Here is a 112066-nt window from a genome sequence, read left to right as displayed (position 1 = left end):
CGACTCTATCAGATCTTTTCTCGACCCGATTTCCTCGGTGCTTTCCAGGTTCCCGCTCTCGCGTTTCCCTTTCCGGCGGTTCCGACTTTATCAGATGCTTTCGGCATCCGATTCCCTGTCGGCGGGATTCGCCGGCCGACCTTGGGCTTTCGCCTGTCGGCCTTTCGACATTCACTACGCTAGCCGATTCTCCCGGCGACTCATAATCGAGTCCGGCGAGTTCGAATTCGGACGCGCGGGCGCGCCGGAATCGACCCCGCTCAGGGGTTGTGGCTAGGCAGTGGGTTGGCCGCTCCGGCTGCAGGCGATCGCCGTACCCGGTTCAGCGGCTCGGGCCACATTACGCACCTTCCACGGCGGAGTCAACTTCGGCGGCGCCTTGGGACGTGGGCCCGATAAGGGCTCACGGTCGGGTCGTTGGCCACCCAGAAGCGCCAGGGGTGGACGTCGCCGTTGCCGCCCTCGCCGGCGACCCCGGTGCGTGGACCGCTTCGTACCTGGTCGGAGGCGATCGGAGTGCCGGTCAGCATCCTCAGCGGCGTCTCGCCGGCGGCACACGCGTCCGTGCCGTCGAGGGCGCGGTCCACCCCCAGGGCCGTGGCGAGGCGGGCCGGGCCCTTGGCCAGTTCCTTGTCGTTCCGGGCCGAAACCCGGCGTTCGCGCGCCAGCTCGGCGCCCTCGACGACCTCGCCGGCCCGGAGCAGCACGGCGCTCGCCGTGCCCTCGGGTCCGCAGACGAGGTTCATGCAGTGCCACATGCCGTAGGTGAAGTAGACGTACACATGTCCGGGCTCCCCGAACATGACGTCGTTGCGGGCGGTGCGGCCCCGGTAAGCGTGCGAGCCGGGATCGTTCGGGCCGTCGTACGCCTCGACCTCGGTGAGGCGTACCGCGATGGGGCCGTCGGGGGTCGCGCGGACCAGGATGCGGCCGAGCAGATCGGGTGCGACCTGGAGTACGGGGCGGTCGAAGAAGTCTCGGGGCAGTGGCATACGGTCCGGGGGCGCGATCATGCCCTCCGAGGGTAGCCCAGACGGGTAGCCGCCCGGCCGGAACCGCGGGTGGCCCGATCGCGTTTGTACCGGGCGAGGGTCCTTTCGTAAGGGGAGAGTCATGGCGTTCAAGAAGCTGCTCGCGAGCCTCGGGGCCGGTGGGGCCTCGGTCGAGACGGTGCTCACCGAGGTCAACGTCGTACCGGGCGGTGTCGTCCAGGGCGAGGTGCGGATCCAGGGCGGGTCCGTGAACCAGGACATCGAGGGTCTGTCCGTGGGGCTGCAGGCCAAGGTCGAGGTGGAGAGCGGCGACCAGGAGTACAAGCAGGACATCGAGTTCACCAAGGTGCGGCTCGGTGGTGCCTTCGAGCTGCAGGCGGGCGCGGTGCACGCGGTGCCGTTCGGGCTCGAGATCCCCTGGGAGACGCCGATCACGATGATCGACGGGCAGGGGCTGCGCGGCATGAACATCGGTGTGACCACCGAGCTGCAGATCGCCCGCGCGGTGGACTCCGGCGACCTCGACCCCGTCAACGTGCACCCGATGCCGGCGCAGAAGGCGATCCTGGACGCCTTCATCCAGCTCGGCTTCCGCTTCAAGAGCGCGGACATGGAGCGCGGTCACATCCGGGGTACGCGGCAGCGGCTGCCGTTCTACCAGGAGATCGAGTTCTTCCCGCCGTCGCAGTACCGCGGGCTGAACCAGGTCGAGCTGAGCTTCGTGGCCGACGAGCACGCCATGGACGTCGTCCTGGAGATGGACAAGAAGCCGGGTCTGTTCAGCGAGGGCTCGGACACCTTCCGCTCCTTCCAGGTGGGTCTGAACGACTACCACGGGACCGACTGGGCGGCCTACCTCAACCAGTGGCTGTCCGAGGTCGGCTCCAAGCGGAACTGGTTCTAGGCTCGGAACTGCTGATTCCAGTAATCGATTCAGGAGGTACCGAGGTGACCGAGCTCAAGCGGCGGCCGCTCCCCCACGACTTCCATCCGCCCGTCCCGTCGTTCACGGTGACGAGTGAGGACGTCGAGGAGGGTGCGACGCTGGGGAGCGCCCAGGTCCACGCGGAGGGGAACACCTCGCCGCAGCTGCGCTGGGAGGGCTTCCCCGCTGAGACCAAGAGCTTCGCCGTGACCTGCTACGACCCCGACGCGCCGACCGGCAGCGGGTTCTGGCACTGGGTCCTGTTCGACATCCCGGCCTCCGTGACGGAGCTGCCGGCCGGTGCGGGCAGTGGCAAGTTCGAGGGTCTGCCCGAGGGTGCCGTGCACGTCCGCAACGACTACGGGACCAAGGACTTCGGTGGTGCCGCTCCGCCGCCGGGCGACGGCCCGCACCGGTACGTCTTCACGGTGTACGCGGTGGACCAGGAGAAGCTCGGCCCGGACTCGGACGTCTCTCCGGCGGTCGTCGGTTTCAATCTGCGGTTCCACGCCATCGCGCGTGCCCAGCTCATCGGTGAGTACGAGACGCCCGCCGAGGGCTGGCGTACCGCGCCGATTCAGCCAAGCGTTCATTGAACGTTTGCCCGCCTCTGGTCTTGGAAGTGATCAGAGGCGGGCATTTTTTATTGCGTTGTCCATCTCGGCGCGCCCGTACAGAGTTGATCCGAGCCCGCCGGGGGGTGGGCAGGTGCGCACGGGAGGTGGGCTGGATGCGTGACACGCTGGTTCTGAACGCGAGCTTCGAGCCGCTGTCGACGGTGACTCTGAACCGGGCCGTTGTTCTGGTGCTGCAGGACAAGGCCGTCGTCGAGCAGGCCCATCCCGTACTGCGTATGCGCGGTGCCGATGTCGACATACCCGCGCCCCGGGTGATCAGGCTCTGCAGATACGTACGGGTGCCGTTCCGAAGACAAGCGCCCTGGTCGAGGCGCGGGGTGCTGGTCCGGGACCGGCACCGGTGCGCCTACTGCGGGCGCAGGGCGACGACCGTGGACCATGTGCTGCCGCGGGCGCAGGGCGGGCAGGACACCTGGCTGAACACGGTGGCCGCGTGCGCGGAGGACAATCACCGCAAGGCGAACCGGACTCCGGAGGAGGCCGGTATGGCCTTGCTGCGGGAGCCGTTCGAGCCGACACCGGCCGATGCGATGCTCCTGGCCCTCGGGCAGGAGGACATGGCCGCGCTCCCCGAGTGGCTCGCCCGGGAAGCGGCCTAGTGCTGTGGCCGGAAAGGTTGGCCGGTGCACCTTTCCGGTCGCAGCACCAGTCACCGGAGCCTGCGCGGCCCGGCCGCGAAACGACGAAACGAAGCGACCCCGCGCCCGTTGACGGGACGCGGGGTCGCTTCGTTGTGCGGTGTCAGTCGATCGACGGCTTCTCGCGGCGTTCCGTGTGGGGGCCGTTGTTCTGGGGCGGGACGGAGTTGCCGCCGTTGCCCGGCTGTCCGCCGCCCAGGGAGCCGAAGTTGCCCATCGCGCCGGACAGGCCCTTCAGGGCGTCGCCGATCTCGCTGGGGACGATCCAGAGCTTGTTGGCGTCGCCTTCGGCGATCTTCGGGAGCATCTGGAGGTACTGGTAGGAGAGGAGCTTCTGGTCGGGGTCGCCGGCGTGGATGGCCTCGAAGACCGTACGCACGGCCTGGGCCTCGCCCTCGGCGCGGAGCGCTGCGGCCTTGGCCTCACCCTCGGCGCGCAGGATCTGGGACTGCTTCTCGCCCTCGGCGGTCAGGATGGCCGCCTGGCGCGTACCTTCGGCCGTGAGGATCGCGGCGCGCTTGTCACGGTCCGCGCGCATCTGCTTCTCCATCGAGTCCTGGATGGAGGTGGGCGGTTCGATGGCCTTCAGTTCCACGCGGTTGACGCGGATGCCCCACTTGCCGGTGGCCTCGTCGAGGACGCCGCGCAGGGCCGCGTTGATTTCCTCGCGGGAGGTCAGCGTGCGTTCGAGGTCCATGCCGCCGATGATGTTGCGCAGGGTGGTGACGGTGAGCTGCTCGATGGCCTGGATGTAGCTGGCGACCTCGTAGGTGGCGGCCCGGGCGTCGGTCACCTGGTAATAGATGACGGTGTCGATGTTGACGACCAGGTTGTCCTGGGTGATCACCGGCTGGGGCGGGAACGGGACGACCTGTTCGCGCAGGTCGATGCGGTTGCGGATGGTGTCGATGAACGGGACCACGATGTTCAGGCCCGCGTTCAGGGTCCGGGTGTAGCGGCCGAAGCGCTCGACGATGGCGGCGCTGGCCTGTGGAATGACCTGGATGGTCTTGATCAGGGCGATGAAGACCAACACCACCAGAATGATCAGGACGATGATGACCGGTTCCATCGTGTTCCCCGTACCCCTCTCCGCCTCGGCACCTTCAACGGTTCCAATCGCCGTTGAGGATCTTGCTGGTCGAGTCTGACAGACCGTCGCCCAACTCGTGGGCAGGACGGCTCAGATGACGATCGCGGTGGCCCCTTCGATGTCCACGACGTCCACCTCCTGGCCCACGTCGTAGGCGCGGCCGGTGTCGAGCGAGCGGGCCGACCAGATCTCCCCGGCGAGTTTGATACGGCCGCCGGAGCCGTCGACGCGTTCCAGGACGACGGCCTGTTTTCCCTTCAGGGCGTCGACACCGGTGGCCAGTTGGGGCCGCTGTCTGCCGTGCCGGGCCGCGATGGGGCGGACCACGGCGATAAGGGCGACCGAGACGACGACGAAGGCGAGGACCTGGATCACCACGCCGAAGCCGAGCCCGGCGACGACCGCGGCCGCGACCGCTCCGACCGCGAACATGCCGAACTCCGGCATCGCGGTGACCACGAGGGGGATTCCGAGAGCCGCCGCGCCGACGAGCCACCACACCCATGCGTCGATGTCGTTCACATGGTCATGGTAGGACCGCGATCCGGCGGCGGACAGGGCGCGAACGGGGGTGCGACGGGCGTCAGGACAGGGGCAGGCCCTGAGCGGTCCAGCGGTCACCGACCTGGTCGACGACGAGCGGGAGGCCGAAGCAGAGGGAGAGGTTGCGGGAGGTGAGTTCGAGTTCGATCGGGCCGGCGGCGAGGACCTTGCCCTGGCGGATCATGAGGACGTGGGTGAAGCCGGGGGCGATCTCCTCGACGTGGTGGGTGACCATGATCATCGAGGGGGCGATGGGATCGCGGGCGAGCCGGCCGAGGCGGCGCACCAGGTCCTCGCGGCCGCCGAGGTCGAGACCGGCGGCGGGCTCGTCGAGCAGCAGCAGCTCGGGGTCGGTCATCAGGGCGCGGGCGATGAGGGTGCGCTTGCGCTCGCCCTCGGAGAGGGTGCCGAAGCGGCGGTCGAGGAAGTCGCTCATGCCGAGGCGGTCGAGGAAGGCGCGGGCGCGCTGCTCGTCGACCTCGTCGTACTCCTCCTGCCAGCCGGCGGTCATGCCGTAGGCGGCGGTGAGCACGGTCTGGAGCACGGTCTGGCGCTTGGGGAGCTTCTCGGCCATGGCGATACCGGCGACGCCGATGCGGGGACGCAGATCGAAGACGTCGACCTTGCCGAGGGTGTCGCCGAGGATGGTGGCGGTGCCCTTGCTCGGGAAGAGGTAGCTGGAGGCGACGTTCAGGAGGGTGGTCTTGCCGGCGCCGTTGGGACCGAGGATGACCCAGCGCTCGCCCTCCTTCACCGACCAGGAGACCTGGTCCACCAGAGCCCGGCCCTCGCGGACCACGGATACGTCCTGAAGCTCCAGAACATCGCTCATGAGCGCGTTGTCTCCCCTTGCAGTGTGGCCGGTCTCGGCTGGTCGCGTGCGCCTGTGGCTCGGTCCGCCACGCCGGTGGGCGCAGCCCCTATGAAATCTACGCCACGAGTGCCCCGCACCATTCCATCGGTCCGGTCCTTAGGGTGGGGGCATGTTCTCGGAACCGCGTTCAGGACGCCTCGCCGCTTGGGGAAACGCCCTTCTGGCCGGACTTGTCTCTCCGGATGACGCCGCGCTCGCCATCGTGGGCGAGGACGCCGTGCACCGGGTGCAGGGGCTGCCGGGTGATCCGGGGCCGGCCGGGCTCACGCTCGCGCTGGGGCGGCTGCGGGCGCTGGGGGTGCTCGGCCTGCGGGTGGCGCTGCCCGCGCCCGGCCATCCGCTGGGGCTGAGCGGGCCGCCGGACTTCAACGCGCGGGCGCTGGAGGCCGAGGAGGCGGTGCTCTGCTTCGGGGCGGCGGTCGGACTGGTTCCGGAGGTCTACGCGGCCGGGCCGGACGGTGATGTGCATGTCGAGGTGGTCTGGCACGTGCTGCCGGTGCGTGAGGCGCCGCCCGCCGATGTGCCCTCGCTCGGTGAGGCCGAGCGGGAGCTGGCCGAGGCGCTGCGGGACGCGACCGAGGTGCTGTCGAAGCTGGACGTCGCCGGGTCGGGGCCGGTGGCGGAGGCGGCGATCGACGCGTACCGGGCGCGCGCCGAGCGGGGGCGCGAGGTGCTGGCGCCGGGGTATCCGCCGCGTGCGGTGCGGGTGCTCGAGCTGGCTCAGCGGGTGGGTCTGCTGGTGTCCCTGGCGTACGACAAGGGTCACGGCGGTGCGGTGAGCGCTTCGGAGATGGCGGCGCGCGGCGCGGCGCTGCGGCCGGTGGAGCGGACCGCCCGGCGGGCCCAGGTGGCGGCGTACAACTCCATGGTGGAGGAACGGGAGCGAGGGGTCCGCTGAGCCCGCGGGTGCCATGAGGCGCAGGTCGTGGTGGGCCGGCAGGCCTTCCGGGGGGAGGATCCCGGAAGGCCCGTGGTCAGCGCCGGCGGGACCTCAGTGGTTGATGCCGAGGTTGCCGAAGGCCGGGTTCAGCAGGCCGATGACGTTGACGCTGTTGCCGACCGCGTTCACCGGGACGTGCACCGGGGCCTGGACGACGTTGCCCGAGACGACACCCGGAGAGCCCTGGGCCACACCGCCGGCACAGGCACCGCCCGTGGCGGAGGCCATGCCCGCGCCCGCGGCCACCAGTCCCCCGGCCACCATCGCCACGGCCGCTGCCTTCTTCAGGTTCTTCACTTTCCAACCCCTCCTGGGTGTCCACCGCGACGATCGCCGCGGCACGCACTGGAGAACGGTGGAGGCCGCCGGAGGGTACGGCCATCCGGGTGACATTCCCACGACGGTATGAATCTCAGCCCGGAACGGAACCTTCCGCGTCGCCGCTGGTGAGCGGTCCGGGACGGTTCAGCCGGCCGCGCCATGGCGTACGGCCCACAGGGCGGCCTGGGTGCGGTCGGCCAGGTCGAGCTTCATGAGGATGTTGGACACGTGCGTCTTGACGGTCTTCTCGGAGAGCACCAGGGCGCGGGCGATCTCCCGGTTGGAGCGGCCGTCGGCTATCAGGCCGAGCACCTCCCGCTCCCGGTCGGTGAGTGAACCCGCCCTGCCCTGGCCTGAGTTGACCTGGTCCTGGGAGAGCAGGGCATCGGCGACCTCGGGCTGGAGCAGGACGTGGCCGGCGTGCACGGACCGGATGGCGCCGGCGAGCGCGTCGGGGTCAACGTCCTTGTAGACGTACCCGGCGGCGCCCGCGCGCAGGGCCGGTACCACCGTGCGCTGTTCGGTGAAGCTGGTGACGATCAGCACGCGCGCGGGGTTGTCGAGTTCGCGGAGTCGGCGCAGGGCGTCGATGCCGTCCACGCCCGGCATCTTGACGTCCATGAGGACGACGTCGGGCCGCAGTTCCTCGGCGCGGGCGACACCCTCGGCGCCGTCCGCGGCCTCGCCGACGACCTCGATGTCGTCCTGCACCTCCAGGAAGGTGCGCAGGCCCCGGCGGACGACCTGGTGGTCGTCGACGAGCAGCACTCTGATCGGGTCAGCCACCGGGTACCTCCATCTCGATCGTGGTGCCCCTGCCGGGCTCCGCGTGCACGGTGAGGGTGCCGCCGACCCCGCCGGTCCGGTCCCGCATCGAGACCAGTCCCAGATGGCGTCCGGCCCGGCGCACCGCCTTGGGGTCGAAGCCGCCGCCGTCGTCGGCGACGCGCAGGACGGCTCCACCGCCGCGCCGGTCCACGGTCACCCGGACGTGCTCGGCGCCGGAGTGGCGCAGGGCGTTGTGCAGGGCTTCCTGGGCGACCCGCAGCACCGCCTCCTCCTGGGCCGCGGGCAGGGCGCGGAAGCCGTTGGTCGCGAAGCTCACGCGCGCGGTGTGGGCGCGGTCGAGGACCTGTGTGTGGGTGCGCAGGGTGGCGATCAGGCCGTCCTCGTCCAGCGCGGCCGGTCGCAACTCCACTACGGCGGCGCGCAGTTCGTCGGCCGCCTCGGCGGCGAGGGCGGCCACCTGGTGCAACTCGCCCTTGGCACGGGCGGGATCGCGGTCGACCAGCGCGGTCGCCGCCTGGGCGGTCAGGCGCAGGGAGAAGAGCTTCTGGCTGACCGCGTCGTGCAGTTCGTGGGCGAGCCGGGAGCGCTCCTCGGCGATGGTCAGCTCACGGCTGCGTTCGTACAGTCGGGCGTTGGTGAGGGCGATCGCGGCGTGCTGGGCGAGGATGGCGAGCAGTTCCTCGTCCTCCTCGGTGAAGCCGCAGCCGCCCTCGGGCTTGGGGCAGCGCTTGTTCGCGAGGAACAGGGCCCCGATCACCTCCTCGCCGTCCCTGACAGGCAGGCCCAGGAAGTCGGACATGTCCGGGTGGGCGGACGGCCAGCCCTCGAAGCGGGGGTCCTTGCGGACGTCGGCGAGTCGCTCGGGCCGGGCCTCGTCCAGCATGGCGGCGAGGATGCCGTGCCGGCGGGGCAGCGGGCCGATGGCCTTCCACTGGGCGTCGCTGACGCCGTCGACGACGAACTGCGCGAAGCCGCCGTGGTCGTCGGGGACGCCGAGGGCGGCGTACTGCGCGTCGAGCAGCTCACGCGCCGAGGCCACGATCGTCTTCAGGACGTCGCGCACCTCGAGGTGCCTGCTCATGGCCAGCAACGCGGAACTCACCGCGGCGAGGCCGGACCGGGGGCCTTGACTCATGTCCTCACGGTACCGGCGGGGTACGACGGCGCGGATCGGACCGGTGGCGGCGGGGCCCCCTCCTCAGGCCCTAGGGCGCAAGGGGTAGGTCCCCGGTCCCGGACGTGCGGCGTACGCCGAAGGACCCCGCCGCTCTGGTGCCCGCGTCCGAGGCGGCGCGGGGGTGGCCGTTCCTAGGTTGTGGTCACCGCCCGGCGGGGCGGCCGGGGCGCCAAGGCCCTGAGTGACGAGGGGACGGTTGTCATGCCGGTAGCGATCATCACGGGAGCCTCCAAGGGGCTGGGGCGGGCGCTCGCCGAGGGGCTGGCCGCGCGCGGCTGGGACCTGGTGCTGGACGCCCGGGGCGCTTGGCCGCTCGAGGAGGCGGCGCAGGCGGCCGCCGGGCACGGCACGCGCGTGACGGCGGTGCCCGGGGACGTCACGGACGCCGGGCACCGGGCCGCGCTGGTGGCCGCCGCGCGCCGGCTGGGCGGGGTCGACCTGGTGGTGAGCAACGCGAGTGCGCTGGGTGCCGAGCCGCTGGTGCGGCTGGCGGAGCTGCCCCCGGACGGGCTGCGGCGGGCGCTGGAGGTGAACGTCGTCGCCGCGCTGGGCCTGGTCCGGGAGGCGCTGCCACTGCTGCGGGAGTCGGCGGCGGGCACGGTGATCACGGTCAGTTCGGACGCGGCGGTGGAGGCGTACGGCACGTGGGGCGGGTACGGCGCCTCGAAGGCGGCCCTTGACCAGCTCGCGGCGGTGCTCGGCCGGGAGGAGCCGGGCCTGCGGGTGTGGGCGGTGGATCCCGGGGACATGGCGACGGACCTGTACGCGGCGGCCGTACCGGACGACGACGATCCGCGGCCCGCGCCCGCGCGCGTGGTGCCGGCGTTCCTGCGGCTGCTGGACGAACGTCCGGCGAGCGGGCGGTACACGGCGCCGGCGCTGCTGGAGGCACGATGACCATCGCGGTGAGGGTGCCGGAGGAGCTGTCGGCGCGCGTGCCGGCCGAGCAGCGCGGGCCCGGCCTGGACCGGGACGCCGTACGGCTGCTGGTGTCGCACGGCACCGAGGTGGCGCACCACGCCTTCCGGGAGCTTCCGGCGCTGCTGCGGGCCGGGGACCTGCTGGTGGTGAACACCTCGCCCACGCTGGCCGCCGCGGTGAACGGGCGGATCGGGCACACGCGCGTGGTGGTGCACTTCTCCACCCGCGGGGACGACGGCCGGTGGGCGGTGGAGCTGCGGGAACCGGACGGGTGCGGCACTACGCGCGCGCGTGCGGGCGCATCCGGGGGTGCGGGTACGGGCGGGTCCGCGGGGATGCGCGCGGGCGTGCCCACGGGTGCGGTGGTGCGGTTGCCCGGCGGGGCGCGGCTGGTGCTGGAGGAGCCGCTGGGCGGGCGGGGTGAGCGGCTGCGGTGGGCCCGGCCGGCCGGGGCGGAGGTTCTCCGGGTGCTCCGGGAGCACGGGCGGCCCATTCGCTACTCCTATACGGAGCGGGACCAGCCGCTGTCGGTGTACCAGACGGTGTTCGCGCTGCCCGCGCCGGACGGGGCGGGCAGCGCGGAGATGCCGAGCGCGGCGCGGCCCTTCACCGAGCGCCTGGTGGTGGCGCTGGTGAGCCGGGGGGTGCAGTTCGCGCCGGTGACGCTGCACACGGGGGTGGCCTCGGCGGAGGCGCACGAGCCGCCGTATCCGGAGCGGTACCGCGTCCCGGAGGCGTCGGCGCGGCTGATCAACGCCGCCAGGGCCGGTGGCGGGCGGGTCGTCGCGGTGGGGACGACGGCCGTGCGGGCGGTGGAGTCGGCGGCCGGCCCGGACGGGGTGGTGCGGGCGGCCGAGGGCTGGACCGATCTGGTGGTGACGCCCGAGCGCGGGGTGAGCGCTGTGGACGGGTTGCTGACCGGGCTGCACGAGCCGGAGGCCTCGCATCTGCTGATGCTGGAGGCGGTCGCCGGCCGGGCCGCGGTGGGCCGCGCCTACGAGGAGGCGGTGCGCGGGCGCTACCTGTGGCACGAGTTCGGGGACGTGCACCTCCTCCTGCCCCCGGAAAGCACTCACTGAGAGCGTTGCGGCGGCAACTCGCGGTGAGACCTGTGCGCCGCCGGTGTGAGCCCGCGCATAGGGCCCACGTCACGTACGAAGGGGCATAGGAGATAAACCACCCATAGGTGAACGGGACAGACGGCCCAGTCTGTCCCGTTTTGCCCTTCCCTGATCCACTATGCGGCTTCGTACGTCACACCTTTGCCTGGGCATTTTGCGCCAGCTAAGAATTGCATCCGTCGCTCGGCGTCGCGGTTTCCCGCCGCGGCCCTCGTGCGGGAGGAACCGATTCCCCCGGCGGACGCAGGAGAGCGACCTCCGCGCTATCGAAGAGGTCCATCGAGCTATGCCCAAGAACATCCTCAACCGTGCTTATAGTCGTACGCTGACCAAGCAGCACAAGATCGCCATCGCCGGTGTCGGCGCCCTCGGTGCCGCCGCCCTGGCCTTCACGGCCGTCCCCGGCAACGCCCAGACCGTCACCACCGACGCCGCGGCCACGCAGCAGGTGCACTACGCCGACACGCCGGTCAAGGACGTCAAGGGCTCGCTCACCGACCGGCTCGCCGGTCAGACCGCCAAGCTCGACGCCGTCGCCAAGCAGCAGGCCGAGGCGAAGAAGCAGGCCGTCGCCAAGCAGCAGGCCGAGGCGAAGAAGAAGGCCGCCGCCCAGGCCGCCGCCAAGAAGGCCGCGCAGGAGCGCACCGACAAGGCCGCGAGCCGTTCCGCACAGCGCCCCGCGATGCAGATGGTCGCCGCCAAGACCTACTCGAACAACCTGGACGGCTGGATCCGCCAGTCCCTGGACATCATGAAGTCCAAGGGCATCCCGGGCAGCTACCACGGCCTGCACAAGAACATCATCCGGGAGTCCTCCGGCAACCCGACGGCCATCAACGACTGGGACGTCAACGCCATCAACGGCATCCCGTCGAAGGGCCTGCTGCAGGTCATCCCGCCGACCTTCAAGGCGTACCACGTGGCCGGCACCTCGTGGAACATCTACGACCCGGTCGCCAACATCACCGCCGCCGCCAACTACGCGGCCGACAAGTACGGCACGATCGACAACGTGAACAGCGCGTACTGAGGCCGGCGCGGACCTCTGAGACTACGCGGAAGGGCGGCACCCCTGGTGGGGTGCCGCCCTTCGCGTCGTCCGGCCGCGCGCCACGCGGCCCGCGGTCACTTCCGCATGACCTCCGGCTCGTGCCGGCGCAGGAAGCGGGCGACGAGGAAGCCGCAGATCACACCGAGCACGAGCAGCGCGGCCATGTTCAGGCACCAGGCCGAGGCCGCGTGGTCCCACAGCGGGTCGGTGCTGGTCGGGTCGTCGGCGTTCGGGGCGATCTTGTTGAAGTCCAGCGTGGTGCCGGCCGCTGCCACCGCCCAGCGGGACGGCATCAGGTACGAGAACTCGTTCACGCCGAGCGTGCCGTGCAGGGTGAAGAGGCAGCCGGTGAAGACGACCTGGATGATCGCGAACATCACCAGCAGCGGCATGGTCTTCTCGGCGGTCTTCACCAGCGAGGAGATCACCAGGCCGAACATCATCGAGGTGAAGCCCAGCGCCATGATCGGCAGGCACAGCTCGAACAGCGTCGAGCCGCCGAGCACCAGCCCCTGGTCGGGGATCTCACGGCTGGAGAAGCCGATCAGGCCCACCATCAGGCCCTGGAGCACGGTGACGGCGCCGAGGACGACCACCTTGGACATCAGGTACGCCGAGCGGGACAGGCCGGTCGCGCGCTCCCGCTCGTAGATGACCCGTTCCTTGATCAGCTCACGCACGGAGTTCGCGGCGCCCGCGAAGCACGCGCCGACCGCGAGGATCAGCAGAACGGTGGTCGCCGTGCCGTTCGGGATGGGCACGCCGGTGCGCGGGTTGACCGGGTTGACCAGCAGGCCCTTGTCGGAGTCGATCAGCAGGCTGACCGCGCCGAGGACCGCCGGCAGGATCACCGTGAGCGCCAGGAACCCCTTGTCGGACGCGATGACCGCCACGTAGCGCCGGATCAGGGTCATCAGCTGGGAGCCCCAGCCCTGCGGCTTGGGCGGCCTGATGGCCTGCGGCGGCGGCATGTGTACGGACTGCGGAGCGACCGCGTCGATGTCCGCGGCGTACATCTGGTAGTGCTGCGAGCCCTTCCAGCGGCCCGCCCAGTCGTAGTCGCGGTAGTTCTCGAAGGCGGAGAAGACGTCGGCCCAGGTGTCGTAGCCGAAGAAGTTCAGCGCCTCCTCCGGCGGGCCGAAGTAGGCGACCGCGCCGCCCGGCGCCATCACCAGGAGCTTGTCGCAGATCGCCAGCTCGGCCACGGAGTGGGTGACCACCAGGACCGTACGGCCGTCGTCGGCGAGGCCGCGCAGCAGCTGCATCACATCGCGGTCCATGCCGGGGTCGAGGCCGGAGGTCGGCTCGTCCAGGAAGATCAGCGAGGGCTTGGTCAGCAGCTCCAGGGCGACCGAGACGCGCTTGCGCTGGCCGCCGGAGAGGGACGTGACCTTCTTGTCCTTGTGGATGTCCAGCTTGAGCTCGCGCAGCACCTCGTCGATGCGGGCGTCGCGCTCGGCGGCCGTGGTGTCGGCCGGGAAGCGCAGCTTGGCCGCGTACTTCAGGGCCTTCTTGACCGTCAGCTCCTTGTGCAGGATGTCGTCCTGCGGGACCAGACCGATGCGCTGGCGCAGCTCGGCGAACTGCTTGTACAGGTTCCGGTTGTCGTACAGGACCTCGCCCTGGTTGGCGGGCCGGTAGCCGGTGAGCGCCTTCAGCAGCGTCGACTTGCCGGAGCCGGACGGGCCGATGACCGCGATGAGGGACTTCTCCGGGACGCCGAAGGAGACGTCCTTCAGGATCTGCTTGCCGCCGTCGACCGTGACGGTCAGATGGCGCGCGGAGAACGAGACCTCACCGGTGTCGACGAACTCCTCGAGCCGGTCGCCGACGATACGGAAGGTGGAGTGGCCGACACCGACGATGTCGTTCGGGCCGAGCAGCGCCGAACCGCCCTTGGCGATCGGCTGGCCGTTGACGTAGGTGCCGTTGTGCGAGCCCAGGTCGCGGATCTCGAAGCGGCCGTCGGGCGTCGAGTGGAACTCGGCGTGGTGCCGGGAGACCTGCAGGTCGGAGACGACCAGCTCGTTCTCGAGGGCACGGCCGATGCGCATCACGCGGCCGACGGCGAACTGGTGGAACGTGGTCGGGCTGCGGTCGCCGTAGACCGGCGGCGCCCCCGCCGCGCCACCGGGCGTCTTCTGGACCGGGTTCCCGGCCGGCCCGCCCTGCTGCTGCGGGAACGCCGGCGGCTGCTGCGACTGCTGCCAGTCGGTCCGCGGCGCCTGCTGGTGCGCGGCGGCCTGGTGCGGCACCCCCTGCTGCGGGGGCTGCTGCTGCGGGGCCTGCGGCTGGGCCCAGCCGGCCCCCGCGCCCTGAGCGGCGTACGGCGCGGACTGCGCCTGCTGCTGGGGCTGGGCGACCGCGGCCGCGGCGCCCGAGAGGTCCAGCCGCGGTCCGTCGGTCGCGTTGCCGAGGTGCACCGCCGAACCGGGGCCGATCTCCATCTGATGGATCCGCTGGCCCCGCACGAACGTGCCGTTGGTGCTGCCGTGGTCCTCGATGACCCAACTGCGGCCGTCGAAGCTGACCGTGGCGTGACGCCAGGACACCCTGGCGTCGTCGAAGACGATGTCACCCTGCGGATCGCGGCCGAGGGTGTAGGGCCTGGACGGCTCGAGCGTCCAGGTCCGTCCGTTTGTTTCCAGTACGAGTTCCGGCACTCCATGCCCCACTGAGTTGTCCCCCGAATTTCCCCCATCACAGGGAGTCTAGGGATGTCGAACATCGTGGGGAACTATTTCAGGCTCGGCCCCATGACCGAAACCCGGGCCTTGCGGCGCAGGCCGGCACACGCCTCAACTCGCCCCGTTGACGGGGTTGAAACCCGGCCGGAGAGTGGTAATCCCCCGCGAGGGGGACAAGCGCGGCAGTGGTGCCGCGCCGCGGATCGGGGGGTCTGCCATGAGTGCTGACACGGGTGCCGGGACCGCACGGCCGGGTACGCCGCTGCCGTGGGTGGACATCCTGCTGTCCGCGTTCACCGCGGTGAGCTGGGCGTTGGCGGGGATGACGGCCACGGCCGCGCTGGGGCTGCACCTGCTCCGGGCGGACGCGGCGGGCTCACTGGGCCCGATGACGGCGGCCGTTGTGGCTCTCGGGGCGGGTGGTTCGGTCTCCCCGTCGGGAGACGTGTCCGCCTTCGGGCTCAAGGGCGCCGAGGCGCACACCGCCGTCGAGATCACGCCACTCGGCGTGAGCCTGGCCGGCGCCCTGCTGCTGTCGTGGTTCTTCCTGCGGTCCCTGCGTACGGCGGGAGTTGTGATCGCGCCGTCCGAACTCCTGGCGCGCGCGGGCACGGTGGTCGCCCTCTTCGTGGCGATGCTGGGCGGGCTCTCCTGGGTCGGGCACGACGTCATCACGATCGACGGCGGCTCGCTCGGTCTCGGCGACCTGCCCGGCGGGGGCGGCAAGGGCGGCACGGGCGTCCCCGGCCTCGGAGACCTCGGCGACATCGGCGGGCTGCTCCCGGACCGGGTCGGTGACCTGATCCACGCCAAGGCGGCCGTCGGCTTCACCGTGGACACCGCGCCCACCCTCCTCGGCGGGCTCGGCTGGTCCGCCGGCGTCCTGCTGATCGCGCTGCTGGCCTCCCGCCGCACCCCCCTGCCACCCGGCTTGGAGGTCGTGCACCGGGTGGTGCGGCCGGCCGTCTCGGCGCTCGTCACCGTGCTGCTGGTGGCCGTGGCCGCCGGGCTCGCCGCGGCGGCGTACGCGGCGATCGGCGACGACCACCCCGGGCGGATCGCCGGCGCGGCCCTGCTCGGCGCGCCGAACGGGGTGTGGCTCGGCCTTCCGCTCGGCCTCTTCGTCCCCTGGGACGGCCGGGCCACCGGCGCCCTGGGCGGTGTGCTCCCCCACCCGCTGGACCGGCTGCTGAGCGCGACGCGGGACCAGCCCGTCACCCTGGGCCGGCTGGCCGGGCTGGACGGCCGGGTGTGGCTGCTCGCGGTGGCGGCCGCCTCGACGATGCTGCTGGCGGGGGTGCTGACCGCGGTGCGCACACCGGTGCCGGGCGGGACGGGCACGGTGGGCTTCGCGGGGCGGTGCGCCCTGCGGCTCGGGATCGCGACCGCGCTCGCCTGGCCGTTCCTCGCCTGGCTGACGGACGTCTCGGTGGACGCCTCGCTGTCCGTGCTGGGCTTCGACGCGTTCGGCGCGGGCATCGAACTGCACGGCCGGACGGGAACGGCACTGCTCCTGGGTGCCGTGTGGGGTGCGGCGGCCGGCGCGGTGGGAGCCCTGCTCGCCCGGGCACTGGGGGCGGCGGGGACCCGGGTGGCGGGGCCGGCGCGGGCCGGGACGGTCGCGGCGGGCGGCGCGGGCTCGGGGTACGGCGCGCGAGCCGGGTACGGCTACGGGCAGGCCGGGCACCCGTCCTCCGGCGACCGCTCCGGGCACTCCGGGCACCCCCGGCCCGGCGACGGCTCCGGGCAGCCCTCGTTCGGTGGCGGGGCCGGGCCCTACGCGCCGGGCAGGCCGTACCGGCCGCCGAACCCCGGCACGAACCCCTATCTCCGGGTGCCGGAGGAGGTGCGCGCGGAGCCCGAGGACGCGCGGCCGCCCTCGCCCGGGGACGACATGTACGGCGCCCCGACCATCTCCCGCCGGCTGGACCCGCCCCGGGGCCGTCCGGCGGCCCCTCCGCCGGATCGCTCGCCGGACGGCCCGGACGACGGCACGCCACCGCCGCCTCCCCCACCGCCACCGCGTCCGAGGACCGGGAGGTGACCGGCAGGCGTGTGTGCCGGGGCGACCGCGGCGGGCAAGGTGCGGGACATCCGGTGGACACCTGTTGTTCCGTGTCCGTCAGGCGGACCGCACGGGCGGAAGGCACTGGGTGCCGGATACGGTGGTGACACCATGAGCGCTTCGCAGACCTCCGAGGTCCCCACTCTCCTCGTCAAGATTTTCGGCAAGGACAGGCCGGGCATCACGGCCGGCCTCTTCGACACCCTTGCCGCCTTCCACGTCGACGTGGTCGACATCGAGCAGGTCGTCACCCGGGGCCGCCTGGTGCTGTGCGCGTTGGTCACCCAGCCGCCGGCCGGGCTCGAGGGCGATCTGCGGGCCACCGTGCACAGCTGGGCCGAGTCGATGAAGATGCAGGCGGAGATCATCTCCGGGCGCGGAGACAACCGGCCGCGCGGGCTCGGGCGCTCCCTGGTGACCGTGCTCGGTCACCCGCTCACGGCCGAGTCGACGGCGGCCATCGCCGCCCGCATCGCGAAGACCGGCGGCAACATCGACCGTATCTTCCGGCTCGCCAAGTACCCCGTGACCGCGGTGGAGTTCGCCGTCTCCGGGGTGGAGACCGAGCCGCTGCGCACGGCTCTGGCCTCGGACGCGGCGGCACTGGGTGTCGACGTCGCCGTGGTCTCGGCGGGCCTGCACCGGCGGGCCCAGCGGCTGGTGGTCATGGACGTGGACTCCACCCTCATCCAGGACGAGGTCATCGAGCTGTTCGCCGCGCACGCGGGCTGCGAGGACAAGGTCGCCGAGGTGACGGCGGCGGCGATGCGCGGGGAGCTGGACTTCGAGCAGTCGCTGCACGCGCGCGTGGCGCTGCTGGAGGGACTGGACGCCTCGGTGGTGGAGAAGGTGCGCAACGAGGTACGGCTGACGCCGGGCGCCCGCACGCTCATCCGCACCCTGAAGCGGCTCGGCTACCAGGTCGGTGTCGTCTCCGGCGGCTTCACGCAGGTCACGGACGATCTGAAGGAGCGGCTGGGACTGGACTTCGCCCAGGCCAACACGCTGGAGATCGTCGACGGCAAGCTCACCGGGCGGGTCACCGGGGAGATCGTGGACCGTGCGGGCAAGGCGCGGCTGCTGCGCCGGTTCGCGGCCGAGGCCGGGGTGCCGCTGTCGCAGACGGTGGCGATCGGCGACGGCGCCAACGACCTGGACATGCTGAACGCGGCCGGTCTTGGCGTCGCCTTCAATGCCAAGCCGGTGGTCCGCGAGGCCGCGCACACGGCGGTGAACTTCCCCTTCCTCGACACCGTGCTGTATCTGCTGGGCGTCACCCGCGAAGAGGTCGAGACGGCCGACACGCACGACGAGGGCTGAGCCGCCGCTCCGGACGGCTCCGGACGTGCGGAGGGCCCGGCACCGTCGCGGTGCCCGGCCCTTCCGCGGAGTGTGCCGTCACTCGGAGGGCGCCCAGTACTCCACCAGCGTGGCCGTGCCCGGCTCCAGGCCCTTCCAGTCGCCGTCGAAGGTCAGCACCACGAAGGCGGCGGCCGGGAAGCCGCGGCGTTCCATCCGCTTGCGGGCGTCGCCCCCTGACTCGCCGCCCAGGACCTCGGCCAGGCCGTGCACGCCCGGGTTGTGGCCGATGAGGATCACGTTCTGCGCGTCGTCCGGGACCTCGTTGAGCGCGGCGATCAGCTCGCCGGGAGAGGCCTCGTAGACCCGCTCCTCATAGACGGTTTTCGGCCGGTGCGCGAGTTCGTGGACGGCGAGCTTCCAGGTCTCGCGGGTCCGGACGGCGGTGGAGCACAGGGCAAGGTCGAAGGTGTACCCGGTGTCGGCCAGTTTGCGTCCGGCGACCGCTGCGTCCATACGGCCCCGCTCAGCGAGGGGGCGCTCATGGTCGGACACCTCGGGCCAGTCGGCTTTCGCATGCCGGAAGATGACGATCCTGCGGGGTTCTGCGACGCTCATGGGTACCAGCTTCGCATGAAACAGGCCACCCGGCGCAGGGAGTTGACATGGGGAATCGCCGTGCATGAAGCGCCGTGTCAGCGGGCGAGGAGCTGCTGCGCGCGTTCGAGGAGCTGCGTGATCGCCGGGTCGCCGCTCGCCGCGTGGGCGTCGGACGGGTTCAGTATCAGCGCCAGCAGTACGACGAAGGCCAGGGCGGGCAGGGCGAGGGCCCACCAGGGCAGCCGGATGTCGACGCCGCCCGTGGTCGCCGGGTGGGGCCGGGTGTGCGTACGGACCGGCATGGTCGCCTCCGTGGGGTCCTCGAGTGGTTCTGGCCGCCTGCCGCGGTCATGTCCTCGAAGTTACGGAGTGCGGGGGCGCCGGCCCATCCGGTGACCCACCCACTTGACCCTGACCCTGTCCCCCTAGGGGATGGTGGGGACAGCCCCACCCTCGGGGCGCGGGCCGGGTCAGGGCGAGGCGATCGTCGCGATGACGCCGATGATCACGAAGATGGCGAGGAACGAGCCGAGGACGAGCAGCAACTTCTTCCGGCCGTTCTTGGGGTTCGGGTCGAGCACAGGCTGCATGCGCCCAGTCTCGCACCCTTCGTCCGGAACGGACCGGCCGGGGTGCCGGCCTGTCCCGTCGGCGGCCGGTGGCCGCGGGTCCCGGTGCCGGACGGTGGCGGCAGGGTTCCGCGCGCTCAGGCCCGGCCCGCCTCGTCCTCCACCGTGCGGTCGCGGCCCGCGAGGAAGCCCACCGCCATCTGGGGCAGCATCAGGCCCGCCATCAGGGCGATCGGCAGGCCCCAGCCGCCGCTGTGCTGGTAGAGCACGCCTACCAGCAGCGGGCCCGGGATGGAGATCAGATAGCCGGTGCTCTGCGCGAACGCGGAGAGCTGGGCCACGCCCGCACCGGTCCTGGCCCGCATACCGACCATGGTCAGCGCGAGCGGGAAGGCGCAGTTGGCGATGCCGAGCAGCACGGCCCACGCCCAGGCGCCGCCGGCCGGCGCCAGGTACAGGCCGGCGTATCCGGCGAGGCCGCACACGCCCAGGGCCAGCACGATCGGCCCCTGGTGGGGCAGCCGGGTGGCGAGCCGCGGGATCACGAAGGCCAGGGGAACGCCCATCACCATGGTGACGGCGAGGAGCAGGCCCGCCGTGCCGGCCGGGACACCGGCGTCCCGGAAGATCTGCGCCATCCAGCCCATGGTGATGTAGGCGGCGGTGGCCTGGAGCCCGAAGAAGACCGCGAGCGCCCAGGCGGTACGGCTGCGGGTGATGCGCAGCGGGGCGGCCTGCCCGTCCGGCGCGGTGCGCACCGGCTCCTGGGCGGGAGCCGCGCCCCTCCGCGCCAGCGGCAGCCAGGGCAGTACGGCGGCGGCCGCGAGCCCCGCCCACACGGCGAGCCCGGACTGCCAGCCGCCCCCCAGCGCACCGGTCAGGGGCACGGTCACCGCGGCGGCGGAGGATGTACCGAGGGCGAGGGCCATCGAGTACAGGCCGGTCATGGAGCCGACGCGGTCGGGGAACCAGCGCTTGACGATGACCGGCATCAGCACGTTGCTGACGGCGATGCCCATCAGGGCGAGCGCGCTGGCGACGAGGAAGCCGGCCGTGCCTCCGGCGTACGGGCGTATCAGCAGGCCCGCGGTGATGGCGGCCATGCCGGCGCCCACCACGGCGGCCGGCCCGAAGCGGCGGGCCAGGCGGGGCGCGGTGACGCCGAAGACGGCGAAGCAGAGCGGGGGCACGGAGGTGAGCAGCCCGGCCACGCTGCCGCTCATGCCGAGTCCGTCGCGGACCTCCTCCAGCAGCGCGCCGAGGCTCGTGATGGCGGGGCGGAGGTTGAGCGCGGTCAGCACGATGCCGACGACGACCAGCCGGGTCGCCCACGCGCGCGTGGGCGGCGTCGCACGGGTGCCCGGCGCTGTGCTCGCGCCGCGTTCGATCGAAGGCATCTCCGTACGGGTGTCCGCGATCCGCGTTTCCTCACTGGCCATGCCGGTCATCATAGAATCATGGGATGATTGGCTGTCCACTCCCCCGGCGGCCACGGCCGGGAATCCCGTGCGAAGGTGTGCCATGCCTCTGAGCCACCCGCGCCGTTCGGCGCTCTCCGAGCAGGTCATCGCCGAGCTGCGCGCGCAGATCGCCTCCGGTGAGTGGCCGGTGGGATCGCGCATCCCGACCGAGCCGGAACTGGTGGAGCAGCTCGGCGTCGCCCGCAACACCGTCCGCGAGGCCGTACGGGCGCTCGCGCACAACGGTCTGCTGGACATCCGGCAGGGCTCGGGCACCTATGTGGCGGCGACCAGCGAACTGGCCGGCGTGATGCACCGCCGCTTCGCGGAGGCCGATGCCCGGCACATCGCGGAGCTGCGCTCGACGCTGGAGTCGGCGGCGGCGCGGCTGGCCGCCGAGCGGCGCACCGAGAAGGACCTCAAGCAGCTCGACGCGCTGCTGGTGCGGCGCGAGGAGGCCTGGGAGTCGGGCGAGGCCGAGGCCTTCGTGACGGCCGACGCGACCTTCCACCTGGCCGTGGTGGCGACCTCCCACAACGACGTCATGACGGCGATGTACGCCGACCTGGGCGAGGTGCTGCGCGACTGGCTGCGCGCCGACGTCGGCGCGGGCCTGACGCCGGAGACGCACATGGACCACGCCCGCCTGGTGGACGCGATCCGCGCGGGTGACGCGCAGGCGGCGGCCGAGGAGGCCGCGAGCTATCCGTTCCTGTGCCGTCCGGACAGGTTCAGCGCGCCTTCTGGTGGCTGATCCACACCGAGCGGACCTCCTTCCAGCAGCGGCCGGTGAGCCGTACCGTCATGGCGGCGTCGGTGTTCACGGGGGCGCTGTCGGTGTCGATGTCCCACCAGCGGGCGCACTCGATGTGCAGGCGCACGCGGTCGGTGTCGACATAGGGGTTGTGGCAGTAGGCGACCACGTGCGAGCCGGTGACGGCCTTACGGCACGCGGCGCCGAACAGCTTCGGCGCGGGCGGTTTGCCGTCGCCCACGCGCGCGTGGCACAGCGCGGCGTACGGCAGTGAGAGCACGAGGGCGGCGGCCACGGTCACCGGGGCCAGGCTGCGGGACAGGCGCACAAGGGGACCTCCTCGGCCGGGCTGCGGAGGGATGCGCGAGGTGAACGCTGTTTCCAGGGTGCGCCGCCGGTTCCCCGCCCCGCCCGGCCGGGTACGCCGGACGGGTGACGCCCCGCTCCCCGCGCGCTGCGGGGAACGGGGCGTCGACGTCGTACGGGGCTCACCCGCGCCGTACGCGGGTCACCGTGTGCAGTGCGTGGCTCAGGCGCCGATGGCGTGCAGGCCGCCGTCCACGTGGATGATCTCGCCGGTGGTCTTCGGGAACCAGTCGCTCAGCAGGGCGACGATGCCGCGGCCGGCCGGCTCGGGGTCCTTCAGGTCCCACTCCAGCGGGGAGCGGGTGTCCCACACGGCGGCCAGGTCGCTGAAGCCCGGGATGGACTTGGCGGCCATGGAGCCGAGCGGGCCCGCGGAGATGAGATTGCAGCGGATGTTCTGCTTGCCCAGGTCGCGGGCGATGTAGCGGCTGGTGGCCTCCAGCGCGGCCTTGGCCGGCCCCATCCAGTCGTACTGCGGCCAGGCGTACTGCGCGTCGAAGGTGAGGCCGACGACCGAGCCGCCGTTCTGCATCAGCGGCAGGCAGGCCATGGTCAGCGACTTCAGGGAGTACGCCGAGACGTGCATCGCGGTGGCCACGGACTCGAACGGCGTGTTGAGGAAGTTGCCGCCGAGCGCGTCCTGCGGCGCGAAGCCGATGGAGTGCAGGACGCCGTCGAGGCCGCCCAGCTCTTCACCGACGACGTCCGCCAGCCGGCCGAGGTGCTCGTCGTTGGTGACGTCCAGCTCGATGACCTTGGCGGGCTTCGGCAGCTTCCTGGCGATGCGCTCGGTCAGCGTGGGCCGCGGGAACGCGGTGAGGATGACCTCGGCGCCCTGCTCCTGGGCCAGCTTCGCGGCGTGGAAGGCGATGGAGGCCTCCGTCAGCACACCCGTGATCAGGACGCGCTTGCCCTCGAGAATTCCGCTCATGGTGATCAGTGACCCATTCCCAGTCCGCCGTCAACGGGAATGACGGCTCCAGTGATGTACGAGGCGTCGTCCGAGGCGAGGAACCGCACCGTCGCGGCGATCTCCTCCGGCTGCGCGTACCGGCCGAGCGGCACCTGGGACACGATGTCCTTGCGCTGCTCGTCGGTGAGCACCTTGGTCATGTCGGTGTCGACGAAGCCGGGCGCGACGACGTTGAAGGTGAGGTTGCGCGAGCCCAGCTCACGGGCGAGGGAGCGCGCGAAGCCGACCAGGGCGGCCTTGGAGGCGGCGTAGTTCGCCTGCCCCGCCGAGCCGAGCAGGCCGACCACCGAGGAGATCAGGACGACGCGGCCCTTGCGGGCCCGCAGCATGGCGCGGTTGGCGCGCTTGACCACGCGGAAGGTGCCGGTGAGGTTGGTGTCGATGACCGAGGTGAAGTCCTCCTCGGACATGCGCATCAGGAGCTGGTCCCGGGTGACGCCGGCGTTGGCGATCAGGACCTCGACCGGACCGTGCTGCTCCTCGATCTCCTTGTAGGCCTGCTCCACCTGCTCGGGGTCGGTGATGTCGCACTTGACGGCGAGGAAGCCGGCCGGCGGCTCACCCGAGCGGTACGTGATCGCGACCTTGTCGCCTGCGTCGGCGAAAGCGCGGGCGATGGCGAGGCCGATGCCCCGGTTGCCTCCGGTGACGAGAACCGAGCGGCTCAACGGATCACCCTTTCGATAGCGGTCTGATGCGGTACGACACCCGCCCGAACACCTCGATGACAGGCGGCTTCATCGAAAACCTATCGGTAGCGCCCCTTCCGTGGGCAAGCGGGCACCGACAGTGGCTGAAGTGCGTCACTGTCGGGTCCCTACAAGCGCCGGTGCGCGCGGCGAAACCTGTGGTCCGCCGGGCCGCTGTCACGACATGATCGGACCGACAGGCCACGACAGCAGGGAGACCTCCGTGCCTCATTCCATCGACGAAGCCTTCACGGCGCTGCCGCTGAGGGCCCTGGCCGACGCCGCGCTGGCACGCGCGCGTGCGCTGGGGGCCGAGCATGCGGACTTCCGGTTCGAGCGGGTGCGCAGCGCGTCCTGGCGGCTGCGGGACGCCAGGCCCGCGGGATCGTCGGACACCACCGACCTCGGCTACGCGGTCCGGGTCGTGCACGGCGGCACCTGGGGCTTCGCGTCCGGGGTGGACCTGACCCTGGACGCGGCCGCCAAGGTCGCCTCCCAGGCGGTGGCGATGGCGAAGCTCTCCGCGCAGGTGATCAGGGCGGCCGGGTCCGAGGAGCGGGTGGAGCTGGCGGACGAGCCGGTGCACGCGGACCGGACGTGGGTCTCGTCGTACGAGATCGACCCGTTCTCGGTGCCCGACGAGGAGAAGGCCGGGCTGCTGGCGCAGTGGAGCGCACGGCTGCTGGCGGCGAACGGCGTGAACCACGTGGACGCGTCGCTGCTCACCGTGCACGAGAACAAGTTCTACGCGGACACGGCCGGCACCGTGACGACCCAGCAGCGGGTACGGCTGCACCCGCAGCTGACGGCGGTGTCGGTGGACGAGTCGAGCGGTGAGTTCGACTCCATGCGGACCATCGCGCCGCCGGTGGGCCGGGGCTGGGAGTACCTGACGGGCACCGGCTGGGACTGGGACGCCGAGCTGGAGCGGATGCCGGAACTGCTGGCGGAGAAGATGCGGGCGCCCAGCGTGGAGGCGGGCGTGTACGACCTGGTCGTCGACCCGTCCAACCTGTGGCTGACCATCCACGAGTCCATCGGGCACGCCACCGAGCTGGACCGCGCCCTCGGCTACGAGGCCGCCTACGCCGGCACCTCCTTCGCCACCTTCGACCAGCTGGGCAAGCTCAGGTACGGCTCCGAGCTGATGAACGTCACCGGCGACCGCACCGCCGAGCACGGCCTCGCGACCGTCGGGTACGACGACGAGGGCGTCGAGGCGCAGTCCTGGGACCTGGTGAAGGACGGCACGCTGGTGGGCTACCAGCTCGACCGGCGGATCGCGCGGCTGACCGGGTCCGAGCGGTCCAACGGGTGTGCGTTCGCCGACTCGCCGGGGCACGTGCCGGTGCAGCGCATGGCCAACGTGTCGCTGCGGCCGGATCCGGCGGGACTGTCCACCGAGGATCTGATCGGGGGCGTCGACCGGGGCATCTACGTCGTCGGTGACCGGTCCTGGTCGATCGACATGCAGCGCTACAACTTCCAGTTCACCGGGCAGCGCTTCTTCCGGATCGAGAACGGCCGGATCACCGGGCAGCTGAAGGACGTCGCCTACCAGGCGACGACCACCGACTTCTGGGGGTCGATGGCCGCCGTGGGCGGCCCGCAGACCTATGTCCTGGGCGGCGCCTTCAACTGCGGCAAGGCCCAGCCGGGCCAGGTGGCCGCCGTGTCCCACGGGTGCCCCTCCGCCCTGTTCCGGGGCGTCAACATTCTGAACACCACCCAGGAGGCCGGTCGATGAGCGCCCGTACCAACAAGCCGCACGAGGTCGTCGAGCAGGCGCTCGCGCTGTCCCGGGCCGACGGCTGTGTGGTCATCGCCGACGAGCAGTCGACCGCGAACCTGCGCTGGGCGGGGAACGCGCTCACCACGAACGGTGTGACGCGGGGCCGTACGCTCACGGTGATCGCGACCGTGGACGGCAAGGAGGGCACCGCGTCCGGTGTCGTGTCCCGGTCGGCGGTCACGGCCGCGGAGCTGGAGCCGCTGGTGCGGGCCGCCGAGGCCGCCGCGCGCGGAGCCGGGCCCGCCGAGGACGCGCAGCCGCTGGTCGGCGATGTGCCTCCGTCCCCGGACTTCACCGACGCGCCGGCCGAGACCTCCTCCGCGGTGTTCGCGGACTTCGCCCCGGCGCTCGGCGAGTCCTTCGCACGCGCGCGTGCCGGCGGCCGGGAGCTGTACGGCTTCGCCAACCACGAGCTGGTGTCGACGTACGTGGGCACCTCCACCGGGCTGCGGCTGCGGCACGACCAGCCCACCGGCACGCTGGAGATGAACGCCAAGTCGCCGGACCGTACCCGCTCGGCGTGGGCGGGCCGGTCGACGCGCGACTTCAAGGACGTCGACCCGGGCGCGCTCGACGCCGAGCTGGCCGTACGCCTCGGCTGGGCCGAGCGGCGCGTGGAGCTGCCCGCGGGCCGGTACGAGACACTGCTGCCGCCGACCGCGGTCGCGGACCTGCTGATCTACCAGCTCTGGTCGGCCTCGGGCCGGGACGCGGCGGAGGGCCGGACGGTGTTCTCCAAGCCGGGCGGCGGCACCCGGGTCGGCGAGAAGCTGAGCGGGCTGCCGCTGACGCTGCGCAGCGACCCGCACGAGCCGGGCCTGGAGTGCGCGCCGTTCGTGGTCGCCCACTCCTCCGGCGGCGACCAGTCCGTGTTCGACAACGGGCTGCCGGTGCGGGCCACCGACTGGGTCGGCGAGGGTGTGCTGCGGAACCTGACCACGACCCGGCACAGCGCGGGCCTGACCGGGCTGCCGGTCGCCCCGGCGCTCGGGAACCTGATCCTCGACGGCGGGCAGGACCGCTCCCTGGAGGAGATGGTCGCGGACACCGGGCGCGGGCTGCTGCTGACCTGCCTGTGGTACATCCGCGAAGTGGACCCGGCGACGCTGCTGCTCACCGGTCTGACCCGGGACGGCGTCTACCTCGTGGAGAACGGCGAGGTCACCGGACAGGTGAACAACTTCCGGTTCAACGAGTCGCCGGTGGACCTGCTGGGGAGGGCCACGGAGGCCGGGCGAACCGAGAAGACGCTGCCGCGCGAGTGGAGCGACTGGTTCACCCGGGCCGCGATGCCCGCGCTGCGGATCCCCGACTTCAACATGAGCTCTGTCAGTCAGGGCGTATAACCTCGTAGTCGGCTGTCACCCGACTGCCCGGAGATCTTCAAGGAGACACGAGAACCGTGACGGACATCGTCGACGAGCTGAAGTGGCGTGGGCTGTTCGCCCTGTCCACCGACGAGGACGCTTTGCGTAAGGCGCTCGCGGACGGTCCCGTCACGTTCTATTGCGGCTTCGACCCGACGGCGCCGTCGCTGCACGTGGGACATCTGGTGCAGGTGCTCACCGTGCGCCGGCTCCAGCAGGCCGGGCACCGGCCGCTGGCGCTGGTCGGCGGCGCGACGGGCCTGATCGGCGACCCGCGCCCGACCGCCGAGCGCACGCTGAACGACCCGGCGACGGTGGCAGGCTGGGTGGACCGGCTGCGCGGCCAGATCGAGCCGTTCCTGTCCTTCGAGGGCGAGAACGCGGCGGTCATGGTGAACAACCTCGACTGGACGGAGGGCCTCTCCGCGATCGAGTTCCTGCGGGACATCGGCAAGCACTTCCGGGTCAACAAGATGCTTACGAAGGACTCCGTGGCCCGCCGCCTGGAGTCCGACCAGGGCATCAGCTACACCGAGTTCAGCTACCAGATCCTGCAGGGCATGGACTTCCTGCAGCTGTACCGGCGGTACGGCTGCAGGCTCCAGCAGGGCGGCAGCGACCAGTGGGGCAACCTCACGGCCGGCCTCGACCTGATCCACCGGCTGGAGCCGGACGCGGACGTGCACGCCCTGGCCACCCCGCTGATGACCAAGGCGGACGGCACCAAGTTCGGCAAGACCGAGGGCGGCGCCGTCTGGCTCGATCCGGAGATGACGACGCCGTACGCGTTCTACCAGTTCTGGCTGAACGTGGACGACCGTGACATCTCGCGCTACATGCGGATCCTGTCCTTCAGGTCCCGGGACGAGCTGGAGGAGCTGGAGCGGCAGACCGAGGAGCGCCCGCAGGCCCGTGCCGCGCAGCGCGCGCTTGCCGAGGAGCTGACGACGCTGGTGCACGGCGCCGACCAGACGGCCGCCGTGATCGCCGCGTCCAAGGCGCTCTTCGGCCAGGGCGAGCTGGCGGAGCTGGACGACAGGACGCTGTCGGCGGCGCTGTCCGAGGTGCCGCACATCCAGGTCACCGAGCTGGGCCCGGTGGTCGACCTGTTCGCCGAGGTCGGGCTGGTGGCCAGCAAGTCGGCCGCCCGCCGGACGGTCAAGGAGGGCGGTGCCTACGTGAACAACGCGAAGATCACCGCGGAGGACGCGGTTCCCGCCCGGGAGGACCTGCTGCACGGGCGCTGGCTGGTGCTGCGCCGGGGCAAGAAGAACCTGGCCGCGGTCGAGGTCAAGCCGGCGTGAGACATGCCGAAGGGCGGCTCCCCGTTGCCGGGGGGCCGCCCTTCGGCATGTCCGCCGTCAGACGCGCTGCTGCTGTTTCCGCTTGCCGAGCGTCGCCATGTAGAGGGCGTCGATCAGGGCGACGATGATGATCGCGGCGATGAGCTGGAAGGCGTGCCGGCTCCAGTCGATGCCCTTGGTCTCCGCGACGCCGAGGGCACTGGCGATGGCGTTGCCCGCGATGGCGCCGAGGATGCCGCCGATGGTGGTCAGCCACAGGGGACTGTGCTGCTTGCCCGGGATGACCGCCTTGGCGATGAGGCCCAGCACGAACCCCACGATGATCGCCCACAACCAGCCCATGGTTGCCTCCTCGTACCGATCGGCGTGAGCACTACGGCAAGTCTCCGCGTGCGGGCCGTACGGCGCATGTCGGGTACGCCCGTACGCGGCCCGGCCGACGGCGGGCGGCGACCCGGTCTCGTGGGCGGTGGGGGCGCGGCGTACCGTGGAGATGTTCCGCACGGGTTTCGCGCCTGCGCGCGGACGAGGGTCGCGGGCCATGGGAGTCCGATGCGGGCGGATGGTGGAATGTGATGCGGAAGCAGCACGGCGGCAACGTCCAGGTGTTCCGGATCACCGGCGCCCGGACCGGTCTGGCCGAGGACGTACGGGGCCGGCAGCGGCGTTACGTCATCTCGATGACGATCCGGACCGCCTCGGTGATCCTCGCGGTGACCCTGTGGAACGTCGAACGGTACGTCGCCATCGTGGCGCTGGTGCTCGGCGCGGTGCTCCCCTACATCGCGGTGGTGATCGCGAACGCCGGCCGGGAGCGGCCGCCCACTCTTCCGTCGACCTTCGTCACGGCCCCGACCCGGCCGGTGATCACGCCGCCGCGCGCTGAGGACGACAGCGCGCAGGCGGAATCCGTACCGGAGGACCTGTCGGCCGAGCCGGGGGTACGGGGGCCCGGGGAGCGGCCGGAACGGGCCTGACCACGGCGGATACGGGGCGGTGGACCGGGCCCGCGGCCAAGCTCAAGAAAAGCTCAATTCATTCGTGCGGTTCAGTGCCGGACGCAGGGTGACCCATGACATACTGCGTACGCGCTCCGCATCCCCCGTCGGAGCGACGGACCGACGCCGGGCAGCTCCCCCCGTGGCTGCTCGGCGTCGCCTTGTTTACGGGGGCTCCGTGAGACGGAACCAGTGACGAACCTGTGAGTGACGAGACCCCCATCTGCTCCGCCAAGGGCTGCCATGCCGCCGCCGTGTGGGTGCTGGCCTGGAACAACCCCAAGATCCACACGCCGGAGCGGCGCAAGACGTGGCTCGCCTGCGAGGAGCACCGCGAGCATCTTTCGCAGTTCCTCGGGGTCCGCGGATTCCTCAAGGACGTGGTGAAATTCGAGGACTGGGAAGCACCCGAAGGCTCCTAGGGCCTGTCGTCAAATTCCCGTCGTCGCCCGAAGGGCGGCCCTGCGGCGTCTGGTGCGTGCTCTCGGCGTGCCGGGCGGAAGTCCTCGTACTGGACGTACTTGGGCTTTCGCCCGGTGCGGCGAGTGGGGGTGCCCCCTCTGGGGGAGCGTGCCGGGCGTCGCGGGGCAGACGGGAATTTGACGACAGGCCCTAGCCGCCGATCGCCGACATCGGCCGGTCCGGCTGTACGAACGAGGGGTCGTCGAGGCCCGCTCCGGCCTTCTTGCCCCACATCGCCAGGCGCCAGACGCGGGCGATCTCCTCGTCGGGGGCGCCGGAGCGCAGGGCCGCTCGCAGGTCGGTCTCCTCGGTGGCGAACAGGCAGGTCCGTATCTGGCCGTCGGCCGTGAGACGGGTGCGGTCGCAGGCCGCGCAGAACGGGCGGGTGACCGAGGCGATCACGCCCACGCGGTGCGGGCCGCCGTCGACCAGCCAGCGCTCCGCCGGTGCCGAGCCGCGCTCGTCGGCGCCCTCGGGGGTGAGGTCGAAGCGGGTGCGCAGGGAGGTGAGGATGTCCCCGGCGGTCACCATGCCCTCGCGCTTCCAGCCGTGCTGGGCGTCGAGCGGCATCTGCTCGATGAAACGCAGCTCGTAGTCGTGCTCCACCGCCCAGGCCAGCAGATCCGGGGCCTCGTCGGCGTTGAGCCCCGGCATCAGGACCGAGTTGACCTTGACCGGGTCGAGGCCCGCCTCGCGGGCGGCCTCGAGGCCCTCCAGGACGTCCCGGTGGCGGTCGCGGCGGGTGAGGGTCTTGAAGACGTCCGGGCGGAGGGTGTCCAGGGAGACGTTGACCCGGTCCAGGCCCGCCGCCTTCAGGGCGGACGCGGTACGCCTGAGACCGATGCCGTTGGTGGTGAGGGACATCTGCGGCCGGGGCTCCAGGGCCGCGACGCGCTCGACGATCCCGGCCAGGCCGGGGCGCAGCAGGGGCTCGCCGCCGGTGAAGCGGACCTCCTCGATGCCGAGCAGGCGGACCGCGATGTCGATGAGGCGGACGAACTCGTCGTCCGTGAGCAGATCGGGCTTCGCCAGCCACTGCAGGCCCTCTTCGGGCATGCAGTAGGTGCAGCGCAGATTGCACCGGTCGGTCAGTGAGACCCGCAGGTCGGTGGCGACTCGGCCGTAGGTGTCGATGAGCACGTGGGCCCCCTCCCTCGATACCGCATCATCATTCTCCGTCACCTGCGAGCCTACGTGAGAGCACGGACAACCGTGGTGGCGCGATCCCACGAGGCACGGCGAGGCCGCGTCGTAGGACCGTACGATCCCGTACGACGCGGCCGTCGTCCCGAAGGTCAGTGCGCTCCCGTGCCGGTCAGGGACCGCACCTCCAGCTCCGCGTACTTCCCGGCGTCCGGGACCTCCTTGGAGAGCAGCGTGCCCACGGCGCCCAGCAGGAAGCCGACCGGGATCGAGATGATGCCCGGGTTCTCCAGCGGGAACCAGTGGAAGTCGGCGTCCGGGAACATCGAGGTCGGCTTGCCGGACACCACCGGCGAGAACAGCACGAGGCCGACCGCCGTGACCAGGCCGCCGTAGATCGACCACAGGGCGCCCGAGGTGGTGAACCGCTTCCAGAACAGGCTGTAGAGGATGGTCGGCAGGTTGGCGGAGGCGGCGACCGCGAAGGCGAGGGCGACCAGGCCGGCCACGTTCAGGTCGCGGGCCATGGCGCCGAGCAGGATGGAGACGGCGCCGATGCCGACGGTGGCCCAGCGGGCCGCGCCGAGCTCCTGTTTCTCGGTGGCCTGTCCCTTCTTGATGACGTTGGCGTAGATGTCGTGGGCGAAGGAGGACGACGAGGCCAGGGTGAGGCCGGCGACCACCGCCAGGATGGTGGCGAAGGCGACGGCCGAGATGGTGGCGAGCAGGATCGCGCCCCAGCTGGAGTCCACTCCGCCCAGGTGCAGGGCGAGGAGCGGGGCGGCGGTGTTGCCCGCCTTGTTGGAGGCGATGATCTCGTCCGGTTTGATCAGCGCGGCCGCGCCGAAGCCGAGGGCGAGGGTCATCAGGTAGAAGGCGCCGATCAGGCCGATCGCCCAGATGACGGACTTGCGGGCGGCCTTGGCGGTCGGGACCGTGTAGAAACGGATCAGGATGTGCGGCAGGCCCGCGGTGCCGAGGACCAGGGCGATGCCGAGGGAGATGAAGTCCAGCTTGGTGGTGCCGGTGCCGCCGTACTTCAGGCCGGGCTCCAGGAAGGCCGAGCCCTTGGCGCTGTTGTCGGCGGCCTTGCCGAGCAGGTCGGAGATGTTGAAGTGGAACTTCAGCAGGACCAGGAAGGTCAGCAGCACGGCGCCCAGGATCAATAGCACCGCCTTGACCATCTGGACCCAGGTGGTGCCCTTCATGCCGCCGATGGTGACGTACACGATCATCAGGACGCCGACCAGGGCGACGATGCCGATCTTGCCGCCGTCGCTGGTGATGCCGAGCAGCAGCGAGACGAGTACGCCGGCGCCGGCCATCTGGGCGAGCAGGTAGAAGATCGACACGACGATGGTGGAGACGCCGGCCGCGGTACGGACGGGCCGCTGGCGCATCCGGTAGGCCAGGACGTCGCCCATCGTGTAGCGGCCGGAGTTGCGCAGCGGCTCGGCGACCAGGAGGAGGGCGACCAGCCAGGCGACAAGGAAGCCGATGGAGTACAGGAAGCCGTCGTAGCCGAAGAGGGCGATGGCGCCGGCGATGCCGAGGAAGGACGCGGCGGACATGTAGTCGCCGGAGACGGCCAGGCCGTTCTGGAAGCCGGTGAACTGCCGTCCGCCGGCGTAGAAGTCGGCGGCGTCCCTGGTCTGCCGGCCGGCCCAGACGGTGATCACGAGGGTCGCGGCGACGAACACCGCGAACAGGGTGATGATCAGCGTCCGGTGCTCACTGGCCTCGCCGGCGGCGAGCAGGGTGTGCTGTGCGGGGCTCATGCTCCGCCCTCCATCCGGGACTTGATGGCCTCGGCCCGCGGGTCGAGCTTGGCGGCGGCGTGCCGCGCGTACCACCAGGCGATGAGGAACGTGGTGAGGAACTGCGCGATGCCCAGGACGAGGGCCACGTTGATGTTGCCGGCCACCTTGGTGCCCATGAAGCCGCCCGCGTAGCAGGAGAGCAGCACGTACAGCAGGTACCAGGTGATGAAGGCGATGGTCAGGGGGAACGCGAAGGAGCGGTTGGCGCGGCGCAACTCGCCGAACTCCGCGCTCTGCTGGACCTCGACGAACTCCTCGGTGGAGGGAAGGTGGGCTTGCGGTTTCGCGGGTGGCGGTGTCTCGGTGGCCACGGGTTCTCCTCGCGTCGGCATGCGCTGGGTCGACCTCACACGAACAAGGGATCACGTTACCGGCCGTCGTCGGTCGACTCCGGTGTGTGATTCCGGTGGGGGCCCACGAGCGGGACGGGCCCTCCGTCCACGGTCACGGCGCCGCGCGCGGACCGGTTCAAGTCGGCCTGCCTCTTTCGGAGATCAGATCGGGGAGATAGCTTCGGCCTGCACCACCCGTCATGTACGCGCCCGAGCACCACCTGTGTCTCGGGCGGTTCCGTATCCGGATGATGTGGAGATCCCATGGTTCATCTGCGCTCCAGACGCCGGCTGGCACTCGCCGTGCCGGTCGTGCTCTCACTGACCGCCTCGCTCGGTTTCCTGCCGACGGCGGCCTCGGCGGCGACCGAGGTGGCCACTACGGCACGGGCGGCGGACGGCCCGGCCCTGGCGTACGTGGTCAACACCAGGACGGACCACCGCACGATCGAGTCGGTGGAGCGAGCGATATCGCGCAACGGCGGCACCATCGTGGCGAGTTACGCCCGGATCGGGGTGATCGTCGCGCACTCCGCGCAGGCGGACTTCGGCGAGCGGATGCGCGCGGTGCGCGGGGTGCAGTCCGCGGGCGCCACCCGCACCGCCCCGCTGAGCGCGGCGGGGACGACGGACGAGGGCGCGGTCCAGGTCCTGTCGAAGGCGGAGGCCGCGAAGGTCGCCCGGGGCGCGGCGGCGGGCGAGGAGCCCCTCGAGGCCGACCAGTGGGACCTGCGGTCGATCGGCGCCGACAAGGCCGCGACGATCAACCCGGGCAGCCGGAGCGTGACCGTCGGTGTGATCGACACCGGCGTCGACGACACCCACCCGGACATCGCCCCGAACTTCTCCGCGTCGCAGTCGGCGAACTGTGTGAGCGGCAAGGCGGACACGACGTACGGCGCCTGGCGGCCGGCGGACGCCGACCACTACCACGGCACGCATGTCGCGGGCGAGATAGCCGCGGCCCGCAACGGCATAGGCGTGGCCGGCGTGGCGCCCGGGGTGAAGGTCGCGAGCATCACGGTGGCCCAGCCGGACTCCACCCAGCTGTTCTACCCGGAGAGCGTGGTCTGCGCCTTCGTGTTCGCGGCGGACCACGGCATCGAGGTCACCAACAACAGCTACTACGTCGACCCGTGGCTGTACAACTGCATGGACGACCCCGACCAGCGCGCCATCGTCGACGCGGTCAACCGGGCGCAGTCGTACGCACAGCGCAGGGGCACGCTCAACGTGGCCTCGGCGGGCAACTCCAACGACGACCTCGACTCCGACGCGATCGTGGACGACTCCAGCCCGGACGACTCGACCGCCACCACCCGGACGGTCGACCCGCACAAGTGCTTCGACGTGCCGACCCAGATGCCCGGCGTGGTCACCGTGAGCGCCGTGGGCGTCAAGGGCGCCAAGTCGTACTACTCCAGCTACGGCCAGGGCGTGGTCGACGTGGCGGGACCGGGCGGCGACAAGTACCAGATCCCGGACACGCCGTCGAAGAACGGCCGCATCCTGTCCACGCTGCCGAACAACCAGTACGGCTTCCTCCAGGGCACCTCGATGGCGTCCCCGCACGTGGCCGCCGTGGCCGCGCTGCTGAAGTCGGCACACCGGCACGCCACCCCGGCCCAGCTTCAGGCGCTGCTCAAGGCGCAGGCGGACAACCCGGGTTGCCCGGCCGGCCCGTACGACGGGGACGGCGACGGGGTCGTGGACGCGACCTGTGTCGGCGGCAAGCGCGTCAACGGCTTCTACGGGTTCGGGATCGTCAACGCGCTGCGCGCGGTCGACTGACCGTTCCCCGCGCACGGGTGCCGCCGGAGGGTTTCCGGCGGCACCCGCCTGGCCACGGTCCCAGGTTCAACATTGATTGAGTCAATAATGCATAGTGCAGTCATGACGGAAATCAAGTTCGCCTGGACCGCGCTGGGCGGTGACCCCGCCCTGGTGTCGCGTGTGTCGGTCGTCGAGCGCGAGGGCGTGCTGCCGGCGCGGCTGCCGGTGAGTCGGCTGGCGCGCGCGTGCGTCGGCGCGTGCGCGCTGGCCGCCGCCGAGCTGGGGGCGCGACGGGCCGGACTCGACCGGATGCCGAGGGCCGAGGTGGACGACGGCGCGGTCGCCGCCGCGTTCCACAGTGAGCGGCTGCTGCGGGTGGACGGCCGGGCACCGGTCGCCTTCGCGCCGTTGTCCCGGTTCTGGCGGACCGCCGACGGCTGGGTGCGCACCCACGCCAACTACCCGCACCACCGGACCCGGTTGCTGCGCGCGCTGGGCCTGCCCGAGGACGTCCCGGTGGCGGAGGCGGGCGCGCGGATCGCCGAACGGGCCGCCCTGGAGGTGGAGGACACGGTCCACCGCGCCGGCGGTCTCGCCGTGGCCCTGCGCACCCCGCGGGAGTGGGCGGCGCACGGACAGGCCGCCGAGGTGGCCGCGCGGCCGCTGGTCGAACGCGAGCGGCTGGACACGTCCCCCGCGCGCGTGCCGCCCCCGCTCGACCCGGCCGCGGCCCGGCTGCTGCCCGCCGCCGGGCTGCGTGTCCTGGATCTGACCCGGGTGCTGGCCGGGCCGGTCGCCACCCGCACGCTCGCGCTGCTCGGCGCGGACGTACTGCGTCTGGACTCCCCGCGCTCGCCCGAACTCCCCGACCAGCACGCCGACACGGGGTTCGGCAAGCGCTCGGCCACCCTCGACCTCGCCACCGGCCGGGACACCCTCGAGGAGCTGCTGGCCGCGGCGGACGTCGTCGTGACCGGCTACCGGCCCGGCGCCCTGGACCGGTTCGGGCTCTCCCCCGAGGCGCTGGCGGAGCGGCACCCCGGGCTGGTGGTGGCGCAGGTGTCGGCGTGGGGCGCGTACGGGCCCTGGGGCGGGCGGCGCGGCTTCGACAGCCTGGTGCAGGCCGCGACCGGCGTCGCGGTGACCGAGGGCTCGGCCGAGCGGCCCGGCGCGCTGCCCGCGCAGGCCCTGGACCACGGCACCGGGTACCTGCTGGCGGCGGCCGTACTGCGGGCGGTGACCGAGCAGTCGTACGACGGGGGCGGCCGGCTGGTCCGGCTGGCGCTCGCCCGTACCGCGCACTGGCTGACGGACGGGATGCCGCCCACCCGTGCCGGGGGCGGCGGTGCCGGGTACGAGGGCCCGGACGCCTGGCTGGCGGAGACCGGCAGCCGGCTCGGGCTGCTGCGGCACGCCCTGCCACCGGTGTCCTTCACGGGCGGTCCGGCCGGCTGGGCGCGGCCCCCGGTGCCCTGGGGGTCGGACCCCGCGCGCTGGGGATGAGCCCGGGGACGGCCGGAAACGTGCGTACCGGCGAGGTGGCGTGGCACCAGTTGTTCTCCCGGACTTGCCCGGTTCCCGGCCAGCTGGCGAGGATCACGGGGTGACCTCGATACGACCGGCCGCCGGGGCCGCCGAAGCGGACGGCGCGGCGCACGGGACCGGCACCGGCCGGGCCGTGGCCGTGCTGGTCCTGGTGGCCCTGGCGGCACTGATCCCGCTGTTCGGGCCGTCCGCCGCGCTGCACGGCACCGGGGAGGCCGCCGCGCCCGGGGCGGGCGGCATCGCGCTGCTGCGCGGGGTGCTGTTCGCCGCCCTGTGCGTCCCGCTGGGCGAGCTGTTCGTGCTCCGGCTCGCCCGGCGGCTGCCCGGTGCCCCCGCGGGACGGCCGCCAAGCTGGGCGCCGGCCGCGAACGCGGCCGGTTTCGTCGCTGCGCTGGCGCTGGCCGCGGTGGTCTCCGCCGGCAATCTGATCCCGCACGGCCCGGGCCAGATCGACGTCGGCGGTCTGTACGACTCCCGGGACGGCAGGCTGGCGCTGCTGGAGGTCAACGCCTTCCTGCTGGCGGGGCTGTGCGCGCTCGCCCGCCGGCCTGCGGCCCAGGTGTGGCCGCTGGCCGCGGTGGTGGTCGCGGAGGCGCTGCGCGCGCACCCCACGACCGAGCAGAGCCCGCTGACCGGCTCCGGTCTGACGCTGGTTCACCTGACCTGCGCGTCGCTGTGGGCGGGCGGGCTGCTGCACGCGCTGCGGACCGTGCGGCGGTGGCGCGGCGACGCGGCCGGGCCCCTGCTGCTGGGGCTGTACGCGCGCGTGGCGGCCGTACTGCTCGCCGCCCTCACGGCGACCGGTGTGTGGAGCTCGCTGCGGCGCATGCCGGCGGCGACGGTCCTGGACCAGCTCACGACGACGGCCTACGGGCGCACCCTGCTGGCCAAGGTGATCCTGGTCGCCGTCGTCGCCGGGTTCGCCCTGTGGGCGCGGATCCGGCTGAGCCGCGCGGCCGACCCGCTGACCGCGTACGCCCCGGCGCGGGCCGAGGTGACCGCCCTGGGCGCGGTGGTCGTGGTCTCGGGCCTGCTCACGGCTGTGCCGTTGCCGATCCGCTGGTCCTAGCCGCCTGCCGGCCGGGTGCTAGTGCTGTGGCCGGAAAGGTTTGCCGGGAGGCTCGCGGCGTCCGGTGCGGTGCGTCGCAAGGCGGAGCATCGCCCGCGTACTGGATGTACTCGGGTGATGCGACAACGCGGCGAGGTGCCGTGCCGGGCGTCGCGAGCCGGTGAACCCTTCCGGTCGCAGCACTAGCCGTTGGTGACGAGCACCTTGAGGGCGGTGCGCTCGTCCATCGCCTTGTAGCCGTCCGGGACGCCCTCGATGCCGACGGTCAGGTCGAACACCGGCGAGGGGTCGATGGTGCCGTCGAGGACGTCGGGCAGCAGGTCGGGGATGTAGGCGCGGACCGGCGCGACACCACCGCGCAGGGCGATGTTCCGGTCGAACATGACGCCGAGGTCCAGTCCGGTGCCGCTGCCGTGCGGCACGCCGACGAAGCCGATGGCGCCGCCGTCGCGGGTGATGTTCACGGCCGTCCGCATGGACTGCTCGGTGCCGACCGCCTCGACCACGGCGTGCGCGCCCTGACCCCGGGTCAGCTCGCGCACGGCTTCCACGGCCGCGTCCCCGCGCTCGGCGACGACGTCGGTGGCGCCGAAGCGGCGCGCGATGTCGGTGCGGACCTCGTGCCGCCCGAGCGCGATGATCCGCTCGGCGCCGAGCCGCTTGGCGGCCAGCACGGCGCACAGGCCGACGGCGCCGTCGCCGACCACGGCGACCGTGGCGCCCGGGCGGGCGCCCGCGCCGAGGGCCGCGTGGTGGCCGGTGCCGAGCACGTCGGAGAGGGTCAGCAGGGCGGACAGCAGATGGTCGTCGGAGGCGGCGTCCTTGGGCAGCCGGACGAGGGTGCCGTCGGCGAACGGCACGCGCACGGCCTCGCCCTGGCCGCCGTCGTAACCGACGGAGCCCCAGAAGCCGCCGTGCTCGCAGGAGGTCGTCAGGCCCTCGCGGCAGTGGTCGCAGACGCCGTCGGACCACATGAAGGGGGCGACCACCAGGTCGCCGCGCCGGACGGTGGACACCTCGGAGCCGGTCTCCTCGACGACGCCGAGGAACTCGTGGCCGATGCGCTGACCGGGCTGCCGGGCCGCCTCGCCGCGGTAGGCCCACAGGTCGCTGCCGCAGATGCAGGCGCGCAGCACCCGCACCACGGCGTCGGTGGGCAGCTGCACCACGGGTTCGGGGACGTCCTCCACGCGCATGTCGAACGGGGCGTGGATGGTGGTGGCGCGCATGGCGAGGGTCCTTCTCGTGCGAGGTGTCGTGCGGTGCGCCCGGGGGGTGGTCGAGCGCACCTCACGGTACGTCCTGGTGACGGCGGGCCGCGCGGGCGGGGCCCGGACCCGCTCGCCGGCCGGCTACGCCCCCACCGCGCCCAGCAGTGTCCCGGCCACGTACGTCACCCCCATCGCGAGGGCGCCGCCCGCCGCGTTCCGCAGTACCGCGCGGCCGGGCGAGGCGGCGCCGAGCCGGGCGCTGCTCCAGCCGGTGAGCACGAGCGCGGCCAGCACGGAGAGCACGGTGACCGGAAGCCGCCAGCCGGCCGGCGGCAGGACGATCGCCAGCAGCGGCAGCAGGGCGCCCACGGTGAAGGCCAGGAAGCTCGCCCAGGCCGCGTGCCAGGGGTTGGTGAGCTCGTCCGGGTCGATGCCCAGTTCCACGCGCGCGTGTGCCCTCAGCGCGTCCCGCTCGGTGAGCTGCTCGGCGGCCTCCCGGGCGACCTCGCGGGACAGCCCGCGCTCCTCGAGCATCTGGGTCAGCTCCGCCAGTTCCGCGGCCGGCTGCTCGCGCAGCTCCCGCCGTTCCAGGGCCAGCGCGGCCTTCTCCGAGTCCCGCTGGGTGGACACCGACACGTACTCCCCGGCCGCCATCGACATCGACCCGGCGAGCAGGCCGGCCAGGCCCGCGGTGAGCAGGGCGGCGCGGGAGTCGGTCGCGCCGGCCACGCCGACGACGAGGCCCGCGGTGGACACGATGCCGTCGTTCGCGCCGAGGACGGCCGCCCGCAGCCAGTTCAGCCGGGAGCCCAGCGCGCCACCGTGCGTCTCGTCATGGGTAGGTTCCGTCACAGCAGGGAGAATCGCACAGCCGCGGCCGCGCCGGCGCCCCGCCGGAACCCGTGCCGCCGCTCCCCGGCGTACTCCGCCACCGGCGCGCCGAGTTCGGGCACGGCCGCGGGAACTGCCGCACGTCCGGGGCGGGTTCGCGGCACGCACACGTGTGCGGCCGCCGAGCGGGCGGACGGGCCCGGGGCGCCGCCGCCGGACCTGGGGGACGGCGCTGTCGGTCGTGGCCCGTATCCTCAGTGACCATGCTCGAAGACCGTGCGACCGCAGTGTCCTCCGCCACCCGGTGGCCGGCCGCGTATCCGCAGGGATACGCGGTCGTTGACGTGGAGACCACCGGCCTGGCCCGGGACGACCGGATCATCTCCGCGGCCGTGTACCGGCTGGACGCGCGCGGCGAGGTCGAGGACCACTGGTACACGCTGGTCAACCCGGAGCGCGATCCGGGACCGGTGTGGATACACGGCCTGACGAGCGAGGTGCTCGAAGGGGCGCCGCTGTTCGGGGAGGTGGCGGAGGAGTTCGCGGCCCGTCTCGACGGCCGGGTGCTCGTCGCGCACAACGCGGTCTTCGACTGGCAGATGATCGCGCGCGAGTACGCACGCGCGCGGCGCGAGGCACCGGTGCGTCAGCGGCTGTGCACCATCGCGCTGTCGAAGGAGCTGGGGCTGCCGCTGCCCAACTTCAAGCTGGAGTCGCTGGCCGCGCACTTCGGGGTGGTCCAGCAGCGGGCGCACCACGCGCTGGACGACGCGCGGGTGCTCGCCGAGGCGTTCCGGCCCAGTCTGCGGGCCGCGGCGGCGGGCGAGGTACGGCTTCCGCTGCTGGAGTGCCGTCCGCTGACGGAGTGGTCGGACACCCCCCGGATCGGCCGGCAGGCGAGCGGCGGCTACGGCGGCCAGAGCTACGGCGGTTGGCGCCCGTCCCGGAAGCGGCCCGCCTGCCCCTACCCCAACCCCGGGCGCTACGAAGCGGGCAGACGCCTCAAACAGGGCATGCGGGTGGCCTTCTCGGGAGACACCTCCACCGAGCGGGAGCTGCTGGAGGACCGGGCGACCGAGGCCGGGCTGCACGTGGCGACGAGCCTGTCCCGGCTGACCAGCCTGCTGGTCACCAACGACCCCGGCTCGGGCACCTCGAAGGTGGTCAAGGCACGGCAGTTCGGGACGCCGGTGGTCGACGAGGCCGCGTTCGGACAGCTGCTGCGGGACGTCGAGCCCGCCGACGGGTGACCGTACGGACGGGTGATTGGCGCGCGACTCGCCCCGCGCCCGCTCGCCCGGGGGTCGGCCACGGCTCACGCTGTGCCCCATGGCGACATGTGAAGTATGCGGCAACAACTACGGAATGACCTTCGAGGTGCACGCGCAGGGCTCCGTGCACGTGTTCGACTGCTTCTCCTGCGCGATCCACCGCATGGCCCCGATCTGCGAGCACTGCCGGGTGCAGATCATCGGGCAGGGCGTGGAGGTCGAGGGCCACTGGTTCTGCGGCGCGCACTGCGCCCGGGCGGAGGGGAAGACGGGGGTGGTGGACCGGGTGTGACCCGGTACCCGCCCGAATGCACCCCACGGCCCGGATGTACCGTCGTGGGGTGCACCGCTACCGCTTCCTGCTGACCCGCCAGTGGGTGATCCTCACCATCATCGCGATCGCGCTGATCCCGACGATGATCAAGCTGGGCTTCTGGCAGCAGCACCGGTACCAGGAGCGCACCGCCCGCAACGACCTCGTCTCCCAGGCGCTGCACGCCGAGCCCGTCCCCGTGGAACGGCTCACCTCCCCCGGTCACTCCGTGACCCGCGCCGAGAAGTACCGCACGGTCACCGCGACCGGCGCCTTCGACGCCTCCCGGGAGGTGGTGGTACGGCGCCGGACGAACTCCGACGGCGAGGTCGGCTTCCACGTCCTGACCCCGTTCGTCCTGACCGACGGCCGGGTGCTGCTGGTCAACCGGGGCTGGATCCCGGCGAACGGCGTACAGACCGACTTCCCCGAGGTACCCGCGCCGCCCGCGGGCCGGCTCACCCTCACCGGGCGGCTGGAGGCCGACGAGACGACCTCGGCGAGCGGCATCAAGAACGTCAAGGGCCTGCCGGACCGGCAGATCATGCTGATCAACAGCGCCGAGGAGGCGCGGCGGCTCGGCGCGAAGGTGCTCGGCGGCTACGTCGAGCAGACGGCGCCCGCGGCCAGGGGCGGCACCCCGGAGCAGATCTCCGACCCGGGCAGCGAGGACGCCCCGCTGAACTACGCGTACATGCTCCAGTGGTGGCTGTTCGCCGCGGCCGTCCCGGTCGGCTGGTGGTTCCTGGTCCGGCGCGAGATCCGGGACCAGGACGAGGCGGCCGCCGTGTCGGCGCCGGAGGAGAGCGAGCCGGCCACCGTGTGACGGCCCCGGTCTTCGGGGACGGCCGTCACTCCCCCGGGCGCACCACCTGATTGGCCGCGCGAGCCCCCGGGAAACCGCATGCTGTGAACGAGCGCATCGAGGACTACGCCGTCATCGGGGACGAGCAGACCGCGGCCCTGGTCGGCCGGGACGGCTCGATCGACTGGCTGTGTCTGCCCCGCTTCGACTCCGGCGCCTGCTTCGCCAGGCTCCTGGGCGACGAGGAGAACGGCCACTGGCGGATCGCGCCGAAGGGCGCGGGCATGTGCACCCGCCGCGCCTACCGGCCGGACACCCTGGTCCTCGACACCGAGTGGGACACCGCCGAGGGCACCGTGCGGGTGACCGATCTGATGCCGCAGCGCGACCGCGCCCCCGACGTCGTACGGATCGTGGAGGGCGTCAGCGGGCGGGTCACCGTGCGCAGCATGCTGCGCCTGCGCTTCGACTACGGCTCGATCATTCCGTGGATGCGCCGCTCCGACGGCCACCGGGTGGCCGTCGCCGGACCGGACTCGGTGTGGCTGCGCGCCGAACCCCATGTGCGCATGTGGGGCGAGGACTTCTGCACCCACGCGGAGTTCACCCTCGCCGAGGGCGAGCGGGTCGCGTTCGTGCTGACCTGGCACCCCTCGCACGAACCGCGTCCCGCGCTCGTCGACCCCTACGCGGTGCTGAGCACCAGCGTGCGGGACTGGCGGCGCTGGACGGCCCACTGCCGCTACGACGGGCCGCACCGGGACGCCGTCGTACGGTCCCTGATCACCCTCAAGGCGCTCACCTACGCCCCGACCGGCGGGATCGTCGCCGCGGCCACCACCTCCCTGCCCGAGGAACCGGGCGGGGTGCGCAACTGGGACTACCGGTACTGCTGGCTGCGCGACTCCACCCTCACCCTGGGCGCCCTGCTGGCCGCCGGCTACCACGGCGAGGCCGAGGCCTGGCGCGACTGGCTGCTGCGGGCGGTCGCGGGCGACCCGGCCGACCTGCAGATCATGTACGGCGTGGCGGGCGAGCGGCGGCTGCCGGAGTGGGAGCTGCCCTGGCTGCCCGGCTTCGCCGACTCCGCGCCGGTGCGGGTCGGCAACGGCGCCGTCGACCAGCTCCAGCTCGACGTGTACGGCGAGGTCATGGACTCGCTGTTCCTGGCCCGCGCCTCGGGCCTGTCCACCAAGCCGCACATGTGGTCGCTGCAGTGCGCGCTGATGACGTTCCTGCAGTCGGCCTGGCGGCAGCCCGACGAGGGTCTGTGGGAGGTGCGCGGCGGCCGGCGCCACTTCGTGCACTCGAAGGTGATGGTGTGGGTGGCCGCCGACCGCGCCGTACGGACCCTGGAGCGGTACCCGGAGCTGACCGGTGACCTCGACGGCTGGCGGGCCATGCGCGACGAGGCGCACCGGGAGGTGTGCGAGCAGGGGTACGACCCCGAGCGCAACACCTTCACCCAGTACTACGGCTCGCGCGAACTGGACGCCGCCCTGCTGCTGATCCCCCACGTCGGCTTCCTGCCGCCCGACGACCCGCGGGTGATCGGCACGGTCGACGCGATCCGGGACGACCTGGACCACGGCGGGCTGATCCGCCGCTACGACACCGACGCGGTCGGCGTCGACGGCATGCCGGGCGGCGAGGGCGCCTTCCTGGCCTGCTCGTTCTGGCTCGCCCAGGCCCTGCACATGACGGGCCGCGCGGAGGAGGCACGGGAGCTGTTCGAGAGGCTGGTGGGCCTCGCCAACGACGTGGGGCTGCTCGCGGAGGAGTACGACCGGGAACTGGGCCGCCAGCTCGGCAACTTCCCGCAGGCGTTCAGCCACATCGCGCTGGTGAACACCGCCCTCGTCCTGTTCGGGGGCGAGGAGGCAGGATAGGTGCCATGGATCTTGGACTGAAGGACCGGGTGTACGTCGTCACCGGCGCGACGAGGGGGCTGGGCAACGCCGCCGCGCGGGAGCTGGTCGCCGACGGGGCGAAGGTGGTCGTCACCGGCCGTGACGAGAAGCGGGTCGCCGACGCGGCGGCCGAACTGGGCCCGAACGCGGTGGGCGTGGCCGTCGACAACGCCGACCCGGGGGCCGCCGAGCGGCTGATCGCGGCTGCCCGGGAGCACTTCGGCGGCTGCCACGGCGTTCTGGTCAGCGTCGGCGGGCCGGCGCCGGGGTTCGTCTCAGACAACACGGACGAGCAGTGGCGGGACGCGTTCGAGTCGGTGTTCCTCGGCGCGGTGCGGTTCGCCCGCACCGCGGCGGCCGAACTTCAGCCGGGCGGCGTCATCGGGTTCGTGCTGTCCGGGTCGGTGCACGAGCCCATCGCGGGGCTGACCATCTCCAACGGGCTGCGGCCGGGGCTCGCCGGGTTCGCGAAGTCCGTCTCCGACGAACTGGGGCCGCGGGGCATCCGCGTCGTGGGTCTGCTGCCGGGCCGTATCGACACGGACCGGGTGCGTGAGCTGGACTCGCTGTCCGCCGATCCCGAGGCGACCCGGGCGGCCAGCGAGTCCCGGATCCCGCTGCGCCGGTACGGGGCGCCGGAGGAGTTCGGCAGGGTCGCGGCGTTCCTGCTGTCCCCGGCGGCCTCCTACCTGACCGGGATCATGGTGCCGGTGGACGGCGGGATGCGGCACGGATTCTGAGGTCCGGCGCGACCGCGGGCGCTCAGGAGACCCGTTCCGCGCGGTGCCTGACCGCCCGCAGCCGCACCTCCGCCGGGAGCGACGCCAGGCCCGCCGACTCGCGCGCGCGGGTCAGCGGCAGAGCGGTGAACTCGCTCAGGGCGGCGGCGGGATCCGCGGCCGGCTCCAACCGGAGCCCGGCCCGTACCGCGGGCCTGGTACGGCGGCCGGTCAGCAGGACCTCGGCGTCGGCCACGCCCTGCTGCCGGGCCGCGTCCTCGGCGAGCGCCGCCTCCAGGGCCGGTCCGCGCAGCAGGGCGCCCTCGCCGTCCCCGGTGTCGACCAGGATCTCGGCCGGGCGGCGCCGGCGCAGGATCGCGGCGAGCCACCACAGGGCGAGCAGGACGAGGACGGCCAGGCCCGCGATGACCGCCGGCCACCACCAGCCCGCGTCCCGCCACCGGGTGCGCTCGGCGGTGCTGAGCAGGACGTCGTGCGGGCCGGAGTGGAGCCAGCGGCGCGGCGCCGGGGCGCCCAGGCCCACGGCCAGCACCGAGCCGCCCACGGCCAGCAGCAGGAGCCCCACGAGACAGAGCAGTACGCGGTTCACGCGACCGGTGCGCATCGTCCTCACCCCTTCCGTCCGGGCCGCCGGACGTCCACCGACAGCGCGGGCGGCCTGCTGAGCCCGAGCCCCCGCACCGCGTCGGTGAGCACGGTGTCCAGGTCGGCCCGCACCTCGTCCAGGTCGCGGAAGTGCGCGAGCGCCCGGACGCGGGCCCGGCGGCGGCGCATCCGCACCCGTGCCTCCCGTACGCCCGAGACCTCCAGGGCCCGGTCGCGCAGCACCAGGGCGGCCGCCTCGCGGCGCAGTCCGGCGCGGACGTCGGGGTGCGGGCGTCGCATGGGCAGCAGGGCGCGCAGACCGGGCGTGACGGCGAGCACGATCAGCCACAGGCCGAGAGCGGCGGCCACGCCGGCGCCGGCCAGCACCCAGACGTCGTCCAGGGGGCGTTCGGCGAGTTGCCGGGCCAGCGCGCGGCGCCAGTGCATCGCGGGACGGTGGGCACGTACGGCGACGACGTCGTACAGCAGGACGCCCGCGCCGGCCAGCAGGAGCAGGGCGACGACGCCCGCGGGGACCCGGCGCGGCGACCAGAAGCGGCCGCTGCCCCGGTCGAGCAGAGGCGGTGGGGCGCCGGGGGTCTTGTCGAGGTCGAGGACGGGCAGTCGCCGGGTGTCCTCGGTCGGCCGGGGTTCGCTCATCGCGTCCTCCCGCGGTGCGCGCCGGGTGGCGGTGCCAGATGCAGCCGCTCGACCCGGACGGCGACCTCCAGCACCTCCATGCTCACCAACTCGCTTACCCGCTCGGTCACTTGCCGACGCACCGCGGCACAGCGGGCACCGATGTCGACGGGGTGGGCGAGTTCGACCTGGAGGCGGACGCGGGCCGTTCCCACCAGGCTCCCCCGGCCCGAGCCTGCCCGGGGGTGGGGGTGGACGACGACCACGGCGTGCGGGGCGGCGGCGTCCGCGGGCAGCGGGCCGAGCGCCTCGCGGGCGGCCCGCGAGGCGATCTTCGCCACGACCCGGTCCGCGATCCTGAGCGCGCCGCGCTCACCGGACGGCACCGGGGCCGGTAGCGGGCGCGTCGTGCCGGTCTCCGTGCTCACGGCGGTCATCCCCGCCGGTCGCGCCGGTCGCCGCGGCTCCGGAAGAGGTCACCGGGTTGCAGGTCGCCCTCCAGGTACCGGCCGGCGACGAACCCGACGGCGCCCAGCGCCGCCACCAGCAGGAAGGCCCCGAAGCCGCCGAAGTACCCGGCGAATCCCAGCGCCATCCCGGCGATCATGCCGACCATGGCCATGCTCATGCAGCGCTCCTTCAGTCCGTCGGCGGTGCGGTCCCGGGCGCGTGGCCCCGGGCGGGCGGGGCGTCACTGGATCCGGGGCGGCTCGGGTTCCTCCTCCTCTTCGTCGGGCAGCTTGACGTCGCTCACCGCGATGTTGACCTCGACGACCTCGAGTCCGGCCATCCGCTCCACGGCGGCGACCACGTTCTCCCGCACCGAGCGGGCGACGTCGGCGATGGACACGCCGTAGTCCACGACGATCTCCAGGTCGATCGCGGTCTGCACCTCGCCGACCTCGGCCTTCACTCCCCGGGTCACGGACTTCGAGCCGCCCGGCACCCGGTCGCGCACCGCGCCGAACGTCCGGGCAAGACCGCTGCCCAGGGCGTTCACCCCGACCACATCGCGGGCGGCCAGCCCGGCGATCTTCTCCACGACGCCGTCGGCGATGGTCGTCCGCCCTCGGCTCGCCGGGTCACCGCCACCGCGTCTGGTGGCCTTGCGGGTCGACATCTGTGGTTCGTTCTCACCGGCTGGGGTCGTCGTCATCTCGGTCATCGCCGTACGTCCCTTTCGGTCGTCGTTCTTCGACCACCGTAAGCGGGGTTGCGCGGTTGCGCGCCGGGGATACGGCAGGCTGGAGGAATGACGGCGGATCGGTGGACGCGGATGTCGGGACAGCACCGGCTGGCCCTGGGCAGACTGCTGCCGCTCGGCGGCCCGCGCGACGGCGCGTGGATCGCCGAGGGTGCGGTCGAGGCGGTACTGGATCGCGCGGCGAACGAGGTGCCGGGCGTGCGCCTCGGCACGCTGCGGATCACGCTCGCCGATCCGGACGACGTCCCCGAACCCGTCGTACCGCGGCCGCCGGGCGCGCTGCCCCCGGGTGCCCTGCGGGTCGCGGCGGACTTCGCTGCCCCGGCCGCGGAGCCGCTGCCGGCGACGGCGTCCCGGCTGCGGCTCGCCCTGCTGGCGGCCGCGACGGACACCCTGGGCCTCGCGGTCACGGAGGTGGACCTGCGGGTGACGGAGCTGCTGGAGGCGGCGGACGGGCAGGGCACGCCGGTGGAGCCGCCTCGGCCGCCGGCCGCCCGGGACGCCACGGACCCCGACGAGTCCCGCGCGGCGGCGGCCGCGCTGTCCGTCCCCGGGGTCGCGCGGCTGACCGGATCACTCGGCGGTCTGGGCCGGGCCGTGCACATCGAGGAGCGTGCCGGGGGCACCGCGCTGCCGCACCGGCACGTACGCGTGGAGTTGGCGACGGGCGCGGGCCACCGGGCCGTGGAGGTGGCCCGGCGGGTGCGCGAGGCGGTGCGGGACGCGCTGGACGATCACCCGACGGTGGCGGTGCTGGTCACGAGCGTGGACTGACCGTCCGGCCGGAGGGCGCGGCGCCCCGCGGGCTCACTCGCCCACGCCGGCCAGATCCCGCAGCCGCCGGGCCTGGGCGGCCCGCTCGGCGGCGCGCTGGGTGTCGTAGTCCCGTTCCGGCGCACCCCGCAGCAGGGCCTTGGTCTCCACCACCGCGTCGCGCGGGGCGGCCAGCATCGCCGCGGCCAGGTCCTGTGCCGCACCGTCGAGTTCGGCCGCGGGCACCGCGAGGTTGGCCAGCCCGGAGGCCACCGCCTCACCGGCACCGACGAACCGGCCCGTCGCGCAGATCTCCAGCGCACGGGCGTACCCGACCAGCCCGACCAGCGGATGCGTGCCGGTCAGGTCGGGAACGAGGCCGAGCGAGGTCTCGCGCATGGCGAACTGCACGTCGTCCGCCACGACCCGCAGGTCGCAGGCGAGCGCGAGCTGGAACCCGGCACCGATGGCATGCCCCTGGACGGCGGCGATGGACACGATGTCGTTGCGCCGCCACCAGGTGAACGCCTCCTGGTATTCGGCGATGGTCGCGTCGAGCCCGGCGTCGTCACGACGCGCGAGTTCGATGAAGGTCGGCTCGCCCGGGATCCCCTCCGGCATGAACATCCGGCGGTCCAGGCCGGCGGAGAAGGACTGGCCCTCACCACGCAGCACCACGACCCGGACGGAGCCCGGCAGCAGCCGGCCGGCCTCGGTGAGCGCCCGCCACATGGCGGGGCTCTGCGCGTTGCGCTTGGCCGGATTGGCCAGCGTCACCGTGGCGAGCGCGTCGTCGACGGTGAGCCGTACGCCGTCCTTGTCGAGTACAGGAGCGAGGTCCTGTTCGGGCGAAGCCATGGGGCGCCTCCGATGAGTGCGGTCATCACGCATTGCCGTACGGCATGCTAAGTGACTGCACAGTAACCACCCGGCCGTTCTGGGGTCCCCCCAGGCCCTTTTAAGGGCCGAGGGGGAAACCGACCGGGTGGCCACCATCGAAGCCGATGGGCCGCCCGGAGTCAGGACGAAGCGGCCTTCTTGCCCCGGGTCGCTCCGCCACGCCCACGGAGCGTGACACCCGACTCGCTGAGCATCCGGTGTACGAAGCCATACGAGCGGCCGGTCTCCTCGGCCAGCGCCCGGATGCTCGCACCGGAGTCGTACTTCTTCTTCAGGTCTGCCGCGAGCTTGTCGCGCGCGGCGCCGGTCACCCGGCTGCCCTTCTTCAGAGTCTCGGCCACCCGTGCCTCCTCATGGGAAGTGCGCTCTGGTCTCCTCATGATCACCCCTCCGGGGCGTGATGGCCACCCATTCGGCAAGGTCCGTGGGACATCGCCGTGACGACAGGAGCGCATCCCCACAAGCGGAATCAGCGATTCCACGATCTCGCGGACACGCGGCCGAACGGGTGGTTCCGCGAAGTGCCAGGTCAGAGACGCGAGGCGGCCGACCCCTTGGTGCAGAAGGGATCGGCCGCGAAATCGGTGTACGACACACGTCGGTACGAGGAGATCTCACACAGATGATGGGTCACGCCTCGGCCGAATGATCCATACGCCGTGGATCAGGCTTTCGATCAAGCCAGGGCGACGAGATCCGCGTAGCCGGCGCCCCACAGGTCCTCGACGCCGTCCGGCAGCAGGATGATGCGCTCCGGCTGCAGGGCCTCGACCGCGCCCTCGTCGTGGGTGACCAGGACGACCGCGCCCTTGTAGGTGCGCAGGGCGCCGAGGATCTCCTCGCGGCTGGCCGGGTCCAGGTTGTTGGTCGGCTCGTCCAGCAGCAGGACGTTGGCGGAGGAGACGACCAGCGTGGCGAGGGCCAGCCGGGTCTTCTCGCCGCCGGAGAGCACCCCGGCGGGCTTGTCGACGTCGTCGCCGGAGAACAGGAACGAGCCGAGCACCTTGCGGACCTCGACCAGGTCCATGTCGGGAGCGGCCGAGCGCATGTTCTCCAGGACCGTGCGGTCGGGGTCCAGGGTCTCGTGCTCCTGGGCGTAGTAGCCGAGCTTGAGGCCGTGGCCGGGGACGACCTCGCCGGTGTCGGGCTGCTCGACTCCGCCGAGAAGGCGCAGCAGCGTGGTCTTGCCCGCGCCGTTGAGGCCGAGGATGACGACCCGCGAGCCCTTGTCGATGGCCAGGTCGACGTCGGTGAAGATCTCCAGGGAGCCGTACGACTTGGACAGGCCCTCGGCCATCAGCGGGGTCTTGCCACAGGCCGCGGGCTCGGGGAAGCGGAGCTTGGCGACCTTGTCGGACTGGCGGACCGCCTCCAGGCCGGAGAGCAGCTTGTCGGCGCGGCGGGCCATGTTCTGCGCGGCGACCGTCTTGGTGGCCTTGGCGCGCATCTTGTCGGCCTGCGAGTGCAGTGCGGCGGCCTTCTTCTCGGCGTTGGCGCGCTCGCGCTTGCGGCGCTTCTCGTCGGCCTCGCGCTGCTGCTGGTAGAGCTTCCAGCCCATGTTGTAGACGTCGATCTGGGCGCGGTTGGCGTCCAGGTAGAACACCTTGTTGACGACCGTCTCGACCAGGTCGACGTCGTGGGAGATCACGATGAAGCCGCCGCGGTAGGTCTTCAGGTAGTCGCGCAGCCAGATGATCGAGTCGGCGTCGAGGTGGTTGGTCGGCTCGTCGAGCAGCAGGGTGTCCGCGTCGGAGAACAGGATGCGGGCCAGCTCGATGCGCCGGCGCTGACCACCGGAGAGCGTGTGGAGCGGCTGGCCGAGGACCCGGTCGGGCAGGTTGAGCGCCGCGGCGATGGTGGCGGCCTCCGCCTCGGCCGAGTAGCCGCCCTTGGTGAGGAACTCGGTCTCCTGGCGCTCGTACTGCTTCAGGGCCTTCTCGCGGGTGCCGCCCTTGCCGTTGGCGATGCGCTCCTCGTTCTCGCGCATCTTGCGGATCAGGGTGTCGAGGCCGCGCGCGGAGAGGATGCGGTCGCGGGCGAGGATGTCGAGGTCCCCGGTGCGGGGGTCCTGCGGGAGGTAGCCGACCTCGCCGGAGCGGGCGATCTGGCCGCCGGCCGGGGTGCCCTCGCCGGCCAGGCACTTGGTGAGGGTGGTCTTTCCCGCGCCGTTGCGGCCGACGAGGCCGATGCGGTCGCCCTTGGCGACACGGAAGGTGGCGTTCTCGATGAGGACGCGCGCACCGGCGCGCAGCTCGATAGCGGAAGCGGAGATCACGGACAGACTCCAGGGCGTACTGAGGATTGGCGGTGGGCGGCTGAGGACGTTCCCGCCGTCTAATGCGCGAGGAGAATGGCCATGGGCCAAGTCTAACGGGACCGTGCAAGCGGTTTTTCTGCGTCCGCGCGTTCGAGCCGGCCGGTGGGTACCGGAGGCGGCTGCGAGACTCGGGGGACGGGGGCGGTGACCGGCGCACGAGGGAGTGATCGGCATGGCGGGCATAGGCGGACGGCCGAGCGTCTTTCCGACGCTGCTGTACACGGACGCGAAAGCGGCGATCAGGCAGCTCACCGAGGCCTTCGGCTTCACCGAGCTGTCGGTGTACGAGACGGAGGACGGCACGGTGATGCACGCCGAGCTGGTCCAGGGCCAGGGCGCGGTGATGCTCGGTTCCAAGGGCCGCGGCGGTCTCTTCGACACGGCCATGCGGGGCGCGGGGCCCGCCGGGGTGTACGTCGTCGTGGACGACGTCGACTCCCACCACCAGCGGGCCGTGGCGCACGGCGCGGAGATCCTGATGCCCCCGACGGACCAGGACTACGGCTCGCGGGACTACATGGCCCGGGACGTGGAGGGCAACGTGTGGAGCTTCGGCACCTACGCGCCCGAGATCGGCGGCTGACCGGCCCGGGGCGGCCACGGGCCATCCCCGGCCGCCGGCGCACCGGATCAGCCGCCGGTGTGCACCTGGAAGGCGGCCCGGCGCACGGCCTTGGCGAGGGCCGGGTCGGGGTGGGCGGCGGCGAGGGCCACCAGGACCTGCACGGTGCGCGGGTGGCCGACGGCGCGGACCTCGTCCAGCAGCATGGGGACGGTCGGCTGCACCGCGGCCTCCAGGTGCCGTACCAGCATCGACGTCTCACCGTGGTCGGCGACGGCGGCCGCGGTGTCGACCCACAGCCAGGTGGCCTCCTCGCGGGTGAGGACCTCGTGGGCGTCCTCGGGGTCGACGCCGTCGTGCTCGGCCAGCCACAGCAGCGCGTAGGGCCGCAGGGCGGGGTCGTCCAGTACCGCGTGCACCTCGGGTTCGGCGGGGGCGCCGACGACGCGCAGCGCCTCGAAGGCGAGGCCGCGCAGCAGGGCGTCGTCGCCCCGGGCGGCGGCGAGCAGCTCGGTGACGGCGCTGCCGACGGGGCGGGCGGCGAGCCAGGCGCGGTACTCGGCGCGGGCGGCGTTGGGGCGGAGCTGGGCACAGCCGCGGAGCATGTCCTCGGCGGACTGCTCGATGTTGCCGGCGGGGCTCTGCGCGGCCACGCAGATCTGCTCCAGCTTGACCCAGACCGCCCAGCTGCCCAGCGGGGTGAGCGTGGCCTGGCCGTCGCCGTAGGTCAGGGCGCCCACGGCGGCGAGGGCCGTGAGGGCCCACTCCAGGAGCGGGGCGAGCGGGGTGTCCCCGGCGGGCGCGGATTCCGCGGGGGCGGCAGTCCTGGCGGGGGCCGGGGAGCTGGCGGCGCCGGACTCGTAGGAGACCTCGCAGCGCTCGGTGCGCAGTTCGGTGACCCGCTGCTGGAGCAGGTCGAGCAGTTGCTCGACGGGCACGGGACCGGCGGAGAGCTGGAGGAAGGAGAGCACCTGGGGCATGGCGGAGACGACCTCGGCGACGGCGGCCGGCTCGAACTCCGCGGGCTCCGGGCTGGCGAGCGACCAGGCGTCGAACAGGGCGACCCAGCCGCGCAGCACGGCGCTGTCGTCGCGGTCCCAGGCGCGCAGGCGCCAGCCGGGGCGCGCGTTGTCCCCGTGCACCTCGATGAGTCCGGCGAGCCGGGCGGTGTCCCAGTCGGCGCGGATCCGGTCGGCGTCCAGGCCGAGGCTGGCGGCGGCGCGCTCGGCGGTCGCGTCGGAGAGGGTGGCCTTGCCGTCGGCGGTGGCGGCGTCGCTGCCGGGGCCGAGGGCGGAGTCGGCCCAGCGGGCGACCCGGACCGCGCCGGCCAGGCCGGTGCGCGCCATTCTGGCCAGTTCGGCCGGGGCGGGGGTGCCCTCCGGCGGCCGGGGTGCGGGGCGGCGCGGGCGCCGCTGGTTCACAGCTCTGGGGGCGGCGGCCAGGGGTCGCGGTCGGACGAGTCGAAGCCTGGAGTCGCGCGGGATACGGGACGTCACAGGTGCAGTCTTCCGGTTGACGGTCCGAAAACCCAAACGGAATGTCACGGGGGGCTACGGGGCTGGCCAATGGACCCGGTCGGGGGGCGGGCCGGGAGGCAGAATCGGGCCAGTGGTACACCCTTTGACGGAATGGCCGGCCGCCGGGTGGTCCGGCCCCTGCCGGAGGGCGCCGCGGGGCCGGTCACATCAGCGGGGTCAGGAACCGGCGCAGCCGCTCCTCGTACTCCTCCGGGTCGGCGTTCCACATGGCCGCGTGCGGGGCCCGCGGCACGGTGTGCAGCGCGACGAGGTCGGCGCGGCGGGCGGCGAGGCGGCGGGAGTAATCCCACGGGGCCACCACGTCCTCGGGGCCGTGGATGATCAGCGTGGGCACGGCGAGCCGGTCGGGGTCGGCGGGCTCGGCACCTCGGTCGGCGTGCAGCCCGGCCCGGCCCTGCGCGGCCCGTACCGCGAGCGGCAGCAGGGCGTCGGGGGTGTGGCGGGCCCGGGCGAGGGCGCGCAGGGTGGCCTGCCAGCTGAGCACCGGGGAGTCGAGGATCAGTCCGGCGACGCGGTCGCGCAAGGCGGAGTGCTCGGCGGCGCGCAGGGCCATGGTGGCGCCGGTGGACCAGCCGAGCAGGACGACCCGGCGGGCGCCGTAGCGGACGGCGTAGCGGATCGCCGCGTCCACGTCGCGCCACTCCGTCTCGCCGAGGTGGTTCAGGCCGTCCGGGGAACGCGGGGCGCCGAGGTCACCGCGGTAGGCGAGCGCGAGGACGGGCACGCGGCGGCCGTGCAGGTACGCCATGACGTTCAGGGCGTGCTCGCGGGTGGTGCCGAGGCCGTGCACCGCGATCACCCAGGTGTCCCGGTGGCCGGGTACGAACCAGGCGGGCAGCGCGCCGAGTTCCCCGGGCACGTCGATGTCGGCGTGGTCGAGGCCGAGGGCGGCGCTCGGGTTGCCGACGTACACGTTCGGGGTGAGCCACACGGCGTCGCCGGGGGCGAAGGTGCCGTGGGTGACGCGTTCCAGGCGCCTGACGACGGTGTCGGCGGTGTGCTCGGCCGAGTCCAGCAGGGGCCCGACGACCGCGTGGGAGCCGTCGCCGGCCAGGCCGTAGGTGCCGGGGCGCAGCGAGGCCAGATCGCGGGTGAGGGCGATCCGGCCCGGCGCGGTGCCGTGCACGGTGAGCCGGGGTTCGGTGGGCAGCGGCCGGCCGGGGGGCGCCTTCAGCGCGGCGTCGCTGGCCAGCCGGCCGGCGGCGACGGATGCCGCGCCGGCGGCCAGGACGGCGCCGACGGCGGCGGCGGTCGCTCTGACGGTGCGCACGGCTCCAGTGTCGTGGGGGGCGCCGGAACCGGCCAGCCGGAGGACCGGGCCGGACGGCCGGGGCCGGCGGCCGAAGGGCAGGCGTCCGAAGGGCAGCCGGACGACAGGGGGACGGAGCGGGTGGCTGTGCGACGACAAGGGGTCACCTCCGTTGGCCGTATCCCTTCAAGCGTGCCCCGGCCTCGGCGATGTGTGCCTCCGTCAGCAGAGCGGGCGTGAGGCCCGGCACGGAGGACGCCGTCAGCCACAGCCGGCACATCCATTCCAGCTGGGCGGTGCGGTCGTAGGCCTGGTCGAGGGTGGCGCCGTGGGTGACCGTGCCGTGGTTGCGCAGCAGGCAGCCGGAGCGGCCGGCCAGCGCCGCGAGCATGTTCCCGGCCAGTTCGTCGGTGCCGTAGGCCGCGTAGGGGGCGACCCGCACGGAGCCGCCGAGGGCGGCGGTCATGTAGTGGATCGGGGGCAGCTCGGTGACGAGGGTGGAGACGGCCGTGGCGTGCACGGCGTGGGTGTGGACGACGGCGAGGGCGTCGGTGGTGCGGTAGACGGCGAGGTGCATGGGCAGCTCGCTGGTCGGCACGAGGGTGCCGAGCACCTGCCGGCCGTCGAGGTCGACGCCGGTGATGTCGGCCGGGGTGAGCCGGTCGTAGGGCACGCCCGACGGGGTGACCAGCACGAGGTCCCCCACGCGTGCGGAGACGTTGCCGGAGGTGCCGACGACCAGCCCGTCGGCCACGGTCCGGCGGGCCGTCGCGACCAGCGCCGCCCACATCCGCTCCTGCTGCTCCTGCTGCTCCTGCTCGTTCCGCCGCTGTTCAGCCATGCCGCGATCCTGCCAGCCCGCCCGGCGCGGGGCGGGCCGCCGGCGGAGTTGCGGCCGGAACCCGTGCCGCCGGACGAGTGGACACCGCACGGAACGCCCGCGAACGCACCGAATCGTTCGACAGCCAGGCATTCAATGATCATTAATGCCTGCAGCCGGACGACGCTCCACCGTCACACCAGGGGGACGCATGGCCCGTGACCGCTCGCCCTCCCGCCTCCGCCGCCGCGTGGCCGTCGTAGCGGCGGCCGCGGCGGCGCTCGCCCTCGCGGGCACCCAGTGCGCCTCCGCCGCCGGGCCGTCGGCCGCGGTGGCGGCCGGTCTGCCCCGGGGGCACGACGTGTCCTCCCACCAGAGCCACGTCGACTGGCCCGCCGCCCGGTCGGACGGCGCGCGGTTCACCTACATCAAGGCGACGGAGTCCACGACCTACCGCAACCCCTACTTCGCCCGGCAGTACGCGGGCGCGCGCCGGGCGCACCTGATCCGCGGCGCCTACCACTTCGCCCGGCCCGACCAGTCCCCCGGCGCCGCGCAGGCCGCGTACTTCGTGCGGCACGGAGGCGACTGGCGGGCGGACGGCTGGACCCTGCCGCCGGCCCTCGACATCGAATACGACCCGTACGACGGCAGGCACATCTGCTACGGGCTCGGCCACCGGCGGATGGTCGACTGGATCCGCTCCTTCAGCGACGAACTGGACCGGCTCACCGGCCGCCGCCCGGTGATCTACACGACCGCCCAGTGGTGGGCCGCCTGCACCGGCGACAGCCGCGCCTTCGCCTCCGACCACCCCCTGTGGATCGCCCGTCACGGCACGTCAGGACCTGGCCCGCTGCCCGGCGGATGGTCGTCCTGGACCTTCTGGCAGTACGGGATCGAGGGCGGTCTGCCGGGTGACCAGAATCTCTTTCACGGGCCACCGGGCCGGCTGCGGGCCTTCGCGCGCGGCCGGTAGCCAAGGGGCGCCCGGGCGCCCACCCGGAGCGGAATCCCGGAACCCCGTTACCGACACCCCCACGCCCGACCCAGTTCACCTTCCGTTCACCCAGGTTGCTTACGTTCGACCCGCCAATGACGCTCGAACGATTGCCTGGGTAAATGGAAAGCTTCTCGCTGATCCTCGCGATTGTGGTGGTAACCGCACTCGCGTTCGATTTCACGAACGGTTTCCACGACACCGCCAACGCGATGGCCACCACCATCTCGACCGGCGCGCTGAAGCCCAAGGTCGCGGTGGCCATGTCCGCCGCGCTCAACCTTGTGGGCGCTTTCCTCTCCGTGGAGGTCGCCAACACGATCTCCAAGGGTCTCGTCGATGAGAACGGCATCCGTCCCGAGGTCATCTTCGCCGCCCTGGTCGGCGCGATCCTCTGGAACCTGCTGACCTGGCTGGTGGGACTGCCCTCCAGCTCCTCCCACGCCCTGATGGGCGGCCTGATCGGCGCCACCGTCGCCTCGGCGGGCTTCGGCGCCGTCCACGGCGACGTCCTGGTCACCAAGGTGCTGCTGCCGGCGGTCGCCGCCCCGGTCGTGGCCGGCCTGGCCGCCATGCTCGCCACCCGCTTCTCCTACGGGATCGGCGGCAAGGGCGAGGGCGAGGCCACCCGCAAGGGCTACCGCGCCGGCCAGATCGCCTCCGCCGGACTGGTCTCCCTCGCCCACGGCACCAACGACGCCCAGAAGACGATGGGCATCATCACCCTGGCGCTGGTCGCGGGCGGTGCCATCGCCCCGGGCTCCAACCCTCCCACCTGGGTGATCCTCTCCGCGGGCATGGCCATCGCGCTCGGCACCTACATCGGCGGCTGGCGCATCATCCGCACCATGGGCAAGGGCCTGACCGAGCTGGAGCCGCGTCAGGGCTTCGCCGCCCAGACCAGCGCCGCCACCGCCATCCTGGCCTCCTCGCACCTGGGCTTCTCGCTGTCCACCACGCACGTCGTCTCCGGTTCGGTGATGGGCGCGGGTCTGGGCCGCAGGGGCGGCGTGGTCCGCTGGTCCACCGCTACCCGCATGGCCGTCGCCTGGGTCCTCACCCTGCCGGCCGCCGCCCTGGTCGGCGCGCTCGCCGAGTCCGTCACGGACCTGGGCGACTGGGGCACCGCCGTCGTCGCGGTCTTCCTCGTCGGTTCCAGCGCCACCATCTGGAAGCTCTCCCGCCGCGAGGTCGTCGACCACACCAACGTCAACGGCACCGATGAGACCGCGGAGCCCGCCGGTGTGGTGACCACCGCGATCGCCGCGGTGACCCCGCCGCCGACCGGCACCATCACCCTCGCCGAGGGGCCGGCCATCAGCATCCCGGCGCAGTCCAGCGGCCCGGCCCCGGTCGCCGTCGAAGTCACGGCACCGGCCGCTCCGGCCGTCCCGCCGGCCGCCACCGTCTGACCCGGTTACCGGAGGAAAGCAACATGAAGATCGACTGGGCGGCCATCGGCTCCGTGCTCGGCGTCAGCCTCGCCTTCACGGTGGGCCTGGTGGCCCTGTTCACCCTCGGCGTCAACGGCCTGTCCCGACGGGAGCGGGCGGCGGCGCAGGGCGGGTCCGCGGCGCTCGCCGTGACCGGCGCGTACGTGTGCTTCGCGGCGTGCGCGGCGGCCGTGGCCTACGGCATCTACCTGATCGTGGCCAAGCCCTGAGCTGAGCCGACTTCCGAGAGGCTCCCCGCCGGTGTGTTCCGGCAGGGAGCCTTTCCCATGCCCGGATCTCGCCGGTGTGGGGCTCAGCACACTCTCCCCCCGCAGGTCAAAGGCAAGTTGACGGCCCTTCCGGGCGCGTGGTGGACTGCCCGGGCCAACTACGGCGGCAGGAGAGGAAGCCGGTGCGAATCCGGCGCGGTCCCGCCACTGTCACCGGGGAGTGATCCCCGGGAGCCAGGAACTCTCACCGCCGGCTTCGTCGAACCAGGGCGCGGACACCCTGAGTGAGGACACATATCGCCATGCTCGGCCGCAGATCGAGGACCCGTACCAGGGCCTGTCACGAGAGTCCCGCCCCCGCGCCCACGGCCGGCTGAGCCGATGGGTGCCGATCGCGCTTACGCGTACGGCGCCGCCGCCGGCCTTCTCGGTGACCTGCTCCTCGGCGATCCGCGCCGCGGGCATCCGGTCGCCGTGTTCGGGCGGGCGGCCGCTGCCGTGGAACGCGTGCTGTGGCACGACCACCGCGGCTGGGGCGCGCTGCACACCGCCGTCTGCGCCGGCGGCGCCGTGGCCGCCGGGCTCGTCGCCCAACGGGCCGTGCGCCGCTCCCCCTTCGCCTCCGCCGCGCTGACCGGCGTGGCCACCTGGGCCGTCGTCGGGGGCACCTCACTGGCCCGCGAGGCCCGGACGATCGGGCGCGCCCTGGAGGCCGGGGACGTGGCGGCGGCCCGCGCCCGGCTGCCCCACCTGTGCGGCCGGGACCCACAGGCGCTGGACGCCGACGGGATCGCCCGGGCCGTGGTCGAGTCCGTCGCCGAGAACACCTCCGACGCCGTCGTGGGCGCGCTGGTGTGGGGTGCCGTGGGCGGGGTGCCGGGGCTGCTCGGGTTCCGGGCCGTCAACACCCTGGACGCGATGGTCGGTCACAAGTCGCCGCGCCTGCGCCGGTACGGCTGGGCCTCGGCCCGGCTCGACGACCTCGCCGGGTGGCCGGGGGCCCGGCTGACCGCCGTGCTCGCCGCGCTGGCCGGACCGGATCCGCGGGGTGCCGTACGGGCCTGGCGGGCGGACGCGGCCAAGCACCCGAGCCCCAACGCCGGGCCCGTCGAGGCGTCGTTCGCGGGCGCCCTCGGGGTGCGGCTCGGCGGGACGCTCTCCTACGCCGAGCGGGTGGAACACCGGCCCGTGCTGGGCGGCGGCACCGGGCGGCCCGTCCGGGTCACCGACATCGACCGGGCCGTACGGCTCTCCCGCCGCGTCGGCCTGCTCGCGCTCGGTGTCACCGCCGGTGCGCGCCTCCTCGCGAAGGGACGTGGCAAGTGAACGGTGGTCTCCTCGTCGCAGGCACCACCTCCGACGCCGGCAAGAGCGTCGTGACGGCCGGGATCTGCCGCTGGCTGGTGCGCCAGGGCGTGAGGGTCGCGCCGTTCAAGGCGCAGAACATGTCCCTCAACTCCTTCGTGACGCGCGAGGGCGCCGAGATCGGGCGGGCGCAGGCGATGCAGGCGCAGGCCTGCCGGGTCGAGCCGACCGCGCTGATGAACCCCGTGCTGCTCAAGCCGGGCGGCGAACAGAGCAGCCAGGTGGTGCTGCTGGGCAAACCGGTGGGCGAGATGAGCGCGCGCGGCTACCACGGCGGACGCCAACAGCGGTTGCTGGGCACGGTGCTGGACTGCCTGGCCGAGTTGCGGGGCACGTATGACGCGGTGATCTGTGAGGGGGCCGGTTCGCCCGCGGAGATCAATCTGCGGCGGACGGACATCGTCAACATGGGGATCGCGCGGGGCGCGCGGCTGCCCGTGCTCGTGGTCGGCGACATCGACCGCGGCGGCGTCTTCGCCTCCTTCTTCGGCACGGTCGCCCTGCTGTCGCCCGAGGACCAGGAACTGGTCGCCGGGTTCCTGGTGAACAAGTTCCGGGGCGACGTCTCCCTGCTGGAGCCCGGCCTCGACATGCTCCGAAACCTCACCGGGCGGCGGACGTACGGCGTGCTGCCGTTCCGGCACGGGCTCGGCATCGACGAGGAGGACGGACTGCGGGTGTCGCTGCGCGGCACCGTACGGGAGTCCACGGTGGCTCCCCCGGCCGGCGAGGACGTGCTGCGGGTCGCCGTCTGCGCGATCCCGCTCATGTCCAACTTCACGGACGTGGACGCGCTGGCCGCCGAACCAGGGGTCGTGGTGCGCTTCGTGGACCGGCCGGAGGAGCTGGCCGACGCCGACCTGGTGGTCGTCCCGGGCACCCGCGGGACCGTGCGGGCGCTTCAGTGGCTGCGGGAGCGCGGACTCGCGGACGCCCTCGTGCGCAGGGCGGCCGAACACCGGCCCGTCCTCGGCATCTGCGGCGGTTTCCAGATCCTCGGTGAGCGCATCGAGGACGAGATCGAGTCGCGCGCCGGCGAGGTCCCCGGGCTCGGCGTGCTCCCCGTGCGGGTGCGGTTCGCCCGCGAGAAGACGCTCACCCGGCCGGCCGGAGAGGCCCTGGGCGAGCAGGTCGAGGGGTACGAGATCCATCACGGGGTCGCCGAAGTCCTCGGCGGGGAAGCGTTCTTCTCCGATGGCCGAGGACACGGTCTGGACGGCTGCCGGGTGGGGCAGACCTGGGGCACCCACTGGCACGGCTCGCTGGAGTCGGACGGCTTCAGACGGGCCTTCCTGCGCGAGGTGGCGGCCGCCGCGGGACGCCGCTTCGTACCGGCCCCCGGCACCTCGTTCGCCGCGCTGCGCGAGGAGCAGCTCGACCGGCTCGGCGACCTGATCGAACAGCACGCGGACACGGACGCGCTCTGGCGGCTCATCGAGTCGGGCGCGCCGCAAGGACTGCCTTTCATTCCACCGGGAGCGCCCGCATGAGCACAGTGTTGTTGTTGTCGACCGCCGACACCGATCTGCTGGCGGCCCGGGCCTCCGGCGCCGGGTACCGGATCGGCAATCCGACCCGGGTGGACGTGGCCGGGGAACTGCCGGGGCTGATCGAGGGCGCGGACCTCGCGGTCGTACGGCTGCTGGGCGGCAAGCGGGCCTGGGAGGACGGGCTGGCCGCGCTGAGGGCGTCCGGCGTCCCGACCGTGCTGCTGGGCGGCGAGGCCGTGCCGGACGCCGAGCTGATGGCCGAGTCGTCCGTGCCGGCGGGCGTGGTGGCGGAGGCGCTGAAGTACCTCGTCGAGGGCGGCCCGGACAACCTGACCGAACTGGCCCGGTTCCTCTCCGACACGGTGCTGCTCACCGGCGAGGGCTTCGAGGAACCGCGGAAGATGCCGGAGTTCGGCGTCCACGGCTCGTACCCGGTCCGGGACGGCCGCCCGACGGTGGGCGTGCTGTTCTACCGAGCACACGAACTGAGCGGCAACACCGGCTTCGTGGACACACTGTGCGAGGCGATCGAGGCGCGGGGCGCCAACGCCCTGCCGGTGTACTGCGGTTCGCTGCGCGGCGCCGACGCCGGGCTGTACGAGCTGCTGGGCCGGGCCGACGCCCTGGTCGCCACCGTGCTGGCGGCCGGCGGTACGCACGCCTCGCATGCGTCCGCCGGTGGCGACGAGGAGTCCTGGGACGTCGGGGCGCTCGCCGATCTGAACGTGCCCGTGCTGCAGGGGCTCTGCCTCACCTCCTCGCGGGCCGCCTGGCAGGAGTCGGACGCCGCCCTCTCCCCCATGGACGCCGCGATGCAGGTGGCCATCCCGGAGTTCGACGGACGGCTCGTCACCGTGCCGTTCTCCTTCAAGGAGCAGGCCGACGAGAACGGCGCCGATGTCCCGGTGTACGTGGCCGACCCCGAGCGGGCCGCGCGGGTCGCCGGAATCGCCGTACGGCACGCCGAGTTGGGATACAAGCCGAACGCGGAGAAGCGGATCGCGCTGGTCTTCACCGCCTACCCGACCAAGCACTCCCGGGTCGGCAACGCGGTCGGCCTGGACACGCCCGCCTCGGCGGTAAGGGTGCTGGACGCGCTGCGGGACGCCGGATACCTGGCCGAGGGATACCCGGACAACGGCGACGAGCTGATCCACCGGCTGATCGCGGCCGGCGGCCACGACGTCGAGTGGCTGACGGAGGAGCAGCTGGCCGCCGCGCCCGCCCGGGTGCCGCTCGCCGACTACCGGGAGTGGTTCGACGGGCTCGACCCCGGGCTGCGGGACGCGATGCTCGAGGCGTGGGGCGAGCCGCCGGGCAGCCTGTACGTGGACGGCGACGACATCGTGCTCGCCTGCCTGCGGTTCGGGAACGTCGTCGTCATGATCCAGCCGCCGCGCGGCTTCGGGGAGAACCCGATCGCGATCTACCACGACCCCGACATGCCGCCCTCCCACCACTACCTGGCGGCCTACCGCTGGCTGGACAACAGCTTCGGCGCCGACGCGATCGTGCACATGGGCAAGCACGGCACGATGGAGTGGCTGCCGGGCAAGGGCCTGGGCCTGAGCGGCGGTTGCGCGCCGGACGCCGTGCTCGGCGAACTCCCGCTGATCTACCCGTTCATCGTGAACGACCCCGGCGAGGGTACCCAGGCCAAGCGGCGCGGGCACGCCACGGTGGTCGACCACCTGGTACCGCCGATGGCGCGCGCGGACACCTACGGCGACCTGGCCAAGCTGGAGCAGCTGCTGGACGAGTACGCGCTCGTCTCCGACCTGGACCCGGCGAAGGCACCGGCGGTGCGCGCCCAGATCTGGACGCTGGTCAAGGCCGCCGAGCTCCACCACGACCTGCATGTCGACGAGCAGCCGGACGACGACGCGTTCGACGAGTTCGTCATGCACATCGACGGCTACCTGTGCGAGATCAAGGACGTGCAGATCCGCGACGGACTGCACATCCTCGGCGGCGGTCCGGAGGCCGAGCCGCGGGTGAACCTGGTCCTCGCCGTGCTGCGCGCCTCCCAGGTGTGGGGCGGGCAGGCGAACGCGCTGCCGGGGCTGCGGGCGTCGCTGGCCCAGCACTACGGGCTGGTGGAGAAGGAGCTGCTGGCCGAGCCGGGCGCGCCGGTGAAGGTGCCGGTGGAGCTGACCGACCGGATCGAGGTCCCGCCCGTCTCCCACCACCACCCTTCCAAGGAAGGCGCTCCGCGCCCTTTCATTCCTTCCCGGACGGCGGCCGACGCGATCGACCTGCTGGAGCAGCTGTGCCGGCGGATCGCGGAGGGCATGGAGTCCCGGGCGTGGGACCGGGCGGCCGTGTCCGTCGTGCTGGGCGACGTGCTCGGCACCGAACTCGCGGACGCCGTCGCCGTGCTGGAGTTCGCCTGCGACGAGGTCGTACCGCGGCTGGCGCGGACCACCGACGAGATCGGGCACATCCTGCGGGCGCTGGACGGCGGTTACGTGCCGGCCGGCCCGTCGGGTTCGCCTACCCGCGGTCTGGTCAACGTGCTGCCGACCGGCCGTAACTTCTACTCGGTCGACCCGAAGGCGATCCCGTCCAGGCTGAGCTGGGAGGTCGGCCAGTCGCTCGCGGACTCGCTGGTCCAGCGGTATCTGCAGGACACCGGGGAGTATCCGAGGTCGGTCGGACTCACGGTGTGGGGTACCTCCGCGATGCGCACCCAGGGCGACGACATCGCCGAGATCCTGGCGCTGCTGGGCTGCCGTCCGGTCTGGGACGACGCGTCGCGCCGGGTGACGGGCTTCGAGGTGATCGGCCCGCAGGAGCTGGGCCGGCCGCGCGTCGACGTCACGGTCCGTATCTCGGGCTTCTTCCGGGACGCGTTCCCGCACGTGGTCGGGCTGATCGACGACGCGGTCCGGGCGGTGGCCGAGCTGGACGAGCCGGCCGAGGTCAACTTCGTGCGGGCGCACGTGGACGAGGACGCGGCGGAGCACGGTGACCGCCGGCGGGCGACGGCCCGTGTCTTCGGCTCCAAACCGGGCGCGTACGGCGCCGGTCTGCTGCCGCTGATCGACGCCCGCAACTGGCGCTCCGACGCCGACCTCGCCGAGGTGTACGCGGTGTGGGGCGGTTACGCGTACGGACGCGGGCTCGACGGGCGGGCGGCGCGCGGGGACATGGAGACGGCGTTCCGGCGGATCGCGGTGGCGGCGAAGAACGTCGACACCCGTGAGCACGACCTGGTCGACGCCGACGACTACTTCCAGTACCACGGCGGCATGGTCGCCATGGTGCGGCACCTGACCGGCGCCAACCCCGAGGCGTACGTGGGCGACTCCGCCGTACCGGACCAGGTGAGGACGCGCACCCTGGGCGAGGAGACGCACCGCGTCTTCCGGGCACGTGTGGTCAACCCGCGCTGGATGGCGGCGATGCGCCGGCACGGCTACAAGGGCGCCTTCGAGATGGCGGCGACCGTGGACTACCTGTTCGGCTACGACGCCACGGCGGGCGTGGTCGACGACTGGATGTACGAGAAGCTCAGCGCGGAGTACGTCTTCGACCCGGAGAACCGGGACTTCATGCGGAAGTCCAACCCGTGGGCGCTGCGCGGCATCACCGAGCGGCTGCTGGAGGCGGCGGACCGCGGACTGTGGGCGGAGCCGGACGCGGACACGCTGGAGCGGCTGCGCGCCACCTATCTGGAGCTGGAAGGCGACTTGGAGGGCGACCAGTGACAACCCCGTTCCCGTTCACGGCCGTTGTCGGCCAGGACGATCTGCGGCTCGCGCTGCTGCTGAACGCCGTGTCGCCGGCGGTAGGCGGTGTGCTGGTGCGCGGCGAGAAGGGCACCGCGAAGAGCACGGCCGTACGCGCCCTTTCCGCGCTGCTGCCGGAGGTGGCCGTCGTCCCCGGATGCCGGTTCTCCTGTGCTCCGGCGGCACCGGATCCGTCGTGCCCGGACGGACCGCACGAGGCGGGTGCCGGTGCCGAACGGCCCGCGCGGATGGTCGAGTTGCCCGTCGGTGCCTCCGAGGACCGGCTGGTCGGCGCCCTCGACATCGAGCGGGCCCTCGCCGAGGGCGTGAAGGCGTTCGAGCCGGGCCTGCTGGCCGACGCCCATCGCGGGATCCTGTACGTGGACGAGGTCAACCTCCTGCACGACCATCTCGTGGACCTGCTGCTGGACGCCGCCGCGATGGGCGCCTCCTACGTCGAGCGCGAGGGTGTCTCGGTGCGGCACGCCGCCCGGTTCCTGCTCGTCGGCACCATGAACCCCGAGGAGGGCGAGCTGCGGCCGCAGTTGCTCGACCGGTTCGGGCTGACCGTGGAGGTCGCGGCCTCGCGGGAGCCGGACCAGCGTGTGGAGGTCGTGCGGCGCCGGCTGGCGTACGACGACGATCCCGGCGCCTTCGCCGCGCGCTGGGCCGAGGAGGAGGCCGCCGTCCGGCAACGGATCGTCGCGGCACGGGAGCTGCTGCCGCGGGTGCGGCTGGGCGACGGCGCGCTGCGGCAGATCGCGGCGACCTGCGCGGCCTTCGAGGTGGACGGTATGCGCGCCGACATCGTGATGGCGCGTACGGCGACCGCGCTGGCCGCGTGGGCCGGGCGGACCGATGTGCTCGCCGAGGACGTCCGGCAGGCCGCGCTGCTCGCGCTGCCGCACCGGCGGCGGCGCAACCCGTTCGACGCTCCGGGTCTGGACGAGGACAAGCTGGACGAGACGATGGAGCAGTTCTCCGGCGAGGGTGAGGGCGACGACGACCCCGGCCCCGACGGCCCCGGAGGCGGTGGCGGGCAGCCGGCGCCGGACAGCGGTCCGCAGGGCGACGGCGGCGCGGCCGCGCCGCCCGAGGCCGGTGAGGGCGGGCAGCCGCAGCCCGCGGGCGGGCAGGAGCAGTCGGCCGTGCGGGCCGCCGAGCCGTTCCGTACGAAGGTGCTGAGCGTGCCCGGCATCGGAGAGGGCGCCACGGGCCGGCGCTCGCGGGCACGCACCGAGCACGGGCGGACCACGGGGGCCCGACGGCCCCGGGGCGCGCTGACCAAGCTGCATCTGGCGGCCACCGTGCTTGCCGCCGCCCCGCACCAGCGGGCGCGGGGGCGGTCCGGGCCGGGTCTTGTGGTGCGCCGGGACGATCTGCGGCAGGCGACCCGGGAGGGGCGTGAGGGCAACCTCGTGCTGTTCGTGGTCGACGCCTCCGGGTCGATGGCGGCGCGGCAGCGGATGAGCGCCGTGAAGGGCGCGGTGCTGTCGCTGCTCCTCGACGCCTATCAGCGGCGGGACAAGGTGGGTCTGGTGACCTTCCGGGGGTCCGCGGCGGACGTGGCGCTGCCGCCGACCTCGTCGGTGGACGCGGCGGCGGTCCGGCTGGAGTCGCTGCCGACCGGCGGCCGTACGCCGCTCGCGGCCGGGCTGCTGAAGGCGCACGAGGTACTGCGGGTGGAACGGCTGCGGGACCCGGCGCGGCGGGCGCTGGTCGTGGTGGTGACCGACGGGCGGGCCACAGCTGGAGGGGCGGCGCGAGGGGGGTCCCCCCAGGCGTTCGGCTCTGGGGGAGCCGCCGGCCGGGGTGGTGGTCCGGCGACGGGCGCAACTGAGCCGGTGGCGCTGGCGGGGCGGGCGGCGCGGCTGTTCGCGGCCGACGGCGTCGCCTCGGTGGTCGTGGACTGCGAATCGGGACCGGTGCGGCTCGGGCTCGCCGGTCAGCTCGCGGGCGAGCTGGGCGGTACGGCGGTGACGCTGGACGAGTTGCGGTCCGACTCGATCGCCGGGCTGGTCAGGGATGTGCAGGGGACTTCGAGGAGGGCCGCGTAATGCCGCAGGGGCAGCCGAGTGTCGTACCGGACGACGGACTGACGACCCGTCAGCGTCGTAACCGGCCGCTGGTCGTCGTGCACACGGGCGTCGGCAAGGGCAAGTCCACCGCCGCGTTCGGGCTGGCGCTGCGGGCCTGGAACCAGGGCTGGCCGATCGGGGTGTTCCAGTTCGTCAAGTCGGCCAAGTGGAAGGTCGGCGAGGAGAACGCGCTGCGCGTGCTCGGCGCCTCCGGCGAGGGCGGGAGCGTCGACTGGCACAAGATGGGCGAGGGCTGGTCCTGGGTGCAGCGGGACATCCAGGGTGACAACGCGACCAACGAGGAGAAGGCCCGCGAGGGCTGGGAGCAGGTCAAGCGGGACCTGGCGGCCGAGACGTACCGGCTGTACGTGCTGGACGAGTTCGCCTACCCGATGCACTGGGGCTGGGTGGACACGGACGAGGTGGTGGACGTGCTGCGCGGCCGTCCCGGCACCCAGCACGTGGTGATCACGGGGCGGAACGCGCCGGAGAAGCTGGTGGACCTCGCCGATCTGGTCACCGACATGTCCAAGGTCAAGCACCCCATGGACGTGGGACAGAAGGGCCAGAAGGGCATCGAGTGGTGATGTCGTCGGTGCCTCGGCTGGTCATCGCCGCGCCCTCGTCGGGCAGCGGCAAGACCACCGTCGCCAGCGGGCTGATGGCCGCGTTCGCCGCGCGGGGACTCGCCGTGTCCCCGCACAAGGTCGGCCCGGACTTCATCGACCCCGGGTACCACGCGCTCGCCACGGGGCGGGTGGGGCGCAACCTGGACGCGTACCTGTGCGGGCCGGAGCTGGTCGCTCCGCTGTTCCTGCACGGGGCGCGGGGGTGTGATCTCGCCGTGGTCGAGGGCGTGATGGGGCTGTACGACGGGGCCGCGGGCCAGGGTGAGCTGGCGTCCACCGCTCATGTCGCCAAGCTGCTGCGGGCGCCGGTGGTACTGGTCGTGGACGCGTCGTCGCAGTCGCGGTCGGTGGCGGCGCTGGTGCACGGGTTCGCGTCCTGGGATCCGGAGGTGCGGGTCGGGGGCGTGATCCTGAACAAGGTGGGGTCCGACCGGCACGAGGCGCTGCTGCGGGAGGCGCTGGACGCCTCCGGGGTCCCGGTGCTGGGGGTGTTGCGGCGGGTGCCGCAGGTGGAAACGCCGTCGCGGCATCTGGGGCTGGTGCCGGTCGCCGAGCGGCGGGCCGCGGCGGTGGACGCGGTCGGGGCGATGGCGGCGCAGGTCTCCGCGGGGTGCGATCTGGACGCGCTGATGGTGCTGGCGCGGAGTGCGGGTGCGTTGCCGGGCGCGGCCTGGGATCCGGTGGCCGCCTCGCCCGCCCGTCACCCGGCTCGGCCGGCCGGGGGGCGAGGGCCGGTGGTCGCCGTCGCCGGTGGTCAGGCGTTCACGTTCTCCTACGCGGAGCACGCGGAGCTGCTCGCCGCCGCCGGTGCCGAGGTCGTCACGTTCGATCCGCTCCGGGACGAGGAGCTGCCGGAGGGAAGCGCCGGGTTGGTCATCGGGGGCGGGTTTCCCGAGGTGTACGCGGCCGAGCTGTCCGCCAACGAGCCGCTGCGCAAGGCGGTCGCCGGACTCGCGCTGAGCGGTGCTCCCGTGGCCGCGGAGTGTGCCGGGCTGCTCTACCTGTGCCGGGAGCTGGACGGACGGTCCATGTGCGGGGTGCTGGACGCCGGTGCCCGCATGGGCGAACGGCTCACTCTCGGCTACCGGGACGCGGTGGCCGTCGGCGACAGTGTGCTGGCCGTCGCGGGGACGCGGACGCGCGGGCACGAGTTCCACCGCACGGTCGTCGAGCCCGGCGCCGGTGCCGCTCCCGCCTGGGGGCTCACCACCCCGGTCCGGCGGGTCGAGGGTTTCGTACAGCAGGGCGTGCACGCGAGTTATCTGCACACGCACTGGGCCGCCGGGCCCGGTGTGGCCCGTCGGTTCGTGGAGAGGTGCCGGACGTCATGAGCAGCAGGCTGGTCGGAGTCGGGGTCGGACCGGGGGACCCGGAGCTGGTGACCGTCAAGGGGGTCAACGCACTGCGCGCGGCCGAGGTCGTCGTCGTTCCCGTGATGGACACCGGTGAGCAGGGCCGGGCCGAGGCGACCGTGTTGCACTACGTGCCCGGGGAGAAGGTCGTCCGGGTGGTGTTCGCGCTCAACGAGCGGACCGACCGGGCGCGCCGGGAGGCCGCCTGGGACGTGGCGGGCGAGCGGGTCGCCGGGCTGCTGGAGCGGCACGGGTCGGTCGCCTTCGCCACCATCGGCGATCCGAACGTGTACTCGACGTTCACGTATCTCGCGCAGACGATCGCGGAGTTGGTACCGGGTGTCGTGGTGGAGACCGTGCCCGGGATCACCGCCATGCAGGATCTGGCGGCGCGGTCGGGCGCGGTGCTGACGGAGGGGACCGAGCCGTTGACGCTGGTGCCGGTGACGGCGGGCGCGGCGGCGCTCAAGGAGGCGCTGGCGGGGCCGGGCACCGTCGTGGCCTACAAGTTCGGGCGGCAGGCCACCGAGGTGGCCGAGGCGCTGCGGGAGACCGGGCGGATCGGGGACGCCGTGTGGGGTTCGGCGCTCGGGCTGCCGGAGGAGTCGGTGCGGCCGGCCGCCGAGCTGGACGGGGCGCCGTTGCCGTATCTCTCCACGCTGATCGCTCCGCCCCGGCGGGACGGCGGGCGGGGCGGGAAGCTGTGACGCGGCCCGTGCGGTCAGCCGCCGGAGACGCCGACCACCAGCCAGATGAAGGCCGCGCCCGCGACCGTGCACAGCAGGGTGGAGCGGGCGGGGTGCTCGTGGTGGGCCTCGGGGAGGATCTCGGCGGCGGCGAGATAGAGCAGTACGCCGCCGAAGAGGCCGAGATAGCCGCCGAGCACTGGTTCGGGGATGTGGAAGAAGACCGTCGACAGCGCGCCCAGCAGGGGGGCGCAGGCGTCGGCCACCAGCATGCCCATCGCCCGGCGGCGGGCGTTGCCGTACAGGCTCGTGAGGGTGAAGGTGTTGAAGCCGTCGGCGAAGTCGTGCGCGATCACGGCGAGCGCCACGGACGTGCCCATGCCGCCGCCCACCTGGAAGGCCGCGCCGATCGCCACGCCGTCCATGGCGCTGTGACCGACCATCGCGGCCGCCGCCGTCAGGCCCACCTCGGGCGCGCGGTGCTGGTGCTCGGCGCCCCCGTGCGCCGCCTGGCGGGCGGCCAGGGTGCGCTCCACCAGATGGGCCAGCAGGAAGCCGGCCACGAACAGCAGCAGGGCCGCCGGTACGCCGAAGATCTCGCGGTCCGCCGCGTGCAGCGCCTCCGGCAGCAGGTCGAGGCCGACCACGCCCAGCATCAGGCCGCCGGCCAGACCCAGGACGAGATGGCGGCGGTCGGTCACACGCTGTGCCGTCCAGCCGCCGGCCAGCGTCATCAGGAACGCGCCGAGCGCGACGAAGACCGCCATGGGCCCTTGCTATCCGATGAAGGTGCCTTCGCGCACATCCGGCGCCTTCCGCACTCCCCCAGACCCTGACGTTTCACCCCAGAACAGACCTGCGTCTTTCCTACGAGAGGACCCCTTCCCATGGCCATGGCCGATGCCCCCACCGGCAAGGTGACGTTCGTCGGTGCCGGCCCCGGCGCCGCCGATCTGCTGACGTTCCGGGCCGCGCGCGCGATCGCGGCGGCCGACGTGGTGATCTGGGCGGCGAGCCTGGTGCAGGCCGAGGTCCTCGAGCACGCGCGGGGGGACGCGGAGATCCTGGACTCGGCGGCCCTGTCGCTGGAGGACGTGGTCGGCGTCTACCGGCGGGCCCGCGCCGAGGGGCTGAAGGTCGCGCGGATCCACTCCGGGGACCCGGCGCTGTGGGGCGGCACGCAGGAGCAGCTCGACCGGTGCGCGGAGATCGGCATCGCGACGGAGGTGGTGCCGGGAGTGTCCTCGTTCTCCGCCGTGGCCGCCCTCGCCCAGCGGGAGCTGACCATCCCCGAGGTGGCCCAGTCGGTCGTCCTGACCCGGCTCGGCGGCGGCAAGACGCCGATGCCGCCCGGTGAGGAGGTGCGCGAGTTCGCCCGGCACGGCACCACGATGGCGGTGTTCCTGTCGGCGGCGCGCAGCGGCCAGCTCGTGCGGGAGCTGCTGGAGGGCGGCTACCCCACGGACACCCCCGTGATCGTCGCGTACCAGGCGACCTGGCCGGAGGAGCTGGTCGTCAGGTGCACGATCGGCACGCTGGAGGAGACGGTCAAGGAACACAAGCTCTGGAAGCACACCCTCTTCCTGGTCGGTCCGGCCCTGGGCGCCCACGGGACCCGCTCGCACCTGTACCACCCCGGCCACTTCCACGGGTACCGCAAGGCCGACCCGGAGGCGCGGCGGGCGCTGCGCGAGCAGAGGGCGAAGAGTTGATCACGGTCGTCGGTACGGGGACGGGGGCGCCGGTCGCGGACGAGGTGCTCGCCGGGGCCGCACTCGTCGTGGGCGGGCGGCGACACCTGGACGCCGTGCACCTGCCCGAGGGGGCCGAGCGGATCGTGCTCGGGCCGCTGGCGCCCGCCCTGGACGCGATCGGGGAGTACGCGGGCAAGGGGCTGCCGGTGGTCGTGCTGGCCTCCGGGGACCCGGGGTTCTTCGGGATCACGCGGGCGCTGGCCGAGCGGTTCGGGGCGGGGCGGCTGGACGTGCGGCCGGGGGTGTCCTCGGTGGCCGCCGCGTTCGCGCGGCTGGGGCTGCCGTGGGACGACGCGGTCGTGGTCAGCGCGCACGGGCGTGATCTGCGGACGTCCGTCAACGCGTGCCGGGCGCATCCGAAGGTGGCCGTGCTGACCGGGCCCGGCGCCGGGCCGGCCGAGCTGGGAGCCGCGCTCGGCGGCGGCCGGCTGCTGGTCGTGGCGAGCGCGCTGGGCGATCCGGAGCACGAGCGCGTGGAGCGGGTGACGCCCGCCGAGGCCGCCGCCCGGGACTGGGGTACGGCGGTGAGCGTGGTGCTGTGCCTGGACGAGGCGCGGACGCTGGGCGCCGTGCGGACGGTCGCCGGGGCGGGGGCGCGGCCCGCCGGATGGGCCCTGGACGAGGGCGAGTTCGCGCACCGCGACTCGATGATCACCAAGTTCGAGGTGCGGGCGCTGGCGCTGGCCCGGCTGGGGCCGCGCCTGGGCGACCTGGTGTGGGACGTCGGGGCGGGCTCGGGTTCGGTGGCCGTGGAGTGCGCGCGGCTCGGCGCGGCCGCCGTCGCCGTGGAGCGGACCGCGGACGGGGTCGAGCGGATCCGGGCCAACGCCGCCGCCCACGGAGTCGACGTGGACGTGGTGCACGGTGCGGCGCCGGGCGCGCTGGACGGGCTCGACGAACCCGACGCCGTGTTCGTCGGCGGCGGGGGGCGCGAGCTGGCGGCCATCGTCGGCGCGTGCGCGCGGCGGGCCCGGCGGACCGTCGTCGTCGCCATGGCCGCCCTTGACCGGGTACCGGCCGCGCGCGCGGCACTGACTGGCGCGGGGCTCCACTGCGACGGCGTGCTGTTGCAGTCGTCCCGGCTGGCGCCGCTGCCCGGGGACGTGACCCGGCTGGCGGCGGCCAATCCGGTTTTCCTGCTGTGGGGCGTCCGACCCCCGGCATCCAGTGAAGGAGTAGCGAAGTGATCGGCCTCATTTCCGCCACCGCGGCGGGCGCGGCGGCGCGGGACCGGCTGGCCGCGGCCTGGCCGGACCGTGCGCGGGTGTACGACGGTGGCGCCGGGGAGGCCGTACGGGCCGCGTTCGCCGAGTGCGAGCAGCTGGTCTGCTTCCTGGCGACGGGCGCGGTGGTACGGCTGCTCGCGCCGCTGCTCGGCGACAAGGCGACCGATCCGGGCGTGGTGTGCGTGGACGAGGGCGGCCGGTTCGCGGTGTCGCTGCTCGGCGGGCACGGCGGCGGCGCCAACGAACTCGCCCGCGAGGTGGGCGACCTGCTGGGCGCGGAGCCGGTGGTGACGACCGCGACGGACGCCGTGGGGCTGCCGGGTCTCGACACCCTCGGGTTGCCGTTCGAGGGGGCGGTGGCCGCGGTGTCACGGGCCCTGCTGGACGGCGAACCGGTCGCCCTGGAGGCCGAGTTGCCGTGGCCGCTGCCCGCGCTGCCCACCTCGCCGCGGGGCGCGTACACCGTCCGGCTCACCGACCGGGCCGTCGCGCCTGGCGAGCGGGAGGTGCTGCTCAGGCCGCCGTCCCTGGTGGTCGGCGTGGGCGCCTCCCGGGGCGCGCCGGCGGACGAGGTGCTCGGGCTGGTCGAGGAGGCGCTGCGGGAGGCGGGCCTGTCGCCGCGGTCGGTCGCCGAACTCGCCACCGTGGACGCCAAGTCGGAGGAGCCGGGCATCGTGGCCGCCGCCGGGAGGCTGGGGGTGCCCCTGGTGACGTACCCGGCGGAGGAACTGGCGGACGTGGCGGTGCCCAACCCGTCCGGCGCGCCGCTCGCGGCCGTCGGCACGCCGTCGGTCGCGGAGGCGGCGGCGCTGGCGCGCGGCGGTGAACTCCTCGTGCCCAAGCGGAAGTCGGTACGCGCCGACGGCCGGCCGGCGATGGCGACCTGCGCCGTGGCACGGCGTCCGGGGCGCGGGCGGCTCGCCGTGGTCGGGCTCGGGCCGGGCGCCCGGGACCTGCTCACCCCGCGTGCGGCGGCCGAGCTGCGGCAGGCCTCGGTGCTGGTCGGCCTCGACCAGTACGTCGACCAGATCCGCGATCTGCTGCGGCCCGGCACCCGGGTGCTGGAGTCGGGGCTCGGCGCGGAGGAGGAGCGGGCCCGGACGGCCGTGGCGGAGGCCCGGCGCGGGCACGCGGTGGCGCTGATCGGCAGCGGGGACGCGGGCGTGTACGCCATGGCCTCGCCGGCGCTCGCCGAGGCGTCCGACGACATCGACGTGGTCGGCGTGCCGGGCGTGACGGCCGCGCTGGCCGCGGGGGCGATCCTCGGCGCGCCGCTGGGTCACGACCACGTGTCCATCAGCCTGTCCGACCTGCACACGCCGTGGGAGGTCATCGAGCGGCGGGTGCGGGCGGCGGCCGAGGCGGACATCGTGGTCACCTTCTACAACCCGAGGTCCCGGGGCCGCGACTGGCAGCTGCCCAAGGCGCTCGCGATCCTCGCCGGGCACCGGGACCCGGCGACGCCGGTCGGTGTGGTGCGCAACGCCTCCCGGCCGGACGAGTCGAGCCGGCTGACCACGCTCGGCGAACTGGACCCGGCGACGGTCGACATGATGACGGTCGTCACCGTGGGCAACACCGCGACCCGGAACATCGCCGGCCGCATGGTGACCCCGCGCGGCTACCGCTGGCAGGAAGGCGCGCGGACCGGCCTGCGGGAGGGCGCCCGGTGAACCGTGTCGTCCACCCCATCGAGCAGGAGTCCTTCCGGCGGCTGCGCGCCCGCCTGGACACCTCGCACTTCCCGCCGCTGACCCGGGCGGTGGTGGAGCGGGTCATCCACTCCGCCGCCGACCTGGAGTACGCGACCGACCTCGTCACCGACGAGGGCGACCTGGTGAGGGCGCACGCCGCGCTGCACGCCGGGGCGCCCGTCGTGGTGGACGTGGAGATGGTCGCGGCCGGCATCACCCGGCGGGAGACCGTCTGCCGGCTGAAGGACGCCGCGGCCGGTCCGGGGCTGACCCGTTCGGCGCACGCGATCCGGCTCGCGTACGAGCAGGTCGGGCCGGGCGCCCTGTGGGTGATCGGCTGCGCGCCGACCGCCCTGGAGGAACTGCTCACCCTGGACGCCTCCCCGGCACTCGTCATCGGCCTGCCCGTCGGCTTCGTCGGCGCGGCCGAGTCCAAGGAGGCGTTGCGCGCGAGCGGGCTGCCCGCCGTGAGCAACGTGTCCGAGAAGGGCGGGTCGGCGGTCGCCGCCGCCGCGCTCAACGCCCTGCTGTACCAACCGATTTCTCCGAAGGAGACCCCGTGACCACCTCGCCGCCCGCCCTGCTCATCGCCGGCCACGGCACCCGGGACGAGGCCGGAGCCGAGGCGTTCCGCGACTTCGTTCGGGAGCTGGGCCGCCGCCACCCCGAACTGCCCGTCGCCGGCGGCTTCATCGAGCTGTCCCCGCCGCCGCTGGGCGAGGCGGTCGCCGAGCTGGTGGAGCGGGGCGTACGGCGGTTCGCGGCCGTACCGCTGATGCTGGTGTCCGCAGGGCACGCCAAGGGCGACATCCCGGCGGCGCTGTCCCGGGAGAAGGAACGGCACCCGGGCGTCTCGTACACCTACGGGCGTCCGCTCGGCCCGCACCCGGCGCTGCTGAACGTGCTGGAGCGGCGGCTGGAGCAGGCGCTGGCCGGTACGTCCGCCGAGCGGTCCGACGTGACCGTGCTGCTGGTGGGGCGCGGCTCGACCGACCCGGACGCCAACGCCGAGGTGCACAAGGCGGCCCGGCTGCTGTGGGAGGGGCGCGGCTACGCGGGCGTCGAGACGGCGTTCGTGTCGCTGGCGGCGCCGGACGTGCCGAGCGGGCTCGACCGGTGTGTGCGGCTGGGGGCGCGGCGGATCGTCGTGCTGCCCTACTTCCTGTTCACCGGCATCCTGCCGGACCGGGTGCGCAGGCAGACCGAGGACTGGGCGGCCGCTCGTCCGGAGCTCGAGGTGCGCTCCGCGGACGTCATCGGTCCCGAGCCGGAGCTGCTGGACCTGGTGATGGAGCGGTACGCGGAGGCCGTCAAGGGTGATCTGCGGATGAACTGCGACTCCTGCGTGTACCGGATCGCGCTGCCGGGCTTCGAGGACAAGGTGGGGCTGCCGCAGCAGCCGCACTTCCACCCGGACGACGACGGCCACCACCACGGGCACCACCATCACGGGGGGCACTCGCACAGCCATGCGCACTGAGGAGACCGGGGGCCCGGGCACCGGGCACGATCTGCGTCATCACGGCGACGCGGAGATGCGTGACGACGGCGCCGGGCTGGTCGACCTCGCCGTCAACGTCCGTGCGGACACGCCCCCGCGGTGGCTGCGGGAGGAGATCGCCGCCTCGCTGCCGTCCCTCGCGGCCTACCCGGACGGGCGGGCCGCGCGGGCGGCGGTCGCGGCGCGGCACGGGCTGCCGGTGGAGCGGGTGCTGCTGACGGCGGGGGCGGCGGAGGCGTTCGTGCTGCTGGCGCGGGCGCTGAAGGTGCGCCGGCCGGTCGTGGTGCATCCGCAGTTCACCGAGCCGGAGGCGGCGCTGCGGGACGCGGGGCACACCGTGGACCGGGTGCTGCTGCGGGAGGCGGACGGGTTCCGGCTGGATCCGGCGGCGGTGCCCGAGGAGGCGGACCTGGTGGTGATCGGGAACCCGACGAATCCGACGTCGGTACTGCATCCGGGCGCCTCGATCGCTGAACTCGCCCGGCCCGGCCGGGTGCTGGTGGTCGATGAGGCGTTCATGGACGCGGTGCCGGGTGAGCGGGAGGCGCTGGCCGGGCGGACGGACGTGCCCGGTCTTGTCGTGCTGCGCAGTCTGACCAAGACCTGGGGGCTGGCCGGGCTGCGCATCGGGTACGTGCTGGCCGCGCCGGAGACGATCGCCGGGCTGGAGCGGGCTCAGCCGCTGTGGCCGGTGTCGACGCCGGCGCTCGCCGCGGCCGAGGCGTGTGTGGCCCCCCGGGCGCTGGCGGAGGCGGCGCACGCGGCGCACCGGATCGCGGCGGACCGCGGCCATCTGGTGGCGGGACTCGCCGCGTTCGCGTCCCGCGGGGTGCGGGTGGTGTCGCCCGCGGAGGGGCCGTTCGTGCTGGTGCGTGTGCCCCGGGCGGGTGTCGTACGGCGGCGGTTGCGTGAGCTGGGGTACGCGGTGCGGCGGGGGGACACGTTTCCCGGGCTGGACGGGGACGAGTGGGTGCGGGTGGCGGTGCGGGACCGGGGGACGGTGAGGGGGTTCCTGGCCGCGCTGTCGGCCGCGCTGCCGTAGCCGGGGCTCCGCCCCGGACCACGCCAGCAGCTCCGCTCCCTGGACCCCGTTTCCGACCCGGCCACCCGACTCGGTCGGCTGAGAAGGCACCGTCGGCTCACGCCTCGGCGTGCCCTCGTCACCGCGCCCCCGGCCGACCGTATCGGTCGGCTGAGAAGCGCCGTACCCGCGCCCCCCGCCGACCGTCTCGGCCGGCCGGGGGCGCCACCGTCGCCCCATCGCACCGCCCAGCGGTCCCGGTCGGCCGGGAAGACGTCGTCAGCTCCTGCGGCGGCGGGCCACCGTCACCGCGCCTCCGCCGACCAGCAGCAGTGCCAGGGCGCCGCCCGCGATGTACGGGGTCGAGGAGTCGCCGCCCGTTTCCGCGAGGTCGGCCTGGGCGCCCGGGGCGCCCTGGGGCTCGACCTCGGGGGCGGTGCCGGCGTGGCTCGGGGCTGTGCGGCGGGCGGGTGCGGGGGTTTCGCAGGTGGCCTTGGCGAGGGTGACCGTGCCGTTCACCTCGGCCACGTTCAGCTTCAACGGGTTGACGGACACCTTGAGTTCGAGTGCCGTGGCGGCCGCCGTACGGGACGTGGTCCGGCGCCGGGAGAGGTCGAGGCGGACCTCGCCGACGCCGGGCACCTTCACCTCGGTCGGGCCGCCGGCGGTCAGCGTGACCCGCTTGCCGAGGACCGTGACGGCGCCGAGGACGTTCGCGGAGGCGACCGGTGCCTTCCCGGCGGCGCAGGTCGCCTTGGCGGTGACCGTGCCGACCTCCACCACGGAGAGCAGGGGCAGGCCCGGGACGTGCAGCCTGGCGTGGGCGAGGCGGACCGAGCCCTCGGCGAGCCGGCCGTTCGCCGTGGCCCTGGCCGAGGCGGCCTCCGCGCGGAGGACCGTGAACGGCCGGCCGCCGTTCACGCCGTCGAGCCGGGCCGTCAGGGCCGTCCTGTCCGCGCTGCGCGGCGCCTGGACCTCGTTGAGGCTGACCGCGAGCGGGACGTTCACGGTCTTGTTGAGCAGGGACACGTCGAGCCCGGTACGGAGCACGACGGCGGAGGCGCGACCGTGGCCGGTAGTGGCGTGCGCGGCGCTCGCGCCCAGCAGCGCGGGCGCCGCGGCGAGCGCGGTGACCGTCGCGACCGTGGCGAGTCTGCGTGCGGGCATGCGGAAGTTGTGGCTGTTCAAGGCAGGGACCCCCAGAAGAAACTTGCTTGGGACGCGTCAACCTTGTACGCACTGTGGGTGAACGGTCAGCTATCCTGCGTCACTTCACTCTATCGTGGAGTTTCAGCACATCTCTTCGAATCACCGGGCACATGCGTTCCCCTGCTCCGCTCGGGCCCCTCTGCCGGCTCGTCGGCCCTGCTCCCCCTGCTCCCCCCTACTCCACGACGCGCCCGTTCAGCACCACCCGGCGCGGGGCCGCCAGTACCCGGACGTCCGCCCGCGGGTCGGCCTCGTACACCACGAGGTCGGCCGGCGCGCCCTCCTCGAGGCCTGGGCGGCCCAGCCAGGCGCGGGCGCTCCAGCTCGCCGCGGCCACCGCCTGGACGGGCGGAATGCCCGCGGTGACCAGTTCCGCGACCTCGGCGGCGACCAGGCCGTGGGCCAGGGATCCGCCGGCGTCCGTGCCGACGTAGACCTGGATGCCGGCGTCGTGGGCGCCGCGCACGGTGTCGTAGCGACGCTCGTGCAGCCGGCGCATATGGGCCGACCAGCGCGGATACCTGCGTTCGCCGCCCGCGGCGAGCTGCGGGAAGGTGGCGATGTTGACGAGGGTGGGGACGATCGCCACGCCCCGCTCGGCGAAGAGGGGGATCAGGTCGTCCGTCAGGCCCGTGGCGTGCTCGACGCAGTCGATGCCGGCCTCGACCAGGTCGCGCAGGGAGCTCTCGGCGAAGCAGTGCGCGGTGACACGGGCGCCCAGCCGGTGGGCCTCGGCGATGGCGGCCTCGGCCGCCTCCCGCGGCCAGCAGGCGGACAGGTCGCCGAGGTCGCGGTCGATCCAGTCGCCGACCAGCTTCACCCAGCCGTCGCCGCGCTCCGCCTCCCGGGCGACGTGGGCGACCAGGTCCTCCGGCTCGACCTCCCACGCGTAGTTGCGGATGTAGCGGCGGGTGCGGGCGATGTGCCGGCCCGCCCGGATGATCTTCGGGAGGTCCTCGCGGTCGTCGATCCAGCGGGTGTCGGAGGGCGAGCCGGCGTCCCGGATCAGCAGGGTGCCCCGCTCCCGGTCGGTCAGCGCCTGCTTCTCGGCGGTGTCCGCGTCCACCGGGCCCTCGGCGCCGAGGCCGACGTGACAGTGCGCGTCGACCAGGCCGGGCAGCGCCCAGCCCTCGACGGTGGTGATGTCGCGCGCCCCGGCGGGGCGGTCGTAGGAGACGCGTCCCCCGACCACCCACAGCTCGTCGCGGACGTCCTCGGGCCCGGCCAGGACCCGCCCCCTCACGTGCAGCACCGCGTCATCGCTCATACCCGGCACCTTAGTGAGCCATCGCGGTGAGCTACTCCCCGGGCTTCCCGACCTGGCCCGAGGCCTCCTCCTCGACCTCGGCCATCGCCGGGTCCAGCAGGCGGGAGAGGAAGTGGCGGGTGCGCTCGTGCCGGGGGGCACCGATGACCTGGCCGGGGCTGCCCTCCTCGACGATCACGCCGCCGTCCATGAAGACGACCCGGTCGGCGACCTCTCGCGCGAAGGTCATCTCGTGCGTGACGACCATCATGGTCATGCCCTCCTCGGCGAGCCGGCGCATCACCGCGAGGACGTCCCCGACCAGTTCGGGGTCGAGCGCGGAGGTCGGTTCGTCGAACAGCATCACCTCGGGGCCCATGGCGAGCGCGCGGGCGATGGCCACCCGCTGCTGCTGGCCGCCGGATAGGGAGGACGGGTAGGCCTGCGCCTTCTCGGCCAGGCCGACGCGGGCCAGGTTCTCGGCGGCGGTCCGCGCGGCCGTCGCCCTGTCCCGGCCGAGGACCCGGCGCTGCGGCAGCGTGAGGTTCTCGGTGACGTTCAGGTGCGGGAAGAGGTTGAACTGCTGGAAGACCATGCCGATGCGCCGGCGCACGGCGTCGATGTCGACGTCGGGGTCGGTCAGTTCGGTGCCGCCGACGAAGACCTGGCCCTTGGTGGGCTCCTCGAGCAGGTTCACGCAGCGCAGCAGCGTGGACTTGCCGGAGCCGGAGGGTCCGATGACGCAGACGACCTCGCCCTGGCCGATCTCCAGGTCGATGCCGCGCAGCACATGGTTGTCGCCGAAGGACTTGTGCAGGTCCCGGACCTGGATCTCCGCGCTGCTCATCGGATCGCCTCCTGGGACCTGGACTCCATGCGGCGGACGACGTAGCCGAGCGGGATGGTCACCAGCAGGTAGCACAGGCCCGCGACCAGGATCGGCGTGGAGTTGGCGGTGGTACTGGCCAGATCGCGGCCGTACTTGGACAGTTCGCGCTCCTCCAGGGTGACGCCGAGGAACAGCACCAGCGAGGAGTCCTTGAAGAGCAGGACGAGCTCGTTGGTGAGCGGCGGCAGGATGATCCGGAAGGCTTGCGGGACGATGATCGAGACCATGGCCCGGGCGGGCGAGAACCCGAGCGAACGGGCCGCCTCCATCTGCCCCTTGGGCACGGCCTGGATGCCGGCGCGGATCGTCTCCGCCATGTACGCGGCCGAGACCAGGCCGAGCGCGATGGCGACCTTGCCGTAGGTACCGCCCGGGATCTCCGTGCCCGGGAAGGCGAGCGGCACTGCCACGCCCACGAAGATGAAGATCAGCAGGGCCGGCAGGCCGCGGAAGATCTCGATGTAGACGCCCGCCACCCAGCGGTAAGGGCCCACGGAGGACAGCCGCATCAACGCGATGACCATGCCGAGGACGAGTCCGACGACGAAGCCGGACAGCGTGTAGAGCACGGTGTTCTTCAGCGCCAGCGTGATGACCTCGGGGAACATCTGCTTGGCGATGCTGCCCTGGGCGAACTGGTTCTTCAGCCGGCCCCAGTCCGCCGCGACCGCGAACGCGATCACGGCGGCGGCGAACACGGCGTACTGCACGGCCCGGGACAGGCTGCGGCGCTGCCGCCGGGTCAGGCCCTTCTTCTTCGGCTGGAGTCGTACGCCGGTGTCGGTCATGAGGCCGAGGGAGAGGCGGCGGACGTGTCGTACGGGCCGATCCACTTCTCGTACAGCTTCTTGTACGTGCCGTCGGCCTTCGCGTCGGCGATCGCCTTGTCGAGGGCCTCGCGCAGCTTGGTGTTGCCCTTCTTGACGGTGAACCCGTACTGCTCACCGGTCTTGAGGTTGCCGACGACCTTGAACTTGTCGGCGTTGGCCTTGTCCTTCAGCCAGCCCTGGACGACCGGGTAGTCGATGACGACGGCCTGGACCTGGCCGGTGCGCAGGCCGTTGAGGACCGCGTCGGAGGACTCGAAGGAGATCGGGTCGTAGCCCTTGCCCCTGACGTAGTCCTCGCCGGTCGTCTGCGCCTGGGCGCCGAGCTTCTTGCCCTTGGCCTTGACGTCCTCCAGGGAGTTGATCCCGCTGCTCCTGTCGACCAGGACGGCCTGGGTGGCCTCGAAGTACGGGTCGGAGAAGTCGACGTTCTTCTTGCGCTCGGCGGTGATGGTCATGCCGGCCGCGGCCAGGTCGCACTGCCCAGAGTTGAGGAACGCGCCGGTCTTGAAATTCTCGAACGGCGTGTCGAGGATCTGCTGCTTCACGCCCAGGTTCTTGGCGACGAGGTCGACGAGGGAGACGTCGAAGCCCTGCACCTTGCCGTTCACCTCCGACTGGAACGGCGGGTACGGCAGGTGGGTGCAGGTGGTGAGCTGCCCGGCCTTGACGAGGTGGACCCCCTTGACCGTGGCGCCGCTCCCCCCGTCGCCCGAGGAGCAGCCGGCCACGAGGACGAGCCCGGCCGTGGCGGTGGTGGCGGCCAGAAGGCGGGTCCGGCGCCGGAGGAGCGTATTCATGGGGATCTCCAGTGGGGGGAATCGTGGGTTCCGATTATAAGGAGATGTTTGGGTCTCTCAAACCAAACCGATGGCCGATGGGCTGTCCGGCCTGAGAACTCGCCGGTCGCCGGGGCGGTGGGGGGCGAGAGTTACCCTCATTTCCGTCGGCCTCCGGCCGGCCTCCTGGACCCTCGTGAGCGAAGAGAGCAGCGCCGTGACCCACCCCCTCCTCGATCTGCCCCCGCTGAGCGCCGAACGGTTCGCCGCCATCGAGGACCGGGTGGCCCGGCTGCTGGACACCCGGCAGGACGTGCTGATCACCCAGGGCGAGGCGCTGCTGCCGCTGGAGGGCGCGATCCGCGCGGCGGCCGGACCCGGCACGACGGCGCTGAACGTGATCACGGGCCCGTACGGGCAGACCTTCGGGAACTGGCTGCGGGACTGCGGGGCCACGGTGCACGACGTCGAGGTGCCCTTCCACACGGCGGTGACGGCCGAGCGGATCCGGGAGGCGTTCGCCGCGCATCCGGAGACCGACTTCGTGTCGCTGGTCCACGCGGAGGCGGCGACGGGCAACACCAACCCGGTCGCGGAGATCGGCGAGGTGGTGCGGGAGCACGGCGCGCTGTTCTATCTGGACGCGGTCGCCTCGGTCGGCGCGGAGCCGGTGCTGCCGGACGCGTGGGGCGTGGACCTGTGCGTGATCGGGGCCCAGAAGGCGATGGGCGGACCGGCTGGGGTGTCGGCGATCTCGGTGAGCGAGCGGGCGTGGACGCGCATGGCGGCCAACCCGGACGCCCCGCGCCGCTCGTACCTCTCGCTGCTGGACTGGAAGGACCGCTGGATCGACGGCGGCCGCAAGGCGCTGCCGCACGCTCCCGCCCAGTTGGAGATGCTGGCGCTGGAGGCGTGCCTTGAGCGGATCGAGTCGGCGGGCCTGGACGCGGTGATGGCGCGGCACGCGGCCGCCGCGCGGGCCACCCGGGCGGGGGCGGTGGCCCTGGGCGGCGGCCTGGAGCCGTATGTGTACGAGGCGAAGGACGCGGCGCCGGTGGCCACCACCCTGCGGGTGCCCTCCGGGACGGTGGCCTCGGAGCTGGTGGCGCACGCGCTGGGGAGCGACCCGGGGCTGCCGCTGGCCGCCGGTGGCGGCGCCCTGGCCAAGGAGATGATCCGGGTGAACCACTACGGGCCGCACGCCACGCCGGATGCCGTGCAGGCCTGCCTGGCGGCCCTGGGCGCGGCGCTCGCCGAGCGGGGGCTGACGGTGGACGTGGCGGCGGCCCGCCGGGCGGGCGCCGAAGCCTGGCGGTGACCACGGAAGTCCGTGAAACGACGGCCCGCACACACCGTGCGGGCCGTTTTCATTGCCCGAGTGGGAATTCAAATCACTTTCACAATTTCCGCGAATTCACCTGTCGATAGCTTCCCGTCTTCTTCTGCCCGGTTTTTGCGAAGCTAAACGGGCGGGTTTTCCGGCAAGTTTCATGCGTGTGACACACTCCACAAGTGAGTTCTTTTGTCCCGGTTTGATGTGGGTCAAATCCGACATTCAACCACCGTGGGCGCGAGTCACGGCAACCCTGCCCGTGCATTCTGCAATTTGTCTCGCTAAATTCTTTCCGCATGACTGCCGCACCAGCAGACCTGCTGATCGACCGACCGGCGGTGACCGACGGAGCCTCGCTCTGGCGGCTCGCCAAAGAATCGAAAACCCTCGACCTGAACTCCTCGTACAGCTATCTGCTGTGGTGCCGCGACTTCGCGGCCACCTCGGCGGTGGCCCGCGACGCGGACGGCGAGCCCGTCGGTTTCGTCACCGGGTACGTGCGGCCCGACGACCCCCGCACCCTGCTCGTGTGGCAGGTGGCCGTGGACTCCGCCTACCGCGGCCACGGCATCGCCGCCGCGCTGCTCGACGGGCTGACCGCCCGGCTCGCCGCCGAGCGCGGAATCACCGGCATCGAGACCACCATCACCCCGGGGAACACCGCCTCCGAGCGGCTGTTCACCTCGTTCGCCGCCCGGCACGGCGCGGACCTGACCCGCGAGGTGCTGTTCCCGGCCGGCCTTTTCCCGGACGGCCCGCACGACCCCGAAGTGCTGTACCGCATCGGCCCTCTGACCCCCACCACCGCGCACTGAGGAGCGATTCACCGTGACGATCACCCAGCCCGACCTGAGCGTCTTCGAAACCCTCGAGTCCGAGGTTCGCAGCTACTGCCGCGGCTGGCCCACCGTGTTCGACCGTGCGCAGGGCAGCCGTATGTACGACGAGGACGGCCACGCGTATCTCGACTTCTTCGCCGGGGCCGGCTCACTCAACTACGGGCACAACAACCCGGTGCTCAAACGGGCGCTCATCGACTACCTGTCCCGGGACGGCGTCACCCACGGCCTGGACATGTCGACCACCGCCAAGCGGAGCTTCCTGCAGACCTTCGAGAACCTGGTGCTGCGCCCGCGCGACCTGCCGTACAAGGTCATGTTCCCGGGTCCGACGGGCACCAACGCCGTCGAGTCGGCGCTGAAGCTCGCCCGGAAGGTGAAGGGGCGGGAGGCCATCGTCTCGTTCACGAACGCCTTCCACGGCATGTCCCTGGGGTCCCTCGCGGTCACCGGCAACGCCTTCAAGCGGGCCGGCGCGGGCATCCCGCTGGTGCACGGAACCCCCATGCCGTTCGACAACTACTTCGACGGCCAGGTCCCCGACTTCCTGTGGTTCGAGCGGCTGCTCGAGGACCAGGGGTCGGGCCTCAACAAGCCGGCCGCCGTGATCGTGGAGACCGTGCAGGGCGAGGGCGGCATCAACGTCGCGCGCCCGGAGTGGCTGCGGGCGCTGGCCGAGCTGTGCGAGCGCCAGGACATGCTGCTCATCGTCGACGACATCCAGATGGGCTGCGGCCGTACGGGCGCCTTCTTCTCCTTCGAGGAGGCGGGGGTCACGCCCGACATCGTCACCGTGTCGAAGTCGATCAGCGGCTACGGCCTGCCGATGTCGCTGTGCCTGTTCAAGCCCGAGCTGGACGTCTGGGAGCCGGGCGAGCACAACGGCACCTTCCGCGGCAACAACCCCGCGTTCGTCACCGCCACCGCGGCCCTCGAGACGTACTGGACCGACGGCTCCGCCATGGAGAAGCAGACCCGTACCCGGGGCGAGCAGGTCGAGCAGGCACTGATCTCCATCACCGAGGAGAACCTCGCCGACGTGAAGGAGTACCGCGGCCGCGGCCTGGTGTGGGGCCTGGAGTTCCGCGACAAGGAGCGTGCCTCGCGGGTCGCCCGGCGCGCCTTCGAACTGGGGCTGCTCATCGAGACGTCGGGCCCGGAGGGCGAGGTCGTCAAGCTGCTGCCCGCGCTCACCATCACCCCCGAGGAACTGGACGAGGGTCTCAGCATCCTCTCCCGCTCGGTCCGCGAGACCGTCTGACCGGCTCCGTACGGCCCACCGGCCGCACGAACAGCACACCGTACGACCAGGAGGAAGTTCAGCACCGTGATCGTCCGATCGTTCAAGGACATCGAAGGCACCGACCGGCACATCAAGTCCGCGTCCGGCACTTGGGAGAGCAAGCGGATCGTCCTCGCCAAGGAGCGGGTCGGCTTCTCCGTGCACGAGACCATCCTGTACGCCGGCACCGAGACGCACATGTGGTACGCCAACCACATAGAGGCCGTCGTCTGCACCAAGGGCGAGGCCGAGCTCACCGACCGCGAGACCGCGAAGACGTACACCATCACTCCCGGCACCATGTACCTCCTGAACGGGCACGAGCGGCACACGCTGCGCGTCAAGGAGGACTTCCACTGCATCTGCGTGTTCAACCCGCCCGTGACCGGACGGGAGGACCACGACGAGAACGGCGTCTACCCGCTGCTCACCGAGCCCGAGGAGGTGTGACACCCATGACCGCTGTCACCGACCTGTACCCCAGCCGCGGCACCAGTGAGGTGGCCGTGCCCCGTCAGGACCCGGTGCTCTGGGGCTCCCCGGACACGCCCGGCCCGATCCCGACGGCCGATCTGCAGGCGTACGAGCGCGACGGCTTCCTCGCCGTCGACCAGCTGATCACCCCGGACGAGGTCGAGGTCTACCGGAGCGAGCTGGACCGGCTGGTCTCCGATCCGGCGATCCGGGCCGACGAGCGCTCGATCGTCGAGCCGAAGTCGAAGGAGATCCGCTCGGTCTTCGAAGTGCACCGGATCAGCGAGGTGTTCGCGAAGCTCGTGCGCGACGAGCGGGTGGTCGGCCGGGCCCGGCAGATCCTCGGTTCGGACGTGTACGTCCACCAGTCGCGGATCAACGTCAAGCCGGGCTTCGGCGCGAGCGGCTTCTACTGGCACTCGGACTTCGAGACCTGGCACGCCGAGGACGGCCTGCCGAACATGCGCACGGTGTCCGTCTCGATCGCGCTGACCGAGAACCACGACACCAACGGCGGCCTCATGATCATGCCGGGGTCGCACCGCACGTTCCTGGGCTGCGCGGGGGCCACGCCCGAGGACAACTACAAGAAGTCGCTGCAGATGCAGGACGCGGGCACCCCGTCCGACGAGGGTCTGACGAAGCTGGCCGGCGAGCACGGCATCCGGCTGTTCACCGGCAAGGCCGGCTCGGCGACCTGGTTCGACTGCAACTGCATGCACGGCTCCGGCGACAACATCACGCCGTTCCCGCGCAGCAACGTCTTCATCGTCTTCAACAGCGTGGAGAACAAGGCGGTGGAGCCGTTCGCGGCGCCGGTGCGCAGGCCGGAGTTCATCGGGGCGCGGGACTTCACTCCCGTCCGGTGAGCCGCCTCCGGCCGGGGGTCCGGGGGTCGCCCCCCGGAGGAAACAGCATCGGGGCGCGGGACTTCACTCCGGTGGAGCAGGCCGGGCAGCACCACCCCTCGACCACCGGGCCGGGGCCTCCTCGTGTGGGACGGGAGGCCCCGGCCCGGTCGTGCCGTCAGCCGGACAGCGCGTCCAGCAGACGGTCCACGTCCGTCCGCGTGTTGTAGAGGTGGAAGGCCGCGCGCAGATTGCCCGCGCGGTCGGACACCACGATGCCCGCCTCGCCCAGCGCGGGCGCGCGGTCACCGAGCCCCGGCACCGAGACGATGGCCGAGCCGGGGGCGGGCACCGGCTCGTGGCCGAGGCCGGCGAGCCCGGCCCGGAACCGGTCGGCGAGCCCCACGGCGTGCGCGTGCAGGGCGGGCAGCCCGATCTCCTCGATCAGCTCCAGGGAGCGGCGCAGCCCGGCGTAGGTGAACAGGGCATGGCTGAGGTCGAACTGCCTGGCGGAGTGCGCGAGTTCCTCGACCGGTCCGTAGCAGCTGTCCCACGGCCGCTCCCCCGCGACCCAGCCCGCCAGCACCGGGCTCAGTCCGCCGAAGTCCTCCGGGACCACCAGGAACGCCGCGCCGTGCGGGCCGAGCAGCCACTTGAAGGAGACCGCGGCGCTGAAGTCGAAGGCGGCCGCGTCCATCGGGAGCCAGCCGGCGGACTGGGAGTAGTCGACGTAGGTGCGTGCGCCGTGCTCGCGGGCGGCCTCGCGCACGGCGGCCAGGTCGGCGATCCGTCCGTCGGCGGACTGGGCGGCGCTGAGCGCGACGAGCGCGGTGCCCGGGCGCACGGACTCGGCGATCCGCTCCAGCGGGACCGCGCGGACCTTGAGGTCGCCGCGGACGTGGAACGGGTTCACCACGGAGGTGAAGTCGTCCTCGACGGTCAGGACTTCGGCGCCGGCGGGGAGCGACGCGGCGATCACACCGGTGTGCGCGGCGACCGAGACGCCGGCCGCGACACGGGCGGCCGGAACGCCGGCCAGCCGGGCGTAGGCGGCCCGGCAGGCCTCGACGTCCTCGTACAGTGACAGCAGCGGCCGGCCCTCGGCCCGCAGCAGCGCCGCCTCGTGCAGGGCGGTCACGGTACGGGCGGGCAGCAGGCCGTTGCCGGCGGTGTTGAGGTAGCTGGTCCTGGGGGCGAACTCGGCGCGGACGAGGCTCTCGAACGTCTCCGTGGTCTCCATGGGTCCACTCTGCGGCCCGATGAAGTCGCAGTCCATTGCGTATTTTTGCGTGGATCCTCTCAGCGACCCTTATACGTCCGCGCCGACCTGCGGTTTCTCAGTGCTGGGGCACCTCGCACCCGTCCGGGCCACAGGCCTCGGCGGCGCCCCGGCCGACCGGCTTCAGCGGGGAGCGCTCGCCCCAGGCCCGGGTCAGCGCCTGGGTGAAGACCTCGGCGGGCTGGGCGCCGGAGACGCCGTACGCGCGGTCGAGGACGAAGAAGGGCACGCCGGTGGCACCGAGCTCGGCTGCCTCGCGCTCGTCGGCGCGGACCTCGTCGGCGTGGGCCGCGGGGTCGGCGAGGACCGCCCGGGCCGCCTCGGCGTCCAGGCCGGCCTCGGCGGCCAGCTCCACCAGCCGCTCGTCGCCCTCGGTGTACACGGACCGCTCCTCGGCGAAATTGGCCCGGTAGAGGATCTGAAGCAGCTCGTCCTGCCTGCCCCGGGCCTTGGCGAAGTGCAGCAGGCGGTGCATGTCGAAGGTGCTGCCGTGGTCGCGGTCCCGGGTGCGGTAGTCCAGGCCCTCGGCGGCGGCCTGTGCGCCCAGGTTGTCCTCGCCGGCTCGGGCCTGCGCCTCGCTCATGCCGTACTTCCGGGTGAGCATGGTGAGCACCGGCTGGACGTCGCCCTTGGCGCGGCCGGGGTCCAGTTCGAAGGAGCGGTGCACCACCTCGACGTCGTCGCGGTGCGGGAAGGCCGCGAGCGCCTTCTCGAAGCGGGCCTTTCCGACGTAACACCAGGGACAGGCGATGTCGCTCCAGATTTCGACGCGCATGCTCTCGGCTCTTCTCCAGCTCGTACGGCGGCGGAGGCGGTCTCCGCGCGCGTATGTGAACGTTCAAGCAGCGGGGTTCATTCCCCGGGGACCGTGAACACCAGGTTGAGGTGGAGGTGGCCGTCGTCCGGGTGCTCCGGGTCCGGGACCCAGCCCTGGCGGGCGTAGAAGGCCTGGGCGCGGAGGTTGTCGACGTGCACCTCGAGCGCGGCCGTCCGGGTGCCGTCGGCCCGCCACTGCTCCACGCAGGCGGCGTGCAGGGCCGTGCCGATGCCCCCGCGCCAGTGACCGGGGTCGACGTGGAACTGGAACAGCTTCACCGTGCCGGCGGGCGAGCCCTCCGGGGTGCGGAAGGAGGCCAGCCCCACCAGGCGGGCGTCGCGCACCGCGCACAGCACCTGGCCGTCGGGCCGTTCGATGACCTGCCGCCACCGTTCGGTCCAGTCGACATCCGGGTCCGGAAGGCCGTCCGGGTAGTACGTGGACCGGGCCCGCACCATCACGTCGGCGACGGCCTCCGCCTCCGCGGGCAGGGCCGTCCTGATCATCAGGGACTGGGGAGTCCGGCGCGCATCGATCATGCCCCGGTAGACGTGCCGGGGCGCGGCTCCGGTTCCCCGGGTGCGCCCCGGCCGTCGCGCTCAGGCGCCGTCGCGCAGGTCGTCCGGCCAGCCGGCCCGGAACTCGAGGTGGTCGTAGGTCACCACACAGCCCTCCCCCAGCGGCGACTGGGTCATGAAGCCGACCAGCGCCGCGCCGGACTCCTTCTCCTCGCCCAGGGTGAAGAGCCGGACGAAGGTCCAGTGCCCGCCGTCCCTGGAGGCGTGGAAGGCGAAGGCACGGCCGGTCCGGCTGACCCGCAGCCACACCGAACTTCCCTCCACGGTGAAGGAGTTGGCGTCGTCGGAGTGCCCCCGGGTGACCACCGTGCAGACGGTGGGCACGTCCGGGGAGTACTCGAGACAGAGCTTGGCCCAGGCGCGGTCGCCGACGTGGACGTACAGGACCCCGGCGTCGAAGGAGGCGCCGAACCCCACGGTGACCCTGGCTATGAGCTGGAAGTCCCCCTCGGGCGCCCCGAGCAGCCGGGGCGCGTCGGCGGCGGGGTCGAGGGCCTCGCCGGTGGGCGGCACGAACCGGTCCTGCCGGGGTCCGGCCCAGCCGGTGAGCACGCCGCCCTCGTAGGACCAGTCGCCGTCGGGCCCGTAGGTCCGCAGGGAGAAGGGCAGTTCGGGGAGATCTACGTCCATCGCGCGAGTGTCCCAGGTTCCTTGTCCGGCGTCCGGCCGATCCGTTCAGCGCTCCAGCAGGCCGTTGAACCGGCGGGGCAGCCCGAGCGGGTTGTCGTCGCGCAGTTCCCGGGGCAGCAGGGCCTCGGGCGTGTTCTGGTAGGCGACCGGCCGCAGCCACCGCTCGATGGCGGTGCCGCCCACGGAGGTGGAGGTGGAGGTGGTCGCGGGGTACGGGCCGCCGTGGTGCTGGGCCGGCGCCACCGCCACCCCGGTCGGCCACGCGTCGACCAGCACGCGCCCGGCCAGCGGAGTCAGCTCGGCCAGGATCTCCGCGCCCCGCCCCTCTCCGGCGGCCTCCCCGGCCGACAGGTGGACCGTGGCCGTGAGGTTGCCCGGCAGCCGCGACAGCACCGCCGTGGCCTCGCCGTCGTCGGCGTAGCGGACCACCACGGTCACCGGCCCGAAGCACTCCTCCAGCAGCAGGTCGTACGCCCCCTCGGCGGTCAGACCGCTCGCCGGGACCGTCAGGAAGCCCGCGCTCACCGTGTGCTCGCCTCCCGCGCCCGGCGTGACCGGCGTCTCCACTCCCGGCAGTTGGGCGCGCTCGGCCACACCCGCGATGAAGTTGTCCCGCATCCGGTGGTCGAGCAGCACCCCGGCGGCGGTGTCGCCGACTGCGTCGGCCAGGGACTTCAGCAGCCGGTCGCCGGCGTCGCCGGACGGCACCAGCACCAGGCCCGGCTTGACGCAGAACTGGCCGACGCCGAGGGTCATGGACCCGGCGAGCCCGGAGCCGATCGCCTCGGCCCGCTCGGCCGCGGCCTCCTCGGTGACCAGGACCGGGTTCAGCGAGCCCAGCTCACCGTGGAAGGGGATCGGCGCCGGACGCGCGGCCGCCGCGTCGAACAGGGCGCGCCCGCCGCGCACCGAACCGGTGAAGCCCGCGGCGGCGACCAGCGGGTGCCCGATCAGCTCGACGCCAGCCTCGAAGCCGTGCACGAGGCCGACGACCCCCTCGGGGATGCCGTGTTCGGCGGCGGCCCGGCGCAGCACCCCGGCGACCAGCTCGGACAGGGCCGGATGGTCGGGGTGGGCCTTGACGACCACCGGGCAGCCCGCGGCCAGGGCGCTCGCGGTGTCGCCGCCGGCCACGGAGAAGGCGAAGGGGAAGTTGGAGGCGGAGTAGACGGCCACCACACCCAGCGGAACCCTGTACCGGCGCAGGTCCGGGACGGGCGGGGTGGCGGTGTCGTCGGGGTGGTTGATGATCACGTCCAGGAAGGCGCCCTCGTCGACGATGTCGGCGAAGGCCCGCAACTGGTACACCGTGCGGGCGAGTTCCCCGGTGAGGCGGACCGGCCCGAGGGCGGTCTCGGCGTCGGCGGTCCCGATCAGGCCGTCCGCGGCCGCGTCCAGGCCGGCGGCGGCCGAGCGGAGGAAGGCCGAGCGCACGGCGCGGTCGGCGAGGGCACCGCCCGCGGCCCGCGCCGCCCGGACGGCCGCGTCCACCTCCTGGGCTGTGGCCTCCACCGCGACCTGTTCACGCTGCTTCCCGGTGCGCGGGTCGACACTCCAGACTGGTGCTGCTGCCACCGCGGGTCCCTCCAGATAAGGCCGCATTCGCTGGGTAACCATCAGCCGCGTTCGATATACTGAACACTGTCTCTGATGATGAATATGCTGCTCGGAGACTATTTCCGTCGAATGAAGGGGTCAAGGGCGATGTCGGCAGGCGAGACGGGCGGGGCCCAGGTCAAGTCCGCGGTGCGGACCGTTGAATTGCTCGAGTACTTCGCCGGCAAGCCCGGCATGCACTCCCTCGCGGCCGTGCAGGAGGCCGTGGGCTACCCGAAGTCCAGCCTGTACATGCTGCTGCGCACGCTCGTGGAGCTGGGCTGGGTGGAGACGGACGCCACGGGGACGCGGTACGGCATCGGAGTGCGGGCGCTGCTGGTCGGCACCTCCTACATCGACGGCGACGAGGTGGTGGCGGCCGCCCGGCCGACCCTGGACCGCCTCTCCGACGACACCACGGAGACCATCCACCTGGCCCGGCTCGACGGCACGAACGTGGTGTACCTGGCCACCCGGCAGTCGCAGCACTACCTGCGCCCGTTCACCCGGGTCGGCCGGCGGCTGCCCGCCCACTCCACCTCGCTCGGCAAGGCTCTGCTCGCCACCCACACCGACGAGCAGGTGCGCAAGCTGCTGCCGGAGACCCTGCCCGCGCTCACCGAGCACACCACCACCGACCGCGAGAAGCTGATCGAGGAGCTGCACCAGGTCCGCGAGCAGGGCTTCGCCGTCGACCGCGAGGAGAACACGCTGGGGCTGCGCTGCTTCGGCGTGGCGATCCCGTACCGCACACCCGCCCGGGACGCCATCAGCTGCTCGGTGCCGGTGGCCCGGCTGACCCCCGCCCACGAGCAGATGATCAAGGACGCGCTGTTCGACGCGCGGGACCGGCTGACGCTGGCGACGCGGCGGCTGTGAGGAGGAGGCCGGTGTCCCCCGTCCGGCGGAGACGGATCGTCGGCGCGCAGGAAGCGCGCGGTGCCGTGGGCGCGGGAGCGTGGGGCCATGATCTCGTCGAACGCCGGCGCCGCGGCCGTCACCGTCACCCGCTCCCGACTCCGCCCCCTGCTGCGGCTCGTGGCCATCGCCGCCTGTGTGCCCTACCTCTGCCTCAAACTCGCCTGGATCGGCGGGAGTCGTGTCGGTGTCCCGGACGGGAGTCCGCTGCTGGAGCAACGGGTGACCATGGCCATCGCCAACGGGCTGACCGTGCTCATGGATGCGGGCGTCATCGTGCTGGCGCTGCTGCTGACCCGCCCCTGGGGGCTGCGGGTGCCCGCCTGGCTGCTCGCGGTACCCATGTGGGTCGCCACCGGGCTGCTCGCACCGATCATGGTCGGGTTTCCGCTGCAGTTGGCCGTCCACGGGGGTGAACAGGGCGGTGACGACCGGCCGTTCCTCGCCGGGTGGGTGTTCGGCGTCGTGTACGGCGGGTTCATCGCGCAGGGGCTCGCTCTGGGCGCGCTGTTCGTCGGATACACCCGCGAACGGTGGGGGCACCTGTGGCGGGGGCGGGTGTGGGAGCTGCCCGCGCAGAGCACGGCGGCCGCGCAGCGGCTGACCGCCGTGTCGGCCGCCGTACTGGCGTTGCTCCCGGCCGCGCTCCGGCTGCTGTGGGCCTTCGGGTCCACGGCCGGGCGGAACACGAGCGACGGCCGACTCACGGAGGCGGTCTTCGTCGTGTTCCTGGCCGCCGCCGTCACCGGCGCCTGCCGGCTCGCCTTCCGCCGCGGCCGCCCGCTACCGGTCAGCGCGCCCCTCGCCCTGGCCTGGGTCGGCTCCGCGGCCGTGGCCTGCTGGGGCGCCTGGATGGCGCTCGCCGCCCTGGTGACGTCCCACGACCTCGGGGAACGCCCGACACCGGCCATGAGCCTCACCTACGCTGTGCAGATGATCGTCGGCCTGCTCGTGGCGACCGTCATCGCCCACCACTTCGCGGACCGTTCCGCCAGGGCCCCGCGGTGACGAAGGCTTGGGGACTCCTGTTCGGCGGGCGGGCGCGCCGACGCTGGATCCATCTGATCCTGGGCGGCGCGCTCGCCATGCCGTACGTCCTCGTCGGCTCGGTAATCGTGGGACCGCTCACCGGGGTGGACGACGTGTTCGTGTCCCTGCCCCTGCAACTAGGCTCGTTCGCCGTGGGGTTGCCGATCGCAGCCGTCACCTCTCTGTTCCCGCCGACCCGGCCGCTGGAGTCGGGCGCGGTACGCGCGCTGTGCGGCGTGGACGCGGGCGTCCTCGCCGACGGTCCGGCCCGCACCCGGGCGGAACGGGGCCGTACGGCCGTCTGGTTCACGCTGCATCTGGGGCTGGGCGGGATCGTCTCCGGGATGTCGCTGGCCGTGCCGCCGTTCGCGGCCGTCCTCGTCGTGCTGCCCCTGGTGGCCCCGCTGTGGGGCAGTCCACTGGAACTGCCCGGAGTCCTGGACCACGCCTGGGCGTTGGCGCTGTGCCCGGTGGCCGGTCTCGCCATGCTGGCCGCCCTAGCCGCCTGTGCCGCCGGCGGCGGGGCCCTGCTCGCCCGCTGCGCCCCCGCCCTGCTCGGTCCCACGCCCGAGGACCGGCTCGCCGCGGCCGAGGCCCGCGCCGCCGACCTCGCCGTGCGCAACCGGCTCGCGCGCGAACTGCACGACTCGGTCGGCCACGCGCTGAGTGCCGTCACCCTGCAGGCGGGCGCCGCCCGCCGCGTCCTGGACAGCGACCCGGAGTTCGTCCGCGAGGCGCTGGCCGCCATCGAGGAGACCACCCGGCGCACGGTCGGTGAACTCGACGCGGTGCTGGGCGTCCTGCGGGACGGTGACGCCCCCGGCACCGCGCCCGCGCCGACCCTCGCCGCCGATCTGGACGGGCTGCTGCGCCGGACCCGGGCGGCCGGACAGCGGGTGACGGCCACCGTGGGCACCGACCCCGCCGCCCTGCCCCCGCTGGTCTCCCGGGAGGCGTACCGGATCGTGCAGGAGGGCCTGAGCAACGCCCTCAGGCATGCCGGCGGACCGGTCACGCTCCGCATCACCACCGCCGACGGCCGGCTGGAGATCACCATGGAGAACCCGCTGGGCGCCGGCCCCGCGGCCCGCCCCGGTGGCGGCCACGGTCTGCGCGGCATCGCCGACCGGGTGCGGCTGCTGGGCGGCACGGCGCGGGCCGGGGCGGCCGGGGGCACCTGGCGGCTGCACGTCCGGCTGCCCGTGCGGGAACACGCGTGACCGACGAAGGGACCGTCATGACCCAGCCCGCGATCCGGGTCGTCCTCGCCGACGACGAGCGCATGGTGCGCACCGCGTTGCGCGCCATCCTCTCCGCCGAGGCCGGCATCGAGGTGGTGGGCGAGGCGGCGACCGGCGCCGAGGCCGTGTCCGTCGTCCGGGAGCTGCGCCCCGACGTGGTCCTCATGGACGTCCGCATGCCGGGGACCGACGGCATCCGGGCCACCGAGCGGATCCTCACCGGCCTCGACGGGCCGCCCCGGATCGTGGTCGTGACCACCTTCGAGAACGACTCCTACGTGTACGAGGCGCTGCGCGCCGGGGCCGCCGGGTTCCTGCTGAAACGGGCCGACGCCGAGACGCTCGTCCAGGCGGTGCGGCTGGTCGCACGCACCGACAGCCTGCTGTTCCCGTCGGCCCTGCGGGCCCTCGCGGCCGGGCACGCGCGGCGGCCGTCCGCTCCCCCGGCGTGGGTGAGCAGGCTCACGGGGCGCGAGAGCGAGACGCTGCGGCTCCTGGCCGCCGGGCTCACCAACGCCGAGCTGGCCCGGCGGCTGGGCGTCGGGCCCGCCACCGTGAAGTCGCACGTCGCGGCGGTGCTGGCGAAGACCGGCACCCGGGACCGGACCCAGGCGGTGATCGCCGCGTACGAGGCCGGCTTTCTGAACGCGGGATGAGAAAAACGGGCGTACGGGAACGATTGCCCCGCCCCGGTCGTCATCACGGGCGGGATGAACAAGACGATCAGGCGGGCGTCCGTCTTCACACTGCTGCTCGTGCTCGCCCTGCTGGTCAGGGCGACCTGGGTGCAGTACTACGACGGCACGGCCCTCGCGGACGACCAGGCAAACCGGCGGAACGCCATCGAGACGTACGCGCAGCCGCTGGGGAACATCATCGTGGCAGGCAGCCCCGTCACCGGCTCGGCGCGTACGAAGGGCGGCGACCTCGCGTACAAGCGGACTTACAAGGACGGAGAGCTGTACGCGGCGGTGACGGGCTACGCCTCGCAGGCGTACGCCCCGACCCAGTTGGAGGGCATCTACCAGGACCTGCTCAACGGCACGGACAGCAAGCTGAAGACCGTGCTGGACACGGTGACCGGCAAGCGCGCCGACCCCGGCAACGTGCTGACGACGATCGACCCCGCCGTGCAGAAGGCGGCGTACCGGGCGCTCGGCGGCAACAAGGGCGCCGCCGTCGCCCTCGACCCGAAGACCGGGAAGATCCTGGCCGCGGTGTCGACGCCGTCGTACGACCCCACGCGGCTCACCGACGCGAACACCGCCGGGGTGGCCTGGAAGTCGCTCACCACGGACAAGGACAAGCCGCTCACCAACCGCGCGCTGCGCCAGCCGCTGCCGCCGGGCTCGACGTTCAAACTGGTCGTGGCGGCCGCCGCGCTGGAGAACGGGCTCTACGGGAACGTGGACGACCCGACCCACAGCCCCGATCCGTACACCCTGCAGGGCACCGATCGGGTCCTGGCCAACGAGAACAAGTCGGCCCCCTGCGAGAACGCCTCGATCCGGGTCGCGCTCCGCTACTCCTGCAACAACGTCTTCGGCAAGATGGCCGTCGACCTCGGTCAGGACAAGGTGCGGGCCATGGCGGAGAAGTTCGGCTTCAACGACAAGGAGCAGGACGTCCCGGTGCGGGCGTACGCCAGCGTCTACCCCTCCGGCATGGACAAGGCGCAGACGGCCCTGTCCGGCATCGGCCAGTTCGACGTCACCGCCACCCCGCTGCAGATGGCCATGGTGTCCGCGGTGATGGCGAACGGCGGCAAGCCGGTCTCGCCGCACATGGTGTCGCGGATCACCGACGGCAACGGCGATGTGCTGCGGGACTACGACGACGCGGACAGCGAGGAGATCGTCGGTTCGGACACCGCCGCGCAGCTGCGCTCGGCGATGGAGACGGTGGTCCAGGACGGTACGGGCACGAACGCGCGGATCGACGGGGCGACGGTCGGCGGCAAGACGGGCACCGCCCAGCACGGCGAGAAGAACAGCAAGACGCCGTACGCCTGGTTCACCTCGTACGGCAAGTCCGACAGCACCGGCAAGGAGGTCGCCGTCGCGGTGATGGTCGAGCAGTCGGACGCGGCCCGCTCGGAGGTCAGCGGCAACGGGCTCGCGGCTCCGGTGGCCAGGGCGATGATGCGGGCGGCGCTCGAGTAGGCGGGGGAAGGGGGCGGTCCGGCGGGACCGCCCCCTTCCGCCTCACTTGACGCCCAGGACCTGCTCCACCGGGTCGATGGCGAAGTACACCAGGAACAGCGCCGAGACGCCCCACAGCAGCCAGTTGACCTCCCGCGCCTTGCCCAGGACGGCCTTGATGAGCACGTAGGACAGGAAGCCCGCGCCGATGCCGTCGGTGATGGAGTAGGTGAACGGCATCGCGGCGATGGTGAGGAACGCCGGGATGGCGATCTCGTACCGGTCCCAGTCGATGTGCTTGACGTGGGTCATCATCAGGAAGCCCACCGCGATCAGCGCGGGCGCCGCGGCCTGCAGCGGGACGATGGTCAGCAGCGGGGTGAGGAAGAGCGCCAGTCCGAACAGGCCGCCGGTGACGAGGTTGGCGAAGCCGGTGCGGGCGCCCTCCCCGACGCCGGCCGCGGACTCGATGTAGGCGGTGTTGGAGGAGGCGGAGCCGACCCCGCCGGCGACGGCCGCGGCACCGTCGATGAACAGCACCCGGCCGATGCCGGGCACCTGCCCCTCGTCGTCGAGCAGTCCGGCCTCGGCGCTGATGCCGACGATGGTGCCCATGGCGTCGAAGAAGTCGGACAGGATGAGGGTGAAGACCAGCAGCACGGCGGTGAGCACACCCGCCTTGGCGAAGCCGCCGAACAGGCTGAAGTGACCGACAAGACCGAAGTCCGGGGCGGCGACGATCTCGTCCGGGACCTTCGGTGTGGTCAGGCCCCAGCTCCTGATGTCGGCGACCGCGTCGATGACGATCGCGACGACCGTCGTCGTGACGATGCTGATGAGGATCGCGCCCTTCACCTTCCGGGCGAGCAGCGCGATGGTCAGCAGCACGCCGAGACAGAAGACCAGCACGGGCCAGCCGGTGAGCCGGCCGACCGCGCCGAGCTGGACGGGCACGGTGCTGTGCGCGGCGTCCGGGATGCGGCTGACGAAGCCGGCGTCCACGAAGCCGATGAAGGCGATGAACAGGCCGATGCCGACGCCGATGGCCTGCTTGAGCTGCTGCGGGATCGCGTTCATGATCGCTTCGCGCAGTCCGGTGAGTACCAGCAGGCAGATGACGGCGCCTTCGAGGACGACCAGGCCCATGGCGTCCGCCCAGCTCATCAGCGGGGCCAGCTGGAAGGCGACGACGGCGTTGAGGCCGAGTCCCGCGGCGATGGCCAGCGGGAGGTTGCCCCCGACGCCCATGACGACCGTCATCACACAGGCCACCAGCGCGGTGGCGGTGACGAGTTGGCCGGTGTCGAGGGTGTGGCCGAACTTGTCCTTGGCGCTGCCCAGGATGATGGGATTCAGGACAAGGATGTAGGCCATGGTGAAGAACGTGGCGAAGCCGCCGCGTATCTCCCGGCCGAAAGTGGATCCCCGTTCGGAGATTCTGAAGTACCGGTCGACGCCGTTGCCCACGGGCGGTGCGGCGCCGGGCCGTTGGTCCACCTTCTGCGTATCGGACATGGTCGTACTCCTCGTCGCCTGATCAAGGGTGCACGGATGCTGGCTGGATTGTTCCCCTGTTGAACCCGTTTGTTGAACCCGTTTCGGTTTTCCTCGTGTTACGGAATCGGGGTTACTGGTCCGCTCCTGCGGCAACTGCAGGACGCAGTACAAGCGCACGGTCGTCATCAACGACGTGGACGTCACCGCGCCGGGCAAGGCGATCGTGGGCGTCAACTCCAACTACGGGGACACGGCGTCGCTGCGCGGGATCCGCGTCCACGGCGACTCCAAGAAGAAGATCAGGACCTGCGTGCGCTTCCAGGGCAACAACACCGGCGAGGAGCCGACGGAGCTGGACACCGGCCCCGACGGCACGTCCTGCCTGTTCTCCTCGTCCGACATCTCGTACGAGTAGGCACCGGGCCGGAGCAGCGGTGACGGCGGGCCCCGCCGGGACTTTCCGGCGGGGCCCGCACGGGTGACACCCCGGGCGTCAGGGCGCCGTGGCGCGCGGCGCCGGCGCCGCCGGGGGAAGGTGGGTCCGGGCCCGCCGGGTCTCGTCCTCGCCGAGGTCCGGGCGCGCGAGCAGCGGCTCCAGGACCGCCTCGGCCCCGGCGGTGACGAAGCCGTCGGCGGTGCCGTCGGTGTGCTGGTCCAGCCAGTCCAGCGTCCACGCGACGACCCGGCGGACCTCGGCCGGGGGCAGGCCGGTCAGGGACAGCAGGGCCGCCAGGACGAAGCGGGACCGCCATACGGGCATGTACTGCTCCAGCCAGGACAGCGCCCAGGAGACCGCTGTCGCGCGCCGGGCCGCCGTCAGGTCGGGCCGGCCGAGGAGCGGGGCCAGGAGGAAGCTGGCGTCGTAGGCGGCGGGGTCCGGCTGAAGCCCGGAGACGACCCGCGAGACGACCTCGCGGGCCCGGTCCGGTGGCAGGCCGGTGCGCTCCACGAGCAGGCCCAGCACCCGCCAGGAGTCGGGGACCGCGTAGTCCGACAGCAGCCTGAGGGTGAAGTCGGCAAAGGCGCGGAGCTGTTCGGGGCTCAGGTCGGTACGGGCGAGGAGCGGTGCCAGCACGGTCTGCGCGTTGGCCGGGCCGTCGTAGCGTTCCAGCCAGGTGACGGTGTCGCCGAAGGCGTGGTCGATCTCCTCCGGGGCGAGCCCGTCGTGCGCGTTCACCGCCACCAGCACGTGCCGTGCCTCGTGCAGGGAGCCGAACTCCCGCAGCCAGCGCGTCGCGTGGGTCACGGCGAGCCGGGTCTCGTCCGGGGTGAGGTCGGAGCGGGCGAGCAGCGGCTCGAGCACGAAGCGGGCCGCGCGCATGGTCACATGGCGGCCCAGCCACACCTGGGTGAAGGCCACCGCGGCCCGGGCCCGGTCCCCCGTGATCTCCCCGCGCGCCAGCAGCTTGTCCAGCACGAAGCTCGCGCCGGGCGAGGTGACGCTGTGCTGGAGCCAGTCCGCGGCGAGGGAGATCCCCCGGTCCAGCGTCTCCGCCGTGATCCTCCTGTTGGCGATCAGGGCTCCCAGGGTGTAGCTGGCCTGGGCGCTCTCCCGGTGGTGCGCCAGCCACTCCAGGGCGTGGACGGCCACCGGGCCGGTGTCGTCGTCGGGGAGTCCGCGCAGCTCCAGCAGCGGTTGCAGGAGGTAGGAGGCGGCCGACCGGGTGGCGTGGTGCCCCAGCCAGGTCGTCGCGGCGCCGACGGTCCGGCGCAGCTCGTCCCCGGTCAGCTCGTGGTGGACGAAGGCCGCCCGGAACACCTGCGCCGCCTCGGGGAGGTCCGGGTGCCGCTCGAGCCAGACAAGCGCCGAGGCGAGGTCCTCCCGCCCCTGTTCGTCGCCGGGTCCGTGCCGGGCGGCCAGCCGGCGCGAGAGCGCCTTCGCCTCGCGGTACGTGGTGCCGTTCTGCTGCCCCCGCTGGGTGGCGAAGGCGGCGGCCTGCTCGCTTTCCTCGTGGGACAGGTCGCCGCGGCCGAGCAGGGAGGTCAGCACGAGCTCCGCCTCGGGCACATGGCCGTGGTGGGCGAGCCAGGTCAGCGCCGCGGTGACCGCCGCCCGGGTCTGTGCGGCGGTGAGGTTGCCGTGGCCGAGCAGCGGGCCGAGGACGTACCCGGCGTTGCGGGCGGTGCCGTACCTGCCGAGCCAGCGGGTGGCGCGCGCGACGGCGTCGCGGGCCTGGTCGGTGGTGAGGTCGGGGCGGGAGAGCAGCGCGCGCAGGACGTACTCCGCCGCGTCGCTGTCGCCGTGCCGGCTCAGCCACCGCTCCGCCGAGCCCATGGCCTGCCGGGCCTGCTCCTCGGCGAGGTCGGTGCGGGCCAGCAGTTTGTTGAGGGTGAAGTTGGCCTCGAGGGAGCCGGTGCGGGGGGCCAGCCAGGCACAGGCGAGGGCGTGGACGCCGCCCGCCTCGTACTCCGGCAGGTCGCCGCGGCCCAGCACACCGCTGAGGACGTACCCCGCGGCGTCGGTGCCGGCATGGCGCTCCAGCCAGGTCATCGCCGCCGTGACGGCCTGTTCGGACTGCTCGTCGGTGAGGTCGGTGCGGGCGAGCAGCGCGCCCAGCGCGAAGCTGGCCTCGGGAGCGCCGGCGTGCAGGGCCAGCCACTGCACGGCGAAGCCGGCCGCGCGGCGGCTCTCGTCCGCGGTGAGGTCGGGGCGCGCGAGCATCTGCCGGATGAGGAAGTCGGCCTCGGGCATGGTGGCGTGCTGCTCCAGCCACCGCACGGCGAACCCGGCCGCCCGCCGGCTCTCGTCCTCGGTGAGGTCGGAACGCCCCAGCATCTGCCGGACGAGGAAGTCGGCCTCGGGCCGGACGGCGTGCTCCTCCAGCCACTGGGCGGCGAACTCCACGGCCCGCCGCACCTGGCTCCTGGCCAGCTCGGTCCGGGCGAGCAGCGGGCGCAGCACGAAGGTGGCGGGTGGCGCGGCGGCGTGCTGCTTGAGCCAGCGGAAGCTGAACGAGGCGGCCTGGCGGGCCTCGTTCTCGGTGAGGTCCTTGCGGGTCAGCAGGGAGCGCAGCACGTTGTGCGGCTCCCACAGGCTCTTGTGGTGCCGCAGCCATTCCAGGGCGAGCAGGACGATCCGCCGCAGCTCGTCGTCGGTGAGGTCGGTGCGGGCGAGGAGCGGGGTGAGGATCTGGGCGACCTGGCGCAGCGTGGTGTCGCGTTCCGACCACCGCAGCGCCACGGCCACGACCTGCCGGACCTGCTGGGGCGTGAGGTCGGCGCGGCCGACCAGCGCGCGCAGCACGAAGTGCGCCTCCAGCACCTCGCCGTGGCGGCGCAGCCAGGTGATCGCGTCGCGCAGGGCCGGCTTCTGCTGTTCGGCGGGGATGTCCGTGCGGCTGAGCAGGGGGCCGAGGACGAAGCTGGCCTCGCGCCGCCGGCCGTGGGACTCCAGCCAGCGCAGCGCCGCCGGGACGAGCAGCAGAGCGCCGCCGTCGGTGGGCAGGTTCCACAGGCCGCGGTAGAGCACGTGCCGGGCGTTGACGCCGTCCCCGAACTCCTCCAGCCAGGGGCCGACGAGCCGCTGCCAGTTCCGGACCACGGAGTGGGCCCAGGGCTGTCCGGAGCAGAGCGCGCCGAGGGCGTAGCCGCCGATGTCGGCGTCGGCGCGCATGACCTCGCCGATGGCCGTGGCGTTGTCGGCGAACCAGGCGTCGAGGACCGCGGACACCGCCTCCGCGCGGTGGGTGAGCGCCAGGTCGTTCATGAGCCGGGCCAGGTTGGTGGCGTAGCGGCCGACGGTGCGGGGGCTGGTGAGGCTGCCGTCAAGGAGGACCCGGGTGCGGGCGCGGTCCGGTTTGCGGCTGTGGGCGGGCAGGATCACGGACTCGACGAGCTGGTCGCAGACGATGTCGTGGGCGGTGGACAGGATGTCGCCGTCCCCGTCGCGCTCCAGCCAGCCGAGGTCGATCAGGGTCTCGACGACGACCTCGGCGTGCAGACCGCCGCTGGGGGTGCCGGACAGCGCGGCGGCCGCCGCCGCGATCACCTCGGCGTGCTCCTGGGGGCAGGCGGCGGCAGCGGCGGCCGCCGCCACCAGGTCGTCGGAGGCGGTGACCTGGTCGAAGGCGGTGCGCCTGCGCTCGTCGGGCAGGCGCCGGACGGCGAGGTCGTCCTCCATGAGCCGGTCGCGCAGCCAGCGCGCGAGGTCGCCGCCGGCCCGCAGCCCGGCGTTGCCGGAGTCGAGCAGGCCGGCGGCGGCCCGGCGTTCCAGCTCCCGGGCGAGCAGCAGGGCGATGATGGGGCGGTGGCCGCAGATGGCCCGCATCCGGTCCATGCCGAGGCTGTCGATGGCCGTGGGGGCCAGATTGGCCAGGGCGTGCTCGGCGACGACCCGCTGGAACTCCTCGTCCTGGCGCAGCTCGACCTCGTCGAACAGGTCGTGCAGCGGGATGTCGCCCGCCTTCTGCAGCCAGCCCGGGCGCACCGAGGCGAGGAAGGCGACCTTGATGTCCTTGCGGCGGGCCTCCGGCAGCAGCCGGTGCCGCAGGGCGGTCAGGTCGAGCTGGGCGTCGTTGTCGTCGTCGTCCTTGAGGTACTCGTTGAGGTAGTCGATCACCACGAGGACCGGGCTGTCCTCGGCCAGGACCCGGTGGCTGATCTGCCCGGTGATGGACGACTCCCGGCCGGGGCGGACGTGCAGCACCCGCCAGCCCTCGCCGAGGGCGATCCGGCCCACTTCGAGTCCGGTGCGCGTCTTGCCGGTGCCGGCCGCGCCGACGAGCAGCACGCCCCGCTCGTCGGTGTCGCGCAGCCGCCCGAACAGCGTCTCGGGCGCGGCCGGATGGGCGCTGCCCGGGGAGACGAACGGCAGTTGCTCGGGGGTGAGGTTCCGGCGGAAACCGCCGAGCCCGTCGACGAAGGTCTGCTGTCCGACCACGGCGGCCAGTGGATCCGGGGCGGGCTGCGGCTGCCGCCGCGGGGCGGCGCCGGACGGGCCGGCCTCCTGCTTGAAGGCCCGGTTGAGGGCGAGCGGGATGTCGTGGCCACCGTCGAGGGTGGCCATCCGGGGCTGGGGGACGGGCCAGCCGTCCACCTTCAGGCCCTTCAGCCCCTGCTTGAGCGCGTCGAACAGGTCGGCCGCTAGGAGGTGGCGCTGCTCCTCGCCGCGCCGGCCGCCGCGCAGCGGCCCGGTGAGGCCGTCGCGCAGCAGGCGGACCAGTTCCATGGTGAAGACGCTGCCGTCCGGGCGGCACAGGGAGCGCTCGGTGACGGCCGCCGAGGTGAGCACGCAGCCGCCGTCGAAGGCGAGGGCCTGCTCCGGGATCGGCGGCGCCTCCTCCCCCATGTGGAGGGCCCCGCCGGCGTAACAGCAGTCCACGATCACGACCTTGTGCCGGGCCTGGGACCCGGCCACGAAGTCGCGCACGCGCGCGTAGGGAACGAAGTGGTGGGGCCGGTCGAGATCCGCCTTCCTGGTGGCGAGCAGCAGCCCGTCAGCACCGTGGTGGCCGTGTCCGGCGTAGTAGACGAGCAGGAGGTCATCCGCCTCCCCGGCCGCGTCGGCCACGGCGTCGAGGACGTCGTCCGCCCGGCTGTCCGCGGGCAGTACCCGGCAGTCGCCCTCGGCCAGGCCGCCCACGTCGGGGGCGCTCAGCAGCGCGAGCAGTGCGGGGATGTTCCGCTCGACGCCCTCGAGCGCCGGGAAGCCGTCGAATTCATGGGCTCCGAAGAGCACCGCACGGGAGCCGCTCGGCCGCGGTGCGGTCATGACCCGGGCGTGCCGGCGTCCGTGCTCTCCAGGCGGCGCAGCAGGTCCGCGAGTTCCTCGGGGTTCAGGTGACCGATGTCGACGATCGTGCCGCCGTGGGTCAGGGTACGTCCACCCGTGCTGCCGCCCGAGCCCCTGGCGAGCCGCCAACTGGCGTACGCCACGGCGAAGTTGGCGATGTCCGTCACATTGCCGAGGACGACGTCGAGGGCATCGAGCACCGACATCGTCGGGCCCGGCGTGCTGACGGGGGTGACGGAGAGCCGGCCGGCCCCGGGGTCACCGGCGAGCCACTTCCGCAGGTCCGTCAGGGCCTGTTCGTCGCCGTCCCCTTGAACGCGGATCCGCATACGTCGCCTCCCCCGGTGCATGTGCCGCAAGCAAAGCCGATGGTAACGGAAATCAACGCCCCGGGAAGCGGCGGGCACGTGTGGCCGGAAACCGCCCGTTCACCAGCCGGCCCCCGCCGCGGCAGGGTGCTGCCGGGACGGGGGCCGGGTGTGGAACTACCGTGCGGCGTACGGCGGTCCCGAACGGGTCAGGACACGAAGTACGTCGGGTTGGGCAGCTTGTAGGTACGGTCGGCGTGGCCGCCGTCCAGGTCCGAGTACTGGTCGCCGAAGTTGGCGATGATGTCGAACCCGAGGTCGTCCTCGATGTGCTCACGGGTACCGGCCTTGTACTGCACGGTCGTGCAGTTCCAGGTGCCCGGGGTGGCGCAGTCGCTCAGGTAGGCCGGGGGGTTGGCCTTGTCCTTGAGGAACACGTGGCCGGCGTCGAGGTTGACGTCGGCGCCGACCTTCTTCAGGTTCTCCACGGCGCCGGCGCGCTGCGCCTCGCTGAGACCGGAGTTGTAGAAGACCTCCACGCCCTTGGACTCGGCGTAGCGCACCAGCTCGGGGCTGCCGAAGACGGCCGGGCGGTCGGCGCGGTTCACGTAGTCGTTCCACGTGGTGGGGTTGTACGTGTAGTTGTAGCGCTTCTCGTAGTCGAGGCTGAGCAGCAGGGTGTCGTCGACGTCGAAGACGACGGCCGGCTTCTCGCCGTGGTGGTGGGCCTTGCGGGCCGCCTTGGCGATGTAGCTCCTGGCGTCGGCGTCGATGCGCGCCAGGTCCTTGGCGTACGGGCTGACCGGGGACGCCTGGTAGACGCCGTTGCTGTCGGCGGTGGTGCCGTAGTAGGTGTCGATGTCCTTCACCAGGAGCCCGATGTTGTAGGGCTCGTGGGTGGAGTTCGCCGTCGACTGACCGGCGGTGGCCGCGCCGGCGCCGTACAGCGCGCCGCCGGCGAGGGCACAGGCGGCGGTGGCCGCCGCGATCCGCAGTGATTTACGCATGACAGGTTTTCTACGCGCGTCACCCGGGGTAGCGCGAGGACCTTTGCCCGATCGATATCAAGCCATCGGATGAAAAGGCCCTCGCGTCCCCGGGGCGGTCGGCCGGACGTGCCGTCAGCATTCCTGCCAGGGCGCCCAGTCCCCGAGTTGGGCCTCCCGGGTCGCCGACGCCGCCTGTCCGGCGCTCAGTTGCGGCCGGTTCTCCGGGACGGTGACGGCGGCGCCGGGACCGGTGTCGCGGTACTCGGCGAACCGCTGGGCCTGCCAGGGGTAGGAGGCCGACATGTTCGCGTAGGGGGCGACCGCGTCGATACCGGGGCCCAGCCAGGTGTCGCGGACGGTCAGCATCGGGCGGGCGGTGGTGTCCGAACTGGGCACCCAGGGGCGGGCCAGCTTGTAGTACGCGTCCGGGGCCGCGCTGCTGACGCGGCCGCGGAGCACCAGGTAGCCGTGCGGGTTGGCGGCGGCCGTGGAGGGCGCGAAGACGAAGCCGTAGGGGGCGGTGGCCAGGTCCGTCCGGTTCAGGGTGCGGAAGTGGCAGCGCTCCCAGACGGCGGTGGCCCGCCCGAAGACGAAGTCGACGTCGCCCTCGACGTAGCAGTGCGCGTAGTACTGGCGGGCGAAGGTGCCAAGGGCCATGGTGTCGGCGTACAGGGTGTCCTGGTGGCCGAGGAAGCGGCAGTGCAGGAAGGCGTTCCGGTCGCCCTGTGCCTTGAGGGCGACGGCCTGGGTGCCGGTGACGTCCGGGTGTTCGGCGCGCAGCCAGTCGTTGGCGAAGGTGATCCAGCGGGCGGTGAAGCCGTCGGCCTGCACGGTGGTGGTGGCCGAGCCGGTGGTGCCGTAGGTGCCGCCGCCGGGCTTGGGGGTGCCGGCCGCGTTGTCGTACACGATCACGACGTCCCGGGGGTCCTCGGAGGCGCCGATCCAGGTCATGCCCGCACGGCCGTGGTCGACGAGGACCGTCTCCCGGTAGGTACCCGGGGCGATGACCAGGGTGCGGCCGGTGCCGGTGGCCGCGGTCACCGCGGATTGGACGGAGGTGAAGTCGCCCCGGCCGTACGGGTCGACGTACAGGGTCCCCGGGGTGCCGCGGCGGGCCGGCGACCCGTGGCGGCCGAACGGGCCGGGCCGCCCGGCGGCCCGTGCGGGCGCGGCGGCGAGGCCGAGCGCGGCGGCGGCGGTGGCGCCCGCGACGAGGAGACTCCGTCTGGACAGGGGTGGTTGGGGCGAGGGCATGGGCGTGCTCCTTCGCGGTGCGGCTCGTGGGAGTTCGGGGTGCGGCTCGTGGGAGTTCGCGGTGCGGCTCGGAAGAGTTCTGGTGCGGCCGGTGAGAGAGGGGGGCCGGGGCCGGAGACCCGGCCCCGGGTGGGTCAGCCGATGCGGCCGGCGCCCGCGCGGTGGCCGACGAGGCCCGGCACGGCCCTGGCCGGGTCGACCTTGGTGCGCAGCACCGGGGTCCAGCCGGCCCCGGACCGCAGGGTCTCGCCGGGGATCTCGGCGTTGTGGACGGCGATCAGGTCGGTGAGCCGGCCGTTGACGTAGTTGTCGGCGGCGGTGACCGGCGCCTCCTTCCACTTCTTCAGGATCGAACCGGCCTTCACCCCGTCGGGCAGCGTGAACGCGTTGTGCTCGGCGACGAGCTGGGACTCCATGCCGATGCCGTAGCTGTAGGAGTAGCCGTCGCCCACGACGAAGTGGTTGTCGTACGAGTCGACCTGGCCGAAGCGGACCCGCGGCGCGCGCTCCACCAGGTTCCGGAACAGGTTGTGGTGGAAGGTGACCTTGAGGTGGCCGCGGTCGACGGCGGCCGTGGCGGCGCTGTCGCTGTTGCCGACGAGGATCGTCTTGTCGTGGTCCTCGAAGACGTTCCAGGAGGCGGTGACGTAGTCGGCGCCCTTGACGATGTCCAGCTCACCGTCGTGCTGCTCGTAGATCCGGCCGAAGTAGTACGGCAGGGTGCTGTCCGGGTGGTCGCCGTCGGTGAAGGTGTCGTGGTCCATCCAGACGTGGGTGGAGCCGTAGACCACCGCGCTGTCGTACTCGGAGTTCCAGTTGCCGTCGGCGGTGTCGGTCGGGTCCCACTGCGGGAAGCAGTCGAGGGGGCTCTCGAAGCGCAGGTTGCGGACGATGACGTTGTCGACGCCCTTGATCTGGAGGCTGGCGCCGTTGAGGCCGGCGTTCTTCCCCACGCCGATGATGGTGGTGTTGGCCGGGACGTTCGCCTTGATGTAGGCGTCCTGGGCGACGGCGGAGGCGCGGCGCAGCCCCTCGGGGCTGTCGGCGGGCTCGCCGTCCAGGGTGGTGGTGCGCCCCCAGCTCTCCGGGGCGTACTTGGCCAGATAGGCACCGAAGTCGTAACCGGGGACGGCGAACGAGTCGCAGCTCGGCCCGTCGGCGTCGATGGTGCCCTTCACTTTGATGATCTTCGGGGCGCTGCCGCCGTCGGCGAGGGCGGCCTTGAACTGCTCCCAGGTGGTGACGGTGTGGACGTGCGCCCGGTCGGCGGTCGCACCGCCGGTCGTCCCGGTGCCGTAGGCGGCCCAGCCGTCCTTGGCGGGCAGCACCTGCCGGTCGGTCCCGGCCCGGTGCGCGGCCTGCGCGGGCGTGGTCCCGGTGACGGCGAGCACGAGCGCCGTGCAGCCCACCAGGGCGGCTATGACACGTCCATGACATTTCGGTCTACGCACTGTGCGGCTCTCCTCTTTCACGAAGCTGACGATGACGTCGCGGGCGGCCAGGTGATCCAGGACGTGGGGACGTCCTCGCCCAGCCGGACCACGTCGGGCCGGGCCAGGACGCGGGTGCGCAGCAGCTCCCGCGCCACGAGCCGGGCCACGGCGATGGCACCCGGCGGGTTGAAGTGCGTGTTGTCCTGCTCGGTGGCGGTCCAGTTGAAGTAGGTCTTCGTCTCCTCCACCCCGAGCCGCTGCCACAGCGCGAGCGACAGCGCCTCGACGTCGAGCAGCGGGACCCGCTCCGCCTCGGCGAGCGCGCGCATGGCCGCCGGGTAGTCGCCGTGCGTCGGCACGGCGTTTCCGTCGGCGTCGAACCTGCGGCGCTCCACGGGGGTGGCGAGGACGGGGCGGGCCCTGCGGCTCCGCGCCCCGTCGACGTACCGCCGCAGGCAGTCCTGGTACGTGGTCCAGGGCTCGGTGTAGCGGGCGAGGTCGGTCACCTTCTCGTCGTTGTGCGCGAACTGCACGATCAGGACGTCCCCGGGCCGGATCGCGCAGAGCACGGCGTCGAGCCGGCCCTCGTCCAGGAAGCTCTTCGAACTCCGCCCGTTCACCGCGTGATCGGCGACCGCGAGATCCTCCCGGAGGAAGAAGGGCAGGGCCATTCCCCACCCGGTCTCGGGCGCCGCGTCGGCGTACTTCTGGGCGGCGGTCGAGTCACCGGCGATGTAGAGGGTCCGGTGCCGCTTCGGGGAGCGGGCGGCCGACGGAACGGCCGCGATGGCGGCGGAGGTCACCTGTCTGCGCGTAAGGGACACGATGGTGCGCCTTTCAAACAGGGGTCAGGGAAACAAGGGGTTCGCGGGGCCGTGTCGATGTGCGGCTCCGCCGCACGGGCGCGACCAGCCCTGCCGAACCGGGGCGCGCCCACGCGACAGGACCACCCGGGCTCAGTGGTTCTTCTTCCAGTCCGCCTGCGCCGCGTTGAGCTGATCGGCCAGCGTGTCCAGGAATTCCTTCGCGCTCATCTTCCCGAGCAGCAGCTTCTGGAAGTTCGGCTCGTTGTCCGCCTTGGAGATGGTGTTCCAGTCGGGCAGGTAGTACGGCAACTGGACGATCTTCGTGTCGCCCCCGTTCAGCGCCTCGGCCGCCAGCTTCGTCGGCTCGGCCCGCTGGATCCACGCGTCCTTGGCCGCGTCGGTGTTGGCCGGCACCTGTCCGGCCGACTCGTTGTACTTGGAGTTCTCCGCGGCGGAGAGGGCGAACTCGATGAACTTCCAGGCGGCAGCCTTGTTCTTGCTCGACTTGAACAGGCTCAGCCCGTCCACCGGGTTGGACACCTGCACCCGGGTGCCGTCGTCCAGCGTGGGGTTGGGGATGCCCCGGAACTTGTCCTTGCCCAGCGCCTTCAGATGGTCCTGGTACGAGCCCAGGTTGTGGCTCAGCATGCCGATGGTGCCGCTGTCCCACTGGGCGACCATCTTGGTGAAGTCGTTGTTGACGTCGGCGGACGGGGTGTCCTTCTTGTAGAGCGCGACGTACTTCTCGAGCGCGGCGACGTTCCTGGGGTCGTTGACGGTGGTCCTGTCACCGTTCCAGAACGAGGTGATGCCGGTCTGGCCGTAGACCGCGTCGAGGGCCGGGGCGATGGCGCCCTCGCCGCCGCGGATGGTGAAGCCGAACTCGTTGTGGCCCTTGTCCGTGAGCCTGCCGGCCGCTTCGTAGAACTTCGCCCAGGTGGCCGGGGCGTCCAGGCCGGCCTTCTTGAACAGGTCCGTCCGGTACCACAGGGTGCCGTTGTTGGCCGAGGTCGGCACCTGGTACAGCGTGTCCCCGCCACCGGCCGACTTGCTGACGTCGAGCAGGTTCTGGCTCAGCCTGCCGTTCAGCGGGCTCTTCTCCAGCCGGCCGTCCAGCGGCTCCAGGGCACCCTGCACGGCGACCTCGGCGAGCATCGCGGTGCCCACTCCGCCCACGTCGGGCAGCCCGCCGCCCTGGATGGCCGTGTCGTACTTGGACTGGGCGCTCGCGGCCGGGAGGCCGACGTACTTGACCTCGATGTCGGGGTACTTCTTCTCGAAGTCGGCGATGATCTGCTTCCAGATGTCGGTGCGGACACCGCCGTTGTTGTCCCAGAAGGTGATCGTTCCCTTGCCGGAACCCTCGCCCCCCTTGTCCCCCGCGCCGCCGCTGCCGTCGTCGCCGCAGGCGGTGGCGGTCAGCGCGAGGACGGAGCCCAGGGCGACCGCCGTGGCGGCGCGCCTGTTTCTGCGGATGCTGCTCTTCATCGGTCGGCTCTCTTCTGCTGGATCCAATGGTGGGGTGGAGCTGTGGGGTCAGTGACCGGTCCGCGCCCGCGGACCGGAACTGGTGATCCGGAACCGGGTGAACGTCGCCGCCCCGGTGGGCCCCGGTCCCCCGGGGGCGACCGCGAACAGGCCGAGCAGGGCGCCCACCCAGCGCCAGGGGGTGGCCGCGAACACCGGCCCGGAGGAACGCGGGCCGTCCCCGACGTCGTAGTGGAACCGGCAGCGCGCCCCGGATCCGATCTCGACGCGCAGCCGGGCCCGTCCGCCGGGCGCGGGGCACGGCACCCCGGCGTCCCGCTCCGCCTCGGCCACGGCCTCGGCGAACCGGTGCACGAGCCGGACCGTCCCGTCGGTCCCCCGCTCGAGCCCGATCCAGCCGAAGGCGTCGCCGAGCACCGCGAGTCCCGCCCGCGCCCCCGGCTCGCCCACGTCGAGGCGCAGGTCGACCTCCACCGCGCAGGGGAAGCCCGGCAGCCGCTGGGTGAGCACGTTCGGCAGCCGCCGCAGGTCGTGGGCGTCGGCCGAGCGGACGCAGGTCAGCCGCAGCCCGTCAGCGGAGTGCTGGGTGGCCCAGCCGTGGCCGGGGTTGGCGGTCCACTGCCACTGGCGGCCGTAGCGTCCGCCGGGGAAGTCGTCGTCGGTGGCGGGCGCGGCGGGCGGCTGCGGCGGGAGGTCCGGCCGGCGGTGCGCGGCGACGGGCGCGCCGTCGTCGCCCAGCACCGGCCAGCCGTCGGTGCCCCAGCGCATCGGCTGGAGGTGCGCCACCCGGCCGTGGGCCCCGCGCTGCTGGAAGTGCAGGAACCAGTCCTCGCCGGCCGCCGTGCGCACCCAGCCGCCCTGGTGCGGCCCGTTGACCTCGGTGTCCTTCTGCTCCAGGACGATCCGTTCCTCGTACGGCCCGAAGAAGCCGCGCGAGCGGAAGGCGCCCTGCCAGCCGGTCTCCACGCCGCCCGCGGGCGCGAGGATCCAGAACCAGCCGTCGTGCCGGTAGAGCTTCGGCCCCTCCAGGGTGAACCAGCCGGGTATGCGGTCCCCGTCGACGATCACCTTGCCCTCGTCCAGCAGCGAGGTGCCGTCGGGATGCATACGGTGGCCGGTGAGCCGGTTCTTGACACCGGAGCGGGACCTGGCCCAGGCGTGCACCAGGTAGGCCTCGCCGGTCTCCTCGTCCCACAGCGGGCACGGGTCGATCAGGCCGCGGCCCGCCTTGAGCAGGTGCGGGCGGGTCCAGGGGCCGCGTATGTCGGGGGCGTTGACCTGGAAGACGCCCTGGTCGGGGTCGCCCCAGAAGACCCAGAAGCGGTCGTCGTGGTGGCGGATCGAGGGCGCCCAGACCCCGCTGTCGTGCCGGGGGACGGCGAACTCCTCCTCCGGCTCCAGGCGTTCGAGGGCGTGGCCGACGAGGGTCCAGTGGACCAGGTCGCGCGAGTGCAGCAGCGGCAGGCCGGGGACGCGGCCGAAGCTGGAGGCGGTGAGGTAGAAGTCGTCGCCGACGCGCACCACGTCCGGATCGGACCAGTCGGCGTTCAGCACCGGGTTCTCGTACGTGCCGGCCGTCACTGGCTCACCGCCCTGCGGACCAGCGCGGCCGCCTCGGCCCGGTCGAGCCGTCCGTCGGCGACCACGGTGACGACGCGGCGTACGACGGTCTCGCCGGGCGGCACCGGCAGCCGTTCGGCGCGGGCCAGCGACGAGCCCACCCCGGGGTACTCGGCGGCCCGCACGAACCACGGGTCCCGGCGGGTCTCCTCGGTGGCCCCGGCGAAGACCAGCGTCCAGCCGGCGCCGGCCAGCGCGAGCCAGTCGGCGTGGGCGCCGTGCGTCTCGGCCTCGCCCTCGCGGTCGGCGGTGAAGACCTCCGGTGCCCGCGGCTCCTTGCGGGCCCGCCAGAAGAAGCCCCCGTAGGCCGCGCCGGGCCGCCCGTTGGTGGCGGGGCTGCCGAGGGACAGCAGGCCCTGGGTGACGTTGGTGAGGGAGAAGGTGAGGTCCAGCGCCCAGGCCCGGTGGTCGAGTCCGGTGGCGGCGACGGTACGGCGCTCGCGCAGCAGCTCGCTCCCGGCGGCGACCCAGCGCAGCTCCTCCACGAACCCGTCGGGGTCCAGCAGCTGGAAGGCCGTGTGCCGCTGGGCGCCGTGGTTGTCCAGCTCGGTGGGGCCCCGGTCGCGGACGAAGGTGCGCCCGCCCCAGAAGTTGTGCCCCTCGACGTCGGGAACGGCGACACCGACGCCGAGGTGGTGTGCGTGGTCGGCGGGGCCCAGTTCGGTGACCGCCGTGCCGGCCAGGGTGGTGACGGGGTGCAGATAGGGGCGGGGGGCGAGGCGGGCCGGCAGCTCGGGCCGGATGACGTACCGGCCGACCGGCCGGCCCGCGACCCGCAGCACCGGCGTGTCGTGGGACATCAGGCGTTCACCTCTTTCGGGAGGGCCCAGGAGGCGCCCAGCTCGGAGTAGAGGGCGAGGGTGTCGGCCGAGGCCGCGACCAGGCCGTCGACGCCGGTCACGACCCGGCGGTCCGCGCCGGGCAGCCGATGCCAGGCGCTCCGGGGCAGCGGGAGCGGGTCGGGGGCGGTGCGGACGGCCTCGACGACCTTCATGAAGGCGCCGGTCTCCGCCGGGGCGACCAGCAGTGGAGTGCCGTCGGTGAGGTGGTCGGCCAG

106 protein-coding genes, 1 pseudogene and 1 riboswitch (1 of these 108 running past the window's edge) are annotated in these 112066 nt (G+C 72.8%); of the genes and pseudogenes, 53 read left to right on the top strand and 54 right to left on the bottom strand.

Going from position 1 to position 112066, the window contains the following annotated elements; translation table 11 throughout:
* Positions 1–183: hypothetical protein (locus ACFVVO_RS22780; protein WP_390057401.1), on the top strand; the 183-nt coding region annotated here is incomplete at its 5' end.
* Positions 184–362: 179 nt separating this feature from the next.
* On the opposite strand, the gene ACFVVO_RS22775 is transcribed toward ACFVVO_RS22780, so the two are convergent.
* Positions 363–1013, bottom strand: a complete 651-nt coding sequence (locus tag ACFVVO_RS22775; RefSeq protein WP_390057400.1) for a DNA-3-methyladenine glycosylase — start codon at positions 1011–1013, stop codon at positions 363–365.
* Positions 1014–1113: 100 nt separating this feature from the next.
* On the opposite strand from ACFVVO_RS22775, the gene ACFVVO_RS22770 reads away from it, so the two are divergent.
* From ACFVVO_RS22770 to ACFVVO_RS22760, 3 genes are all read left to right on the top strand, one after another.
* Positions 1114–1896, top strand: coding sequence for a sporulation protein (locus ACFVVO_RS22770; protein WP_390057399.1), 783 nt, complete (start codon positions 1114–1116; stop codon positions 1894–1896).
* Positions 1897–1940: 44 nt separating this feature from the next.
* Complete coding sequence (locus ACFVVO_RS22765; protein WP_390057398.1) at positions 1941–2513, top strand: YbhB/YbcL family Raf kinase inhibitor-like protein; 573 nt, start codon at positions 1941–1943, stop codon at positions 2511–2513.
* A gap of 134 nt (positions 2514–2647) precedes the next feature.
* The gene (locus tag ACFVVO_RS22760; protein WP_390057397.1) at positions 2648–3154 is read left to right on the top strand and encodes an HNH endonuclease; all 507 of its coding nucleotides are present in this window, start codon (positions 2648–2650) and stop codon (positions 3152–3154) included.
* Positions 3155–3296: 142 nt separating this feature from the next.
* On the opposite strand, the gene ACFVVO_RS22755 is transcribed toward ACFVVO_RS22760, so the two are convergent.
* From ACFVVO_RS22755 to ACFVVO_RS22745, 3 genes are all read right to left on the bottom strand, one after another.
* Positions 3297–4265: an SPFH domain-containing protein gene (locus tag ACFVVO_RS22755; protein ID WP_390057396.1), complete on the bottom strand. Its 969-nt coding sequence runs from the start codon at positions 4263–4265 to the stop codon at positions 3297–3299.
* Positions 4266–4376: 111 nt separating this feature from the next.
* Complete coding sequence (locus tag ACFVVO_RS22750) at positions 4377–4808, bottom strand: NfeD family protein (RefSeq protein WP_390057395.1); 432 nt, start codon at positions 4806–4808, stop codon at positions 4377–4379.
* 61 nt (positions 4809–4869) lie between these two features.
* Complete coding sequence (locus tag ACFVVO_RS22745; RefSeq protein WP_390057394.1) at positions 4870–5661, bottom strand: ABC transporter ATP-binding protein; 792 nt, start codon at positions 5659–5661, stop codon at positions 4870–4872.
* Positions 5662–5812: 151 nt separating this feature from the next.
* On the opposite strand from ACFVVO_RS22745, the gene ACFVVO_RS22740 reads away from it, so the two are divergent.
* Complete coding sequence (locus ACFVVO_RS22740) at positions 5813–6601, top strand: hypothetical protein (protein ID WP_390057393.1); 789 nt, start codon at positions 5813–5815, stop codon at positions 6599–6601.
* Between the two features lie 93 nt (positions 6602–6694).
* Here ACFVVO_RS22740 and ACFVVO_RS22735 read toward each other — a convergent pair whose 3' ends face one another.
* The 3 genes from ACFVVO_RS22735 to ACFVVO_RS22725 all read right to left on the bottom strand — a co-directional run bounded on the left by ACFVVO_RS22735 (position 6695) and on the right by ACFVVO_RS22725 (position 8888).
* The gene (locus ACFVVO_RS22735; RefSeq protein ID WP_390057392.1) at positions 6695–6940 is read right to left on the bottom strand and encodes a chaplin; all 246 of its coding nucleotides are present in this window, start codon (positions 6938–6940) and stop codon (positions 6695–6697) included.
* Positions 6941–7108: 168 nt separating this feature from the next.
* The gene (locus ACFVVO_RS22730; protein WP_390057391.1) at positions 7109–7750 is read right to left on the bottom strand and encodes a response regulator; all 642 of its coding nucleotides are present in this window, start codon (positions 7748–7750) and stop codon (positions 7109–7111) included.
* A complete protein-coding gene (locus ACFVVO_RS22725) occupies positions 7743–8888 on the bottom strand; it encodes a GAF domain-containing sensor histidine kinase (RefSeq protein ID WP_390057390.1) in 1146 nt (381 codons plus the stop codon). Before ACFVVO_RS22725 ends, ACFVVO_RS22730 begins: the two co-directional genes overlap by 8 nt.
* A gap of 243 nt (positions 8889–9131) precedes the next feature.
* Here ACFVVO_RS22725 and ACFVVO_RS22720 point away from each other — a divergent pair, with 243 nt between their 5' ends.
* From ACFVVO_RS22720 to ACFVVO_RS22710, 3 genes are all read left to right on the top strand, one after another.
* Positions 9132–9827 carry an SDR family NAD(P)-dependent oxidoreductase gene (locus tag ACFVVO_RS22720; RefSeq protein WP_390057389.1) on the top strand — a complete coding sequence of 232 codons (696 nt, stop codon included), beginning with the start codon at positions 9132–9134 and terminating at the stop codon, positions 9825–9827.
* Positions 9824–10930, top strand: a complete 1107-nt coding sequence (locus ACFVVO_RS22715; RefSeq protein WP_390057388.1) for an S-adenosylmethionine:tRNA ribosyltransferase-isomerase — start codon at positions 9824–9826, stop codon at positions 10928–10930. Before ACFVVO_RS22720 ends, ACFVVO_RS22715 begins: the two co-directional genes overlap by 4 nt.
* A gap of 328 nt (positions 10931–11258) precedes the next feature.
* A complete protein-coding gene (locus tag ACFVVO_RS22710) occupies positions 11259–12002 on the top strand; it encodes a transglycosylase SLT domain-containing protein (RefSeq protein ID WP_390057387.1) in 744 nt (247 codons plus the stop codon).
* Positions 12003–12097: 95 nt separating this feature from the next.
* On the opposite strand, the gene ACFVVO_RS22705 is transcribed toward ACFVVO_RS22710, so the two are convergent.
* Positions 12098–14686 (bottom strand): FHA domain-containing protein, encoded by a 2589-nt coding sequence (locus ACFVVO_RS22705; protein WP_390057412.1) that lies wholly within the window; start codon positions 14684–14686, stop codon positions 12098–12100.
* Positions 14687–14927: 241 nt separating this feature from the next.
* Between ACFVVO_RS22705 and ACFVVO_RS22700 the strand changes: the two genes are divergently transcribed.
* Both ACFVVO_RS22700 and serB read left to right on the top strand, forming a co-directional pair.
* Complete coding sequence (locus ACFVVO_RS22700) at positions 14928–16754, top strand: streptophobe family protein (RefSeq protein ID WP_390057386.1); 1827 nt, start codon at positions 14928–14930, stop codon at positions 16752–16754.
* A gap of 132 nt (positions 16755–16886) precedes the next feature.
* Positions 16887–18095, top strand: coding sequence for a phosphoserine phosphatase SerB (serB, locus tag ACFVVO_RS22695; RefSeq protein ID WP_390057385.1), 1209 nt, complete (start codon positions 16887–16889; stop codon positions 18093–18095).
* A 78-nt stretch (positions 18096–18173) separates the two neighbouring features.
* Here serB and ACFVVO_RS22690 read toward each other — a convergent pair whose 3' ends face one another.
* The 4 genes from ACFVVO_RS22690 to ACFVVO_RS22675 all read right to left on the bottom strand — a co-directional run bounded on the left by ACFVVO_RS22690 (position 18174) and on the right by ACFVVO_RS22675 (position 20640).
* Positions 18174–18692, bottom strand: a complete 519-nt coding sequence (locus ACFVVO_RS22690; protein ID WP_390057384.1) for a SixA phosphatase family protein — start codon at positions 18690–18692, stop codon at positions 18174–18176.
* Between the two features lie 77 nt (positions 18693–18769).
* Positions 18770–18976, bottom strand: a complete 207-nt coding sequence (locus tag ACFVVO_RS22685; protein WP_390057383.1) for a hypothetical protein — start codon at positions 18974–18976, stop codon at positions 18770–18772.
* A 168-nt stretch (positions 18977–19144) separates the two neighbouring features.
* On the bottom strand, positions 19145–19264 hold the full coding sequence (locus ACFVVO_RS22680) for an SGM_5486 family transporter-associated protein (protein WP_390057382.1): 120 nt from the start codon (positions 19262–19264) through the stop codon (positions 19145–19147).
* 116 nt (positions 19265–19380) lie between these two features.
* Positions 19381–20640, bottom strand: a complete 1260-nt coding sequence (locus ACFVVO_RS22675) for a CynX/NimT family MFS transporter (RefSeq protein WP_390057411.1) — start codon at positions 20638–20640, stop codon at positions 19381–19383.
* Positions 20641–20764: 124 nt separating this feature from the next.
* On the opposite strand from ACFVVO_RS22675, the gene ACFVVO_RS22670 reads away from it, so the two are divergent.
* Positions 20765–21457 (top strand): FadR/GntR family transcriptional regulator, encoded by a 693-nt coding sequence (locus ACFVVO_RS22670; protein ID WP_390057381.1) that lies wholly within the window; start codon positions 20765–20767, stop codon positions 21455–21457.
* Here the strand turns inward: ACFVVO_RS22670 and ACFVVO_RS22665 are convergent.
* From ACFVVO_RS22665 to fabG, 3 genes are all read right to left on the bottom strand, one after another.
* A complete protein-coding gene (locus ACFVVO_RS22665; protein ID WP_390057380.1) occupies positions 21435–21785 on the bottom strand; it encodes a hypothetical protein in 351 nt (116 codons plus the stop codon). The genes ACFVVO_RS22670 and ACFVVO_RS22665 overlap by 23 nt on opposite strands.
* Positions 21786–21986: 201 nt before the next feature.
* A complete protein-coding gene (fabI, locus tag ACFVVO_RS22660; protein ID WP_390057379.1) occupies positions 21987–22754 on the bottom strand; it encodes an enoyl-ACP reductase FabI in 768 nt (255 codons plus the stop codon).
* Between the two features lie 5 nt (positions 22755–22759).
* Positions 22760–23464: a 3-oxoacyl-[acyl-carrier-protein] reductase gene (gene fabG, locus ACFVVO_RS22655; protein ID WP_390057378.1), complete on the bottom strand. Its 705-nt coding sequence runs from the start codon at positions 23462–23464 to the stop codon at positions 22760–22762.
* 244 nt (positions 23465–23708) lie between these two features.
* On the opposite strand from fabG, the gene ACFVVO_RS22650 reads away from it, so the two are divergent.
* Genes ACFVVO_RS22650 through tyrS form a run of 3 tightly spaced genes read left to right on the top strand, consistent with a single transcriptional unit; the run spans position 23709 to position 27948 of the window.
* Positions 23709–25232, top strand: a complete 1524-nt coding sequence (locus tag ACFVVO_RS22650; RefSeq protein ID WP_390057377.1) for a TldD/PmbA family protein — start codon at positions 23709–23711, stop codon at positions 25230–25232.
* A complete protein-coding gene (locus tag ACFVVO_RS22645; protein ID WP_390057376.1) occupies positions 25229–26623 on the top strand; it encodes a metallopeptidase TldD-related protein in 1395 nt (464 codons plus the stop codon). The genes ACFVVO_RS22650 and ACFVVO_RS22645 overlap by 4 nt, the downstream gene beginning before the upstream one ends.
* 56 nt (positions 26624–26679) lie before the next feature.
* Positions 26680–27948 carry a tyrosine--tRNA ligase gene (gene tyrS, locus ACFVVO_RS22640; protein WP_390057375.1) on the top strand — a complete coding sequence of 423 codons (1269 nt, stop codon included), beginning with the start codon at positions 26680–26682 and terminating at the stop codon, positions 27946–27948.
* Between the two features lie 57 nt (positions 27949–28005).
* On the opposite strand, the gene ACFVVO_RS22635 is transcribed toward tyrS, so the two are convergent.
* Positions 28006–28290: a GlsB/YeaQ/YmgE family stress response membrane protein gene (locus ACFVVO_RS22635; RefSeq protein WP_359555048.1), complete on the bottom strand. Its 285-nt coding sequence runs from the start codon at positions 28288–28290 to the stop codon at positions 28006–28008.
* Between the two features lie 233 nt (positions 28291–28523).
* Between ACFVVO_RS22635 and ACFVVO_RS22630 the strand changes: the two genes are divergently transcribed.
* Both ACFVVO_RS22630 and ACFVVO_RS22625 read left to right on the top strand, forming a co-directional pair.
* Positions 28524–28925, top strand: coding sequence for a DUF3099 domain-containing protein (locus ACFVVO_RS22630; protein ID WP_390057374.1), 402 nt, complete (start codon positions 28524–28526; stop codon positions 28923–28925).
* A gap of 224 nt (positions 28926–29149) precedes the next feature.
* Complete coding sequence (locus ACFVVO_RS22625) at positions 29150–29368, top strand: hypothetical protein (RefSeq protein ID WP_390057373.1); 219 nt, start codon at positions 29150–29152, stop codon at positions 29366–29368.
* 190 nt (positions 29369–29558) lie between these two features.
* Here the strand turns inward: ACFVVO_RS22625 and moaA are convergent, their stop codons facing one another.
* From moaA to ACFVVO_RS22610, 3 genes are all read right to left on the bottom strand, one after another.
* Positions 29559–30548, bottom strand: a complete 990-nt coding sequence (moaA, locus tag ACFVVO_RS22620; protein ID WP_390057372.1) for a GTP 3',8-cyclase MoaA — start codon at positions 30546–30548, stop codon at positions 29559–29561.
* Positions 30549–30703: 155 nt separating this feature from the next.
* Positions 30704–32329 (bottom strand): cation acetate symporter, encoded by a 1626-nt coding sequence (locus ACFVVO_RS22615; protein ID WP_390057371.1) that lies wholly within the window; start codon positions 32327–32329, stop codon positions 30704–30706.
* A complete protein-coding gene (locus ACFVVO_RS22610; protein ID WP_390057370.1) occupies positions 32326–32682 on the bottom strand; it encodes a DUF485 domain-containing protein in 357 nt (118 codons plus the stop codon). The genes ACFVVO_RS22615 and ACFVVO_RS22610 overlap by 4 nt, the downstream gene beginning before the upstream one ends.
* A 285-nt stretch (positions 32683–32967) precedes the next feature.
* On the opposite strand from ACFVVO_RS22610, the gene ACFVVO_RS22605 reads away from it, so the two are divergent.
* The 3 genes from ACFVVO_RS22605 (at position 32968) to ACFVVO_RS22595 (ending at position 37090) form a co-directional block, all read left to right on the top strand.
* Positions 32968–34494 carry a S8 family serine peptidase gene (locus ACFVVO_RS22605; RefSeq protein WP_390057369.1) on the top strand — a complete coding sequence of 509 codons (1527 nt, stop codon included), beginning with the start codon at positions 32968–32970 and terminating at the stop codon, positions 34492–34494.
* 102 nt (positions 34495–34596) lie between these two features.
* Entirely contained in the window at positions 34597–35979 is a 1383-nt protein-coding gene (locus ACFVVO_RS22600) for a CoA transferase (protein WP_390057368.1), read from the top strand.
* A gap of 100 nt (positions 35980–36079) precedes the next feature.
* Positions 36080–37090, top strand: a complete 1011-nt coding sequence (locus ACFVVO_RS22595; RefSeq protein ID WP_390057367.1) for a CopD family protein — start codon at positions 36080–36082, stop codon at positions 37088–37090.
* Positions 37091–37272: 182 nt separating this feature from the next.
* On the opposite strand, the gene ACFVVO_RS22590 is transcribed toward ACFVVO_RS22595, so the two are convergent.
* Both ACFVVO_RS22590 and ACFVVO_RS22585 read right to left on the bottom strand, forming a co-directional pair.
* Positions 37273–38319, bottom strand: a complete 1047-nt coding sequence (locus ACFVVO_RS22590; protein ID WP_390057366.1) for a zinc-dependent alcohol dehydrogenase family protein — start codon at positions 38317–38319, stop codon at positions 37273–37275.
* A gap of 123 nt (positions 38320–38442) precedes the next feature.
* On the bottom strand, positions 38443–39153 hold the full coding sequence (locus ACFVVO_RS22585; protein ID WP_390057365.1) for a VIT family protein: 711 nt from the start codon (positions 39151–39153) through the stop codon (positions 38443–38445).
* A gap of 242 nt (positions 39154–39395) precedes the next feature.
* Here ACFVVO_RS22585 and ACFVVO_RS22580 point away from each other — a divergent pair, with 242 nt between their 5' ends.
* The 5 genes from ACFVVO_RS22580 (at position 39396) to ACFVVO_RS22560 (ending at position 44171) form a co-directional block, all read left to right on the top strand.
* Positions 39396–40382, top strand: coding sequence for a DEDDh family exonuclease (locus ACFVVO_RS22580; RefSeq protein WP_390057364.1), 987 nt, complete (start codon positions 39396–39398; stop codon positions 40380–40382).
* Positions 40383–40461: 79 nt separating this feature from the next.
* Positions 40462–40695, top strand: coding sequence for a hypothetical protein (locus ACFVVO_RS22575; RefSeq protein WP_390057363.1), 234 nt, complete (start codon positions 40462–40464; stop codon positions 40693–40695).
* Between the two features lie 34 nt (positions 40696–40729).
* Positions 40730–41542: an SURF1 family protein gene (locus tag ACFVVO_RS22570; protein WP_390057362.1), complete on the top strand. Its 813-nt coding sequence runs from the start codon at positions 40730–40732 to the stop codon at positions 41540–41542.
* A gap of 83 nt (positions 41543–41625) precedes the next feature.
* Positions 41626–43410: a glycoside hydrolase family 15 protein gene (locus ACFVVO_RS22565; protein ID WP_390057361.1), complete on the top strand. Its 1785-nt coding sequence runs from the start codon at positions 41626–41628 to the stop codon at positions 43408–43410.
* Between the two features lie 5 nt (positions 43411–43415).
* Positions 43416–44171, top strand: coding sequence for an SDR family oxidoreductase (locus ACFVVO_RS22560; protein ID WP_390057360.1), 756 nt, complete (start codon positions 43416–43418; stop codon positions 44169–44171).
* Positions 44172–44193: 22 nt separating this feature from the next.
* Here the strand turns inward: ACFVVO_RS22560 and amaP are convergent, their stop codons facing one another.
* The 5 genes from amaP to ACFVVO_RS22535 all read right to left on the bottom strand — a co-directional run bounded on the left by amaP (position 44194) and on the right by ACFVVO_RS22535 (position 46560).
* Positions 44194–44775, bottom strand: coding sequence for an alkaline shock response membrane anchor protein AmaP (gene amaP / locus ACFVVO_RS22555; protein WP_390057359.1), 582 nt, complete (start codon positions 44773–44775; stop codon positions 44194–44196).
* A gap of 5 nt (positions 44776–44780) precedes the next feature.
* Positions 44781–45416 carry a DUF6286 domain-containing protein gene (locus ACFVVO_RS22550; RefSeq protein WP_390057358.1) on the bottom strand — a complete coding sequence of 212 codons (636 nt, stop codon included), beginning with the start codon at positions 45414–45416 and terminating at the stop codon, positions 44781–44783.
* Entirely contained in the window at positions 45413–45832 is a 420-nt protein-coding gene (locus ACFVVO_RS22545; RefSeq protein WP_390057357.1) for an Asp23/Gls24 family envelope stress response protein, read from the bottom strand. The genes ACFVVO_RS22550 and ACFVVO_RS22545 overlap by 4 nt, the downstream gene beginning before the upstream one ends.
* The gene (locus ACFVVO_RS22540) at positions 45829–46023 is read right to left on the bottom strand and encodes a hypothetical protein (RefSeq protein ID WP_199210044.1); all 195 of its coding nucleotides are present in this window, start codon (positions 46021–46023) and stop codon (positions 45829–45831) included. The genes ACFVVO_RS22545 and ACFVVO_RS22540 overlap by 4 nt, the downstream gene beginning before the upstream one ends.
* 63 nt (positions 46024–46086) lie before the next feature.
* Entirely contained in the window at positions 46087–46560 is a 474-nt protein-coding gene (locus ACFVVO_RS22535; RefSeq protein ID WP_390057356.1) for an Asp23/Gls24 family envelope stress response protein, read from the bottom strand.
* Between the two features lie 87 nt (positions 46561–46647).
* On the opposite strand from ACFVVO_RS22535, the gene ACFVVO_RS22530 reads away from it, so the two are divergent.
* On the top strand, positions 46648–47373 hold the full coding sequence (locus ACFVVO_RS22530) for a nucleopolyhedrovirus P10 family protein (RefSeq protein ID WP_390057355.1): 726 nt from the start codon (positions 46648–46650) through the stop codon (positions 47371–47373).
* Between the two features lie 33 nt (positions 47374–47406).
* On the opposite strand, the gene ACFVVO_RS22525 is transcribed toward ACFVVO_RS22530, so the two are convergent.
* The 3 genes from ACFVVO_RS22525 to ACFVVO_RS22515 form a co-directional block, all read right to left on the bottom strand.
* Positions 47407–48210 carry an enoyl-CoA hydratase/isomerase family protein gene (locus ACFVVO_RS22525; protein WP_390057354.1) on the bottom strand — a complete coding sequence of 268 codons (804 nt, stop codon included), beginning with the start codon at positions 48208–48210 and terminating at the stop codon, positions 47407–47409.
* Positions 48211–48371: 161 nt separating this feature from the next.
* The gene (locus tag ACFVVO_RS22520; RefSeq protein ID WP_004002281.1) at positions 48372–48593 is read right to left on the bottom strand and encodes a helix-turn-helix domain-containing protein; all 222 of its coding nucleotides are present in this window, start codon (positions 48591–48593) and stop codon (positions 48372–48374) included.
* A 335-nt stretch (positions 48594–48928) separates the two neighbouring features.
* Positions 48929–50527, bottom strand: coding sequence for an ABC-F family ATP-binding cassette domain-containing protein (locus ACFVVO_RS22515; protein WP_390057353.1), 1599 nt, complete (start codon positions 50525–50527; stop codon positions 48929–48931).
* A gap of 214 nt (positions 50528–50741) precedes the next feature.
* Between ACFVVO_RS22515 and ACFVVO_RS22510 the strand changes: the two genes are divergently transcribed.
* Complete coding sequence (locus tag ACFVVO_RS22510; RefSeq protein ID WP_390057352.1) at positions 50742–51152, top strand: VOC family protein; 411 nt, start codon at positions 50742–50744, stop codon at positions 51150–51152.
* Positions 51153–51199: 47 nt separating this feature from the next.
* Here ACFVVO_RS22510 and ACFVVO_RS22505 read toward each other — a convergent pair whose 3' ends face one another.
* The 3 genes from ACFVVO_RS22505 to ACFVVO_RS22495 all read right to left on the bottom strand — a co-directional run bounded on the left by ACFVVO_RS22505 (position 51200) and on the right by ACFVVO_RS22495 (position 54759).
* Positions 51200–52477: a hypothetical protein gene (locus tag ACFVVO_RS22505; protein ID WP_390057351.1), complete on the bottom strand. Its 1278-nt coding sequence runs from the start codon at positions 52475–52477 to the stop codon at positions 51200–51202.
* Between the two features lie 334 nt (positions 52478–52811).
* Positions 52812–53939, bottom strand: a complete 1128-nt coding sequence (locus ACFVVO_RS22500) for an alpha/beta hydrolase (protein ID WP_390057350.1) — start codon at positions 53937–53939, stop codon at positions 52812–52814.
* 142 nt (positions 53940–54081) lie between these two features.
* On the bottom strand, positions 54082–54759 hold the full coding sequence (locus ACFVVO_RS22495) for a class II aldolase/adducin family protein (RefSeq protein ID WP_390057349.1): 678 nt from the start codon (positions 54757–54759) through the stop codon (positions 54082–54084).
* 190 nt (positions 54760–54949) lie between these two features.
* Here ACFVVO_RS22495 and ACFVVO_RS22490 point away from each other — a divergent pair, with 190 nt between their 5' ends.
* The 10 genes from ACFVVO_RS22490 (at position 54950) to cobI (ending at position 68753) form a co-directional block, all read left to right on the top strand.
* Positions 54950–55717 (top strand): GH25 family lysozyme, encoded by a 768-nt coding sequence (locus ACFVVO_RS22490; RefSeq protein WP_390057348.1) that lies wholly within the window; start codon positions 54950–54952, stop codon positions 55715–55717.
* A 143-nt stretch (positions 55718–55860) separates the two neighbouring features.
* Positions 55861–57150, top strand: a complete 1290-nt coding sequence (locus ACFVVO_RS22485) for an anion permease (RefSeq protein WP_390057347.1) — start codon at positions 55861–55863, stop codon at positions 57148–57150.
* A gap of 23 nt (positions 57151–57173) precedes the next feature.
* The gene (locus ACFVVO_RS22480; RefSeq protein WP_390057346.1) at positions 57174–57401 is read left to right on the top strand and encodes a hypothetical protein; all 228 of its coding nucleotides are present in this window, start codon (positions 57174–57176) and stop codon (positions 57399–57401) included.
* A 171-nt stretch (positions 57402–57572) separates the two neighbouring features.
* Positions 57573–57645: riboswitch (cobalamin riboswitch) on the top strand.
* Between the two features lie 137 nt (positions 57646–57782).
* Positions 57783–58727 (top strand): cobalamin biosynthesis protein, encoded by a 945-nt coding sequence (locus ACFVVO_RS22475; RefSeq protein ID WP_390057345.1) that lies wholly within the window; start codon positions 57783–57785, stop codon positions 58725–58727.
* A complete protein-coding gene (locus ACFVVO_RS22470; protein ID WP_390057344.1) occupies positions 58724–60256 on the top strand; it encodes a cobyric acid synthase in 1533 nt (510 codons plus the stop codon). The genes ACFVVO_RS22475 and ACFVVO_RS22470 overlap by 4 nt, the downstream gene beginning before the upstream one ends.
* Positions 60253–63966: a cobaltochelatase subunit CobN gene (gene cobN / locus ACFVVO_RS22465; RefSeq protein WP_390057343.1), complete on the top strand. Its 3714-nt coding sequence runs from the start codon at positions 60253–60255 to the stop codon at positions 63964–63966. Before ACFVVO_RS22470 ends, cobN begins: the two co-directional genes overlap by 4 nt.
* Positions 63963–66044: a putative cobaltochelatase gene (locus tag ACFVVO_RS22460; protein ID WP_390057342.1), complete on the top strand. Its 2082-nt coding sequence runs from the start codon at positions 63963–63965 to the stop codon at positions 66042–66044. The genes cobN and ACFVVO_RS22460 overlap by 4 nt, the downstream gene beginning before the upstream one ends.
* A complete protein-coding gene (gene cobO, locus ACFVVO_RS22455) occupies positions 66044–66652 on the top strand; it encodes a cob(I)yrinic acid a,c-diamide adenosyltransferase (protein ID WP_390057341.1) in 609 nt (202 codons plus the stop codon). The genes ACFVVO_RS22460 and cobO overlap by 1 nt, the downstream gene beginning before the upstream one ends.
* On the top strand, positions 66652–68025 hold the full coding sequence (locus tag ACFVVO_RS22450) for a cobyrinate a,c-diamide synthase (protein ID WP_390057340.1): 1374 nt from the start codon (positions 66652–66654) through the stop codon (positions 68023–68025). The genes cobO and ACFVVO_RS22450 overlap by 1 nt, the downstream gene beginning before the upstream one ends.
* Positions 68022–68753 carry a precorrin-2 C(20)-methyltransferase gene (gene cobI, locus ACFVVO_RS22445; RefSeq protein ID WP_390057339.1) on the top strand — a complete coding sequence of 244 codons (732 nt, stop codon included), beginning with the start codon at positions 68022–68024 and terminating at the stop codon, positions 68751–68753. Before ACFVVO_RS22450 ends, cobI begins: the two co-directional genes overlap by 4 nt.
* A 14-nt stretch (positions 68754–68767) precedes the next feature.
* Here cobI and ACFVVO_RS22440 read toward each other — a convergent pair whose 3' ends face one another.
* Positions 68768–69499 carry a ZIP family metal transporter gene (locus ACFVVO_RS22440; RefSeq protein WP_390057338.1) on the bottom strand — a complete coding sequence of 244 codons (732 nt, stop codon included), beginning with the start codon at positions 69497–69499 and terminating at the stop codon, positions 68768–68770.
* 126 nt (positions 69500–69625) lie between these two features.
* Here ACFVVO_RS22440 and cobM point away from each other — a divergent pair, with 126 nt between their 5' ends.
* The 6 genes from cobM to cobC are packed head-to-tail and all read left to right on the top strand — an operon-like array spanning position 69626 to position 75949.
* A complete protein-coding gene (gene cobM / locus ACFVVO_RS22435; protein ID WP_390057410.1) occupies positions 69626–70444 on the top strand; it encodes a precorrin-4 C(11)-methyltransferase in 819 nt (272 codons plus the stop codon).
* Positions 70441–71673 carry a precorrin-6y C5,15-methyltransferase (decarboxylating) subunit CbiE gene (cbiE, locus tag ACFVVO_RS22430; RefSeq protein WP_390057337.1) on the top strand — a complete coding sequence of 411 codons (1233 nt, stop codon included), beginning with the start codon at positions 70441–70443 and terminating at the stop codon, positions 71671–71673. Before cobM ends, cbiE begins: the two co-directional genes overlap by 4 nt.
* Positions 71670–73385: a precorrin-3B C(17)-methyltransferase gene (gene cobJ, locus ACFVVO_RS22425; protein WP_390057336.1), complete on the top strand. Its 1716-nt coding sequence runs from the start codon at positions 71670–71672 to the stop codon at positions 73383–73385. The genes cbiE and cobJ overlap by 4 nt, the downstream gene beginning before the upstream one ends.
* Positions 73382–73969, top strand: a complete 588-nt coding sequence (locus ACFVVO_RS22420) for a precorrin-8X methylmutase (protein ID WP_390057335.1) — start codon at positions 73382–73384, stop codon at positions 73967–73969. The genes cobJ and ACFVVO_RS22420 overlap by 4 nt, the downstream gene beginning before the upstream one ends.
* The gene (locus ACFVVO_RS22415; RefSeq protein WP_390057334.1) at positions 73966–74886 is read left to right on the top strand and encodes a sirohydrochlorin chelatase; all 921 of its coding nucleotides are present in this window, start codon (positions 73966–73968) and stop codon (positions 74884–74886) included. Before ACFVVO_RS22420 ends, ACFVVO_RS22415 begins: the two co-directional genes overlap by 4 nt.
* The gene (gene cobC, locus ACFVVO_RS22410; protein ID WP_390057333.1) at positions 74876–75949 is read left to right on the top strand and encodes an Rv2231c family pyridoxal phosphate-dependent protein CobC; all 1074 of its coding nucleotides are present in this window, start codon (positions 74876–74878) and stop codon (positions 75947–75949) included. Before ACFVVO_RS22415 ends, cobC begins: the two co-directional genes overlap by 11 nt.
* A 258-nt stretch (positions 75950–76207) precedes the next feature.
* Here the strand turns inward: cobC and ACFVVO_RS22405 are convergent, their stop codons facing one another.
* The 5 genes from ACFVVO_RS22405 to ACFVVO_RS22385 form a co-directional block, all read right to left on the bottom strand.
* On the bottom strand, positions 76208–77116 hold the full coding sequence (locus tag ACFVVO_RS22405; RefSeq protein WP_390057332.1) for an SCO1860 family LAETG-anchored protein: 909 nt from the start codon (positions 77114–77116) through the stop codon (positions 76208–76210).
* Positions 77117–77312: 196 nt separating this feature from the next.
* Positions 77313–78404, bottom strand: coding sequence for an amidohydrolase family protein (locus ACFVVO_RS22400; protein ID WP_390057331.1), 1092 nt, complete (start codon positions 78402–78404; stop codon positions 77313–77315).
* A 31-nt stretch (positions 78405–78435) separates the two neighbouring features.
* On the bottom strand, positions 78436–79230 hold the full coding sequence (locus tag ACFVVO_RS22395; RefSeq protein ID WP_390057330.1) for an amino acid ABC transporter ATP-binding protein: 795 nt from the start codon (positions 79228–79230) through the stop codon (positions 78436–78438).
* The gene (locus tag ACFVVO_RS22390; RefSeq protein WP_390057329.1) at positions 79227–80060 is read right to left on the bottom strand and encodes an amino acid ABC transporter permease; all 834 of its coding nucleotides are present in this window, start codon (positions 80058–80060) and stop codon (positions 79227–79229) included. Before ACFVVO_RS22390 ends, ACFVVO_RS22395 begins: the two co-directional genes overlap by 4 nt.
* Complete coding sequence (locus ACFVVO_RS22385) at positions 80057–80899, bottom strand: transporter substrate-binding domain-containing protein (RefSeq protein WP_390057328.1); 843 nt, start codon at positions 80897–80899, stop codon at positions 80057–80059. The genes ACFVVO_RS22390 and ACFVVO_RS22385 overlap by 4 nt, the downstream gene beginning before the upstream one ends.
* 196 nt (positions 80900–81095) lie before the next feature.
* On the opposite strand from ACFVVO_RS22385, the gene ACFVVO_RS22380 reads away from it, so the two are divergent.
* From ACFVVO_RS22380 to thpD, 5 genes are all read left to right on the top strand, one after another.
* Positions 81096–82196 (top strand): pyridoxal-phosphate-dependent aminotransferase family protein, encoded by a 1101-nt coding sequence (locus ACFVVO_RS22380; protein ID WP_390057327.1) that lies wholly within the window; start codon positions 81096–81098, stop codon positions 82194–82196.
* Between the two features lie 311 nt (positions 82197–82507).
* A complete protein-coding gene (gene ectA / locus ACFVVO_RS22375; protein ID WP_390057326.1) occupies positions 82508–83026 on the top strand; it encodes a diaminobutyrate acetyltransferase in 519 nt (172 codons plus the stop codon).
* Positions 83027–83039: 13 nt separating this feature from the next.
* A complete protein-coding gene (gene ectB, locus ACFVVO_RS22370) occupies positions 83040–84311 on the top strand; it encodes a diaminobutyrate--2-oxoglutarate transaminase (protein WP_390057325.1) in 1272 nt (423 codons plus the stop codon).
* A gap of 66 nt (positions 84312–84377) precedes the next feature.
* Positions 84378–84782, top strand: a complete 405-nt coding sequence (locus tag ACFVVO_RS22365; RefSeq protein WP_390057324.1) for an ectoine synthase — start codon at positions 84378–84380, stop codon at positions 84780–84782.
* Positions 84783–84787: 5 nt separating this feature from the next.
* Positions 84788–85675: an ectoine hydroxylase gene (gene thpD, locus ACFVVO_RS22360; protein ID WP_390057323.1), complete on the top strand. Its 888-nt coding sequence runs from the start codon at positions 84788–84790 to the stop codon at positions 85673–85675.
* A 157-nt stretch (positions 85676–85832) separates the two neighbouring features.
* Here thpD and ACFVVO_RS22355 read toward each other — a convergent pair whose 3' ends face one another.
* The 5 genes from ACFVVO_RS22355 to ACFVVO_RS22335 form a co-directional block, all read right to left on the bottom strand.
* Positions 85833–86894 (bottom strand): aminotransferase class V-fold PLP-dependent enzyme, encoded by a 1062-nt coding sequence (locus ACFVVO_RS22355; RefSeq protein WP_390057322.1) that lies wholly within the window; start codon positions 86892–86894, stop codon positions 85833–85835.
* A gap of 97 nt (positions 86895–86991) precedes the next feature.
* Positions 86992–87708 carry a DsbA family oxidoreductase gene (locus ACFVVO_RS22350; RefSeq protein WP_390057321.1) on the bottom strand — a complete coding sequence of 239 codons (717 nt, stop codon included), beginning with the start codon at positions 87706–87708 and terminating at the stop codon, positions 86992–86994.
* A 77-nt stretch (positions 87709–87785) separates the two neighbouring features.
* Entirely contained in the window at positions 87786–88256 is a 471-nt protein-coding gene (locus tag ACFVVO_RS22345) for a GNAT family N-acetyltransferase (protein ID WP_390057320.1), read from the bottom strand.
* Between the two features lie 93 nt (positions 88257–88349).
* Entirely contained in the window at positions 88350–88958 is a 609-nt protein-coding gene (locus tag ACFVVO_RS22340; protein WP_390057319.1) for a DUF1349 domain-containing protein, read from the bottom strand.
* A gap of 45 nt (positions 88959–89003) precedes the next feature.
* Positions 89004–90533, bottom strand: coding sequence for an aldehyde dehydrogenase (NADP(+)) (locus tag ACFVVO_RS22335; protein ID WP_390057318.1), 1530 nt, complete (start codon positions 90531–90533; stop codon positions 89004–89006).
* A gap of 129 nt (positions 90534–90662) precedes the next feature.
* On the opposite strand from ACFVVO_RS22335, the gene ACFVVO_RS22330 reads away from it, so the two are divergent.
* From ACFVVO_RS22330 to ACFVVO_RS22310, 5 genes are all read left to right on the top strand, one after another.
* Positions 90663–91433, top strand: a complete 771-nt coding sequence (locus tag ACFVVO_RS22330) for an IclR family transcriptional regulator (RefSeq protein WP_390057317.1) — start codon at positions 90663–90665, stop codon at positions 91431–91433.
* An 87-nt stretch (positions 91434–91520) separates the two neighbouring features.
* A complete protein-coding gene (locus ACFVVO_RS22325) occupies positions 91521–92480 on the top strand; it encodes a hypothetical protein (RefSeq protein ID WP_390057316.1) in 960 nt (319 codons plus the stop codon).
* Positions 92477–93721, top strand: a complete 1245-nt coding sequence (locus ACFVVO_RS22320) for a sensor histidine kinase (RefSeq protein ID WP_390057315.1) — start codon at positions 92477–92479, stop codon at positions 93719–93721. Before ACFVVO_RS22325 ends, ACFVVO_RS22320 begins: the two co-directional genes overlap by 4 nt.
* Before the next feature lie 17 nt (positions 93722–93738).
* Positions 93739–94398 (top strand): response regulator, encoded by a 660-nt coding sequence (locus ACFVVO_RS22315; RefSeq protein WP_390057409.1) that lies wholly within the window; start codon positions 93739–93741, stop codon positions 94396–94398.
* A 54-nt stretch (positions 94399–94452) separates the two neighbouring features.
* Positions 94453–95904 carry a peptidoglycan D,D-transpeptidase FtsI family protein gene (locus ACFVVO_RS22310; protein ID WP_390057314.1) on the top strand — a complete coding sequence of 484 codons (1452 nt, stop codon included), beginning with the start codon at positions 94453–94455 and terminating at the stop codon, positions 95902–95904.
* A gap of 42 nt (positions 95905–95946) precedes the next feature.
* Here ACFVVO_RS22310 and ACFVVO_RS22305 read toward each other — a convergent pair whose 3' ends face one another.
* Positions 95947–97398, bottom strand: coding sequence for an NCS2 family permease (locus ACFVVO_RS22305; protein ID WP_390057313.1), 1452 nt, complete (start codon positions 97396–97398; stop codon positions 95947–95949).
* A 106-nt stretch (positions 97399–97504) separates the two neighbouring features.
* Here ACFVVO_RS22305 and ACFVVO_RS22300 point away from each other — a divergent pair.
* Positions 97505–97795 (top strand): annotated as a pseudogene (locus tag ACFVVO_RS22300) (pectate lyase); the annotation flags it as partial.
* Positions 97796–97873: 78 nt separating this feature from the next.
* On the opposite strand, the gene ACFVVO_RS22295 reads toward ACFVVO_RS22300, so the two are convergent.
* From ACFVVO_RS22295 to ACFVVO_RS22250, 10 genes are all read right to left on the bottom strand, one after another.
* Positions 97874–103090: a caspase family protein gene (locus tag ACFVVO_RS22295; protein ID WP_390057312.1), complete on the bottom strand. Its 5217-nt coding sequence runs from the start codon at positions 103088–103090 to the stop codon at positions 97874–97876.
* Positions 103087–103440 carry a hypothetical protein gene (locus tag ACFVVO_RS22290; protein WP_390057311.1) on the bottom strand — a complete coding sequence of 118 codons (354 nt, stop codon included), beginning with the start codon at positions 103438–103440 and terminating at the stop codon, positions 103087–103089. Before ACFVVO_RS22290 ends, ACFVVO_RS22295 begins: the two co-directional genes overlap by 4 nt.
* A 188-nt stretch (positions 103441–103628) precedes the next feature.
* Positions 103629–104426: an HAD family acid phosphatase gene (locus ACFVVO_RS22285; protein WP_390057310.1), complete on the bottom strand. Its 798-nt coding sequence runs from the start codon at positions 104424–104426 to the stop codon at positions 103629–103631.
* A 114-nt stretch (positions 104427–104540) separates the two neighbouring features.
* On the bottom strand, positions 104541–105662 hold the full coding sequence (locus ACFVVO_RS22280; RefSeq protein ID WP_390057309.1) for a pectinesterase family protein: 1122 nt from the start codon (positions 105660–105662) through the stop codon (positions 104541–104543).
* A gap of 134 nt (positions 105663–105796) precedes the next feature.
* Positions 105797–107113, bottom strand: coding sequence for a polysaccharide lyase family 1 protein (locus ACFVVO_RS22275; RefSeq protein WP_390057308.1), 1317 nt, complete (start codon positions 107111–107113; stop codon positions 105797–105799).
* Positions 107114–107130: 17 nt separating this feature from the next.
* The gene (locus tag ACFVVO_RS22270) at positions 107131–107919 is read right to left on the bottom strand and encodes a rhamnogalacturonan acetylesterase (protein ID WP_390057307.1); all 789 of its coding nucleotides are present in this window, start codon (positions 107917–107919) and stop codon (positions 107131–107133) included.
* Between the two features lie 132 nt (positions 107920–108051).
* A complete protein-coding gene (locus tag ACFVVO_RS22265) occupies positions 108052–109389 on the bottom strand; it encodes an ABC transporter substrate-binding protein (RefSeq protein WP_390057306.1) in 1338 nt (445 codons plus the stop codon).
* Positions 109390–109437: 48 nt separating this feature from the next.
* Positions 109438–110970, bottom strand: a complete 1533-nt coding sequence (locus tag ACFVVO_RS22260; protein ID WP_390057305.1) for a family 43 glycosylhydrolase — start codon at positions 110968–110970, stop codon at positions 109438–109440.
* Positions 110967–111809 (bottom strand): PmoA family protein, encoded by an 843-nt coding sequence (locus ACFVVO_RS22255; RefSeq protein ID WP_390057304.1) that lies wholly within the window; start codon positions 111807–111809, stop codon positions 110967–110969. The genes ACFVVO_RS22260 and ACFVVO_RS22255 overlap by 4 nt, the downstream gene beginning before the upstream one ends.
* A protein-coding gene (locus ACFVVO_RS22250; RefSeq protein WP_390057303.1) for a Gfo/Idh/MocA family protein crosses the window boundary here: on the bottom strand, positions 111809–112066 show its 3' portion. Its footprint extends 882 nt past the window's final position; 258 of the gene's 1140 nt are visible here — the last part of the coding sequence; its start codon lies beyond the right edge, outside the window; the stop codon is at positions 111809–111811. The genes ACFVVO_RS22255 and ACFVVO_RS22250 overlap by 1 nt, the downstream gene beginning before the upstream one ends.

It is taken from the genome of Streptomyces sp. NPDC058145 (assembly GCF_042884245.1).
Lineage (GTDB): Bacteria > Actinomycetota > Actinomycetes > Streptomycetales > Streptomycetaceae > Streptomyces.
This window is presented reverse-complemented; position numbering and strand designations above follow the sequence as displayed.

Coding starts and splice junctions, on each gene's coding strand:
- ACFVVO_RS22775 (WP_390057400.1), bottom strand. CDS start 1,013: ATGATCGCGCCCCCGGACCGTATGCCACTGCCCCGAGACTTCTTCGAC.
- ACFVVO_RS22770 (WP_390057399.1), top strand. CDS start 1,114: ATGGCGTTCAAGAAGCTGCTCGCGAGCCTCGGGGCCGGTGGGGCCTCG.
- ACFVVO_RS22760 (WP_390057397.1), top strand. CDS start 2,648: ATGCGTGACACGCTGGTTCTGAACGCGAGCTTCGAGCCGCTGTCGACG.
- ACFVVO_RS22755 (WP_390057396.1), bottom strand. CDS start 4,265: ATGGAACCGGTCATCATCGTCCTGATCATTCTGGTGGTGTTGGTCTTC.
- ACFVVO_RS22745 (WP_390057394.1), bottom strand. CDS start 5,661: ATGAGCGATGTTCTGGAGCTTCAGGACGTATCCGTGGTCCGCGAGGGC.
- ACFVVO_RS22740 (WP_390057393.1), top strand. CDS start 5,813: ATGTTCTCGGAACCGCGTTCAGGACGCCTCGCCGCTTGGGGAAACGCC.
- ACFVVO_RS22725 (WP_390057390.1), bottom strand. CDS start 8,888: ATGAGTCAAGGCCCCCGGTCCGGCCTCGCCGCGGTGAGTTCCGCGTTG.
- ACFVVO_RS22720 (WP_390057389.1), top strand. CDS start 9,132: ATGCCGGTAGCGATCATCACGGGAGCCTCCAAGGGGCTGGGGCGGGCG.
- ACFVVO_RS22715 (WP_390057388.1), top strand. CDS start 9,824: ATGACCATCGCGGTGAGGGTGCCGGAGGAGCTGTCGGCGCGCGTGCCG.
- ACFVVO_RS22710 (WP_390057387.1), top strand. CDS start 11,259: ATGCCCAAGAACATCCTCAACCGTGCTTATAGTCGTACGCTGACCAAG.
- ACFVVO_RS22700 (WP_390057386.1), top strand. CDS start 14,928: ATGAGTGCTGACACGGGTGCCGGGACCGCACGGCCGGGTACGCCGCTG.
- serB (WP_390057385.1), top strand. CDS start 16,887: ATGAGCGCTTCGCAGACCTCCGAGGTCCCCACTCTCCTCGTCAAGATT.
- ACFVVO_RS22690 (WP_390057384.1), bottom strand. CDS start 18,692: ATGAGCGTCGCAGAACCCCGCAGGATCGTCATCTTCCGGCATGCGAAA.
- ACFVVO_RS22685 (WP_390057383.1), bottom strand. CDS start 18,976: ATGCCGGTCCGTACGCACACCCGGCCCCACCCGGCGACCACGGGCGGC.
- ACFVVO_RS22680 (WP_390057382.1), bottom strand. CDS start 19,264: ATGCAGCCTGTGCTCGACCCGAACCCCAAGAACGGCCGGAAGAAGTTG.
- ACFVVO_RS22675 (WP_390057411.1), bottom strand. CDS start 20,640: ATGCCTTCGATCGAACGCGGCGCGAGCACAGCGCCGGGCACCCGTGCG.
- ACFVVO_RS22670 (WP_390057381.1), top strand. CDS start 20,765: ATGCCTCTGAGCCACCCGCGCCGTTCGGCGCTCTCCGAGCAGGTCATC.
- fabI (WP_390057379.1), bottom strand. CDS start 22,754: ATGAGCGGAATTCTCGAGGGCAAGCGCGTCCTGATCACGGGTGTGCTG.
- ACFVVO_RS22645 (WP_390057376.1), top strand. CDS start 25,229: ATGAGCGCCCGTACCAACAAGCCGCACGAGGTCGTCGAGCAGGCGCTC.
- ACFVVO_RS22635 (WP_359555048.1), bottom strand. CDS start 28,290: ATGGGCTGGTTGTGGGCGATCATCGTGGGGTTCGTGCTGGGCCTCATC.
- ACFVVO_RS22630 (WP_390057374.1), top strand. CDS start 28,524: ATGCGGAAGCAGCACGGCGGCAACGTCCAGGTGTTCCGGATCACCGGC.
- ACFVVO_RS22615 (WP_390057371.1), bottom strand. CDS start 32,329: ATGAGCCCCGCACAGCACACCCTGCTCGCCGCCGGCGAGGCCAGTGAG.
- ACFVVO_RS22605 (WP_390057369.1), top strand. CDS start 32,968: ATGGTTCATCTGCGCTCCAGACGCCGGCTGGCACTCGCCGTGCCGGTC.
- ACFVVO_RS22600 (WP_390057368.1), top strand. CDS start 34,597: ATGACGGAAATCAAGTTCGCCTGGACCGCGCTGGGCGGTGACCCCGCC.
- ACFVVO_RS22590 (WP_390057366.1), bottom strand. CDS start 38,319: ATGCGCGCCACCACCATCCACGCCCCGTTCGACATGCGCGTGGAGGAC.
- ACFVVO_RS22580 (WP_390057364.1), top strand. CDS start 39,396: ATGCTCGAAGACCGTGCGACCGCAGTGTCCTCCGCCACCCGGTGGCCG.
- ACFVVO_RS22575 (WP_390057363.1), top strand. CDS start 40,462: ATGGCGACATGTGAAGTATGCGGCAACAACTACGGAATGACCTTCGAG.
- ACFVVO_RS22570 (WP_390057362.1), top strand. CDS start 40,730: ATGTACCGTCGTGGGGTGCACCGCTACCGCTTCCTGCTGACCCGCCAG.
- ACFVVO_RS22560 (WP_390057360.1), top strand. CDS start 43,416: ATGGATCTTGGACTGAAGGACCGGGTGTACGTCGTCACCGGCGCGACG.
- amaP (WP_390057359.1), bottom strand. CDS start 44,775: ATGCGCACCGGTCGCGTGAACCGCGTACTGCTCTGTCTCGTGGGGCTC.
- ACFVVO_RS22550 (WP_390057358.1), bottom strand. CDS start 45,416: ATGAGCGAACCCCGGCCGACCGAGGACACCCGGCGACTGCCCGTCCTC.
- ACFVVO_RS22545 (WP_390057357.1), bottom strand. CDS start 45,832: ATGACCGCCGTGAGCACGGAGACCGGCACGACGCGCCCGCTACCGGCC.
- ACFVVO_RS22540 (WP_199210044.1), bottom strand. CDS start 46,023: ATGAGCATGGCCATGGTCGGCATGATCGCCGGGATGGCGCTGGGATTC.
- ACFVVO_RS22535 (WP_390057356.1), bottom strand. CDS start 46,560: ATGACCGAGATGACGACGACCCCAGCCGGTGAGAACGAACCACAGATG.
- ACFVVO_RS22530 (WP_390057355.1), top strand. CDS start 46,648: ATGACGGCGGATCGGTGGACGCGGATGTCGGGACAGCACCGGCTGGCC.
- ACFVVO_RS22525 (WP_390057354.1), bottom strand. CDS start 48,210: ATGGCTTCGCCCGAACAGGACCTCGCTCCTGTACTCGACAAGGACGGC.
- ACFVVO_RS22510 (WP_390057352.1), top strand. CDS start 50,742: ATGGCGGGCATAGGCGGACGGCCGAGCGTCTTTCCGACGCTGCTGTAC.
- ACFVVO_RS22505 (WP_390057351.1), bottom strand. CDS start 52,477: ATGGCGCGCACCGGCCTGGCCGGCGCGGTCCGGGTCGCCCGCTGGGCC.
- ACFVVO_RS22495 (WP_390057349.1), bottom strand. CDS start 54,759: ATGGCTGAACAGCGGCGGAACGAGCAGGAGCAGCAGGAGCAGCAGGAG.
- ACFVVO_RS22490 (WP_390057348.1), top strand. CDS start 54,950: ATGGCCCGTGACCGCTCGCCCTCCCGCCTCCGCCGCCGCGTGGCCGTC.
- ACFVVO_RS22485 (WP_390057347.1), top strand. CDS start 55,861: ATGGAAAGCTTCTCGCTGATCCTCGCGATTGTGGTGGTAACCGCACTC.
- ACFVVO_RS22480 (WP_390057346.1), top strand. CDS start 57,174: ATGAAGATCGACTGGGCGGCCATCGGCTCCGTGCTCGGCGTCAGCCTC.
- ACFVVO_RS22475 (WP_390057345.1), top strand. CDS start 57,783: ATGGGTGCCGATCGCGCTTACGCGTACGGCGCCGCCGCCGGCCTTCTC.
- cobN (WP_390057343.1), top strand. CDS start 60,253: ATGAGCACAGTGTTGTTGTTGTCGACCGCCGACACCGATCTGCTGGCG.
- cobO (WP_390057341.1), top strand. CDS start 66,044: ATGCCGCAGGGGCAGCCGAGTGTCGTACCGGACGACGGACTGACGACC.
- ACFVVO_RS22450 (WP_390057340.1), top strand. CDS start 66,652: ATGTCGTCGGTGCCTCGGCTGGTCATCGCCGCGCCCTCGTCGGGCAGC.
- cobI (WP_390057339.1), top strand. CDS start 68,022: ATGAGCAGCAGGCTGGTCGGAGTCGGGGTCGGACCGGGGGACCCGGAG.
- ACFVVO_RS22440 (WP_390057338.1), bottom strand. CDS start 69,499: ATGGCGGTCTTCGTCGCGCTCGGCGCGTTCCTGATGACGCTGGCCGGC.
- cobM (WP_390057410.1), top strand. CDS start 69,626: ATGGCCGATGCCCCCACCGGCAAGGTGACGTTCGTCGGTGCCGGCCCC.
- cobC (WP_390057333.1), top strand. CDS start 74,876: ATGCGCACTGAGGAGACCGGGGGCCCGGGCACCGGGCACGATCTGCGT.
- ACFVVO_RS22400 (WP_390057331.1), bottom strand. CDS start 78,404: ATGAGCGATGACGCGGTGCTGCACGTGAGGGGGCGGGTCCTGGCCGGG.
- ACFVVO_RS22395 (WP_390057330.1), bottom strand. CDS start 79,230: ATGAGCAGCGCGGAGATCCAGGTCCGGGACCTGCACAAGTCCTTCGGC.
- ACFVVO_RS22390 (WP_390057329.1), bottom strand. CDS start 80,060: ATGACCGACACCGGCGTACGACTCCAGCCGAAGAAGAAGGGCCTGACC.
- ACFVVO_RS22385 (WP_390057328.1), bottom strand. CDS start 80,899: ATGAATACGCTCCTCCGGCGCCGGACCCGCCTTCTGGCCGCCACCACC.
- ectA (WP_390057326.1), top strand. CDS start 82,508: ATGACTGCCGCACCAGCAGACCTGCTGATCGACCGACCGGCGGTGACC.
- thpD (WP_390057323.1), top strand. CDS start 84,788: ATGACCGCTGTCACCGACCTGTACCCCAGCCGCGGCACCAGTGAGGTG.
- ACFVVO_RS22355 (WP_390057322.1), bottom strand. CDS start 86,894: ATGGAGACCACGGAGACGTTCGAGAGCCTCGTCCGCGCCGAGTTCGCC.
- ACFVVO_RS22350 (WP_390057321.1), bottom strand. CDS start 87,708: ATGCGCGTCGAAATCTGGAGCGACATCGCCTGTCCCTGGTGTTACGTC.
- ACFVVO_RS22345 (WP_390057320.1), bottom strand. CDS start 88,256: ATGATCAGGACGGCCCTGCCCGCGGAGGCGGAGGCCGTCGCCGACGTG.
- ACFVVO_RS22340 (WP_390057319.1), bottom strand. CDS start 88,958: ATGGACGTAGATCTCCCCGAACTGCCCTTCTCCCTGCGGACCTACGGG.
- ACFVVO_RS22330 (WP_390057317.1), top strand. CDS start 90,663: ATGTCGGCAGGCGAGACGGGCGGGGCCCAGGTCAAGTCCGCGGTGCGG.
- ACFVVO_RS22325 (WP_390057316.1), top strand. CDS start 91,521: ATGATCTCGTCGAACGCCGGCGCCGCGGCCGTCACCGTCACCCGCTCC.
- ACFVVO_RS22315 (WP_390057409.1), top strand. CDS start 93,739: ATGACCCAGCCCGCGATCCGGGTCGTCCTCGCCGACGACGAGCGCATG.
- ACFVVO_RS22310 (WP_390057314.1), top strand. CDS start 94,453: ATGAACAAGACGATCAGGCGGGCGTCCGTCTTCACACTGCTGCTCGTG.
- ACFVVO_RS22305 (WP_390057313.1), bottom strand. CDS start 97,398: ATGTCCGATACGCAGAAGGTGGACCAACGGCCCGGCGCCGCACCGCCC.
- ACFVVO_RS22295 (WP_390057312.1), bottom strand. CDS start 103,090: ATGACCGCACCGCGGCCGAGCGGCTCCCGTGCGGTGCTCTTCGGAGCC.
- ACFVVO_RS22290 (WP_390057311.1), bottom strand. CDS start 103,440: ATGCGGATCCGCGTTCAAGGGGACGGCGACGAACAGGCCCTGACGGAC.
- ACFVVO_RS22285 (WP_390057310.1), bottom strand. CDS start 104,426: ATGCGTAAATCACTGCGGATCGCGGCGGCCACCGCCGCCTGTGCCCTC.
- ACFVVO_RS22280 (WP_390057309.1), bottom strand. CDS start 105,662: ATGCCCTCGCCCCAACCACCCCTGTCCAGACGGAGTCTCCTCGTCGCG.
- ACFVVO_RS22265 (WP_390057306.1), bottom strand. CDS start 109,389: ATGAAGAGCAGCATCCGCAGAAACAGGCGCGCCGCCACGGCGGTCGCC.
- ACFVVO_RS22255 (WP_390057304.1), bottom strand. CDS start 111,809: ATGTCCCACGACACGCCGGTGCTGCGGGTCGCGGGCCGGCCGGTCGGC.